This is a genomic window from Nocardia sp. NPDC005825, from assembly GCF_040630175.1.
GTDB lineage: Bacteria > Actinomycetota > Actinomycetes > Mycobacteriales > Mycobacteriaceae > Nocardia.
Genome location: NZ_JBEXXC010000010.1, coordinates 57,672 through 173,014, shown reverse-complemented (window position 1 = coordinate 173,014; position 115,343 = coordinate 57,672). Strand labels below are relative to the sequence as shown.

General features: G+C 68.9%; 73 protein-coding genes (2 of these 73 cut by a window edge). 35 read left to right on the top strand and 38 right to left on the bottom strand.

Going from position 1 to position 115,343, the window contains the following annotated elements:
- Both ABZ382_RS25950 and dut read right to left on the bottom strand, forming a co-directional pair.
- Window positions 1-704: the 5' portion of a DUF3710 domain-containing protein gene (locus tag ABZ382_RS25950; protein ID WP_357094100.1), read on the bottom strand. 148 nt of this gene lie to the left of the window's left edge; only the first 704 of its 852 coding nucleotides appear in the window; its start codon is at window positions 702-704; its stop codon lies beyond the left edge, outside the window.
- A gap of 2 nt (window positions 705-706) precedes the next feature.
- The gene (gene dut, locus ABZ382_RS25945; protein ID WP_357093700.1) at window positions 707-1,204 is read right to left on the bottom strand and encodes a dUTP diphosphatase; all 498 of its coding nucleotides are present in this window, start codon (window positions 1,202-1,204) and stop codon (window positions 707-709) included.
- A gap of 52 nt (window positions 1,205-1,256) precedes the next feature.
- Here dut and ABZ382_RS25940 point away from each other — a divergent pair, with 52 nt between their 5' ends.
- Complete coding sequence (locus ABZ382_RS25940) at window positions 1,257-1,772, top strand: DUF3093 domain-containing protein (protein WP_357093697.1); 516 nt, start codon at window positions 1,257-1,259, stop codon at window positions 1,770-1,772.
- Between the two features lie 103 nt (window positions 1,773-1,875).
- Here ABZ382_RS25940 and ABZ382_RS25935 read toward each other — a convergent pair whose 3' ends face one another.
- Window positions 1,876-2,178, bottom strand: a complete 303-nt coding sequence (locus tag ABZ382_RS25935) for a DUF4193 domain-containing protein (RefSeq protein ID WP_040859007.1) — start codon at window positions 2,176-2,178, stop codon at window positions 1,876-1,878.
- A 457-nt stretch (window positions 2,179-2,635) separates the two neighbouring features.
- Between ABZ382_RS25935 and cei the strand changes: the two genes are divergently transcribed.
- Window positions 2,636-3,313 carry an envelope integrity protein Cei gene (gene cei / locus ABZ382_RS25930; protein ID WP_357093692.1) on the top strand — a complete coding sequence of 226 codons (678 nt, stop codon included), beginning with the start codon at window positions 2,636-2,638 and terminating at the stop codon, window positions 3,311-3,313.
- A gap of 153 nt (window positions 3,314-3,466) precedes the next feature.
- Here the strand turns inward: cei and ABZ382_RS25925 are convergent, their stop codons facing one another.
- Complete coding sequence (locus ABZ382_RS25925; RefSeq protein WP_357093689.1) at window positions 3,467-4,408, bottom strand: inositol monophosphatase family protein; 942 nt, start codon at window positions 4,406-4,408, stop codon at window positions 3,467-3,469.
- Between the two features lie 85 nt (window positions 4,409-4,493).
- Between ABZ382_RS25925 and ppgK the strand changes: the two genes are divergently transcribed.
- Both ppgK and ABZ382_RS25915 read left to right on the top strand, forming a co-directional pair.
- Window positions 4,494-5,252 carry a polyphosphate--glucose phosphotransferase gene (ppgK, locus tag ABZ382_RS25920; protein ID WP_357093686.1) on the top strand — a complete coding sequence of 253 codons (759 nt, stop codon included), beginning with the start codon at window positions 4,494-4,496 and terminating at the stop codon, window positions 5,250-5,252.
- 154 nt (window positions 5,253-5,406) lie between these two features.
- A complete protein-coding gene (locus ABZ382_RS25915) occupies window positions 5,407-6,846 on the top strand; it encodes an RNA polymerase sigma factor (protein ID WP_357093683.1) in 1,440 nt (479 codons plus the stop codon).
- A gap of 163 nt (window positions 6,847-7,009) precedes the next feature.
- Here ABZ382_RS25915 and ABZ382_RS25910 read toward each other — a convergent pair whose 3' ends face one another.
- A complete protein-coding gene (locus ABZ382_RS25910; protein ID WP_357093680.1) occupies window positions 7,010-8,134 on the bottom strand; it encodes an FAD-dependent monooxygenase in 1,125 nt (374 codons plus the stop codon).
- A gap of 95 nt (window positions 8,135-8,229) precedes the next feature.
- On the opposite strand from ABZ382_RS25910, the gene ABZ382_RS25905 reads away from it, so the two are divergent.
- The 4 genes from ABZ382_RS25905 to ABZ382_RS25890 all read left to right on the top strand — a co-directional run bounded on the left by ABZ382_RS25905 (window position 8,230) and on the right by ABZ382_RS25890 (window position 11,411).
- The gene (locus tag ABZ382_RS25905) at window positions 8,230-8,955 is read left to right on the top strand and encodes a TetR/AcrR family transcriptional regulator (protein ID WP_357093677.1); all 726 of its coding nucleotides are present in this window, start codon (window positions 8,230-8,232) and stop codon (window positions 8,953-8,955) included.
- 11 nt (window positions 8,956-8,966) lie between these two features.
- A complete protein-coding gene (locus ABZ382_RS25900) occupies window positions 8,967-9,659 on the top strand; it encodes a hypothetical protein (protein WP_357093675.1) in 693 nt (230 codons plus the stop codon).
- 26 nt (window positions 9,660-9,685) lie between these two features.
- On the top strand, window positions 9,686-10,261 hold the full coding sequence (locus ABZ382_RS25895; RefSeq protein ID WP_357093672.1) for a chorismate mutase: 576 nt from the start codon (window positions 9,686-9,688) through the stop codon (window positions 10,259-10,261).
- 217 nt (window positions 10,262-10,478) lie between these two features.
- Window positions 10,479-11,411, top strand: a complete 933-nt coding sequence (locus ABZ382_RS25890; protein ID WP_357094098.1) for a dioxygenase — start codon at window positions 10,479-10,481, stop codon at window positions 11,409-11,411.
- A gap of 476 nt (window positions 11,412-11,887) precedes the next feature.
- On the opposite strand, the gene ABZ382_RS25885 is transcribed toward ABZ382_RS25890, so the two are convergent.
- Window positions 11,888-12,382, bottom strand: coding sequence for a hypothetical protein (locus ABZ382_RS25885; RefSeq protein WP_357093670.1), 495 nt, complete (start codon window positions 12,380-12,382; stop codon window positions 11,888-11,890).
- 127 nt (window positions 12,383-12,509) lie between these two features.
- Between ABZ382_RS25885 and ABZ382_RS25880 the strand changes: the two genes are divergently transcribed.
- Window positions 12,510-12,929, top strand: a complete 420-nt coding sequence (locus ABZ382_RS25880) for a VOC family protein (RefSeq protein WP_357094096.1) — start codon at window positions 12,510-12,512, stop codon at window positions 12,927-12,929.
- Between the two features lie 65 nt (window positions 12,930-12,994).
- Window positions 12,995-13,405 (top strand): hypothetical protein, encoded by a 411-nt coding sequence (locus tag ABZ382_RS25875; protein ID WP_357093667.1) that lies wholly within the window; start codon window positions 12,995-12,997, stop codon window positions 13,403-13,405.
- A 10-nt stretch (window positions 13,406-13,415) separates the two neighbouring features.
- Here ABZ382_RS25875 and ABZ382_RS25870 read toward each other — a convergent pair whose 3' ends face one another.
- Both ABZ382_RS25870 and ABZ382_RS25865 read right to left on the bottom strand, forming a co-directional pair.
- On the bottom strand, window positions 13,416-14,060 hold the full coding sequence (locus tag ABZ382_RS25870; RefSeq protein ID WP_357093665.1) for a hypothetical protein: 645 nt from the start codon (window positions 14,058-14,060) through the stop codon (window positions 13,416-13,418).
- Window positions 14,061-14,149: 89 nt separating this feature from the next.
- Window positions 14,150-14,749 carry a TetR/AcrR family transcriptional regulator gene (locus tag ABZ382_RS25865; protein ID WP_357093662.1) on the bottom strand — a complete coding sequence of 200 codons (600 nt, stop codon included), beginning with the start codon at window positions 14,747-14,749 and terminating at the stop codon, window positions 14,150-14,152.
- Window positions 14,750-14,929: 180 nt separating this feature from the next.
- Between ABZ382_RS25865 and ABZ382_RS25860 the strand changes: the two genes are divergently transcribed.
- Both ABZ382_RS25860 and ABZ382_RS25855 read left to right on the top strand, forming a co-directional pair.
- Entirely contained in the window at window positions 14,930-16,306 is a 1,377-nt protein-coding gene (locus tag ABZ382_RS25860) for a GDSL-type esterase/lipase family protein (protein WP_357093659.1), read from the top strand.
- A 90-nt stretch (window positions 16,307-16,396) separates the two neighbouring features.
- On the top strand, window positions 16,397-17,860 hold the full coding sequence (locus ABZ382_RS25855) for an FAD-dependent oxidoreductase (RefSeq protein WP_357093657.1): 1,464 nt from the start codon (window positions 16,397-16,399) through the stop codon (window positions 17,858-17,860).
- Here ABZ382_RS25855 and ABZ382_RS25850 read toward each other — a convergent pair.
- From ABZ382_RS25850 to tal, 5 genes are all read right to left on the bottom strand, one after another.
- Entirely contained in the window at window positions 17,846-18,250 is a 405-nt protein-coding gene (locus ABZ382_RS25850) for a nuclear transport factor 2 family protein (RefSeq protein WP_357093654.1), read from the bottom strand. The two genes, ABZ382_RS25855 and ABZ382_RS25850, sit on opposite strands and share 15 nt — an antisense overlap.
- Before the next feature lie 135 nt (window positions 18,251-18,385).
- Window positions 18,386-19,381 (bottom strand): phosphogluconate dehydrogenase (NAD(+)-dependent, decarboxylating), encoded by a 996-nt coding sequence (gene gnd, locus ABZ382_RS25845; protein WP_357093651.1) that lies wholly within the window; start codon window positions 19,379-19,381, stop codon window positions 18,386-18,388.
- Between the two features lie 34 nt (window positions 19,382-19,415).
- On the bottom strand, window positions 19,416-20,420 hold the full coding sequence (fgd, locus tag ABZ382_RS25840; RefSeq protein WP_357093649.1) for a glucose-6-phosphate dehydrogenase (coenzyme-F420): 1,005 nt from the start codon (window positions 20,418-20,420) through the stop codon (window positions 19,416-19,418).
- On the bottom strand, window positions 20,417-22,030 hold the full coding sequence (gene pgi / locus ABZ382_RS25835) for a glucose-6-phosphate isomerase (protein WP_357093646.1): 1,614 nt from the start codon (window positions 22,028-22,030) through the stop codon (window positions 20,417-20,419). The genes fgd and pgi overlap by 4 nt, the downstream gene beginning before the upstream one ends.
- Window positions 22,027-23,145: a transaldolase gene (gene tal, locus ABZ382_RS25830; RefSeq protein ID WP_357093643.1), complete on the bottom strand. Its 1,119-nt coding sequence runs from the start codon at window positions 23,143-23,145 to the stop codon at window positions 22,027-22,029. The genes pgi and tal overlap by 4 nt, the downstream gene beginning before the upstream one ends.
- A gap of 152 nt (window positions 23,146-23,297) precedes the next feature.
- Here tal and ABZ382_RS25825 point away from each other — a divergent pair, with 152 nt between their 5' ends.
- Window positions 23,298-24,155, top strand: coding sequence for a DeoR/GlpR family DNA-binding transcription regulator (locus tag ABZ382_RS25825; protein WP_357093640.1), 858 nt, complete (start codon window positions 23,298-23,300; stop codon window positions 24,153-24,155).
- 14 nt (window positions 24,156-24,169) lie between these two features.
- On the opposite strand, the gene ABZ382_RS25820 is transcribed toward ABZ382_RS25825, so the two are convergent.
- Complete coding sequence (locus ABZ382_RS25820; protein WP_357093637.1) at window positions 24,170-24,523, bottom strand: VOC family protein; 354 nt, start codon at window positions 24,521-24,523, stop codon at window positions 24,170-24,172.
- Window positions 24,524-24,635: 112 nt separating this feature from the next.
- Window positions 24,636-25,502, bottom strand: a complete 867-nt coding sequence (locus ABZ382_RS25815; RefSeq protein WP_357093634.1) for an alpha/beta fold hydrolase — start codon at window positions 25,500-25,502, stop codon at window positions 24,636-24,638.
- A 352-nt stretch (window positions 25,503-25,854) separates the two neighbouring features.
- Between ABZ382_RS25815 and ABZ382_RS25810 the strand changes: the two genes are divergently transcribed.
- Together ABZ382_RS25810 and ABZ382_RS25805 are read left to right on the top strand one after the other, a co-directional pair.
- The gene (locus ABZ382_RS25810) at window positions 25,855-26,817 is read left to right on the top strand and encodes an MHYT domain-containing protein (protein ID WP_357093631.1); all 963 of its coding nucleotides are present in this window, start codon (window positions 25,855-25,857) and stop codon (window positions 26,815-26,817) included.
- Window positions 26,818-26,938: 121 nt separating this feature from the next.
- Window positions 26,939-28,528 (top strand): Na+/H+ antiporter, encoded by a 1,590-nt coding sequence (locus ABZ382_RS25805; RefSeq protein WP_357093628.1) that lies wholly within the window; start codon window positions 26,939-26,941, stop codon window positions 28,526-28,528.
- Between the two features lie 67 nt (window positions 28,529-28,595).
- Here the strand turns inward: ABZ382_RS25805 and ABZ382_RS25800 are convergent, their stop codons facing one another.
- Complete coding sequence (locus ABZ382_RS25800; protein WP_357093625.1) at window positions 28,596-31,103, bottom strand: arylsulfatase; 2,508 nt, start codon at window positions 31,101-31,103, stop codon at window positions 28,596-28,598.
- A gap of 186 nt (window positions 31,104-31,289) precedes the next feature.
- The gene (locus ABZ382_RS25795) at window positions 31,290-31,868 is read right to left on the bottom strand and encodes a YdcF family protein (RefSeq protein ID WP_357094094.1); all 579 of its coding nucleotides are present in this window, start codon (window positions 31,866-31,868) and stop codon (window positions 31,290-31,292) included.
- A gap of 215 nt (window positions 31,869-32,083) precedes the next feature.
- Here ABZ382_RS25795 and ABZ382_RS25790 point away from each other — a divergent pair, with 215 nt between their 5' ends.
- Window positions 32,084-32,983: a rhomboid-like protein gene (locus tag ABZ382_RS25790; RefSeq protein ID WP_357093622.1), complete on the top strand. Its 900-nt coding sequence runs from the start codon at window positions 32,084-32,086 to the stop codon at window positions 32,981-32,983.
- Here the strand turns inward: ABZ382_RS25790 and ABZ382_RS25785 are convergent.
- From ABZ382_RS25785 to ABZ382_RS25775, 3 genes are read right to left on the bottom strand one after another with little or no spacing between them, the layout of a single operon-like run.
- Complete coding sequence (locus tag ABZ382_RS25785; RefSeq protein ID WP_357093620.1) at window positions 32,882-34,069, bottom strand: cation:proton antiporter; 1,188 nt, start codon at window positions 34,067-34,069, stop codon at window positions 32,882-32,884. The genes ABZ382_RS25790 and ABZ382_RS25785 overlap by 102 nt on opposite strands.
- A 5-nt stretch (window positions 34,070-34,074) precedes the next feature.
- Complete coding sequence (locus ABZ382_RS25780) at window positions 34,075-34,557, bottom strand: cation:proton antiporter regulatory subunit (RefSeq protein WP_357093617.1); 483 nt, start codon at window positions 34,555-34,557, stop codon at window positions 34,075-34,077.
- A 55-nt stretch (window positions 34,558-34,612) separates the two neighbouring features.
- Window positions 34,613-34,981 carry a DUF952 domain-containing protein gene (locus tag ABZ382_RS25775; RefSeq protein WP_357094092.1) on the bottom strand — a complete coding sequence of 123 codons (369 nt, stop codon included), beginning with the start codon at window positions 34,979-34,981 and terminating at the stop codon, window positions 34,613-34,615.
- 105 nt (window positions 34,982-35,086) lie between these two features.
- Between ABZ382_RS25775 and ABZ382_RS25770 the strand changes: the two genes are divergently transcribed.
- From ABZ382_RS25770 to ABZ382_RS25750, 5 genes are all read left to right on the top strand, one after another.
- Window positions 35,087-36,121, top strand: a complete 1,035-nt coding sequence (locus ABZ382_RS25770; protein ID WP_357093615.1) for an AraC family transcriptional regulator — start codon at window positions 35,087-35,089, stop codon at window positions 36,119-36,121.
- A 152-nt stretch (window positions 36,122-36,273) separates the two neighbouring features.
- Complete coding sequence (locus ABZ382_RS25765; RefSeq protein WP_357093612.1) at window positions 36,274-38,073, top strand: acyl-CoA dehydrogenase; 1,800 nt, start codon at window positions 36,274-36,276, stop codon at window positions 38,071-38,073.
- Window positions 38,074-38,546: 473 nt separating this feature from the next.
- Complete coding sequence (locus tag ABZ382_RS25760) at window positions 38,547-38,741, top strand: hypothetical protein (protein WP_246597932.1); 195 nt, start codon at window positions 38,547-38,549, stop codon at window positions 38,739-38,741.
- Between the two features lie 247 nt (window positions 38,742-38,988).
- Window positions 38,989-40,722, top strand: coding sequence for a DEAD/DEAH box helicase (locus tag ABZ382_RS25755; RefSeq protein WP_357094089.1), 1,734 nt, complete (start codon window positions 38,989-38,991; stop codon window positions 40,720-40,722).
- A 1-nt stretch (window position 40,723) separates the two neighbouring features.
- Window positions 40,724-41,272 (top strand): hypothetical protein, encoded by a 549-nt coding sequence (locus ABZ382_RS25750; RefSeq protein ID WP_357093609.1) that lies wholly within the window; start codon window positions 40,724-40,726, stop codon window positions 41,270-41,272.
- Between the two features lie 25 nt (window positions 41,273-41,297).
- Here the strand turns inward: ABZ382_RS25750 and ABZ382_RS25745 are convergent, their stop codons facing one another.
- Window positions 41,298-41,867 (bottom strand): class I SAM-dependent methyltransferase, encoded by a 570-nt coding sequence (locus ABZ382_RS25745; RefSeq protein ID WP_357093606.1) that lies wholly within the window; start codon window positions 41,865-41,867, stop codon window positions 41,298-41,300.
- Between the two features lie 55 nt (window positions 41,868-41,922).
- Here ABZ382_RS25745 and ABZ382_RS25740 point away from each other — a divergent pair, with 55 nt between their 5' ends.
- Window positions 41,923-42,690, top strand: a complete 768-nt coding sequence (locus tag ABZ382_RS25740; RefSeq protein WP_357093603.1) for a helix-turn-helix transcriptional regulator — start codon at window positions 41,923-41,925, stop codon at window positions 42,688-42,690.
- Between the two features lie 43 nt (window positions 42,691-42,733).
- On the top strand, window positions 42,734-43,033 hold the full coding sequence (locus ABZ382_RS25735; protein WP_357093600.1) for a DUF1905 domain-containing protein: 300 nt from the start codon (window positions 42,734-42,736) through the stop codon (window positions 43,031-43,033).
- A 102-nt stretch (window positions 43,034-43,135) separates the two neighbouring features.
- Here the strand turns inward: ABZ382_RS25735 and ABZ382_RS25730 are convergent, their stop codons facing one another.
- The gene (locus ABZ382_RS25730; RefSeq protein WP_357093597.1) at window positions 43,136-44,848 is read right to left on the bottom strand and encodes a DEAD/DEAH box helicase; all 1,713 of its coding nucleotides are present in this window, start codon (window positions 44,846-44,848) and stop codon (window positions 43,136-43,138) included.
- Window positions 44,849-44,970: 122 nt separating this feature from the next.
- Between ABZ382_RS25730 and ABZ382_RS25725 the strand changes: the two genes are divergently transcribed.
- On the top strand, window positions 44,971-45,978 hold the full coding sequence (locus ABZ382_RS25725; RefSeq protein ID WP_357093594.1) for a YihY/virulence factor BrkB family protein: 1,008 nt from the start codon (window positions 44,971-44,973) through the stop codon (window positions 45,976-45,978).
- Window positions 45,979-45,987: 9 nt separating this feature from the next.
- On the opposite strand, the gene ABZ382_RS25720 is transcribed toward ABZ382_RS25725, so the two are convergent.
- From ABZ382_RS25720 to ABZ382_RS25710, 3 genes are read right to left on the bottom strand one after another with little or no spacing between them, the layout of a single operon-like run.
- Window positions 45,988-47,961, bottom strand: a complete 1,974-nt coding sequence (locus tag ABZ382_RS25720; protein ID WP_357093591.1) for an acetoacetate--CoA ligase — start codon at window positions 47,959-47,961, stop codon at window positions 45,988-45,990.
- Entirely contained in the window at window positions 47,958-48,722 is a 765-nt protein-coding gene (locus ABZ382_RS25715; protein ID WP_357093588.1) for a 3-hydroxybutyrate dehydrogenase, read from the bottom strand. The genes ABZ382_RS25720 and ABZ382_RS25715 overlap by 4 nt, the downstream gene beginning before the upstream one ends.
- On the bottom strand, window positions 48,719-50,098 hold the full coding sequence (locus ABZ382_RS25710; RefSeq protein WP_357093586.1) for an MFS transporter: 1,380 nt from the start codon (window positions 50,096-50,098) through the stop codon (window positions 48,719-48,721). Before ABZ382_RS25710 ends, ABZ382_RS25715 begins: the two co-directional genes overlap by 4 nt.
- A gap of 86 nt (window positions 50,099-50,184) precedes the next feature.
- On the opposite strand from ABZ382_RS25710, the gene ABZ382_RS25705 reads away from it, so the two are divergent.
- On the top strand, window positions 50,185-51,135 hold the full coding sequence (locus ABZ382_RS25705; RefSeq protein ID WP_357093583.1) for a LysR family transcriptional regulator: 951 nt from the start codon (window positions 50,185-50,187) through the stop codon (window positions 51,133-51,135).
- On the opposite strand, the gene ABZ382_RS25700 is transcribed toward ABZ382_RS25705, so the two are convergent.
- Complete coding sequence (locus ABZ382_RS25700) at window positions 51,132-51,698, bottom strand: hypothetical protein (RefSeq protein ID WP_357093580.1); 567 nt, start codon at window positions 51,696-51,698, stop codon at window positions 51,132-51,134. The genes ABZ382_RS25705 and ABZ382_RS25700 overlap by 4 nt on opposite strands.
- Before the next feature lie 124 nt (window positions 51,699-51,822).
- On the opposite strand from ABZ382_RS25700, the gene ABZ382_RS25695 reads away from it, so the two are divergent.
- Window positions 51,823-52,536: a hypothetical protein gene (locus ABZ382_RS25695; RefSeq protein ID WP_357093578.1), complete on the top strand. Its 714-nt coding sequence runs from the start codon at window positions 51,823-51,825 to the stop codon at window positions 52,534-52,536.
- A gap of 76 nt (window positions 52,537-52,612) precedes the next feature.
- Here the strand turns inward: ABZ382_RS25695 and ABZ382_RS25690 are convergent, their stop codons facing one another.
- Window positions 52,613-52,981 carry a PASTA domain-containing protein gene (locus ABZ382_RS25690; protein ID WP_357093575.1) on the bottom strand — a complete coding sequence of 123 codons (369 nt, stop codon included), beginning with the start codon at window positions 52,979-52,981 and terminating at the stop codon, window positions 52,613-52,615.
- A 312-nt stretch (window positions 52,982-53,293) separates the two neighbouring features.
- Between ABZ382_RS25690 and ABZ382_RS25685 the strand changes: the two genes are divergently transcribed.
- The 4 genes from ABZ382_RS25685 to ABZ382_RS25670 all read left to right on the top strand — a co-directional run bounded on the left by ABZ382_RS25685 (window position 53,294) and on the right by ABZ382_RS25670 (window position 56,616).
- Window positions 53,294-53,662 carry a hypothetical protein gene (locus ABZ382_RS25685; protein WP_357093573.1) on the top strand — a complete coding sequence of 123 codons (369 nt, stop codon included), beginning with the start codon at window positions 53,294-53,296 and terminating at the stop codon, window positions 53,660-53,662.
- Between the two features lie 178 nt (window positions 53,663-53,840).
- Window positions 53,841-54,509: a hypothetical protein gene (locus tag ABZ382_RS25680; protein ID WP_357093571.1), complete on the top strand. Its 669-nt coding sequence runs from the start codon at window positions 53,841-53,843 to the stop codon at window positions 54,507-54,509.
- A gap of 244 nt (window positions 54,510-54,753) precedes the next feature.
- A complete protein-coding gene (locus tag ABZ382_RS25675) occupies window positions 54,754-55,659 on the top strand; it encodes a helix-turn-helix domain-containing protein (protein ID WP_357093569.1) in 906 nt (301 codons plus the stop codon).
- Between the two features lie 66 nt (window positions 55,660-55,725).
- A complete protein-coding gene (locus ABZ382_RS25670) occupies window positions 55,726-56,616 on the top strand; it encodes a DUF5995 family protein (protein WP_357093567.1) in 891 nt (296 codons plus the stop codon).
- A 25-nt stretch (window positions 56,617-56,641) separates the two neighbouring features.
- Here ABZ382_RS25670 and ABZ382_RS25665 read toward each other — a convergent pair whose 3' ends face one another.
- The 4 genes from ABZ382_RS25665 to ABZ382_RS25650 form a co-directional block, all read right to left on the bottom strand.
- Window positions 56,642-58,261 carry an AMP-binding protein gene (locus tag ABZ382_RS25665; protein WP_357093564.1) on the bottom strand — a complete coding sequence of 540 codons (1,620 nt, stop codon included), beginning with the start codon at window positions 58,259-58,261 and terminating at the stop codon, window positions 56,642-56,644.
- Window positions 58,258-59,124, bottom strand: a complete 867-nt coding sequence (locus ABZ382_RS25660) for an SDR family NAD(P)-dependent oxidoreductase (protein ID WP_357094087.1) — start codon at window positions 59,122-59,124, stop codon at window positions 58,258-58,260. Before ABZ382_RS25660 ends, ABZ382_RS25665 begins: the two co-directional genes overlap by 4 nt.
- A gap of 35 nt (window positions 59,125-59,159) precedes the next feature.
- Window positions 59,160-59,816: a helix-turn-helix domain-containing protein gene (locus tag ABZ382_RS25655; RefSeq protein ID WP_357093561.1), complete on the bottom strand. Its 657-nt coding sequence runs from the start codon at window positions 59,814-59,816 to the stop codon at window positions 59,160-59,162.
- Between the two features lie 166 nt (window positions 59,817-59,982).
- Window positions 59,983-60,369 carry a hypothetical protein gene (locus ABZ382_RS25650; protein WP_357093558.1) on the bottom strand — a complete coding sequence of 129 codons (387 nt, stop codon included), beginning with the start codon at window positions 60,367-60,369 and terminating at the stop codon, window positions 59,983-59,985.
- Between the two features lie 903 nt (window positions 60,370-61,272).
- Here ABZ382_RS25650 and ABZ382_RS25645 point away from each other — a divergent pair.
- Genes ABZ382_RS25645 through ABZ382_RS25630 form a run of 4 tightly spaced genes read left to right on the top strand, consistent with a single transcriptional unit; the run spans window position 61,273 to window position 107,652 of the window.
- Window positions 61,273-74,826, top strand: a complete 13,554-nt coding sequence (locus ABZ382_RS25645) for an SDR family NAD(P)-dependent oxidoreductase (RefSeq protein ID WP_357093555.1) — start codon at window positions 61,273-61,275, stop codon at window positions 74,824-74,826.
- A gap of 24 nt (window positions 74,827-74,850) precedes the next feature.
- Complete coding sequence (locus ABZ382_RS25640) at window positions 74,851-85,635, top strand: type I polyketide synthase (protein ID WP_357093552.1); 10,785 nt, start codon at window positions 74,851-74,853, stop codon at window positions 85,633-85,635.
- A complete protein-coding gene (locus tag ABZ382_RS25635; protein WP_357093549.1) occupies window positions 85,632-101,483 on the top strand; it encodes a type I polyketide synthase in 15,852 nt (5,283 codons plus the stop codon). Before ABZ382_RS25640 ends, ABZ382_RS25635 begins: the two co-directional genes overlap by 4 nt.
- Before the next feature lie 7 nt (window positions 101,484-101,490).
- Complete coding sequence (locus tag ABZ382_RS25630; RefSeq protein ID WP_357093546.1) at window positions 101,491-107,652, top strand: type I polyketide synthase; 6,162 nt, start codon at window positions 101,491-101,493, stop codon at window positions 107,650-107,652.
- A 39-nt stretch (window positions 107,653-107,691) separates the two neighbouring features.
- Here the strand turns inward: ABZ382_RS25630 and ABZ382_RS25625 are convergent, their stop codons facing one another.
- From ABZ382_RS25625 to ABZ382_RS25605, 5 genes are all read right to left on the bottom strand, one after another.
- The gene (locus ABZ382_RS25625; RefSeq protein WP_357093543.1) at window positions 107,692-108,552 is read right to left on the bottom strand and encodes an SAM-dependent methyltransferase; all 861 of its coding nucleotides are present in this window, start codon (window positions 108,550-108,552) and stop codon (window positions 107,692-107,694) included.
- Window positions 108,545-109,300: an alpha/beta fold hydrolase gene (locus ABZ382_RS25620; protein ID WP_357093540.1), complete on the bottom strand. Its 756-nt coding sequence runs from the start codon at window positions 109,298-109,300 to the stop codon at window positions 108,545-108,547. Before ABZ382_RS25620 ends, ABZ382_RS25625 begins: the two co-directional genes overlap by 8 nt.
- Window positions 109,301-109,326: 26 nt before the next feature.
- A complete protein-coding gene (locus ABZ382_RS25615) occupies window positions 109,327-110,544 on the bottom strand; it encodes a cytochrome P450 (protein ID WP_357093537.1) in 1,218 nt (405 codons plus the stop codon).
- Between the two features lie 86 nt (window positions 110,545-110,630).
- On the bottom strand, window positions 110,631-111,839 hold the full coding sequence (locus ABZ382_RS25610) for a cytochrome P450 (protein WP_357093534.1): 1,209 nt from the start codon (window positions 111,837-111,839) through the stop codon (window positions 110,631-110,633).
- A 597-nt stretch (window positions 111,840-112,436) separates the two neighbouring features.
- The gene (locus tag ABZ382_RS25605; protein WP_357093532.1) at window positions 112,437-112,670 is read right to left on the bottom strand and encodes a DUF3039 domain-containing protein; all 234 of its coding nucleotides are present in this window, start codon (window positions 112,668-112,670) and stop codon (window positions 112,437-112,439) included.
- 132 nt (window positions 112,671-112,802) lie between these two features.
- Between ABZ382_RS25605 and ABZ382_RS25600 the strand changes: the two genes are divergently transcribed.
- Window positions 112,803-113,996, top strand: a complete 1,194-nt coding sequence (locus tag ABZ382_RS25600) for a thiolase family protein (protein ID WP_357093530.1) — start codon at window positions 112,803-112,805, stop codon at window positions 113,994-113,996.
- A gap of 55 nt (window positions 113,997-114,051) precedes the next feature.
- Here ABZ382_RS25600 and ABZ382_RS25595 read toward each other — a convergent pair whose 3' ends face one another.
- Both ABZ382_RS25595 and ABZ382_RS25590 read right to left on the bottom strand, forming a co-directional pair.
- On the bottom strand, window positions 114,052-115,200 hold the full coding sequence (locus tag ABZ382_RS25595) for an acyl-CoA dehydrogenase family protein (RefSeq protein ID WP_357093527.1): 1,149 nt from the start codon (window positions 115,198-115,200) through the stop codon (window positions 114,052-114,054).
- 14 nt (window positions 115,201-115,214) lie between these two features.
- Window positions 115,215-115,343 carry the final stretch of a cytochrome P450 gene (locus ABZ382_RS25590; RefSeq protein WP_357093524.1) on the bottom strand. Its footprint extends 1,089 nt past the window's final position, so only the last 129 of its 1,218 coding nucleotides appear in the window; its start codon lies off the right edge, out of view; its stop codon occupies window positions 115,215-115,217.

The window sequence follows — 115,343 nt, the reverse complement described above, 5'->3', positions numbered from 1 at the left end:
TGGGCGGCGGCCAACTGGTCGGCCAACTCCTGGGGTAGGACCACGGGGAGGGGTTCGCGGACCGGTAGCGGCTCGTCGCCGCGACGCACCACGGTCTCGCCCATGACCGCGCGAGCGGCCGCCACCAGCGGCGTGTTCTCGTCCGCCGCGCCGGTCGGTCCGGCCGCGACGAGGCGAACCATCCAGCGGTGACCGTCCACGCCGATGAACCGCAGATCCGCGCCCTGGGTGACGGCGTGCAGCTCGCGGCCCCACGGACCCTGCACCACCGACACCTGCGCGCCGTCCTTGCGCAGCGTCTCCGCCAGATCGGCTGCCACCGAACGCCATTGGCCCGCGGACTTGGGCGCGGCGTAGGCCGCCACCGTGATGCGGCCGTGCTGGGTGGCCAGGTGCACCGCCTGCGGGGTGCCGTCGGGGGTCATCTCGACCTGCAGCTGCCCGCCCGGCGGCACCGGCACGATGACCGAGCCCAGGTCCAGGCGCTGTTCGGCGATGGCCTCGAGCCGGTCGGCGACGTCCTCGTAGTCGTACGGGCCGATCTCGGGGCCGCGCGCGGGCGCCGGCTCGTCGTCGTATTCGTCTGCCGCGTCGGCGGTTTCGTCGTACTCGTCCTCGTACTCGTCGTACTCGGTGTACTCGTCGTCGTACTGCGGCGCGTCGTCTCTGTCGCCGCCCTTGCTCTTCTTGCGTCCGAACACCATCGTCATGCCTCCTTGCCGGTCGCCTGACCCGCCCCACCGGACTGCGCGAGGCTGGCATGCCCACCGCTGGATCCGTATCCTCCCGCGCCGCGCGCGGAGTCGTCGAGCTCCTCCACCTCGACGAAGTCCACCAATTCGACCTTCTGCACCAACAATTGTGCGATGCGGTCACCCCGCCGGAGCTCGATCGCGGTGCGCGGATCGTGGTTGATCAGGCACACCTTGATCTCACCGCGGTAACCCGCGTCGACCGTGCCGGGGGTGTTGACGACCGACAGGCCCGCCTTGGCCGCCAGCCCGGAGCGCGGATGGATCAGCCCCACCGTGCCGATCGGGAGGGCCACCGCGATGCCGGTACCGACCAGCACCCGCTCCCCCGGTTCGATGATGACGTCCTCGGTGGTGCACAGGTCCACGCCGGCGTCGCCCTCGTGAGCACGCGTCGGTACGGGGATGCCGGGATCGAGCCGCAGCAGTGGGATAGGTGGAATACCGGTCACGTGCGCCGAGCCTACGCGTTCGACCGCTCAGCCATTGACCTAGTCTGAGGTCGTGTCCGACCAGCCCCCTCAGGTGAAACCTCAGCCGCAGACCAAGCCCCTCTACACCGAGCGCCTCTGGGTGCCGCTGTGGTGGTGGCCGGCCGCGCTCGTCGTGACCGGGCTGCTGGCAGCCGAAATCCACATGGGCGCACCGGGTGTGCGGGCCTGGCTGCCGTACGTGCTGCTGTTCCCCATCGCGGCATGGGTGCTGTTGTGGTTCTCGCGTCATCGCCTGGAAGTAGCCCCGGACGCGGACGGCGTCCCGGAACTGCGCACCGGCCGCGCGCATCTGCCCGCGACCTTCGTCAAGCGGGCGGCGCCGGTTCCGACCAGCGCGAAGAGTGCGGCGTTGGGCCGACAACTCGACCCCGCCGCCTTCGTCCAGCATCGGGCCTGGATCGGGCCCATGGTGTTGCTCGTCCTCGACGATCCCGAGGATCCGACGCCGTACTGGCTGGTCAGTACGCGTCATCCGGAACGGGTGATCGCGGCGCTGGGCCTGGAGAACGCGGCCGAATCGGCCTGATCCCCTTCGATCACATTTTCTGAGAAGTACTGCGCGATCCGGCCCGGCCCACGCTCGGCGAACCGAGCGCGGGCTGGCCGGACACGCTCTGAGGGACCGAGCCTTAGGCGGCGCAGTCCATGCAGATCAGCTGACCGCCGGCCTCGCTGGCCAGACGGCTGCGGTGGTGCACCAGGAAGCAGCTCGAACACGTGAATTCGTCCGCCTGCTTCGGGATGACCCGGACCGAGAGCACTTCCTCGGAAAGGTCCGCGCCGGGAAGCTCGAACGACTCCGCGGTATCGGATTCGTCGATATCCACGACGGCGGACGCGGCTTCGTTGCGGCGAGCCTTCAGCTCCTCCAGCGAGTCCTCCGAAACGTCGTCGGATTCATTGCGCCGCGGTGCGTCATAGTCGGTTGCCATGTCGTCTTCCCCTCGTCCTCACTCCGTATATCCCGGACCGGCACCCGCTCGACCAGGCCCTTCCGGAGCCTGACCGGGCCGCGATACCGCCCCGCCCGTGGTGTACGTCACGCGTACACCGGTCACAGATCCGGGCCGGATAGTTCCTCATCCGCACCGGATCGCGCTCGGTCAACGCAGGACATGCCCTTGTTGTTCCCGAAATCGAACCCCAGATTCACCTGGGTTGTACGATCTGGGCCGCCAGACAATAGCGGACCCCGGGACCAAAGTCGCAATCAAAACCCGCGCGAGTTGAAACTGAGGGGCAATCGTCACCGGCGAGGGAACTGTCCGAGATCTTCCGCACCGCCTCGAGACCTCCCCTCCACCTCCGCGACACCCCGCGCGCCACACCGGTGCCCGACTTGCCGCAGCCGTTCACACGACATTCCCGACGTTTTCGTAGAGTGTGGTCGTGGTTTCACTGATCACCCAAGGTAAAACGACCGATCCGAGCGGGCGGAACTTCATTCGCCGACGCTGGGAGCCCTGGGCCGCCATGGTCGGCGTCATCGCCCTGATCTGCGTCGTCGTGTGGTTCAAGGCGCTGACGACGAGCGAGGGTGACCAGGGCGCGATGGCCTGCAACTCCCCCAGCCCCGCCTCGAGCACCTCCGCGGCCAAGCCCGCTCCGCTCGGCGAACGGGTCGGCAACTCGCGGCTGCGCGACGTGCAGCCCGCCGCGCTCGCCGCCTCCAAGGTGCGGGTGTTCAACGCCAACGGACAGCGCGGCCAGGCCGCGCATGTGGCCTCCCAGCTGGGCGATCTCGGTTTCGCCAGCGCCCCGGACGTGCAGATCGGCAATGACCCGGTCTACGTGAACGGCGATCTGGAGTGCACCGGGCAGATCCGCTTCGGCGTGAAGGGCCGGCCCGCCGCGGCCGCGGTCCAGCTGGTGGTGCCGTGCGCCGAGCTGATCGAGGATCAGCGCCAGGACGAGACCGTGGACATGGTGCTGGGCTCGCTGTTCCGCGACATCCGGCCCAGTACCGATGCCGAAGAGGTGCTGCGGGCGCTGAAGAACCCGACGCCGGGCACCGCGCCCGCGGTGGACCCGAAACTGCTCGACGCCGCGCGCCACGCGAAGTGTTGAGAATCTCTTTCGGGACGACGCGGCTCTGACCGTTCGCGCCGTCCGCGAATCTCGTGCCGTCACAGCCGAATAGATGTCTCGGGGCCCGATGCCCCGGGACGAATCGATCGCCGCGACCTCCTCGGTCGCGGCGATCGGCTGTTCAGCCCTCTGTCAGGGAATCGGGATAGGGGTGGTGACATCGAACCGTTCGAACAGGCCGAACAGTTCGTCAGCGATGCCGGGTGCCGCCGCCGACACCAAATCGCCTGCCGCACCCGGCGAGTCGAGCTCCGGCGGCAGGATCAGCCGCGCGCCCGCCTCGGTGGCGATCAGCGCGCCCGCGGCCCAGTCCCACAGGTTGAGGCCGTGCTCGAAGTAGGCGTCGGTGCGGCCCTCGGCCACCGCGCACAGGTCCAGGGCGGCCGAACCGAAGCGGCGGAGGTCGCGAATGTGCGGCAGCACCTTGCCGATCAGTTCGCCCTGGCGGGTGCGGCGCTCGGTGGCGTAGGCGAAGCCGGTGGCCACCAGTGCCATCGACGTCGTGTCGACCGGGTTGGCGCGCAACGCAACCGGGTCGCCGCCGGGGGCGGTGCCGTCGGGGCTGGAGGCGGCGCGGTGCGCGCCCAGGCCCAGCCCGGCGCTGTAGGTGACGGCGTGCGCGACGTCGGCGACCGCGCCCGCGACCGGTCGGCCGCCGCGCACCGCGGCCACCGACACCGAGTAGGACGGGATGCCGTAGACGAAGTTGACGGTGCCGTCAATGGGGTCGACCACCCAGTGCACCAGGTCCGGGTCGGCGGCGATGGTGCCGCCGTCCTCCTCGCCGACCACCCGGTCGCCGGGGCGCAGGTCGGCGACCAGCTTGCGGACCAGCTGTTCGGTCTCGGTGTCGACGATGGTGACGGGGTCGGTGGGGGTGGACTTGGACTGCACGGCGTCGGTGGCGTGCGCGCCCGGCCCGAAGACCTGCGGGCGGCGCTCGCGCACATGCGCGGCGGCGGTCTCGGCGAGATGCACCGCGACCCGGCGCAGTTCGGCTATATCTGAAGTGTCGGTGTTCGTGGCGTCGGCGGGGGCGATGGAAGTGAAATTCGATTCCGGCACGAGCTCCATCGCAGCACAGATCCGGCATCGCGCGCATTAGGCTTGTCGTGCACGACACAAGGTGCAGGTCGAGGGAGAGAACGAGGTGTGGTCCATGTCCGATCCCGGACACGCGTTCGGCATCGATATCGGTGGCAGCGGTGTGAAGGGCGCCGAGGTCGATCTCGCGACCGGCGAGCTGGTCTATGAGCGGATCAAGATCGCGACGCCGCACCCGGCCACTCCGAACGCGGTCGCCGAGGCGGTGGCCAAGCTGGTCGCGCAGGCCGGCTGGGAGGGCCCGGTCGGCATCACCATGCCCAGCGTGGTGCTGCACGGCCAGGTGCGCACGGCCGCCAATATCGACAAGACCTGGATCGGCATCGACGCCCGGCACCTGTTCTCGGTGGCGCTGGGCGGCCGCGACGTGACAGTGCTCAATGACGCGGACGCCGCGGGCATGGCCGAGGACCGTTTCGGCGCGGCAAAGGATCTCAGCGGTCTGGTCATGCTGCTCACCTTCGGCACCGGGATCGGTTCGGCGGTCATGTACAACGGTGTGCTCATGCCCAACAGCGAGCTCGGGCACATCGAGGTGGACGGCCGGGAGGCCGAGCATCGGGCGGCCGCGTCGGTCAAGGATCGGGTCGGCATGTCCTACCCGGAGTGGGCGGTGGAGGTGTCCAAGGTGCTGGTCACCCTGGAGAACCTGTTCTGGCCGAACGTGTTCGTCGCCGGTGGCGGCATCAGCCGCGATCACCAGGAGTGGATTCCGTTGCTCACCAACAGAACCCCCGTGGTGCCGGCCGCTCTGCGCAATACCGCGGGCATCGTCGGAGCCGCCATGGCGGTGTCAGCCGGTATCGCACCGTAAGTAAGCTGGTTCGATCGTTACAATGGAACGCATGCCCGGCGGTGAGCCGGAAACCGACACCGGCACGAGAGCCGGCTTATCCCCCCGACAGAACCGCTCCGCCGGATGATCACTCTGGCGTGACGCCGCACGAGACCGTCACGAAAGGGCGTACGTGGTAGCCACGAATACCCAGGACACCGCCGATTCGGCAGCAGCCGCCGACTCAGCAGACACCACCGCAGCACCCGCGGTCAAGAAGGCCGTAGCCAAGAAGGCTCCGGCCAAGAAGGCCGCTGCGAAGAAGGTCGCGGCCAAGAAGACCGCGGCCAAGAAGGCCACGAAGGCGACCGCCAAGAAGACGGCTGCCAAGAAGGCGTCGCCGAAGAAGGCGGCCGAGCCCGGTGCCGAGGGTGGCGAGGGCGACGAGGCCATCGACGACGAGTCGTTGGAACTCGACGACCTGGGTGACATCGAGCTCGACGAGGACGAGCTCGAGGACGAGGAGATCGTCGACGAGTCCGACGACGAGGAGGAGGGCGCGGCCGCCGCGCCCGCCACTGCCGCCGCCGAGGCCGAGGACTCCGAGGAGGCCGACGAGCCGTCCGCGAAGGACAAGGCGTCCGGTGACTTCGTCTGGGACGAAGAGGAATCCGAGGCGCTGCGCCAGGCCCGTAAGGACGCCGAGCTCACCGCTTCGGCCGACTCGGTCCGCGCCTACCTGAAGCAGATCGGTAAGGTCGCGCTGCTCAACGCCGAGGAGGAGGTCGAGCTCGCCAAGCGCATCGAGGCCGGCCTCTACGCCACGGAGAAGCTGCGCGAGTTCGCCGACAAGGGCGAGAAGCTGCCCGTGCAGTCGCGCCGCGATCTGCAGTGGATCATGCGTGACGGCAACCGCGCCAAGAACCACCTGCTGGAGGCCAACCTCCGCCTCGTGGTCTCGCTGGCCAAGCGCTACACCGGCCGCGGCATGGCGTTCCTGGACCTGATCCAGGAAGGCAACCTGGGTCTGATCCGCGCGGTCGAGAAGTTCGACTACACCAAGGGCTACAAGTTCTCGACGTACGCCACCTGGTGGATCCGGCAGGCCATCACCCGCGCCATGGCCGACCAGGCCCGCACCATCCGCATCCCCGTGCACATGGTCGAGGTCATCAACAAGCTCGGCCGCATCCAGCGCGAACTCCTCCAGGACCTGGGCCGCGAGCCCACCCCGGAAGAGCTCGCCAAGGAAATGGACATCACGCCGGAGAAGGTGCTGGAAATCCAGCAGTACGCGCGTGAGCCGATCTCCCTGGACCAGACCATCGGCGACGAGGGCGACTCCCAGCTCGGTGACTTCATCGAAGACTCCGAAGCCGTCGTCGCCGTCGACGCGGTCTCCTTCACGCTCCTCCAGGACCAGCTCCAGTCGGTCCTCGAGACGCTGTCCGAGCGCGAGGCCGGCGTCGTCCGTCTCCGCTTCGGCCTGACCGACGGTCAGCCCCGAACCCTGGACGAAATCGGCCAGGTCTACGGAGTCACCCGCGAACGCATCCGCCAGATCGAGTCCAAGACCATGTCGAAGCTGCGCCACCCCAGCCGCTCGCAGGTTTTGCGCGACTACCTGGATTAGCGATCACCCGAGTTCGGGCCGCTGAGCTTCTGCTCAGCGGCCCGAACTCGTATGAGGACCTACGCACACCGCTCCCAGCCCCGACGGGTATCGAGTGCTCAGAACCACAGAATCAACTGCGCAGCAATCGATTCCGTGCCACTCGAGCCTTCTCACGGCAGCCTCAGGGCAGTTTCGCCTCGGGTGCGAAGGCGGGGAGTTTCTCGAGGCTGCTGCGGACGGCTTCGGCGCCGTACTGGAACATCTGGCGCTCGTAGGTGTCGACCGCGTTGCGCAGATCGTGGCGGCCTTCGTCGGCCTCGATCAGGTAGCGGCGCAACAGGTCCGCGTCGCGTAGGGCGGTGTTCGCGCCGTTGCCTCCGGTCGGGGAGGTGGCGTGGATCGCGTCGCCGAGGAGCGTGACCGGTCCGGAGGGCCAGCGCTCGCCGGGCTCGACCACTCGGATCGAGAGCAGGGTGCTGTTGTCCGGGTCGGCCTGCTCGATCAGCGCGCGCAGGGTCGGGTGCCAGCCCTCCATCCTGGACAGCACGGCGTCCTGCGGGGTCAGCTCGTCGAGTGAACTGTTCGGCGGCAGGATCATTGCCCAGCGCACGTAGTCGGCGATGTCGGGGAGCGTGACTTCGGGGGCCAATTGCTCGGCGGCCTGCTTCGGCGGGGTGCGGAAGCGCATCGCGCCGAGCAGCAGGCTGACGCCGGCGCCGGCGATCTTGGAGCCGAAAGCCTTGGACAGGGTTGTGAATTCGTCGGTCAACGGGGTGCGGCCGATGACGAAGCGGACGCCGGTGTCGGTCGGGGTGGTGTGCGGCGACAGGACCCCGCGGACCGCGGAGGTGATGCCGTCCGCGCCGACGAGCAGGTCGGTGGTGGCCGGGTCGCGGCGGGCGAACCGGGCTCGGACCTTGCCGTCGGCCAGTACGTCGTAGCCGGTCAATGCGGCATCGGTGTGCACTGTGAGACCGGTCAGCAATAGGTGTCGCAGCACCTGCCGGTCGACGACGATGCCGGTACGGCCTGCGCCGAGCCTGCCGATCTCGTTGAGCCACGGGTCCAGGATCAGCTGTTCGGCGGAGGCGTCCATGACGATCTCGTCGAGCAGCGGGTGCCAGCTCGTCGGCAGGCAGGCGCGTACCGCCTGGAAACCGATCGGATCGAGTACGAGCCGGTAGCCCTGGAACCGCGCGACGATCCCCGGGTCTCGCTCGAACACGTCGGCTTCGATCCCAGCACCACGCAGACCCTGCGCGAGAGCCAGACCTCCCAGACCGGCTCCGATTACGGAAACTCGCATCACGCACCTCCCGGACAACGATACGAACTTAGTTCGTTATGTCGATCTAAGTTCTACAGAACGAACTAAGTTCGCGTCAAGCTATAGTGGCCGATGTGCCCGCCGATCCCCGCCAACGCCGCGCAGCCCGCCACGCCCAGCCCACAGCCGAGGCTGCCGTGTCGACGCCACGCAAGAAGCCCATCACCGTCGAACGGATCACCGACGCCGCCCTGCAGGTCGTCGCCACCGAGGGGTATGACGCGCTGACCATCCGCCGGGTCGCCGCCGCGCTCGGCACCGGTCCGTCGTCGCTCTACGCGCACATCGTCAACAAGGACGACATCGACGATCTGCTGATCGGCAGGCTGTACACCGAAGTCGTTCTCCCCGAACCGAATTCGGACACCTGGCGTGAGCAGTTGCTCGAGGTGTACACGCAGATCCGCGACCTGTACCTGAAGTACCCTGGAGTCTCGCGGGCCGCGCTGGCCACGGTGCCGACCAACCTGGAAACGCTGCGGGTCGGCGAAGGAATCCTGGCGATCCTGCTCGCGGGCGGCATCGAACCGAGAACCGCCGGATGGGCCCGCGACGCGCTGTCGCTCTACGTCAGCGCCTATGCGCTGGAACAGTCGCTGGTCCAGCAACGGCGCCGGCATCGGGAGCAGGAATGGGTACTCAGCCACGAGGAGCTGCTGGACCGCTTCACCGCACTGCCCGCCGATCGATTCCCGCAGACTCGACGCCATGCCGCCGAGCTGATCTCCGGCACCGGCCCCGACCGCTTCGAGTTCACCCTGGGCCTGATCGTGAACAATCTACGACCCGCGTCCAGTTGACCGGGGGCCACATGAACTCCCCTGAGCGCGCAATCAACATGCTGCTGGCAGTTCGGGTGGCGCTGGTACGTTCGATGGGGATTCAGCTGACTGGGGGGATGATGGCCGGCAAGCCTGTTACGACGCTGCACGACTATCAATTGGCGATGCCCAATCCGATGTGCAAGAGCGCTCCTGCTCAGGCCGCGGATCTGCTCCATCGAATCGGTGCTACCCGGATCGACACCGCTATCGCCGAGAAGCGGTGGTTCTCCGGGGAAGCGGTCAATAACTTCAGGTCCATCGATGAGTACGTAACCGCGTGGGGTGCACCGACTTCGGAGTGGAGCGACCGTGGCAGTGGCCGGGAGATCCGCTATGCCCGGTGGGATCTCTCCTTCTGGCCGGGATTGCAGGTCGAGTTCATGGAGCTTCATCGTGGCTTCAATATGTTCAGACAACTCGTTCGCAAGCCAGAGCCGGCACCACGGCGGATCGACTCCGTCGCCGATCTGACTCCATGGTCGTACACCGCGGGCGAGCTACGAGAATTCAGCATGGAACCGGTCGACTGCGTCGATGGATTCGGCGCGGTCGGAGACGTACTCTCTTTCACTGCAGCAGATTCCGACAGCGGGTGTCCGCGGAAGTACTTCGCCTATGTCGATTGGGGACTACTGCAGGCTGTCGAACCCGCGCCGGACTGGTACATCGCTGAGCACTGACTATCTCTATCGGGAAGGACAGGGCAATGAAGAGTGTGGCGATCGCGGCTGTGGCGGCGACCGTTCTGCTGGCCGGTCAGGGCGGTGTGGCCGAGGCGGATTCAGGGAGTGCGGAGCGGCTGGTGGGGCTGCTGGCGGAGCGGCTCGCTACCGCGGATACCGTCGCGGCGATCAAGTGGGAGGCCGCGGTTCGGGATGGGGGTGAGCCGGTGATCGATGATCCGGGGCGGGAGGCGGCGATTTATGACGCGATGGCTCAGGCGGGGGCGGAGCGGGGGTTGCCGGGGAGTCTGGTGCGGCAGGTGTTCGAGGGGCAGATCGAGGCCAACAAGATTGTGCAGCGGGGGTTGGTGACGGAGTGGCGGTATGGGCTGGTGGCGGCTCAGGTGCCGGGGACGGATCTTGCGGGGGTGCGGCCGGTGATCGACGGGCTCAATAATGCGATCCTCACTGAATTAGCCTCTGAGCGAGGGGAATTTGCTGCGCCTGATTGTCCGGAGCGGGTCGCGGCGGGAGTGGTCGGTGTCGCCGGGAGTAAGCGGCTCGACGCGTTGCATACGGCGGCGCTGGTGCGGGCGGCGACACCATTGTGCGGAGGCTGATCGTGCCGGGGACCTGCCGGGGATGCGGCCAGGAGGGCTGATCCGGGAGCGCGAGCCCACTCTCGGCTACTTCACAGCTTCGCCCGAGGTCGAGGCGTCGCGGGTCGCTCTACCGTTCGACATCGAACAGTGAGGACGACGAAAGAGGTCTGCGGTGAAACAGCATTCCGACGGTGGTCACGGACAGCACGAGCACGATCTCGGACTGGCCCACGACATGCGGGTGATGAATCGGCGGCGCGCGCTGTGGGCGGTCGGCGCTGCGGGGGTCGCGGCGGTGGCGGCGGGTTGTTCGCGGAATGCCGGAACGGAAGCATCGACGACGAGCAGCGCTACCACTTCGGCGGCGAGCGGCTCCGGCACGACGGCCGCCGCGCCGCAGGAAACGGCTGGCCCTTATCCGGGTGACGGCTCCAACGGACCGAACGTGCTGATCGAGTCCGGGGTGGTGCGGTCGGATATCACTGCCAGTTTCGGCTCGTATTCCGGTGTGGCCAAGGGTGTTCCGATGACGCTCACGCTGAATCTGAAAGACCTCACCAAGAGCGGGGCGGCTGGTGCGGACATGGCCGTGTACGTCTGGCACTGCGACCGCGACGGCAATTACTCGCTGTACAGCAGTGGAGTCACCGATCAGAACTATCTGCGCGGTGTGCAAGTGGCCGATGCGAACGGCGTCGTCACCTTCGCCTCGATCTTCCCCGCCTGCTACTCGGGCCGCTGGCCGCATATCCACTTCGAGGTCTACGACTCGCTGAGCAGCGCGGTGGCAGGCGAAAAAGCCCGCCTCACTTCACAGATCGCACTGCCGCAAGACGTCTGCACCTCGGTCTACGACTACGACTCCAACTACTCACGCAGCATCTCCAATATGAGCGGCGTGTCCCTGTCCTCCGACAATGTCTTCGGCGACGGCTGGGACGCCGAACTCGCGACGGTGACAGGCACTCCCGCCACGGGAATGAAGGTATCGCTCACGGTCGGTGTCGCCGCGAAATCGCAGAACACCCAGTCCGGCAATGGTTCCGGGCAACCGAGCCGCAGTGGATCCGGTCAGCCGCCGGGAAATGGCTCCGGACAGCAGGGAGGTCGGGGTCCCGGCGGCAACCCGCCGGATGGCGGTGTGGGCGGCCCGCCGCCGCGACCCTGAGGCGGATTCACTCCACTCGGCGAACCACGGTGGGATCGGCGGTCGCCAGAGCCTCGGCGATCGGAATCCCGGTGCGGTCGGCGAACCGCAAGCGCTCACGAACCTGCCGGGGCGTGCGCGGCCGAAAACCTGGGCCGGTACCGCAACACCCGCCATAGAACGTGAGCCCGGAATCGAGAACGGCGGCAAGCGCACGCCACCCAGCCCGATCGACCCGTCTCGGAACCTCGAGGTGTGGCCCCGCGTCAATAAGCGCCCCAGCACATCGGACACACCAGCCCGGCCCGATATCGATCGAGCCCTTATACGAAACCCGGCAGTGCACGCACACGCGGTGTGTCCGGCTCGGGTAGATGCACATGCCCGTAGCGTAGGCAGCCCGCATCCACCCGGTCGAACGATTTCCATTCTCATGCACCCGAGCCGTTCGTTGCCTCGGTCGAATCCAAGCGTCGAACGCACCGTGACCGAGCAGGTCAGTTCAGCGGGGTGTCCTCGTCCGAGATGCTGGGGAAGAGGTGGTCGAAGCCGATGGCGAAGGAGTTGTCGGTGGGGTCGACCATGAGGTTGAAGGTGTGGCCCCGGGTCATGCCCGAGTGGTTTTCGAGGCTGCATTCGGCGGTGAAAGTTTCGAAGGCGGGGCCGGTGATGCGGATTGTCAGGTCGGCCATGTCGGGGTTTTCGCCGCCGGGGCGGATCTCGTTGACGGAGAGGACTTCTCCGGTGCCGGGGACGCCGACTGCTTGGAATCGTCGCTCTGCTCGGCGCCATTCGTACGCGCTGGCGACCATGACCAGGCCGATCGGGAAGGTGAAGACGCCGGCGCACAGGCCGTCGGCCCAACCGTCGCCGGTCAGGCCGAGGACGGGGCCGAACAGCGTCAGGACCACGCCTGTGGCGTAGGCGAATACACCGGCATATGGGCCGATGAGTTCGACCTGTCTCGGTCCCTCGTTCTTGCTGTTCGCCATTTCAGTTGCAGCGTAGCGTGCGAGGTGCACTCGATCCCGATGTCGATCCGGCCGACCTCGACGACATCGGTTACCCGCGTTGAGAGGGTTCCGCTCGATGTCGGGGTACGCGGTTAGGGTGCCGGGTATGGGATACGAGTTTCAGGTCGTCGTGGACTGTTCCGATCCGCATACACAGGCCGATTGGTGGGCCGAGGCGCTCGGGTGGGAGGTCGAGCCGCAGGATGAGGGGTTCATCCGGAGCATGGTCGAGCAGGGGCATGCGAGCGGGGACGAGACCACCACGCATCAGGGGAAACTCGTGTGGAAGGTCGGTGGGGCGATCCGGCATCCGGAGCGGCCTCGGGTGTTGTTTCAGCTTGTGCCCGAGTCGAAGTCGGTGAAGAACCGGCTGCACTTGGATATTCGGGTCGGTGACGAGAAGCGGGCGGCGGAGGTCGAGCGACTGATCGGGATGGGCGCGAAGGTGTTGCACGAGGGGCGGCAGGGGCCGTTCGCGTGGGTGACGATGGCCGATCCCGAGGGCAACGAATTCTGCGTGGCCTGAGCCGCCACTGGTTACCATCGAGATCGATTCTTCCCGTGGCAGTTGATGTTCCAGGAGGCTGATCGATGTTCGGAACCAGATGCGCGGTGGTCGCGGTGGCGGGCGCCGCGACGATGATGCTGGGCTCGGGCCCGGCCGGCGCCGCCCCGGAAGACGAGTTCATCACGCTGAATTCGGTGGTGACGTCATCGCCCGACGGCCTGCACGCCACCGGAACCTACCTGTGCGACGGCGTAATCGGCTACCTCGACGTCACCGCGCAGATGGCGACCAGCGGCAGCGGCACGATTCAACTGACCAGCTCCCCACCGGGAGTGACCCTGCAATGCACGGGTCGGATCGAGACCTGGTCCGTTACGTTGAAGCCGACCAATGGGCTGCCGGTGCTGGTGCCGTACACCGAAGGCACCGGCAAAGCCCAACTGAACCGGAAGTATTGGAAGACCGATTCCGGTCAGGTGGCCCTCCACCTCTGATGCGCGTCGCTCAGGCGCGCAGCAGTGGACGTCCTTCGAGCGCGGCGGCCCAGAGCTTGTCCGAGGCGTCTTCGGCGCCGCCGTCCAGGAGTTCGGGCGCGAGAATGTCCGCCGCCGCACCCGGGTCGGAGTAGTCGCCACCGGCCACGCGTAGGCGGCGGGCGTTCAGAGCCTCGACGAATGCGATGTCGCCCCGGTCCCAGGCTTCGAGCCAGGCGCCCGCGGATGCGGCACCGTGCACGACGAGCATTCCCATGTCGGACAGTTCCGTCAGCAGCAGGCCCTCGACGGTGAGTGTCCCTCCGATGAACAGATTGCTGTCCATGAGGCACATCAGGTGCTGCGCGGTGACCGAGCCGGTGACATACAGCGGCGTGTTGACGTCGGCGTTGAGGAATCGCAGCGGGCCGTTGACGGTCAGGTCGCCGTCGATGACGTAGACGGTGTCCGGCGCGAGCCCGGGGTCGTTCCCGATCGACAGCGGCCCATCGATGGTGAGGTCACCCTCGTGAACGAAGAAGAACTCCGGCTCGTCCCCGAAGATCTCGTCGAGGTCTTCCACCCGGTCGTCGCTGGCCTCGCCGATGTCGTAGCGTTCCGCCGCCTCGTCGATGGGCACCGATTCCCAACGCGTGCACCACTGTTCGAAAGACACCCGATTCCTCGCGATCTGCCTGGTCCTGAATGCTGTGCGGCACAGCAAAACCCATGCGGCGAGTCTCGCACACGTCGGCCTGTTCCGCTTCAGCGACTGCGCCAGCCGGGGACGCCGATGAACAGGTACAAGATCTGGCGTTCCAATGCTGTGGTGACGTTGTCCAGTTCGCGTTCGGTGGCCTCGGCCTCGAGGCTGAGGGACAAGGCTTCGAGCATGCTGTCGACACCGTTCACGACGGTGCTCATCAAAAGGTTGGCGAGCATCTCGACGTCGCGGACACGCCACGAGCTGATCGGTTCGAAACGGGCCAGATAGGTTGCCATCTGGCTGGTTTGGAGGCGGATCTGCGCGCGGATCTCGCGGCGCAGGATGGGATGGCTGGCTGCGCGCTGGCGGGCAATGAAGCCCAGGTGGGCGCTGTCCAGGGTGACGACCGCCCGCAGCGCGGAGATGCCCGTGGAGATGACCTCGGTCAGCGAGGTCGGGTTCGCGTCCGTCATGTCGACGAGGATCGCGCGCAGCCGGCGGAAGGACTCTTCGACGATGGCCAGGCCGAGATCGTCGAGGGATTGGAAGTAGCGGTAGAAGGCGGAGGGGGCCACGCCGGCGACCTGCGCCATTTGCCGCAGGCTCAGCGCGTCGAAGCTGGAGCCGTCCTCGGTCAGCTTCAGCGCGGCGTCGATCAAGGCTTGCCGGGTGTGCTCGCGGCGTTCCCGCTGTGTTCGCCTGGATCGCGTAGCTGTCGATTCAGAAACGGATCGATCGTTCTCTGTGTCGGTGGCCACGAACGGATCGTACGCCTTGACTAGGCATGACCCCCTCCCTACCTTAGTGAACATTCGTTCCGTTTCTTTCCTGGAGGAATCATGGCGGCCTCTCGACCAGCAATTTTCCGATGGCGACTCGGCGCGATGATCGCCGCCGGTTTGGCCTGCACGGCGGTGACGGCACCGTCCGCGGGGGCCGATTCGGAGTTCGCGTCCACCCCGGCGACGTGCGCGGCGGCGGGCTGGGTGGGGGCGTGGTCCGCGCCGCCGGGCGGCGCGCAGCGGTTCATTCAGGTCGACGCGCACCGCCCGCTGCTCGTGGGCGACAGCTACCCGTTGACCGTGCCGCGCCCCATCGCCGACGAGACCTTGCGCATGATCGTGGTGCCGCAGTCCTCGGGTTCGGCGGTGCGCATCCACCTGAGCAATCGCTACGGCGTCGTCCCGGTGACGTTCCGGGACGTGCGGGTCGGCCGACAGTTGTCCGGCGCCGACCTGGTCCCGGGCTCGAACACGCCGCTGACCTTCTCCGGCGCGGGCGAAGTGACCGTGGCTCCGGGCCAGGACGCGGTCAGCGACCCGGTGGCGTTGCAGGTGCACCCGTTCGAGCATCTCGCGGTGAGCTTCCATGTGCCGAACGTCCCGGCGCTCGAGCCGACCTATCACTGGGTCGCCAACCACACGTCGTACCTCTCGCGGCCGCTCAGCGGTGATCATGCCGGCGAGGAGGCGGGCGCCGCGTTCCCCGATCAGACGAATTCGGTGTACTACGTCGACGGCGTCGACGTCTTCGCCCCGGCCGGGTCGTCGGCCGTCGTGGTGCTCGGAGACTCGTTCACCGACAGTCCCGCGACCGCGTTCGACCACGATCACCGCTGGCCGGACTTCCTCACCCGCAGGCTGCAGTCCGGCCCGGACGGCAGCACCCTGTCCGTGGTCGACGCGTCCCTGCCGTTCAATTTCACCGGCCTCGGCCACCCGAATCTCGTCGGCCCCGACCTGGTCGGCATCGGCGGCCCCAGCGGACTGGACCGGTTCGACACCGATGTCGCCGCGGTGCCCGGCGCGCGGGCCGTGATCGTCATGCTCGGCATGAACGACCTCGCGTTCGGCGTCTCCCCCGCTGACGTCATCGCCGCCTACCGCGGCATCATCGACAAAGCGCACGGCAAGGGCTTGAAGGTCATCGGCGCCACGCTCACCCCCACGCAGGATGCCCGTTTCCCGGCGACCAGCTACGGGCTGTCGAGCATCATCGCGAATCGCCACGAGGTGAACGACTTCATCAGGAACAGTGGGCAATTCGACGAGGTCCTCGACTTCGACGCCGCGGTCTCCGATCCCACTCGCCCCGACCATTGGGCGCCCGGCCTGTCCCCCGACACCGACAATGTGCATCCGAACGACCTCGGTTCGCAGCGCGAGGCCGAGTCCATCGATCTGGCCCGGTTGACCGGCCTGACCGCCTGCCGGTAGTCACGACCGGCCCGCGCGAAACAGACCGCGCAGGTTCGGCGGATCAGGCCCGGGCACACGCGCATACTCGAAGCGACGCAGGGAGTTTCGATGGATCGCGCCGCACCCGTATGCATTGTCGGAGCAGGGCAGACCGGGATTCTGGCGGCCGCCGCCTTGCGGGACCTCGGGTTCGAGAACATCGTCGTCCGGGAGGCCGGGGACCAGCTGGGCGGGTACAGCCAGAACGTCGAGGTGGACGGGGAAATCTATGATTTCCAAGCGCATCTCGTCGCGCAGCAGGATTTCGGCGCGGATATGGCGGGCACCGCCGTCGACGAATTGATGGCCCGGCATCCACTCGAGACACAAGCCGAGGCACTGCACTTCGTTTCCCGATCACGGTCCGGGAAGCCGCGGATGGCGGTGCCGCCGCATTTCGTTCCGCTCCTGCAGAGCTTGTCGCCCGAGCAGGCCGCAGATCAGCTGGTCGAGGCGTGGACCATTGTCGAGCGGGCGGTTCGCGCGAGGACGGGGCCCGGGCTGGACGGTTTGGCATATGACCGGGTGCCGGGCGAGACGTGGGAGTCCTACCGGGCCCGGCATGCCCCGCTGGTCGGAGAAGTTCTGCAGGGACTCATGATCTACGCGAACATGCGCCGCCCGCGTCAGCCCGCCGACACCGTCATCAATGCCAACGCGCACATCTGCGGGCATGTGTCGCAGCTGGCGAAGATGCTGCTGGCCCTGTATCCGGAGCACCGGACCGCGCTGCTCGCGCGAATGCCCGAATCACTGATAGCGCAGATGAATTCGGCCAAACCGATCAGTCTCAGCTTCCCGAGCGGATTCCGGAGCTTCCTGCGGCGCATCGCCGAGGACAATCGCCTCGATATCGCGCTCGGCAATAGGGTCACCGGAATCGAACCCCTTCGCCCCGGCGAAGTCCTGGTCACGCACATCTTGGACGGCACCGAGCGATCCGACATCTACAACCGGGTCATCATCACCGTCCGTCCTCCCCAGATCCGGCAGCTCTTCCCCACCGGCGAATTCCACGCCTTGTTCTCCGAACGGAATTGTCCGCCGGCCTGGACCCGCAGCTACCTCATCCGCACCGATCACGAGCCCCTCGTCTTCCCCCGCCACCCCGATTCCCCGGAGCCCCTGGGCTTCTGGCTGATCGACCCCTACGGCAGCTACACCGACACCGACCCCGCCCAATCCCTGCACCGCATCACCGCCGTCAACAAACAGCACCCCGGCCCCTACTGGGTCTGCTTCAGCAATTCCGACCTCTCGATCTCCGCCGCCGAAGCCTGGGCCCTGGCCAAGGACAGCCTGTTCCTGTTCCCCGCACCGGAACTCATCACCGAGACCATCGCAGAATGGCCCGCCTACCCGAGCGCCGAAGCGATCCGCGAAGGCTGGCTCGACCGTGTCGGCGCGATCCAAGGCCGCGACGGCATCTACGTCCTCGGTGAAATCCTGTCCGGCCCCACCCTCGAATGCATCAGCGACCACGTCCGCACCATGATCCCCGCATGGTTCGCGGCCCGATCACTGCTGCGGTGAGCCTTTCGTCCATGCCCACGCGGCGATTCGCCACCCGTCGGCGAGCCGGCGCAGCGCGACGGTGAACCGGGCGCCGGTCTGGGTGATCCGGGTGCCGTTCAGGTCGAAGGTCATCGTGGCGGGCACGACCAGGTAGGCGGCGTCGCCGGTGACCTCGTCGTGCAGGGGGTCGCCGATCGTGACGTGGTAACCGGACGCGCCCAGGTGCGCGCTCTCGGCGAGCACGTCGCGGTACCAGTCGGCGGCCGCGGTGGGGCCCAGCCAGCGGTGGGGCGCCATGCCGTCGAGGATCGAGCCGTCGGGGGTGAAGGCCGCCGACATGGCCACGGGGTCCGCGGCGTTGAACGCGTCCAGATAGGTCTGGACCGTGTGCAGCGGGGTGTGGGTCACGAGGCCTCGAGCCCGAGCACCGTCGCGGCCGGTCGCGACCAGTCCCGGGTGTCGGGCATCGACGTGACTCCAATCTTCTGATCCGCTGAATCGCAAGATGGAACGCAAAATCGTTGTATTCGGTGAAACCCGTATTCAGCGTAACCGATCACCGGCGGGATGCGCCGGGGCAGGGTGTTCGGTATGGCCGCCGAAGGCCTTTCGCATGGCCGACAGGGATTTGTCGGCGTAGGCGGCTCGGCCTCGGGAGGCGAAGCGGGAGTGCAGGGCCGCGGTCAGGACGGGGGTGGGGATGGCGAGGTCCAGAGCGGTGTGGGCGGTCCAGCGGCCCTCACCGGAATCGGGGACCTGGCCGGTGAATTCGGTGAGGTCGGGGTCGGCGTGCAGGGTGGCGGTGGTGAGGTCGAGCAGCCAGGAGGTGATGACGCTGCCGCGCCGCCACACCTCGAGGATGGCGGGGACGTCGAAGTCGTAAGTGTCGTGATCGGCGGTCTCGGCATGGCGGAGAACGGCCATGCCCTCGGCGAGGGCGGCCATCTGGCCGTACTCGATGCCGTTGTGGATCATCTTCGCGAAATGGCCCGCGCCCGCCGGGCCGCAGTGCAGGTAGCCGTACTCGGCGGGGGTGGCCTCGCCGACGCGGCCCGGGGTGCGCGGGGCCGCGTCGAGGCCCGGGGCCAGGGCACGGAACACCGGGTCGAGGCGCTCGACCACGGCGGCGGGGCCGCCGATCATGAGGCAGAAGCCGCGGTCGAGGCCGGAGGTGCCGCCGCTGGTTCCGACGTCGAGGTAGTGGATACCGTGGTCGGACAGGGCGTGGGACCTGGTGACAGCGTCGCGGTAGAAGGAGTTGCCGCCGTCGATGAGGATGTCGCCGGGGTCGAGCGCAGGGGTCAGGTCGTCGATGACGTCGCCGGTCAGCTCGGCGGGCACCATGATCCAGATGACGCCCGGTTTGGGCAGCGCCGCAACGAGTTCGGTGAGTGTGCCCGCGCCCGCGATGCCGTCGGCGGCGAGGTCCGCGACGGCGGCCGGGTTGGGGTCGTAGACCGTGCAGGCGTGGCCCGCGCGGACCAGTCGGCGGGCCAGGCCGGAGCCCATGCGGCCCGCGCCGACCATTCCGATGTGCATGGAGGATCCTTCGATATCCGGGATCGGCTGTGGCTCAGCCGAGTTCGCGCAGGCGCGGGAGGAGGTCGGTGGCGAACTGCGTGAGGAAACGTTCCTGGTCGTGGCCGGGGCCGTGGAAGACGAGGTGGTTGAGGCCCGCGTCGAGGTACGGCTTGATGCCGGCGATCGCCTCGTCCGGGTCGGAGGCGACGATCCAGCGCTTGGCGACCTGCTCGATGGGGAGCTGGTCGGCGAGGGCTTCCATTTCGACCGCGGAGTCGACGCTGTGCTTCTGCTCGGGGGTCAGCGACAGCGGAGCCCAGAAACGCGTATTGGCCAGGGCCAGTTCGGGATCGCGGTCGTAGGAGAGTTTGATCTCGATCATCTTGTCGATGCTCGAGGGGTCACGCTGCGCGGCGGCCGCGCCCTCGGCGACGGCGGGCATGAGCTTGTCGTTGTAAAGCTCCATGCCCTTGCCGGAGGTGCAGATGAAGCCGTCGCCGGCGCGGCCCGCGTACTTGGCGACGACCGGGCCGCCCGCGGCGATGTACACGGGGACCGGCTGCTCGGGGCGGTCGTAGATATTGGCCTTCACGGTGGTGAAGTGCTCGCCCTCGAACGACACATCGGATTCGGTCCAAAGCTTGCGCATCAGGGTGACGGATTCACGCAGACGGGCGAAACGTTCCTTGAATTCCGGCCATTCGCGGCCGGACACGGCGATCTCGTTGAGCGCCTCACCGGTGCCGACACCCAGCATGACGCGACCATTGGACAGCAGCGACATGGTCGCGAAGGCCTGGGCGATGACGGCGGGGTTGTAGCGGAACGTCGGGGTGAGGACGCTGGTGCCGATCTGGACGCGGCTGGTGCGCTCGGTGACGGCCGACATCCACGACAGGGCGAACGGCGCGTGCCCGCCATTGTGCCGCCAGGGCAGGAAGTGGTCGGACACGACCACGCTGTCGAGGCCCAATTCCTCGGCGCGCACGGCGTATTCGACGAGGTCGCGGGGGCCGAACTGCTCGGCGGAGGCCTTGTAGCCGATCTTCAGGGTCATCGCTGTACCGCTTTCTCAGGGTGATCGGCCGCCTTGCGCAGGCGGCGGTAACGTTCGATGAGGGCATTGGTCGAACTGTCATGTGACAGTTCACAACCGGACTCGATGTCGTCGAAAATCCGGGTCGCGAGGATCTTTCCGAGTTCGACGCCCCACTGGTCGAACGAGTTGATGTTCCAGATCCATCCCTGCGTGAACACCTTGTGCTCGTAGAGGGCGACGAGCGCACCCAGCGAGTACGGGGTCAGCTCATCCAGCAGGAGGGTGCTGCTCGGCCGGTTGCCGGGAAACGCGCGGTGCTCCCCCGCGTCGTCGCTGCCGCGTCCGAAGGCGAGCGCCTGCGACTGGGCGAACAGGTTCGCCATCAACAGGTCGTGATGCCCGGTCAGATCATGCGCAGCGGTGAGGACGCCGATGAAATCACAAGGGACCGTGACGGTTCCCTGATGCAGCAGTTGGAAGAAGGCGTGCTGGCCATTGGTGCCGGGCTCACCCCAGATGATCGGCGCGGTGCCGACGCCGACCGGATTCCCGTCCCGATCGGCCGACTTGCCGTTGCTCTCCATCTCGAGCTGCTGCAGATACGCGGGCAGCCGCGCGAGCCGCTGATCGTAGGGCAGCACCGCGTGCGTCTGGGCGTCCCAGAAGTTGCGATACCAGATCCCGAGCAGTCCGAGCAGGACCGGCAGGTTGCGATGCGGTGGGGCGGTACGGAAGTGGACGTCCATCGAATGCGCGCCCGCGAGGAACGACCGGAACTGCTCGGCGCCGATCGCGATCATCACCGACAGGCCGATCGCCGAGCTCAGCGAGTAGCGTCCGCCGACCCAATCCCAGAACTCGAACATAGTGGCCGGATCGATGCCGAAGGACGAGACCTCGGCAGCGTTCACCGACACCGCGACGAAATGCTTGGCCACAGCGGCGGGATCGTCGAGCGCGTCGATCAGCCAATCGCGGGCGGCTCGCGCATTGGCGAGGGTCTCGACGGTGGTGAACGTCTTCGACGACACCACGAACAGCGTTGTCGCCGGGTCGAGATCGTGCAGCGCCCGGGTCAGGTCATGCCCGTCCACATTGGAGACGAATCGCGATTCCAGTGTGCCCGTGCCGTATTCGCGCAACGCCAGGCACGCCATCGCCGGTCCGAGATCCGAGCCCCCGATCCCGATATTGACCACAGCCTGAATCGGCTCGCCCGTCGCCCCACGCCACTCCCCCGACCGAACGGCCTGCGCGAAGCCCGCCATCCGCTCGAGGGTGCGCTGCACGGCGGGCACGACATCGACGCCGTCGACCTCCACCACCGCGTCCGCGGGCGCACGCAACGCCGTGTGCAGCACCGCGCGCCGCTCGGTGACATTGATCGGCGCACCGCTGAACATCGCCTCGACGCCCGCGGCCAGACCGCGTTCGGCGGCGAGTTCGACCAGCAGGTCGATGGTTTCACCGGTGACCAGATTCTTCGAATAGTCCAGCACGATCCCGTCGTGCTCGACGGTCATGGCCGGACCCCGATCGGGCGTCCGCCCGAACAGCTCCGAGATCCGCTCCCCCGCAAGCTCTTCGCGGTGCGCGGCCAGCCGCGCCCACGCCGGGGCGCCGGTCATCCCCGCACCGCGGCGCCACGGTCGGCCAGCGCCGATTCGACCCCGGCGATCAGCTCGCGCCACGCCTGCTGGAACTTGGCGATGCCCTCCCGTTCCAGCTTGGCGGAGATGTCGTTCATGTCGATGCCGAGCGCGTCGAGCTCCCCGAACACCCGGTGCGCGTCGTCGTAGCGGCCGGTGACCTGGTCGCCGGCCACCTTGCCGTGATCGATGACCGCCGCGAGGGTCGGCTCGGGCACGGTGTTCACGGTTCCGGGCGCGACCAGGTCCACCACGTACCGGGTGTCGTCGTAGGCGGGATCCTTCACCCCGGTCGACGCCCACAACGGCCGTTGCGGCCGTGCGCCCGCCGTGGCCAGTGCCGCCCAGCGCTCGCCCCGCAGCGTCTGCTCGAATGCCTCGTAGGCGAGCACCGCGTTCGCGATGGCGGCGCGGCCGCGCACCGCCATCGCCGCATCACTGCCCAGCGCGTCGAGCCGGCCATCGACCTCGGAGTCCACGCGCGAGATGAAGAACGAAGCGACAGAAGCGATCCCGGTGATGTCGTGCCCGTTCTCGCGGGCCAGTTCCAGCCCGGCCTGGAAGGCGTCGAGCACATCCCGATACCGCCCGAGCGAGAAGATGAGTGTCACGTTGACGCTGATCCCGCGCCCCAGGATGGCGGTGATCGCGGGCAGTCCGGCGGGCGTGGCCGGAACCTTGATCATCAGATTGGGGCGGTCGACCAGCCACGACAGCAGGATCGCTTCGCTCACCGTGCGCTCGGTGTCGTGCGCCCATGCCGGATCGACCTCGAGGGACACGTAGCCGTCGAGCCCGTCGGTCGCGGTGTGCACCGGCCGCAGCACGTCGCACGCGGCCCGCACGTCCCAGCTGGTGAGGATGCGCGCGGCGTCCGCGGTGCCCATACCGAGTTGCGCGAATTCACGCAGCTGTGTGCCGTACTGCTCGGACCCGCGCAAGGCGGCCTCGAAGATCGCCGGGTTGGTGGTCACGCCGGTGATGCCCCGGTCGACCCATTCGGCCAGTCCGCCGGATTCGATCCGGCCGCGGCTCAGGTCGTCCAGCCAGAGGGAGACGCCTTCTCGGGCGAGGAGCTGCAACGGATCACTCATTCGAATACCTCTGACACAGTCTGCGATTGCTCGTTTTCGAGCAGATGTTGCACGAAATCATGCAACCGGGACCGAACGCTGTCAATGTTTCGCGCAGGATCGCGTACCATCCGAGACGGCGACGATGGCTCGACAACCCTTCAGGAGGTCCGTTGCTCTCCAGCACCCGCCGGCGTCAGATCCTCGACAGGCTGACCACCGACGGCTACGTCGAGGCGAAGGAATTCGCCCGCGAGCTCGGAGTGGACACCTCGACCATCCGCCGTGACCTGGAAGCGCTCGAACGCGACGGCCAGATCCAGCGCACCCACGGCGGCGCGCGGCCCATCCCCGGCGTCACCTCGGATCTGCCGTACTCGGCGAAGAGAAACACACGGCTGCAGGAGAAGTCGGCCATCGCCCGGGTGGCCGCGGGCCTGGTCGCCGACGGCGACACGGTGATCCTCGACAGCGGCTCGACCACCTACGAGGTCGCGGTCGCGTTGAGCCGCCGCGAGAGTCTCACCGTCATCACCAATGACCTGCGCATCGCCGAGTACATCGCGGGCCTGCAACGCTTCCGGCTGCTGGTCGCCGGCGGCGAACTGCTCGGCTCGGTCTACACCCTCGCCGGTGACCGCACGGTCGAATTCCTGCGCGATTACGCGGCGGACTGGGCGTTCCTGGGCGCGGACGCGGTGGACGTGGACGCCGGGATCACCAATACCAACACCCTCGAGGTCCCGGTCAAGCGGGCGATGATCGCGACCGCGCGCTCCACCGCCGTGGTCGTCGACAGTTCCAAGTTCGGTCACCGCGCCCTGGCCCGGGTCGCCGGGCTCGACGAGATCCACACCCTCATCACCGATCACGGCCTCGACGAAGAGGCCGCGAAACCCTACGGCGACCACCTGATTCGGGCCGACGTCACGAAGCCGCCACGCCCCAAGCCCTGGCCGACCGTCGCCGCGGCGGCCTCCCTGGCCTCGCGCGGCACGACCGCCCGCGAGTCAGGCGAGGCGGCGGAGTAGTCCGGCGCGGCAGCTCACTTCGGCAGCGGGCTGTAGAAGACCAGGCCGTTGCCCTTGTTGTCGTAGACGACCGCGCGGCGTTCGTGCGCGTCGTTGTAGGGCGCGGTCACGATGCCGCCGCCGGCGGCCTCGATCGCCTTCGCGGCGGCGTCCACGTCGGCGGTCTTGATGCCGACGACCACCTGTCCGTGGATCGGGTGGTCGACGGCGGTGGCCAGCGCCAGCGTGATGGGCCCGCCGTCGATCGCCGCGAAATGCGCGCCGTCGCGGAACTTCAACGGCATGCCCAGAGTCTCGGTGTAGAAGCTGATCGACTCGTCGAGGTCATCGGTGGACAGGATGATCATCTTCACTTCGTGGTCGCTCACTGCTGCCTCCTGGTCGGTTCCGGGCGGATGCGCACCCGCCCCGGTCCCGTCCATGATGGTCGTTGCGCGCCACCGGAATAAGGCAGCGACACGACCTGTCCCACTCGCCGGGTCAGGCGGTGGCCACCCGGGCCGCGATGAGGGCGGCGAGTTCGGCGGGCCGCTCCTCGGGGATCCAATGGGTGGCGTCGAGGACCTCGTGCGCGAAGGGCGCGGCCACGTAGCCGGGGGTCAGCGCGGCGGACTTCGCGGCGATGAACGGGTCCCGGGTACTGGAGACATGGGTGGTGGGGGCGGTGATCCTCCGGGTGGTCTCGCGCGGGTCGACGAGCAGCATCGCGCGATACCAGTTGAGCGCGTAGGGCAGTGCCCCGGAGGCGATGACATCGCGGGCGAGCCGGTCGAATTGGTCCTCGTCCATGCCGGACAGGGCCAGCGCGCGCATCCGGCGCCCCGGATTGCCGGGCGCGTCGAGGGCCCGGAAGAGTCCGGTGATCACGGCCTCGGGCAGCCACGGCAGCTGGAACAGCACCATGTAGAAGGTGCGGAAGAACTGGGTGCTGCTCAGCATCGACCGCATGAAGGCCATCGGGTGAGCGACAGACACCGAGGTCAGTGTGCGGACCAGATGCGGATGGGTGGCGGCCGTGGACCACGCGACCGTGGAACCCCAATCGTGCCCGACCAGATGGACCGGTCCGGTCCCGAGCTCCCGGATCAGCGCCGCGACATCGGAGACCAGGGCACTCACCCGGTAGGACGAGCGACCGCGCGGCCGGGCCCGGGGCGAATAGCCGCGCTGTGTCGGCGCGATGGTGCGGTAGCCGCGCTCGTGCAGGTGCGGAGTCAGCCGCGTCCACTGGGCGGCGGTCTGCGGGAACCCGTGCAACAGCACGATGGGGGTGCCGTCGAGGGGACCCTCGTCGACGACGTCGAAAGTGAGGCCGTCGTTGGTGAAGGTCGTCAGTCGCGTGGTCATGCGTTCCCCCGAGCAGGTGAATGAAGGGCTACCGATTCCGCACGGTACGCGAACAGGTCTGTCTCGGAGCCGAAAGCTGTTCGCCGACAAGACTGCCGAATGATAACTACGCCACAGAATCACGTCAGTCGTCATGCGTATGACACATGAATCGTTTATGTTTCACATGCGAAACGCCCACGGGGACATGACATTCCGGCAACCGACAGGTTGCTGGCCGCCCGGAACCATCCCACCCGGAATTAATTAAGATGAAACATTCCCTTTCAATTTCCCAATTCGAATCATGCCCGGTAGTGTGCCCCCGTCGCATCTGCGATTGCGAAACCCCTGTTCTGGCAATGGAGTTCGAGTGCTGGAAATTCACCACTTCAGCTATGGATGGATCACCCCCGTCCTGGCCTACATCATGTCCGTCACCGGATCGCTGCTCGGTCTGCGGTGTACGGCGCGTGCCCGGTCGGGGGACGGACGTGGCGGCTGGCTCGTCTCGGCGGCGATCGCCATCGGCGGCACCGGCATCTGGGTCATGCACTTCATCGCGATGCTCGGCTTCTCCATTCGCGGCGCCGTGATCCGCTACGACGTACCGCTCACCCTGCTCAGCGCCGTGATCTCGATCCTGGTCGTGTGGGCCGGGCTGTTCGTGGTGGCACGCGAGCCGTTCGGCCGCTACTCGCTGTTCGCGGGCGGCGCGGTCACCGGACTGGGCGTCGGCGCGATGCACTATTCGGGCATGTACGCCATGAATTCGGACGCCATGATCGGCTACGACGTCTGGATCGTCACCCTGTCGATGGTGATCGCGGTGGTCGCGGCGACCGTCGCGCTGTGGTTCACCCTGGTCATCACCGGCATCTGGGCGACCATCGGCGCCGCCCTGATCATGGGTGTCGCGGTGTGCGGCATGCACTACACCGGCATGGCGTCGATGAACGCGCACCACATGGACAACGCCCAGACCCCGCACGGCGCGGGCGCGATGGAACTGCTCGCCCCGCTGATGATCAGCGTCAGCATGGTGACGCTGGTGCTGCTCATCCACGTCGGGCTCACCGAGGTGGACGAGCGGTCGATGATGCCCGGTCCCGCGCGGCCCATGCCGGAAAGCCGGCCCGCCCCGGAACAGCGGCCCGGCTGGTCGTTGCAGGCCACCTCACCCGCCGCCGCGCGCGGTTCGGGCCAGGACGAACCCGTCCCGCACGACTACCGGACGGCGGGGCTGTATCCGCCCGCCGCCGATTATCAGGCGCCCGGTCGCCACGAGCTGGCCGTGCCCGGCGACTGGCATTCGGACCGCTACCGCGCCGGCTGAGCCGCCCGGCCGGGCAGGCTGAGAACCACCTGCCCGGCAGCCTGAGAATCACGGTTCACGTTCGCTGAGAATCGGTCTGCGGTGTTCGACTTTCGGGCGCATCCACAGCAAACTGAGGGCCGTGGACCACCATCAGCTGGAGTTGATCTTCGCGGTCCTGTTCGCGACGATCCTCGCGCAGCCGCTCGGACGACGGCTGGGCCAGGCCCCGGCGGTCCTGATGACCGCCTTCGGCGTGGTGCTCGCGCTCATCCCGCAGGTCCCCAATATCCAGATCGAACCGAAACTGATTCTGCCGCTGGTGCTTCCGCCGCTGCTGTACGCGGCCGCACGACGCACCTCCTGGCGGCAGTTCGCCGAGAACTGGGTGGCCATCGGCCTGCGCGCCGTCGTGCTGGTCATCGTCACCACCGCGGCCGTGGCCTGGGCCTTCCACCTCTGGTATCCGGCGATCCCGATCGGCGCGGCGGTCGCGCTGGGCGCGCTGGTGGCCCCACCGGATCCGGTGGCGGTGTCGGCATTGGCCGGGCGGCTCGGCCTGCCCCGGCGACTGGTCGCGGTGCTCGAGGGCGAGGGCCTGTTCAACGACGTGACCGCGATCGTGCTGTACACGGTCGCCGTGCAGGCGGTGGTGTCGGGCGCGTTCTCGGCCTGGGGCGCGCTGCTCGACTTCGGGCTCTCGGCGCTGGTTGGGGCCGCGGTCGGACTGCTGTTCGGCTGGGCCGGAAGCACACTCATGCAGCGCCTCGACGAGGCCCCGTGGCGGGTGGCGCTGGGCCTGCTGCTGCCGTTCGCGGCCTACGGGTTCTCCGAATCGCGCGGCGGGTCCGCGGTGCTGGCGGTGCTGGTGTGCTCGATGTATCTCACCGACGCCGCCACCGATTTCGGCGACAGCGACTACCGGCTGGTCGGCGACTCCTTCTGGGAGATCACCGAAATGCTGGTCACCGGTTTCGCTTTCGGCCTGATCGGGCTGGAGCTGGCCACGGTGCTGCGCGACGCCGGCCCGGACTGGCCGCGTTTCCTCGGCGGGGCCGCGGTCGTCATCGCGGTGGTGGTGGGCCTGCGCCTGATCTGGCTGCTGATCACCACCGCCATCTTCCGATCCTGGTGGCGCACCCGCGAACGCGACGAGCCCTACAACTGGCGCGAGGCCGTGGTGACCTGGTGGGCGGGTATGCGCGGGGTGGCCACCGTCGCTCTGGCCCTGGCCATTCCGTTCACCACCGACGCCGGGAAGCCGTTCCCAGGCCGCACCGAGATCCTGTTCACCGCGTTCGCGGTCGTACTGTTCACCCTGCTGCTCCAGGGCCCGACCCTGCCCGCGGTGGTGCGCGCGACCGGCGTGCGCGCCGATACCGGCGCGGAACGCGTCATCGAACGGGAACTGTGGACCCGCGTGCTGCGGGCGGAACTCGCTCGGCTCGAGGAGATCTCGGAGACCGAGCACCTGCCCGAGGAGGTCTACGACCGGCTGCGCGGCACCTTCGAACGGCGCCTCGCCCACGCCGATCCCGAGGCCGCCGACGACAACGCCCGCATGGCCACCGACCGCGCCCTGGCCTTCACCACAAAGATGCGCGCGATCACCAGCGACGTGCTCGAGGCGGGCCGGGCCGAAGCCCTCGCCGCCCGCCGCGAACCCGGCGTCCCCCCGGACGTGGTCGACCGCGTGATGCGCCGACTGGACCTGCGCGGCGCGGCGAACTGATCACGCCGTCCGCACAGCGGGCCGGGCGGTCGAATCCGCCCGGCCCGCGCGCACGTCGTGCTGCCGCCTAGTTCTTCTCGAGCGCGGCGGCGGCCTCCTTCTGCAGATCGGCGTAGGACTCCTTGCCGGTGTCGATGGTGACGCTCTTGATGGTGCCCCCGGTGAAGGTGCCCGGTGTCCGGTACTGCTGTGAGACGGCGTCGCCGCTGTCGTAACCGACGCACAAGCCATCGCCGGCGAGGGTGAACTTGCCGACCTGAGAGCGCATCGGCCCCTTGTTGACGGGGTTGCCGTCGAGATACAGCGTTGTGGTGCCCAGGGATTCGCCGTGCTCGCCGCTCTTCTCCCGGGTGAACTCCATGCCGAGGGTGTGCTTGCCGGGGGTGAGCGGAGTGGAGGAGACGAAGTCCTGTTCGGGTTGGATGCCGAGGAAGTTGTAGACGTAGTGCAGGGTGCCGTCCTTGACGAACAGGGTGTGCCCGCCGAACCGGGAGCCGTGGGCGAAGATCACGCCCTGAGCGTCGGGGCCGAGGTCGACATCGGCCACCATCTTGTAGGACTTGCCGCGGATATTGACCGCGACGCCTTCGGGAACCGGGGCGGCGTCCGGGTAGTAGACGTAGCGGTCTCGTGGCGGTTCGGCCTGCGGGCGCTCGATGCCGAGGAGCTCGGCGGCGGTGCGGTCGTCGAGCGGCAGTACGTAGTTGTTCTTGGCCTCGGTGTTCCAGGTATCGATCAGCTCTTTGAGCTTGTCCGGGTTTTGATCGGCGAGGTTCTTGGATTCGGAGCGGTCCTCGTCGACGTGGTACAGCTCCCACTTGTCCTGGTCGAAGTGGCCCTTGTCGCTGATCGCCGCGTGCAGGGCCGAGGCCTTCCAACCGTTCTCCCAGATGCCGCGGGTGCCGAGCATGGCGTAGTACTGGCGTTCCTTCTTGGTGGGCGCGTCGGCGTCGTCGAAGCTGTATCGCATCGACACGCCGTTGATCGGATACTGCTCGACCCCGTTGAACTCCTTGGGCATCGACACCCCGGTCACGTCGAGAATGGTCGGCACGATGTCGGTGCTGTGGTGGTACTGGTGGCGGATCTGGCCCTTGGCCTTGATGCCCTTGGGCCAGGAGATGATCATCGGATCGCAGGTGCCGCCGGAGAACTGTGAGTAGCGCTTGAACATCTGGAACGGCGTCGAGAACGCCGCCGCCCAACCGGTCGGATAGTGGTTGTAGGTGGCGGGCGTGCCGAGCTGGTCGATGTACTGCATGTTCTCGGCCAGGTCGTCGGGGTAGCCGTTAAAGAACTTGTTCTCGTTGACCGACCCGTTCGGGGAGCCCTCACCGGAAGCGCCGTTGTCGGCGCAGTACATGATGACCGTATTGTCCAGCTGCCCGGTCTGTTCCAGGAACTCGATGATCCGGCCGACCTGCGCGTCGGTGTACTCGGAGAAGCCCGCGAACACCTCGGCCATCCGGGAGAACAGCCGCTTCTCATCGGGGTTGAGCGAATCCCACGGCCGCACCGCATCCGCGTCCAGCGCAACATCTTTCGGCAGCGGGTTGAGCGGGGTCAGCTCGGTGCCCTTGGGCATGATCCCCTTGTCGATCATCCGGCCCAGCACCCAGGTCCGGTAGGCCTCGTAGCCGTCGTCGAACTTGCCTCGGTACTTCTCGGCGTATTCGGTGGGACTGTGGTGCGGCGCGTGATTGGCGCCGGGGCAGAACCACATGTACCAGGGCTTGGACGGATTGGTCGAGCGTTGATCACGCAGCATCTTGATGGCGTTGTCGGCCAGATCCTTCGACAGGTGGTAGCCCTGCTCCGGACTGTAGGGCTGTTCGATGAACTGGTTGTCCGACACCAGGTCCGGATACCACTGATTGGTCTCGCCACCGAGAAAGCCGTAGAACCGGTCGAACCCCAACTGCACCGGCCACTCGGACTTGCTGCCGCCGCTCGAGACATCCTCCTCGGGGACGTTGTGGTCCTTGCCGACCCAGAAGGTGCTGTAGCCGTTGGACTGCAGCACCTGCCCGATGGTCATGCACTGCGCCGGCAGCCGGCACGCGGAGCCGGGAAACCCGTTGGCGCCCTCGGTGATCGTCGCGAATCGGTTCACGTGATGATTGCGGCCGGTCAGCATGGTGGACCGGGTCGGCGAGCACAGGGCGGTGGTGTGCCACTGGGTGTAGATGAGACCATTGTCGGCCAGCTTCTGCAGCGTGGGCATATTGATGCGGCCGCCGTAGGGCGACCACGAGGCCAGGCCGGTGTCGTCGAAGAGGATCACCAGGACGTTCGGCGCGCCCTCGGGCGCCTTCTTCACCTCGAACGGCTTCCAGTCCGGCTTGGAATCACGAACGTCCAGTTCGATCTTGCCGTCGAACCCCTCGTTGATCCCGGTCCCGTATCCGGGCGGGCCGTCCTTGCTGTCCTTGCTGCACGCGGCGGCGAGCGGGACGGCGGCCGCGGCGGCGGCGAAGCCGCCGAGCATCGACCGTCGCGACAGCCTGCCCCGTACCGACCGGGCCTCGAGCTGCGGATTATCCGGAATCGAATCCTCATTATCAGACGGGGTCATACATGCAGATTAAGGATTCGATCGGACAGTTACCAGAGATTAGCCACGTAGTGTGGATAGTGTCGCCAGAACGATAGTCAAGCAGCTCTAACTCGTGTGCTCTGCCAGATCAGAGCGATAGCTGATCCTTCTCCATAAACACCTCAGAGGGCCAACACCGGCCAGTGCCGATACGCGGCCGGCACATTACGCGCCGAAGTTCACCAGTACGGCCACGAATTCCCGCAGAAACGATTTCCGTGTCAGCAATCGCGTGGTGCGCGCGCCGGTGACCGCCGTCCGCAATCCCAGCCCCCGCGCCAGCCGCTCGGTCCGCAGGACATGAAAATCACTGGTGACCACCGTGATCGGCGTCGCGCGGGCATCGATGCCGATATCGCGCAACTCCTCCGCGGTGAACCGCAGATTCTCCTCGGTATTGCGGGAGCGCACCTCCGCGATGAGGTTCGCGGCCGGAATCCCTTGCGCCACCAGATAATCGGCCATCGCGGTGGCCTCGGCCACGGAATCGCGACCGCTCTGCCCGCCGGACACGACGACGAGCGGGCCGCGCCCCGGTTCGGCGCGGATCACCTCGAGCGCACGGTCCAGCCGTCTGGACAGCATCGGCGAGACCCGGTCGCCGCGCAGTCGGCAGCCGAGCACGACGACCACGTCCGCGCCCGGGCTCGGCGCGCGTCGAGCCCGGCCGAGGGTGTATCCGGTGAAACCGAGGAATGGCATGAGCACAGCGGCCCCCGCCCACAGCATGACGCCCCGCCACATCCGCACCCGGTCGCACCTCCCTGACAACGGTTCCAGCATCGACGTTCACACACGGCGGCTCGGCCGAACGCCCGCGCACCGTTTCGACGGTAGTCGCCCGCCGCCACCGCGCCGGGCCGACCTCGGGGGAACACAGCTCGATCGCCCCGGTCCGGTGTGGATGCGGGTCGCGGCGATACACTGACGGGCCCCTGACCTCGGGTTAGCATGGCGCAATGGCATTGGGCACCTATCAGCCGCCCTGGCTGCGAACCGTCGACCTCGGTGAGCAGCTCCGCGCAGTCGCCACGTGGTGGCGGCAGCCGCATCGGCTGCGGCGCGGGATCCAGGCCTATCGCGACCTGCTCGCGGTCACTCCCGCCTGCATCGCCTATGCGTTCACCTTGTTCATCACGTGGTGGACGTTGCGCGGGGCCAGTGACATCGTGGGCCGGCGGCTGATCTTCTCCGCCTCCACGAATCTGCGCAATATGCAGCGGGATCCGATCCAGGTGCTGGTGGCCTCCGCGTTCTGGACCGACGGCGGCTTCCCGTGGGGCGAGATCGTCATCCTGATCACCCTGATGGCGCTGGCCGAGCGTTGGCTGGGGTCGCTGCGCTGGATCGTGGTGGTGGCCGTCGGGCATGTCGGGGCGACGCTGATCACGGTGCTCGGGATCGCGCACAAGCTGGACAAGCAGCTGATCCCGACCCGGGTGGCGTTCGCCTCGGATGTCGGCCCCAGTTACGGCATCTCGGCGATGCTGGCCGTGCTGGCCTTCCGGTTGCGCGGTCCGGCCCGCTGGGTGTGGGCCCTGGCCATGCTGGTCTGGTACGGGTACGGGGTGTGGCACGGGCGCACGTTCACCGACTACGGCCATTTCTTCGCGCTGCTCATCGGTTTCGCGGTGGGCGCGATCGCGGTGGCGCTCTCGCACCGGCTGATCGCGGTCCGCGCGCGCAAGGCGGCGAAGCGGAATCCGGCTGTCGTCGATGCGGCCGGACCGACCGATGCGGCCGGAAACAGCACGAATTCAGCTGGGGACCGGGTCGATCCGCCCGCGGTCGCGCTGGACCAGCCGGATGGCGGGCTCGACGACGCGGGCCGCGATCGGGCCGAGCACGGCCATCATTAGCACGTAGGCCGACGCCAGCGCCGCCAGCCGCGGATCCACCCCGCCCACCGAAACCGCCAGCCCGGCAATGACGATGGAGAACTCGCCGCGCGCCACCAGGGCCGCGCCCGCTCGCGCCCGGCCCATCCGCCGGATCCCCTGCCGGGAGGCCGCCCACCACCCGGTGGCGATCTTGGTCAGTGCGGTCACGATCGCCAGCAGCACCGCCCAGCCCAGCACCGGCGGAATCGCGGTGGGATCGGTATTGAGCCCGAACGCCACGAAGAAGATGGCCGCGAACAGATCGCGCAGCGGTTCCAGGAGTTTGGCCGCCTCCTGCGCGGTCGATCCGGAGATGGCGATGCCGAGCAGGAACGCCCCGACCGCCGCCGACACCTTCAATGCCGAGGCCGCGCCCGCCACCAGCAGCGCCGCGCCGAGCAGCTTGAGCAGGAACACTTCCCGGTCGTTGCTGTCCACGATGGCCGACACATACCGGCCGTAGCGCAGCGCCACGATGAGCACCACGGTGATCGCCACCAGCGCGATGGCCAGCGACCGCAGCCCGCTGGCGAAGCTCAGACCGGCCAGCATCATGGTGAGGATCGGCAGATAGACCGCCATGGCCAGATCCTCGAACACCAGGATGGACAACACCACCGGCGTCTCGCGGTTACCGAGGCGCCCGAGGTCGTTGAGCACCTTGGCGACGATGCCGGACGAGGAGATGTAGGTGACGCCGCCCATGGTGACCGCGCCGACCGGACCCCATCCGAGCATGAGCGCCACCACCACGCCGGGCGTGGCATTGGCGACGATGTCGAGCAGACCGGCCAGCCAGGAGCGACGCAGCCCGGTCACCAATTCGGCGGCGGTGTACTCCAATCCGAGCAGCAACAGCAGCAGCACCACGCCGATCTCGCCGGCCATGTGACCGAATTCGGTGGCGGCCTTCATCTTCACGATGCCGCCCTGGCCGAAGGCCAGACCGCCCAGCAGATAGAGGGGAATCGGCGACATGCCGAAGCGGGCGGCCAGGCGGCCCAGCATGCCGAGCGCGAACAAGATCGCGCCGAGTTCGAACAAGGCTAGGCCGGTCGAGTCCACCGGGCTCAGCCGTCGGCCAGGATGCGAGCGGCCGCGTCCAGCCCGTGCGGGGTGCCGACCACGACCAGGATGTCCCCGGAATCGAGCACCTGATCCGGACCCGGCGACGGCTGCACCTGCCCGGCCCGCATGATCGCGACGATGGACGCCTTGGTGCGGGTCCGCATGCCGGTCTCACCCAGCATGCGCCCGCGGTACGGCGAGCTCCCGCTGATGCTGAGCTGGCGGGTGGTGATCCCGGGTAGGTCGGAGTGTTCCTCCCGCAGCTGCTGCACCAGCTGCGGCGCGCCCAGCAGATTGGCCAGCACCGCGGCCTCGTCCGGGGTCAGCGGCACCTGCGCGATGCAGGCGTCCGGGTCGTCGCGCTGGGACACGATCAGGTCGATTCCACCGTCCCGGTGTGCGACGACTCCGATTCGCCGACCCGATCTGACTTCGAAGTCCTTGCGGACACCGATACCGGGCAGGGCAGTCACATCGACGTTCACGCGTCCAGATTAGGACAAGCCGCGCGAAACGCGGGGAGCTACGTCCGGGGCGTGATCAGTTCGCTTCCAGCGGGGCGAAGCCGCCGTCGGGTCCGGGCAGGAAATCGGACACCGCGGTGACGGCCGCCAGCGGCAGCGGGCCGTACAGGTGGGGGAACAGCATGGAGTCCGGATCGGTAGGCACGCCCGGCTCCCATTTCACCGGCGAACCGAGCGCGGCGGGATCCAGGTGCAGCAGCACCAGATCGGTGCGGCCGGCGAAGAGGCGATTGGCGGGCAGGTGCGCCTGGTAGGGGGCGGACAGGTGGATGAATCCGGCCTCGGCCAGCGACGGCGCCCGGTATTCGCCTGCGGCGCGGGCGTTGTCCCACTCCGCGCGGGAGCAGATGTGCAGCAGGGTGGCCGGTGTCGTGTCCTGTTCGATTCCCACCCGTCCAATCTAGGCGAGGGCGGCTCGGTACGGCTGGGGCCGGGCCCTTACCGGCTGGTAACGGCAGTGCGGACGCCCGAAGTTTGCGAGACTTCCCGAGTGACGGAAGAGCTGGCGCAGATTCGTTCCATCACCAGCACCGCGCTGCTGGCCGATTTCGCTGTGGGCCGCGGCATTCCACTGGCCGACGTGCTGCGCGGCAGCGGCATCCGCGAACCCGCCCTGCACGACCCGTCGACCGAAATCACCATGGCGCAGGAGTACTCCGTCATGGCCAATGTCGTCGCCGCCACCGACGACGAACCCGGCATGGGACTGCTCGCCGGACTGCTGTGCCACCCGCCGTCCCTGGGCGTGCTCGGGTTCGCGCTGATGAGCAGCGCCAGCCTGCGGCACGCCATGGACATCGCCCTGCGCTACGCGGACCTGTCGTTCACCACCGCCCGCCACTCCCTCGACACCCGCGGCACCCAGGTCTGGATCCAGCGCGACGACAGCGCGCTGCCCGCCGAGATCCGGCGCTTCGCCCTGGAACGGGATCTGGCGGCCATCGCCACCGTCCAGCAGGACCTGATTCCGATCCGTGTTCCCGCCGTCCGCGTCGAGCTCTACGTCGACGCCCACCCCATCTACGAGATGTTCGGCGCGGTCTTCGGCGTCGAGGACGTGCGGTTCTCGATGCCGCAGTCCCGCATGGAATTCCAGGCCGCCACCCTGGAAACCCCACTCCCCCAGGCGAACCTGTCCACCGCCCGCTTCTACGAGCAGCAGTGCACCGACCTCATGGAGTCCCGCCGCAGCCGCGGCGGCCTGAGCGGGCGGGTCCGCCGGCTCCTCATCCGCCACGGCGGCTCCGCCGACCAGACCCGCATCGCCGCCGACCTCGACGTCAGCGTCCGCACCCTGCGCCGCCGCCTCGCCGAGGAGGGCACCACCTTCCGCGAGCTCAGCCTGGAGACCGTGGGCATGCTCGCCGAGGAGCTGCTCATCGCCGGCCTCACCGTCGAGCAGGCCGCCGACCGACTCGGCTACGCCAGCGTGTCCGCCTTCGCCTCGGCCTTCCGCACCTGGAAGGGCCAGTCGCCCGGCCACTTCGGCCGCGCCCACCGCGGCCGCCACGCGGTGCGGTCGTGACGCCGCCGCGCGGGTGCGCGGTTACCGGAACTCCTTACCGACCCTGACCCGAGTCCGGTAACTTCCGGCACGTCGATGCTGGTCAGCGGAGCGCGCGGGGCATCTGGTAGACCGGCAGGTACGACTTCACGTACCCGACCGTTCGAGGAACCATGAACCCCTCCACCATCATGTCCGCGCGCGACCTCGAGTTCCTGCTCTACGACTGGCTCGACGTGGAGTCCCTGATCACCCGGGACCGCTTCGCCGACCACTCCCGCGACACCTTCGACCAGGTGCTGCGGCTGTGCCAGGACCTGGCCGCCACCTACTTCGCCCCGCACAATCGCGAGAGCGATCTGCACGAGCCCACCTTCGACGGCGAGCGGGTGCACATCATTCCCGCGGTCGGCAAGGCGCTGCAGGCGTTCGCCGACGCCGGAATGATCGGCGCGGCAATGGATTACGAGGTGGGCGGGATGCAGCTGCCGCATTCGGTCTACACCGCGTGCATGTCGTGGTTCCACGCGGCCAATGTCGGCACCGCCGCGTACGCGCTGCTCACCACCGGCAATGCGAATCTGCTTGCCGCGCACGGCAGCGCGGAGCAGATCGACTCCTATGTGCGTCCGATGCTGGAGGGCCGCAGCTTCGGCACCATGGCCCTGTCGGAGCCGCAGGCCGGGTCCAGTCTGGCCGACATCACCACGCGGGCCGTGCCCGCGGCGGACGGCTCGTACCGGGTGTTCGGGCGCAAGATGTGGATCTCCGGCGGCGACCACGAGCTGTCGGAGAACATCGTGCATCTGGTGCTGGCCCGCATCCCGGGCGCGCCGGAGGGCACCCGCGGCATCTCGCTGTTCGTGGTGCCGAAGTTCCTGCCCGACGCCGACGGCACACCGACCGTGCACAACGATGTCGTGCTGTCGGGCATCAATCACAAGATGGGCTGGCGCGGCACGGTGAACACCGCGCCGGTGTTCGGTGACGGCAACTTCACCCCGGGCGGCGAGCCGGGCGCGGTCGGCTATCTGGTGGGCGAGCCGAATCACGGACTGGCGCAGATGTTCACGATGATGAACGAGGCCCGCATCGGCGTCGGCCTGGCGTCCACGGCGCTCGGCTACACCGGCTACCTGAAGTCCCTCGACTACGCGCGCAGCCGCCCGCAGGGCCGCCCGGTCACCGCCCGCGGCGGCGGGCAGGTGCCGATCATCGAGCACCCGGACGTGCGGCGCATGCTGCTGGCCCAGAAGTCCTACGCCGAAGGCGCACTGGCCCTGCAGCTCTACTGCGGCAAGCTCGTCGACGAGCACCGCACCGCGGCAACCGAATCCGCCCGCGAACGGGCGGGCACCCTGCTGCGCATCCTCACCCCGATCGCCAAGTCCTGGCCCAGCCAGTGGTGCCTGACCGCCAACGACCTCGCCATCCAGATCCACGGCGGCGCCGGCTACACCCGCGACTACGACGTCGAACAGCACTACCGTGACAATCGCCTCAACCCGATTCACGAAGGCACCCACGGCATTCAGAGCATGGACCTGCTCGGCCGGCAGGTCACCCTCGACAACGGCGCGGCCCTGGCGGCGCTGCTGGAGACCATGGCGGCCACCGTCGGCACGGCCCGGGACAGCGGCGACGCCGAGCTGGCCGGATTCGCCGACGCCCTGGAGGCCGCCATGGGCCGGCTGGCCGCCACCACGGCGGGCCTGTGGGGCGCGGGCAACCCCGAAGCGGCGCTGACCAATTCGGCGGTCTATCTGGAGGCGTTCGGCCATGTGGTGCTGGCCTGGATCTGGCTGGAGCAGGCGGTGGCCGCCCACGCTCTGCCCGAGTCGGCCTTCGGCCACGGCAAGCGACTGGCCGCCCGGTACTTCTTCCGGTGGGAACTCCCCCGCACCGCACCGCAATTCGACCTGCTCGACTCCGGCGATCGCACCACCGTGGAACTCGACGAATCCTGGTTCTGAACACGCCGAGCGGCATGGCTGTTCGCGACGGGCGAACGATGCCGGAAGGGCATACCCTCTGACGGTATCGAAGCCCAGGTGAACACGAGGTCGCGCCGGTCGCGGGCCGGTCTCCGATTCAGCCGCCTTGATTACGGTTTGCTGGCGCGCAGGGCACGACAGCCAATCGGAGTGTGAGTGTCAGTGCGCCCGGGTAGTCTCCCGATAGACAACTCGATCAGCGTGTTCGAACGGGAGGTTCCTCCGCCCTACGGGCAGTCACCAGGACCTGTTCGCTTTCAGCGAAATCCCAGGTCGTGTTACTGAAAACACACGGGAAACTGCACGGGAACAAAGTCCTCTCGCCGAACGTCTGACAGAGTAGTCAACAAGCCACTGCTGGGAAGTAGCGGTAGCGAGGTTCGCGGAATGGTCCGCGGGCCCCCACACCAGGCGAACGGTGCGTGAACACCCAGAGCCAGGACGGAGGAGTCATGCCAGGAACCCTGACAAGCACCCCACTGACCGCGGTCGATCGTTGCGACCGCTGCGGGGCGGCTGCGCGCGTGCGCGCTACCTTGCCCGCAGGTGGAGAGTTGCTCTTCTGCCAGCATCACGCCAATGAGCACATGGACCGCCTTCGTGAGCTCGAGGCCGTGATCGACTCGGAGTCGGCACCGGCGCTGTAACAGCTCCTCCCAACTCACGACAATTCCATCTTCCCAACAGAAAACCCGAAAGCGGGCGACCGGCAGGTCGCCCGCTTTCGCTATGCATGACTGCTATAAAAAGTGGTAGCGGTCACAACTGTGGCCGAAGACACGTGAAAAGTGCTGCGCGCAACGCGAGAAGCGTCATGTGCGCCCGGCGAGTTCGGCCGGGTACAACGGATGGGTGCCGCAGACCTCGCAAGCCACCTACCTGCAGGATCGCCATATGGTCGCGCTGTGGACGTGGACCGGCCACGGTCCCGGAAGCGCGCCGCGCGAACTGGGCGAGGTGCAGACCCTCACCCTTGCCGTCCCGGACCGCGACGGCATCGGCGTCGCCGACGTGGAATGCGCTCTGGTGGAACCGGAACGGTTATGCACTCTGGCTATCGCCAATCCCGGCGAATCGATACACCGGTTACGGGAAGCCCTCGACACAGATATCGAGACGCGCCTCCTGCCCACGGCCGCCCACGCCGTCCCCAACGCCACGGGAACGGCCGTGGTGTCCGCGGCCCGGACGCTGCGAGCGCTGCGGGACACCGTCACGCTGAGCGCCGAGCTGCGTTCCGGACTGAAGGCCGAGCTGCGGCCGTATCAGGCGCGCGGCATCACCTGGCTGCGTGAGACGACCGCCACACACGGCGGCGCGGTGCTGGCCGACGAGATGGGCCTCGGCAAGACCGTGCAGGCCATCGGCTACCTCCTCGGGAAGGCCGCAGACGGGCCACAACTCGTGGTGTGTCCGACATCACTCGTCGGCAACTGGGCGCATGAGATCGAGCGGTTCGCGCCCGGACTGCGGGCCGTGGCCTGGCGCGGCGGCGACGCCCCGGACGCCGACGCGGGCGCCATCGTGGTCACCGGCTACCCGACCCTGCGCGGGCACGGCGAGGCCCTGGCCGGGCGGCACTGGGCGAGCGTCGTATTCGACGAGGCGCAGGTGCTCAAGAATCCGCGCACCCAGGTCGCCAAGGCGGCGCGGGCGATTCCCGCCGACGCGCGCATCGCCTTGACCGGCACGCCGGTGGAGAACCACCTCGACGAACTGTGGGCGCTGCTGAACCTGGTCGTGCCCGGCGAGTTCACCCACAAGGCGCAGTTCCGGCGCCGGTTCGTGCGGCCCATCAGCGAAGGCTCGGCCAGTGCGGTGCTGCGCTTGCGCGACGCCCTCGAGCCGATCGTGTTGGGGCGCCGCAAGACCCAGGTCGCCGCGACCCTGCCGCCCAAGATCCACACCGACCTGGTGTGCGACCTGACCGCGGAGCAGGAACGGATCTACGACCAGCTGCTGGAACGCGCCGAGGCCCAGGGCTTCGGCAGCGGCGCGCAACGCCACACCCGGGTGCTGGCCGTGCTCACCGAACTCAAGCAGGTGTGCAACCACCCCGGTCTGATCACCGGCGACCTGGACGAATTGGCCGGGCGCTCCGGTAAATTCGACGTCTGCTCCGACATCCTGGCCGGCAATCTCGACAACGACTCCCCCACACTGGTGTTCACCCAGTACCGCAAGACCGGCGAGCTGCTGGTCCGGCACTGCGCCGAGGAGTTCGGGGTGGCGGCGCCGTTCTTCCACGGCGGACTGAACGCCGAGCAGCGCGCCGAGATCGTCTCCGGCTTCCAATCCCCGGACGGCCCACCGATCCTGGTGCTGAGCCTGCGCGCCGCGGGCACCGGCCTGACCCTCACCCGGGCCGCCGACGTCGTGCACTACGACCGCTGGTGGAATCCGGCCGTGGAGGCGCAGGCCTCCGATCGCGCGCACCGCATCGGGCAGACCCGCACCGTCACCGTCACCACCCTCACCTCGGGCACCACCATCGAGGAGCACATCGCCGGCATGCACGACCGCAAGTCCGCGCTGACCGACCTCACCGACGCGGCCGGAGTCGCCGAACTCGCCCGCCTCGACGACGAACGACTCCTGGAACTGCTGCGCCGGAAGCGGGGGAACTGACATGGCCGACAACGAATTCGGATACACCGCCTGGGGCAAGGACTGGGTCCGGCTCGCGGAACCGTTGAACCTCACCAAACCCGAGCCGCTGCTCCCCCGCGCCCGCAGCATCGCCCGCAACAACGGCGTCCGAACCGAGATCGAGGGCACCGTGGTCCGGGCCCACATCCACCGCGGCTCCGAAGCCTCGGTGACGCACCTGGAACTGACCTCGTTCCCGCGCGCCACCATCGACGCCATCGCCGCCGTGGTTCCCGCCGACAGCCTCACCCTCGGCGACGACCTGCACGCCGCGGTCCTCGCCGCGGGCATCTCGGTCACCCCGATCCTCGCCGCCACCGACTGCTCCTGCCGCGCTCGCACCGCCCGCTGCCTGCACATGCTGGCCAGCTGCTACGCGGTCGTCCGCCTGATCGACGAAAACCCCTGGCTCGCCTTGGATCTCCAGGGCTACCGCCTCGCCCCGCCCGCCGCCGACATCGAAACCCCGGTGTCGATTCCCCGCTGGACACCCATCGACGCCCTCGACCCGGCGGTGTTCTTCGGCTGAGCCTTCAGCCGCCGCGTCTTCCGGCCTACTCGGGGCGACGGGCGCGGAAACGGAAGTTGGTTGCCGCGCTGTGGACTTCGATGTCGGTGAAACCGGCACGGGTGAGGCGGGTCTGCATCGTCTCGGGCGGGACCGGGACGCAGGTGTCGCCGAGGTGGATGAGACGGAAGACGGGGCGGTCGATGCCGTCGCTGCCGGCGAAGACGCCGCCGGGGCGCAGGACGCGGAAGGCCTCGGCGAAGAGCTCGTCCTGGAGGGCGGGCGTGGGGACGTGGTGGAGCATGGTGAAGCTGACCACGGAGCTGAACTCGGTGTCGGGCAACGGCATCGCGGTGGCGTCGCCTTCGATGATCCGGATCTCGTCGGCCTTGCGGGTGCGCAGACGGGCGGCCAGACCCGGGTCGATCTCGAGGCCGGTGAGGGCGGGGACGCGGGTGCGCAGGGTGTTGACGTTCGCGCCGTAGCCGGGGCCGATCTCGAGGGCGTTGTCGCCGAGGTCGAGGCCCCGCAACGCCCACGGCACGATCTGGTTCGCACTGGCCCGTTCCCAGGTGCGCGAGCGGCAGAGTAGCTGGTGAAAGTAGTTCATCCCCATGGCCATAACGCTAGGGCGGGATGCGGATGGCCGCGACAGACTACAGTGACAGATTATGTCGCCAAACGGTCAGACCCGGGTGCTGGCCCCGCCGTCGGGGCCGACCGCCATGGTGTTCGGCCTCGGCACGCTGCCCGCCGGGTACTGGTTCGACGAGCACGAGCACGAACAGCACCAGATCGCCTGGGCCGCACAGGGAGTGCTGACCGTCGAGACACCGGGCGGGCACTGGGTGCTGCCGCCGACGCGCGCCCTGTGGATCCCGGGCGGGACGGTCCACCGGACCGGCACCCTCGACGGCGCGATCATGCACGGCATCTTCCTGACCCCCGAGCGGTCGCCGGTGCACTATCCGGACCCGGTGATGCTGCGGGTGGATCGGCTCCTGCACGAACTGTTCCTGCACCTGACCGCGACCACCACCACCGACGCCCAGCGCGAGCGCACCGAGGCGGTCGTCTTCGACCTGCTCGATCCGGTGGAGGTGATCCCGATCGGCGCACGCGCCCCCGAGGAGCCGCGCACCCGCCGCGTCGCCGAACTACTGCGCGCCGACCCGGCTGACCAGCGCACCCTGGCCGAACTCGCGGAGACGGTCGCCACCAGCCCGCGCACCCTGGCCCGGGGCTTCCTCGCCGAGACCGGAATCACCTTCGGCCAGTGGCGGACCCAGCTCCGCCTGGCCGCCTCGCTGCCGCTGCTGGCCTCGGGTCTGCCGGTCGCCCGGATCGCGGCCCGCGTCGGGTATTCCACCCCGAGCGCCTACGTGGCCGCCTTCCACCGCGAGGTCGGCGTCTCCCCCGCCCGCTACTTCACCCGCTGACCCGAACCCCGAATCTGTCGGTCCGCGCGGCTATCGTCGGGCCATGGCGAAGTCCACGTACACGTTCACCGCCGAGCTCTGGGAATGGGAAGCCCAGGCCGCGTGGCACTTCGTGAGCCTGCCCGAGGCCATCACCGACGAGATCGACGAACTCTACGGCCACACCGCCGCCGGATTCGGCTCGGTGAAGGTGAAAGTCACCGTCGGAACCAGCCGCTGGTCCACCTCGATCTTCCCCGACAGCAAGCGCGGCACCTATGTGCTGCCGATGAAGAAAGCCGTGCGGAAGGCCGAGGGTCTGGCCGCCGGCGACCCTGTCGAAGTCGAACTACAGATCGCCTAGGGCCACGCCGCTCGTATAGCCGAGCCCACGTCGATCCCGGGCGCACGCGGGCGCGCCGCGGTCGCCGACAGCATTCCCGTCAGCACCGAGCGCGCCCCCGGCTCACACCCGTCGCAGTGCCGCGATCCGCTGTGACAGCTGGTCGGCGGTGGCCAGCGCGGTCGGCGGGCCGCCGCATTCGCGGCGCAGGTCGCCGTGGATCACGCCGTGCGGTTTGCCGGTGCGGTGGTGGTGCATGGCGACCAGGCTGTTGAGTTCGCGGCGCAATTCACCCAGGCGGTCGGCGGTGGCGGCGCGTTCGGCGGCCGCCTCCACACCGGCCCCGGACGGGCGGGCCTCGGCGGCGGCGCTGCGGTCCTGGAGTTGGCGGGACTGGCGTTCGCGCAGCAGCGCGCGCATCTGGTCGGCGTCGAGCAGACCCGGGATGCCGAGGTAGTCGGCCTCCTCGTCGCTGCCGGAGAAGGTGGCCGTGCCGAAGGAGTCGCCGTCGTAGATGACCTGGTCGAGTTCGGCGTCGGCGGCGAGGGCGATGAACTTCTTCTCCTCCTCGCCCGGCTCGTCCTTCTGCTTGTTGGCGTCGATGAGCAGTTCGTCCTCGAGACCATCGGCCTCGCGGTGCGGTTTGCCGATGACGTGATCGCGCTGCAGTTCCAGCTGCGCGGCCAGGTCCAGCAGCACCGGCACCGACGGCAGGAACACGCTCGCGGTCTCACCGGCCTTGCGGGCACGCACGAAACGGCCGATGGCCTGCGCGAAGTACAGCGGGGTGGAGGCGCTGGTGGCGTACACGCCGACCGCGAGCCGCGGCACGTCGACGCCCTCGGACACCATGCGCACCGCGACCATCCACGGGTCGGTGTTGTTGCTGAACTCGCCGATGCGGTCCGAGGAGTCCGGATCGTCGGACAACACGATGGTCGGTTTGGTGCCCGAGATGTGTTCCAGCAGTTCGGCGTAGTCGCGCGCCTTCTCCTGGTCGGTGGCGATCACCAGGCCGCCCGCGTCGGGCATGCCGGTGGCGCGCAGCTGCCGCAGCCGGGTGTCGGCCGCGGTGAGCACCTTCGACATCCAGTCGCCGGCCGGGTCCAGGGCGGTACGCCAGGCCCGCGCGGTCTGTTCCGCGTTCAGCGGTTCACCCAGTCGCGCCGAGTACTCCTCGCCCGCGCTGTCCCGCCAGTGCGCCTCGCCGGAGTAGGCGAGGAACACCACCGGTCTGACGACGCCGTCGGCGAGCGCCTCGGAGTAGCCGTAGGTGTGATCGGCGCGCGACTTCTCGAACCCTGACTCGTCGGCCTCGTAGGTGATGAACGGGATCTTCGAGTCGTCGCTGCGGAACGGGGTACCGGTCAGGTGCAGGCGGCGGGTGGCGTCGCTGAACGCCTCCTCGACCGCCTCACCCCAGCTCTTGGCGTCGCCGGCGTGATGGATCTCGTCCATGATCACCAGCGTCTTGCGGTTCTCGGTGCGCACCCGGTGCTTGAAAGGGTGCGACGCGATCTGCGCGTAGGTGACGACCACGCCGTGATAGTCCGACGAGGTGGAACCGGTCGAGTTGGAGAAGTTCGAATCCAGCTGGATACCGGTGCGCGCGGCCGAGGCCGCCCACTGGTGCTTGAGGTGCTCGGTGGGCGCGACCACCGTCACCTGGTCGACCGTACGGTCGTTGAGCAGCTCGGCGGCCACCCGCAACGCGAAGGTCGTCTTACCCGCGCCGGGTGTCGCGACGGCGAGGAAGTCCCGTGGCTTGGCAGTCAGATACTTCGTCAGCGCCCTGCGTTGCCATGCACGTAGCGAACCGCCACCACCCGAAGTCACTCGGAAGAGATTAGCGAGTGCGACCGACTGCTTTCCAATCCGACACAGCCCCTTCGAGTGCCGCACGACACATTGCGGGTCCCATCCCATTCGAAGCCCTGGTAGGCGATGCTTAGGCCACGATGAACGCGCACGACGAATCTTCGCAACACGCCGACGCGTCCCCGCCCGGCGCCCCCGTCGTGCTCGCCGACACCCGCTGGGGCCGCGTCCGGCAGCTCGTCACGCATGTCGCGGCCAAGGCGTGGAGCGACGCCATCTTCGCCAAATCGGCGGCGGCCGCCTTCTGGCAGACGCTGTCGCTGGCCCCGCTGCTGCTGGGTCTCCTCGGCAGTCTCGGCTACGTCGGGCACTGGTTCGGGCCGAACACGGTGAACATCGTGCAGTCCAAGATCGTGGCCTTCGCGCGGAAGGCGTTCAGTCCCAGCGTGGTCGACACCCTGGTCCAGCCGACCGTGAACGACGTGCTGCAACGCGGGCACGGCGGGGTGGTGTCGGTGGGCTTCGTGCTGTCGCTGTGGGCCGGATCCTCGGCCATGGCGACCTTCGTCGACGCGATCACCGCCGCGCACGGCCAGGCCACCGCGCGCCACCCGGTCTGGCAGCGAATCTTCGCGCTGCTGCTCTATGTCGGCTTCCTGATCGTGGCGGTGCTGATCCTGCCGCTGATCGCGCTGGGCCCGACCCTCATGGGCCGGGTCCTCCCGCACGGCTGGCGCGAACCGGGCCTGCGCCTGATCGACGCCTTCTACTACCCGGGCACCGGTCTGCTGCTCATCGTCGGATTGACGTTCCTCTACAAGATGGCCCTGCACCGCACGCTCCCGTGGCATCGACTGTTCGGCGGCGCACTGGTCGCGGGCGTCTTCTTCATGGCCGCCAGCGAGGGCCTGCGCCGCTACCTGGCGTGGGTCACCCGCACCGGCATCTCCTACGGTGCGCTGGCCACCCCGATCGCGTTCCTGCTGTTCACCTTCTTCCTGGGTTTCGCGATCATTCTGGGCGCGGAGTTCAATGCCAGCGTCGAAGAGTTCTGGCCCGCCCGCGCCACCCGCATCGACCAGCTGCGGCACTGGTGGCAGTCCCGCAAGCCCGAGGAGCCGGAGGCGAGCAGCGCGGTCGGCGGGTGAACACCCCGGCTAGGTGCAGCGCCGCTGCGCGGCGAACCAGTCGAGCAATTCGGGGCGATCGACGGCTCCGCGGGCGACGACCTCGGCGGGATCGCCGCCCTGGAACAGCTTCTTCAGCGGGACCTCGAGCTTCTTGCCGGTCCGGGTGTACGGGATTCCCGGTGCGGCGATGATCTCGTCGGGCACGTGCCGGGACGAGAGTTCGCTGCGGATGGCCGCGTTCACGCGCCCGCGCACCGCGTCGGTCAGCTCGACGTCGTCGGCCAGCACGACGAACAGCGGCATCCAGTAGCCACCGCCGGGCTGCTCGATGCCCAGCACCAGCGCGTCGGCGATCTCGGTCAGGTGGTGCACGGCCTGGTAGATGTCAGCGCTGCCCATGCGAATACCGTTGCGGTTCAGGGTGGAATCCGAGCGGCCGTGCACGAGTACGCTGCCGCGCTCGGTGCGGGTGATCCAGTCGCCGTGCCGCCAGACTCCGGGGTAGGTGTCGAAGTATGCCTCGCGGTATCGGACGCCGTCAGGGTCGTTCCAGAAGCGCAGCGGCATCGACGGCATGGGCTCGGTGATGACCAGTTCACCGACCTCGCCACGCACCGGACGACCGTGTTCGTCCCAGGCGTCCAGCGCCACACCGAGATACGGCGCGGACAGCTCTCCCGGCCAGACCGGCACCGTGCGCACGCCGCCGGCGAAGGCCGACACCACATCGGTGCCGCCGCTGATGGAGGACACCGCCACGCGTTCACCCACGTTGTCGCGCAACCACAGTGACGACGCCGGCGGCAGGGCTGCACCGGTGACGCCCACCGACCGCAGCGCCGACAGGTCGTGGTCACGGCGCGGCACCACACCGGCCTTGGCGCAGGCGAGCAGGTAGCCGGGGCTGGTTCCGACCACGGTCGCCCGCGTCCGAGCCGCCCACTGCCACACCCCGTCCGGCCCCGGGTAGGCCGGGCTGCCGTCGTAGCAGACGATGGTGGCGCCGACCAGCAGGCCGGCGACCTGGTAGTTCCACATCATCCAGGACGGACTGGTGTACCAGAAGAAGGTGTCCTCCGGCCCGATATCGGCGTGCAGCGACAGGGCTTTCAGGTGTTCGAGCAGCACCCCGCCGTGCCCGTGCACGATCCCCTTCGGCTTGCCGGTGGTGCCCGAGGAGTACAGGACCCACAGTGGATGATCGAAATCCACTGCCGCCGTCTCGATTCCACGGCCCGCGTACTCCGTCGAGGAGACGCTGTCCCAGGTCAGGGCACCGTCGACGGGGAGCCCGAGCCGCGGCACCGCCACCGTTGCGCGCAGGCTCGGCAATCCCGCGCGCAGCACGGCGATCTCCTCGCGCCGATCGTGTGTGCGGCCGCCGTACCGATAGCCGTCGGCGGTGATCAGCACCGTCGGTTCCAGTTGACCGAGCCGGTCCAGGGCGGCCTGTGCCGAGTAGTCCTGGCCGCAGACGCTCCAGATCGCGCCGATGCTCGCGGTCGCGAGGAAGGCGATCACGGCCTCGGGGATATCGGTCAGGTAGCCGGCCACCCGGTCGCCGGGCCCGACCCCCAGCGTCCGCAGTGACCGCGCCAGTGCAGCTGTCCGCGTGAGCAATTCGGACCAGGACACCTCGCGCGGCGACTCGTCCTCGTGCAGCGCGACGATGGCGGGGCGGTCGGCGCGCGCCTGCCGCACCACCTGGTCGACGTAGTTGACCCGCATGCCGGGGAACCAGCGCGCGCCCGGCATGGAGTCGTCGGCCAGCACCTCGCCGGGCGCCGCGCCGAGTTCGAAGAACTCCCACACCGCACGCCAGAAGCCGGGCACATCGTCGACCGACCACTGCCACAGCGTCCGATAGTCGGGCATCGGAACGCCGGTGCGCGCGGTCACGAAGCGCGCGAACCGGGTGAGCCGCGCGCCTTCGATGTCCTCGACGGTCGGTGTCCACTGCGGCTCGGCGCCGGCCGCCGCGGGAGTGAAGATCCCGGTCATCGCGCGCTCCACCCGCCATCCATGGTGTAGGAGGCGCCGGTCACCATCCCGGCCCTGCCGGAGGTGAGCCAGCCGACCAGCGAGGCCACCTCCTCCGGCTCGACCAGTCGCTTGATCGCGCTCTCGGTGAGCATGATCGTCTCCACCACCTCCTGCTCGGGGATCCCGTGCGCCTTGGCCTGATCGGCGATCTGTTTGTCCACCAAGGGAGTTCGCACATATCCCGGATCGACGCAATTGCTGGTGATCCCGAACGGCCCGCCTTCGAGCGCGGTCACCTTGGACAGGCCCTCGAGGGCGTGCTTGGCCGTCACGTAGGCGGACTTGAAGGCCGACGCGCGCAGACCGTGCACCGAGGAGACGTTCACGATCCGCCCGAACCGCTGCCGCTGCATGTGCGGCAGCGCTGCGCGGGTGAGCAGGAACGGCGCTTCCACCATGAGCGCGAGCATGGTCCGGAACCGCTCGGGCGGGAATTCGGTGATGGGAGCGACGGTCTGGACACCGGCATTGTTGACCAGGATGTCGATATCCAGTTCCAGATTCTCCAGCGCGGCGACGTCGCACAGGTCGACTTCCCATGCGGTGCCGCCGATCTCGGTGGCGATCGTCTTGGCCGCGATGCCGTCGATGTCGGCGACTGTCACCGTCGCGCCGAGAAGGGACAGTTCACGCGCGCACGCCGCGCCGATCCCGCTGCCGCCTCCGGTGACGAGCGCCGTCCGCCCGTGCAGATCGCCCAGGTCGCGGCCGGAGTTCATGCGTTCACCGGCTTCGGATCAGGCTGCGCCGCGAGGCTTTCCGCGTCGGCCCGGTCGACGGCCTCGAGGTCCAGCCCCTTGGTCTCGCGGGCGCAGAGCACCGCGACCACGGTCACGGCGGCGGCCGCGGCCAGGTACACCGCGATCGGCACCGAGGACTTGTAGACGTCGAGCAGCTTCACCGCGATGATCGGCGCCACCGATCCGGCCACGATGGAGGTCACCTGATAGCCCAGCGATACACCGGAATACCGCATGCGGGTGGGGAACATCTCGGCCATGATCGCCGGCTGGGCCGCGTACATGAAGGCGTGGAACACCAGTCCGATGATGATGGCCAGCAGGATGAGGACATTGTGCTCGGAATCCATCATCGCGAAGCCGAAGAAGCCCCAGGTTCCCGCCGCCAGCGCGCCGATGAGGTAGATGGGTTTGCGGCCGTAACGGTCGCTGAGCCGCCCGGCCAGCGGGATGACCGCGAAATGCACGGCATGCGCGGCCAGCAGCCACCACAGGATCACCTTGGTGTTCACGCCGACATGCACTTTGAGGTACGTGATCGAGAAGGTGACGACCAGGTAGTACATGATGTTCTCGCCGAAACGCAGGCCCATGGCGGTGAACACGCCACGCGGATACCGCTTCAGCACCTCGAGGGCGCTGAACGAGGCGGCCTTCTCCTGCTCCGCCTGGCGTTGCGCCGCAAGGAAGATGGGCGCGTCGGTGATCTTGCTGCGCACGTAGTAGCCGATCAGCACCACCACCGCCGAGAGCCAGAAGGCGACCCGCCAGCCCCAGGACAGGAATGCGGCGTCCGACAGGGTGGAGGTCAGCGCCAGCAGCACGACGGTGGCGATCATGTTTCCGATCGGCACCGCCGCCTGCGGCCACGACGACCAGAACGCGCGACCGCGACTGGGGCTGTGTTCGGCCACCAGCAGCACCGCGCCGCCCCACTCGCCACCGATGGCGAAGCCCTGGATGAACCGCAGCGTCACCAGGAGTATCGGTGCCAGATAGCCGACCTGCCCGAAAGTCGGCAGGCAGCCCATCAGGAAGGTGGCCGCGCCGACGAGGACCAGGCTCAGCTGCAGCAGCTTCTTGCGGCCGTGCCGATCGCCGAAGTGCCCGAACACGATTCCGCCGATCGGCCGCGCCGCGAAGCCGACCGCGTAGGTGACGAACGCGGCCAGGATGGCGTCCAGATCGCTGGTCCCCTTGGCGAAGAACACCTTGTTGAACACCAGTGTCGCTGCCGTGCCGTACAGGAAGAACTCGTACCACTCGACAACGGTGCCGGCCATGGAGGCCGCCACCACCCTCCGCAGTGCGGCGGGCCCGGTGGCCGCCTGCCGCACCGACTCTCGGACGCTCATGCCTGATCTCCTTCACCAACAGGCCGGGTTGTGACACGGCCCACAATCGTGAGGACGAGTATTCGTGCACATCGAGAACCCCCGCAATGACCACTTTCGCAACCAACATCTGCAAAACTGCAGAAATGAGCGTGACCTCCGCCACCCCGAGTCCCGACGACCTCCTGGTCCTGCTGGCAGTCGGGCGCAGCGGCCGATACGTGTCCGCCGCCGACGAACTCGGCATCAACCACACGACGATCTCGCGCCGCATCGCCGCACTCGAACGCGCGCTCGGCGGCCGGGTGCTGGACCGCGGCGCGGGCGGATGGGAGCTCACCGACCTGGGCCGCGAGGCCCTGCGCGCCGCGGAATCCGTTGAAACCGCGGTCAAGTCCCTGACCGCCGCGCGAGGCGAGCGCACCCTGGAAGGCGTGGTCCGCCTGTCCGCCACCGACGGATTCAGCGCCTACCTGGCCGCCCCGGCGATCGCCGAGGTCCAGCGGCGGCACCCCGGGGTGAGCGCGGAGATCGTCACCGGAACCAGGCGCGCCTCGCTACAGCGCTCGGGTGTGGATCTCGAGATCGTGGTCGGCGAGCCCCGAGTGCGCCGGGCCCAGGCGCTGCGGCTGGGCGATTACGTCCTGGGCCTCTACGGGTCCCGCGCCTACCTGGCCGAGCACGGTGTCCCCACCTCCGCGGGGGACCTGCCGCGCCATCCTCTGGTCTACTTCATCGAGTCCATGCTCCAGGTCGACGATCTCGACCTGGCCCCCGGATTCGCCCCGGCCATGCGCGAATCCATCTCGTCCACCAATGTCTTCGTGCACGTGGAGGCGACCCGGGCGGCCGCGGGCCTGGGCCTGCTGCCCTGCTTCATGGCCGACCGCCACGCCGACCTGGTGCGTGTATTGCCCGACCAGGTCGGCGTGCGTCTGGCCTACTGGCTGGTCTCCCGCGCCGAGACGCTGCGCCGCCCCGAGGTGGCCGCGGTGGTCGAGGCGCTGCGCACCCGGGTGCGCGCGGAGGCCGACGCCCTGCTGGGCGCCATCGGCTAGCGCATCAGGCGCAACAGCCCGAGTTCGGGCTCGAGCGCACCGTCCTGGCCCAACGCCAGGAAGTCCGCCTCCACTGCCGAGCGTTCGAGTGCCCCGGATCGCACGGCGCGATAGCGAACGAAGGACCAGACGAAGACGTCGAGGCTGTCGAAGCGGGTGCCGCCTTCGACAACTTCTTCCTCGTGAAACCACACGGCCACTTGACCATTGGTGAGGACGACGAACAGATTGCCGCCGCCGTCCGCGCCGATGGAGTAGACGTCGTCGTCGGTCAGTTCGGTCTCGTAGTCGGAATCGAGCAGGCCGCAATCGTTTCCGGCGAAGTCGAAGGCGTAGGACCAGTCGAAGATGTCGAGGAATTGCGGCATCCGCCCGGAGCGGACGCGGTCGTCGAAGGCGGCCAGCGCGGCCGCGTGCTCATCGTCCAGACGCGCGAGAAACGGTGCGACCGGCCGGGATTCGCCGGGGATCAGCACGGGTTCCGCCTCCGGGAACCAGCGGGCGAGGTCGTTGTCGAGGTCGCGATCGATATAGCCGACGAGGTCGAGCACAGTGAGACTCACGCGCGAATTGTAGGGCCGCCGACGCGAATCCGGTTCGCCGGCCGAGAGCGGGGCCGCGCAATGGCCTCCCGATCCTGAAGTTTCCGGCTTGCACCGCGGATCGGCCAGGCATATTTTGCACACCATGATCAACGGCGGGGTGGGTTCGGGGTCCAGGATCGAGAAACAGAAAGCGACGGTCGCGATCGCCGCGATTGTCACCGCGGGTCTGGTTCTCGCGGGCTGCGGGCCGGATCAGCCCGCCGCGAGCGGGCACCCCGCTATCGACGCACTCGTACTGTCGCCCAAGGATGTCGACGTGATCACCCATTCCGCCGCGACAAAGACCAAGGACAACGCCGACTACGCCGCCGCCGCGGCCGACTACGCCAAGGACCAGCAGACCGCTCCGACCTCGGACTCGTCCGCGCTTCAGCCCGCCGCCTGCGCGGTGTTGGTGGGCACCGGCTCGGCCAAGGTGTTCGGCTCGGATTACACCGCGTACCGCAAGCGGCAAATCGACAAGGGCGAGAGGCAGAACACCTCCAGCTACGAGGCCGTGGCCCTCTATCCCGCCCCGGTCACCACCGCCCTCGCGACGATCACCAGCGCCCTGCGTACGTGCCAGGGCGCCACGATCACCACCACCGGCGCACCCGGCGAAACCTATCTCGTCGACAATGTCCATCTCGACACGAACTCCGCCGAGTGGACCTTCCACGATCGGAACCCGAATATCGTCGACCGCCAATGGAACTGCGCGATCCGCGTCGTCGGCGACGCGGTCATCGAGATCGAACTGGCCGATGGGGACGCGGCCGCCGTCGCGGCCGCCGTCGCCCAGCGGATTCCCGCCTGACGGCTCCGGTCAGCGTCGGCCGCGCCAGGATCCGGCCGAGCACCTACCCGCCGGCGTACATCGGGCGGCCCCGGAGTCAGCAGGTAGCGCCCGGATCTCCCGGTTGACTGTGCGGCGGCAGAATGCCACTCGTGCGGAGGGTCACCGTCGCGCCTGTCGTCGCCCGGGTCCCCGCTTTCGGATCCTGGGTGCTCACAATGCATTCCGAGCCGTTCGGCGCACGCCCGGTTCCGTTCACGAATTTCACGGTGAATCCGGCGGCTTCGAGTACGTTCTTCGCCTTTCCAGTTGTCTGGCCCGAGACGTCGGGGACCAGGGCGCCGGAAGCAGCCGAGGAGCTCGAGGTCGTCACCGGCGCAGGGTTCTGCGGATCACAACCGGATACCGTGAGGGCCGCGAGCGTTACGCCCACTGTGAACAGGCACGGCGCGATCATCCCGCGCATTGAATCTCCCCCTGTATGAAGCTCTTCCGAACGAACTTATCCGATTCTCTTCGCCGCCCCAAGCCTTGTCTCCGGGAGGCGGGGGCGGGACGATTGCTGGATGAAGAATGACCGACTGGACGAGCTGCTGGGGTTGCTCGACAACAACACGTGCATGCTCGAGGTTGTCCAGGACGAGCTGCTGGGCGAGGACGACCGCGACTAGAGGCAACAAGTTGCCAGCCCGATCTCATTGAGCCAAAAGGTCTGCGCCACTTACGTTCTCCTGACTCGCGCACGGAATGTCGTGCCCGGGAAGGGAAAGGAACTGTGATGAAGGCGAGACTTCTGCTGGCGGCAGCGGTGACGATCGGATCGACGGGTCTGTCGGTGTTCGCCGGCGCGCCCGCCGCGCAGGCCGGGCAGGCGTGCAACTGGTACCCGAGCGATGTGGGCCACGCGATCTACGGCGATTCGGTGATGGACGGCCCGTACAACACCTACAACCTGTACACCGGCAACTCCTCGAGCTGCGACCACACCGGGTACACCGTGGCCGAGGGCTCCGCGATCAAGGTGGTGTGCACCGAGAAGAACAACGCGGGCAACCTCTGGGTCTACATCAAGAACAGCGCGGGCCACAAGGGCTGGGTCTCGCGGTCCAATGTCGGCTCGATCTGGCCCATCGTCTCCGACTGCTGAGTCCGGCGGTTCCGCCTCGCCGCGCCGCGGACTACACCGGCCGGGAAGCGTTTCACCAGCTCACACTCCCGCGCCGGTTACCAGTCTCAGTGACCGAGATCACCTGGTCATCGACGGAATGTCTGGGTTACTGTCCAGTACGCAGGATGATCCACATCACACAACGGTAAGTGAAGCTATGAAACTGACGTATCTGTTGTGGGGGGCCGAACTGAAGACCAATCTGCACGACCGTGACCTGCGGCGAACCCTGGCACGCTCCGGCGTCAGCGAACTGCAGATCAACATCCGCGACGAATATGTCGCCGCAGCGGAACTCTGGTTCTGCACCTATGACACTCCCGTCGACGCCGTGGTGACCATGCGCGGTGTCGAGGACGCGGATTTCGTCACCTCGCTGCTGCGACCGCTCGCCGACCGGCTCGAGGGCTTCCTGGTCGACGAGTTCACCCCGGTGGCCCCGCCTCGCACCGACAGCGGCACCCGCGCAGAAGCCTTGGCGCGCATCGCGATCCTGCGCATTCCGCCGGGCATGCCCCGGGACGAGTGGATGCGGGCCTGGATCGGCGATCACACCCGGGTCTCCCTGGAGAATCAGGCCGCCGTCGGCTACATCCAGAATCCGGTCCTGGCCCCCATGACCGCCGGCGCCCGCGCCGACGCCATCGTCGAGGAACTCTTCCCCATGGAGGCCATGTCCGACCCACACGCCTACTGGGGCAGCGGCGGCGACAACGCCGAACTGGAACGCCGCCTCTCCAACATGCTCGACAGCACCTCCCGCTTCGGCGCCGACCGTGACATCGACGTCATCCCCACCAGCCGCTACGTCTACTCGCTACGCTGAGCCCGATGGATACCATTGTGGGGTAATTGTTTCCAATGTCCCCTATGTCTGATATTTGCTGAGGCAGCGAAAACTGTTGCCACGGCGGCCCACTGACGAACCGTGATGTTTCGGGCCGTGTCGAATATCCGTAAGCCCTTTCCCGGGTGTTACGTTCGGGCGGATTTACATATTCGATCGGCTTGGTGACATGTGGGTCATTCGGATGGGTTGCCGCGCTGATCCGACACGGTGGGATGGCGCAATGCTGCAGGTGAATCCGGCGCTCGACGAACCGCGGGTACGACCGCCCTCGTTCGGGGCGCTGCTGAGCAGATTGCGGCGGGCTCGAAGAATCTCGCGGGAGCGGCTGGCATTCGGGATCGGGACCAGCGCCAGTTACATCGTGCATTTGGAGAAGGGGTACCGCACCCATCCCGGCCACGAGGTGGTCGCGGCGATCGTCCGATTCCTGGACCGGCACAGCCCGATCTCGTCGGCCGAGCAACGGCACCTGCTGGACCTCGCCGGACTCGGCTACACCGCGTTCCCGACCGCCGAGGAGCTGACCGCGGCGGTCAGCCCGGAAATGCGACAGGTGCTGGTTCTGCACGAACCCAATCCGGCCGCCTATCTGGATACCCGGGGCACCGTGCTGGCGTGCAACGAGAATTACCGGCGGGCCTTCCCCGGACTGGATATCGGCGTCAATCTGCTGCACTGGTATCTCACGGACGACAATTCCGGCCGGGTACTTCCGGATCTGGACAACGAGATCCGGTTCGCCGTCCAAGGATTGCGGGGACTGCTCTCCGACAACAGCGCCGCCGACGGGGCACGCGAATTCCTCGCCGAACTCTCGCGTTTCGACATCGTCAGAGAACTGTGGGACGAAGCCCCCGCCAGCTACGGCAGACCGGACCCGGCGATGCGCCTGCGCGACCCCGAGACCGGCCGCGAGTACACCATCAACGCCCAGCTCTACGGCGTCACCGACGACCCGACCTACCCGGGACGCATGCAGTTCTTCCTCGGTATCCGCCCCACGAACGCCCCACCCGCCGAATCCCGGTCCGACCCGACGCCACCGGCCGACCGGATCAGCGCGCCGCGGTGTGAACCGCTCGCCCCTCAGCGTGAGCCCCTCGAGCATCTACCCGGCCTCGCCTGACAGCTCGGCCCGCCGCACACGAGTGTCGGGCTGTACTCGCACGAGGACTCCTGCTAGAAATCCATCGTGCTCAATGCATTTGCGCGTTCCCTGGCCGCACTGTCCGTCACCGCCGCCACGATCGTCACCCCCGCGACCGCGTTCGCCGCGCCGGCCGACCCGTCGGACTGCGCGCCCACCCTGTCCCCCGCCGAGATCGACGAGATCGCGCGGCTCTCCGATACCGGCGCCCTCGCCGGGGATGACCAGCTCGCGCGGCTCGACGACGCGGTCGCGCGGGATCACCGCCTCACCGAGATCCTCGAACGCCACACCGACCGGCGCGGCACCTTCGCGACCGGTCTGGACACGGTGGAGCAGCTCGCCGTGATGCCACTCCAGCACGATCCCCGGGCGTTCGCCGATCCGGAGTACGCGCATCGGGTCAGCTTCGATCTGCTGCGCCGGTTCCTCGACAATGTGCACGCGGAGTTCGGCGGCGGCACTCCGGAACCGCACTGGCGCAACTACTTCGCCCTGGCCTCCGACTGCTCGGCCTCCCCCGCCCGCGTCGCGCTGGCCGGATACAACGCGCACCTGGTGGTCGACCTACCCCGGGCCGTGGCCGCGGCGGGCTCCACTCCGGCCGACGCCGCCGACTACTTCACGATCGTCGCGGGGATCGCGAGCATCGGCGATGTCATCACCGAGCGCACCGACCGGATCTACCACGCGAAGCTGGGCCCGCTGTGGCGCTTCTACTTCCTCGGCGAGGGTCTCGACGCCGCGCTCGGTCAGGGGGTGGCGACCAAGCCGATGCTGGTGTTCGCCGATCTGGCGGCCAACACCACCATCTTCGCCAATGGTCTCGCGCTGGAGAATCCGTCGCTCGCACCGGCCGTGGAGGCGGAGATCGAGCTGGAACGCCGCACCGCGGAGTCCGCGTTCGACGTGCTGGCCCAATTCGACGGCATCTGACGGGCTCGCACGTTCCGGCCGGCTGTCACGAGGCCGCGGATGCCCGCAGCGCCTTCCGGTCGATCTTCCCGGTGGGATTGCGCGGGATCTCCGGCACGACGGCGATCTCGCGGGGCCGCTGGAACCGGGACACCCGGTCGTGCAGGAATGTTCGCAGCTCCTCGGGGCTGATGTCCTGCCCCGGCGCCGCGACCGCGTAGGCGACCAGCCGCTGCCCGTAGTCGGCGTCCTCGACCCCGATCACCGCGGCGTCGCACACTGCCGGGTGGGTCGCGAGCACGTTCTCCACTTCCTGCGGATACACGTTCTCACCACCCGAGACGATCATGTCGTCGGCCCGGCCCGCGATGAACAGCCGCCCGCCCGGGTCGAGGTAGCCGAGGTCGCCGGTGCTGATCAGACCGTCGGCCCGGTCCTTGTCGCCGCCACCGGAATACCCCGCGAAACCCAGCGCGCTGCCGACGTAGATCTGCCCGACCGCCCACGCGGGCAACCGGGCCCCGTCCGGGCCGAGGATGCGCACGTCGGTGCCGCTGACCGGACGGCCCACGGTGCCGAGCGCGACCCGCAGATCGGCCGGTGTGGCCAAGGTGCCGATGCCGACTTCCGAAGAGCCGTAACCGTTGTAGAGCACGTCGCCGAAGGTCGCGATGAACGCCTCGGCCACGGCGGGCGCCAGCGGCGCACCACCGGACAGCACCACGCGCAGTGACGCCAGGTCGTGGTCGGCGCGCTTCTCGGTGGGCACGGCCATGATTCGTTGCAGCATCATGGGCACTCCGGCGAACATCTCGACCCGGTGGGCGGCGATCGTCGCCAGCGCGTTCTCGGCGTCGAATCGCCTGCGCAGCACCAGTTTTCCGCCCAGAGTGATCCCGAGCAGGGCGATGCCGAGGCCGAAGCCGTGGAACAGGGGGATGCCGACGGCGATCACCGCGCCCGCACGCAATCCGGTGCGATGGATCACGCTCGCGGCGGTGCCCGCGATCATCGACACTCCCGGTTCGCGCGGCACCCCTTTGGGGATGCCCGTCGTGCCGGAGGTCAGGATCACCAAGCGGCCCGATGCCTTTCGCGCGGGCGCCGCGAGGCCCATCCGCAGCCAGGCGTCGACGCTCGGGTCCGTGGCCCCGGACGACCCGAAGCAGATCACCAGTGGTCCGGTGTAGCCCGCCGACCGCAGGACAGGCACGAACTCGGCATCGCAGAGCACCGCCGCCGGGTGATGGCGGTCGAGCGTGCGGCGCAGCGCCTCGGTGTGGAAGTCGGTATTGAGCAGCAGCGCGTCCGCGCCGGTGGCCAGTACTCCGAACAGCGCGGCGACGAAATACCGGCTGTTGCGGCACATCACCGCCACCCCGTCGCCGGTTCCGGCGCCGATCACGCGCTGCAGTCCGCCCGCCACGGCGTCGACGGTCGCCGACAGTTCCGCGTAGGTGACCGTGCCGCGGTCGTCGACCACCGCGGTCCGATTCGGCCACCGGGCCGCGGACAGGGACGGCAGGACCGGGGGGTTCGTGCGGTGACCGGCCAGCGCGCAGCTCATGCGCACCGCCGCCCCGACCCCGACCGGGCGCAGCACCTGCGCCTCGGTCAGCGCCACTCCCAGCGCTATTCCATTGCGCGCCAGCTTGATCCGATTCATCGCCGTCCCCCCGCGCTCGCTGCCTCGGTGTCGCGGGTGGCCCGCGCCCACACCCGCATGAACGCGGCCGTCGGCCCCGGCAGGGCGGTGGACATCACGTCGGCGGGCCACACCCACCAGGGGGCCAGGGCGCGCGGGCGCCGCACGATGGCGCGGGCGACGATCTGGGCCGCCTCCTCCGGATACAGTCCGGGCAGCACCCGCATGATCGGGGTCGGCGCGCTCATCCGGGTGTACATCAAGGCCATGTAGGCGGTGGTGACGGTGAGGCCGTCGGCACGCAATTCCGGTGTGACACTGCGCAACCAGACGTCGAAGGCCCCTTTGGACGCCTGGTAGGCGCCCCAGCGCGGGCCGGGCGCGATCCGCACGCCGACGGTGGAGATATTGATGATCTGGCCGCGGCCCGCCTCCCGCATGGGCGGCAGCAGGCCCAGCAGCAGCCGGATCGGGCCCAGATAGTTGATGCCGATGGTGCGCTCGAAGTCGTGGAAGCGGTCGTACTGCAGGTGCAACGAGCGCCGCATCGACTTGCCCGCGTTGTTCACGATCACATCCAGGGCGCCGTGCCGCTCGGTTATGGTCTTGGCCAGCTCCGCGGCCGCGACCTCGTCGGTCAGGTCCGCCGGATAGGAGAAGGCGCGGCCGCCGTTCGAATTCAGCTCCGCGGCAAGGGCTTCCAACCGCTCCGCGGTCCGCGCCACCAGCAGCACGGTCGCGCCGGCGGCGGCCAGCTCGCGCGCCACCGCCTCGCCCAGCCCGAATGACGCGCCCGTGACGAGCACGGTCTTGCCGGACACCGCCCGCCGCAACGCTTTCCGGCCGGAGGACCGCGGCGGGTTGACCGCCCGGTCCAGCGTCATCCGGGCCGCGCGCACGACCGGGTTCTCACTGTTCGTCATCGCTCTTCCTTTTCCGCCGCGAGCGCCCCCGCCCCGGCGACCGCCTCGAGGGTCCGCAGACCGGCGATCTGTATCCGTGCGGCCAATCGCACGGTCTCGTCCCAGCCGCGGGCGTGCAGGTGGTGGCGCACACTGGTGAAGTTGTCGGCCAGACCGGTGATCACCGACCACAGCGTCGCCACCACGGTCCCGGTGTCGATCTGCGCGCCGAGGCCAGGAATCCGCATCCGCTCGACGGTGCGCAGAATCAGGTCGTAGGCGCGCGCGGCCGCGAGCACCAGCTGACCGCCCACCTCGTGATCGACGTCCACCTCACCGGCCAGGACCGCCCAGATATCGAGCTCCCGCCCGTATACCTGGTACATCTCGGCATATTCGGTGGCGATCGCCACGAACAGGTCCTCGGGGTCCGCGAGGCTCTCGCACAGCGGCTCGACCTTCGCGACGAATTCCCCGAGCCGTTCGGCGTACAGGGCCGCGTACAGCGCTTCCTTGGTCGCGAAGTACGTGTACACGGTGCCCGGACTGATGCCCGCGCCTTTGGCCACATCGCGCATCTGCAGCGCGGCGTAGCCCCGCTCGGTCAGCAATCTTCGTCCGGCGTCGAGGATGTCGCCCCGACGGGCTTCGCGGTCACCCCACTTCGTGGCCATCTACCTGCCATTCTGAACACGGTTCAAATTGAACACGGTTCAGAATGCAGTAGGTGTAACCAGGTGTCAACACCTGACCAGGAGATGCGTTGCCCCGGAACGGGAGTGCGCACACAGCGGCAGCGCGGCGAGAGATTCCGCCGGCGCGGGAGGGGCGACGGGCCCCTCAGCGCGGCTTGCGGACCAGAGCCACCCGCCGCCGGCGGCGACGAGCCGGGGCCGGTTGCGCGGAACGGCGGGGCTTGCGGCCGTGGCGCAGCAGGATCATCAGCAGATCCTCCGCCGCGCGATAGTGCGGGATGTCGACCCACAGCCGCCAGAGGACCTCCGGGTCTCCGGCCTCCAGCACGGTGACACGGACCGGGAGGACATAGGCGGCGACGCCGATATCGGAGAGTGCGAAAAGCACTCGATAGACGTGGGACTCGTCGAGATCGGCGAGGATTCCCCACCCTTTCGCGTCGAGTCCGTTGCTCAGGCCCCGCGACGGGACCCAGTGTGGAGTCAGGCGCCGGGACGCCCAGGGATCGGGGATTTCGCGTGCCGCGGTCATAACCGGGGTCCGGCCCCCCGCGACCGCCCGCCGACCAGGGCATTTGCGGGTGGTTTACCTATTCTGACCTGGCGTTTCATTGACTCAGCATAGCCCAGATGCGCACCCCCTCCGGTGCGGGAAAGCGCGGCATCAGCAAACAGGACACGGCTACCCACGACGACCGCTGTTCGAGCGATTCCAGCTGATGCCGCGACACATCTGCGGGAGTGCGCCACACGGTTACTCGCTGGGCATGGCACCCGGCACCGGATGCGCCGGTGCGGCAACTCCCCCTGAATTGCTCGATCCAATTGCCTTATGCAGCAACAGCTGCCGAGGCGGCAGTGTCGGTGATGATCTGTCGCAAATCAACGGCAAACCGAAATGCCATACGGCACAAAACTAGCCAAGCGTCCGGTTCTACCCTCAGGTAAGCTACTCACCAGTATTCGATTCAGGTTACGGTCCAGCGTGGGTCCGATGGGCGGCCCGACGGGCGGGTCGAGCGCGGCAAGGCAGGGTAGGGGTGCAGGTGTTGATCAGACGGTCGAGGTTGCCATTCGCCGTGCGGTGCGGCGTGATACCGATGAGCCGGACCGGTCAGGGCCTGAATGTCGTTGCGCGCGAATCGATACGGGGCGCCGCATCGTAGCAACGCCCGGGGTTCGTACCCGCACCTCACTTCTCGGGGGGGACTCGAGTTACCGAGGAGACTCTGTGTCTGGCATCGCCACTGCCGTGAATATTCCCAGTCGCAGCCTTTCCGGCCTGCGGCTCCTGGGAATTCGATCCCGGCTGCGTCGACCTCCGCCCTGTCGGGCAACCTCGAACAATCTCTAAAACCCTTGGTGTAGTAGACATTTCACACATGCGCGGTGCTGTTGCGCGCAGGTGCGTGCTCGTCGTGAGGAAGGATCTCGAGTGGTTACCCGATCAGATTTCCCCGTAGCTGTCGTAGGAATGGCGTGCCGGCTGCCGGGAGTTGCTGATCTCGACGATTTCTGGCGGCTACTCGGCGAGGGACGCGCCACCGTCGGCGCCGCCCCGGCGGCCCGCGCGAATCTCAGCGAACGCGCGAGTTTCCTGGATTCCGTGAGCGATTTCGACGCGGAGTTCTTCGGCATCGCCCCCCATGAGGCCCGATCGATCGATCCACAGCAATTGCTCGCATTGGAGCTGAGCTGGGAAGCTCTCGAAGACGCGGGGCTCGCCGCGGCGGTACGCGAATCGCGCCGGGGCGGGGTATTCCTCGGTTGCACCAGCGGTGACTTCGCGGAACTCGTCACGGCCGCCGAAGGGCCCGGCATCACGCGCCACTCCCTATGGGGCGCGACGCGCGGAATCATCGCCAACCGGGTTTCCAACTATTTCGGATTCACCGGCCCCAGCCTGTTGGTCGACAGCGCTCAGGCCTCCTCACTCGTCGCGGTGCACCTGGCGTGCGAGAGCCTGCGGGCGGGCGAAACCGATATCGCCTTGGCCGGTGGCGTCAATCTGATCCTCTCGCCGACCAGTGGTGAACGGATCGAACACTTCGGTGCGCAATCGGCACAGGGGCGGTGCTACACCTTCGACTCGCGCGCGGACGGATTCGTACGGGGCGAAGGCGGTGGCGTGATTGTTCTGAAGCCGCTGGCACAGGCGATCGACGACGGCGACCGGATTCACACCGTAATCCGCGGTAGCGCGGTCACTACCGGCAATGAGCGGCGGGTGTTGAGTGCCCCGAGTCGCGAAGCGCAGGTCGCCGCGATTCGCTCCGCACTCGAGGCGGCCGATGTACCCGCCGATTCCGTGCAGTACGTCGAATTGCACGGCACCGGAACGCCGGCGGGCGATCCGATCGAGGCCGCCGCACTCGGCGCGACATATGGCGCTGATCGCGAACCGAATTCGCCGCTGGCGGTGGGGTCGGTCAAAACGAATGTCGGCCATCTGGAGGGCGCTGCCGGAATCATCGGCCTCATCAAGACCGCACTGTGCCTGCGGCATCGCGAACTCGCGGCAAGCCTCAACTTCGAGCGGCCCAATCCGGCGATTCCCCTGGATGATCTGCGCCTGCGTGTGGTCGTCGCACCGGAGCAGTGGGCTGCGACCACCATCCGGCGGGCGGGCGTGTCCGCGTTCGGCATGGGCGGTTCGAACGTTCACTTGATCCTCGACGAGGCTCCGATCACGGACCTCGCGACCACCCTCGAGCCCGAAGACGCCGACGAGGTGACGATCGCGCTCTCCGCGCGCGATGAGGACGGCCTCCGCGCGCAGGCGAGTCGGCTCCGTGACTGGCTGGTGCGCCACCCGGAACTCGCCCTTGCCGACGTGGCGTATTCACTGCTCACGGCCCGCGCCCAGATGTCTTGGCGCGCAGAGATATTCGTTTCGAGCCGCGAGCAGCTGCTGGTCGAGCTGGGGGCGCTCGCCGAGCACGGTGGCGGTGCCGACCGCACCGGACTGCCGATGGACGCGACGGCTCCGGCGTCAGGTGTCCGGGTAGCACTGCCGCCGTATGCATTTCGCCGCCGGGAGAACTCCACGGATCTCGAGTCCGTCGAGTCGCAGCCGGTCGCGCCCGCGCCGACGCAGCTGGCGAACGAGCTGCGAGCGATTCCCGAATATCAGCACCGCGCAGCGGTTCTCGCCGTGGTCCGAGAGCAAGCCGCCGCGGTTCTGGGGTACGAATCGGCCGCGTCGATTCGCTCAGACCTGCCGTTCACCGATCTCGGGTTCGACTCGCTCAGTGGCGTGGAACTGCAAAAACGCCTGACCCGGGCGACGGGTGTGGAACTGCCGCCCTCGCTCATCTTCGATCACCCCACCGCCACCTCGGTGGCCGACCTGCTGAGATCACGCGCCACCGCGGCCGGGGAGAAGCGCGGCCGGGTCACACGGCGAACCTCCTCGGACGAGCCGATCGCGATCGTCGGCATGGGTGCGCGGTTCCCGGGCGGTATCTCCTCCGCCGAGGAGCTGTGGGACCTGGTCTCGGCGGGACGCGACGCGATCGGTGATTTCCCCGCCGATCGCGGTTGGGATCTCGATCGCCTCTACGATCCCGACGCCGACAAGGCGGGCACCGTCTACACGCGGCGAGGTGGCTTCCTCAGCAGCGCAGGTGATTTCGACCCCGGGTTCTTCGGGATCAGCCCGCGTGAGGCGCTGGCGATGGATCCGCAGCAGCGGGTGTTCCTCGAAACCGCGTGGGAAGCCCTCGAAGACGCGGGAATCGACCCGACCACCCTGCGTGGCAGTGATACCGGCGTCTTCGTGGGAGCCTGCGCGTCCGGGTATTCCGGGCTCGTCACCGGCGAGCTGGAGGGCTTCCGGCTGACCGGCACCTCCCACAGCGTCATCTCGGGGCGGCTCGCCTACGTCCTCGGCCTGGAGGGGCCGGCGGTGACGGTGGACACCGCGTGCTCCTCCTCGCTGGTGGCGCTGCACTCGGCCTGCCAGGCATTGCGCAGGGGCGAGAGCTCACTGGTTCTCGCCGGAGGCGTGACCATCGCCGCGACTCCCGACCTGTATGTCGATTTCTCCCGGCAGCGCGGGCTGTCGCGTGACGGCCGCTGCAAGGCTTTTTCCGCCGCTGCCGACGGTGTCGGCTGGTCCGAGGGATCGGGGGTGCTCGTTCTGGAGCGATTCTCCGACGCTCGCCGACTCGGACACCACGTCCTGGCGGTCGTGCGTGGCAGCGCGGTCAACCAGGACGGTGCGAGCAATGGGCTCACCGCACCCAATGGGCCGTCGCAGCAACGCGTGATCGAACAGGCCCTCGCCGACGCCGGCATATCGGCGGCCGACGTGGACGCCGTCGAGGCGCACGGCACCGGTACGCGACTGGGCGATCCGATCGAGGCGCAGGCGCTGATCGCCGTCTACGGACAGGCTCGTGGCGACCGGGAACCCCTGCGGATCGGTTCGCTCAAATCGAATATCGGCCATACCGTCGCCGCCGCCGGCGTCGCCGGTGTGATCAAGACCGTCCAATCGATGCGGCATGGACGACTACCGCGCACACTGCATGCGGAAACGCCTTCCCCGCATGTGGATTGGAACGCGGGTGCGGTACGGCTGCTGGCCGAGGCCGAACCGTGGGAGCGCGGGGATCGGCCGCGGCGGGCGGGGGTGTCGTCGTTCGGGATCAGCGGCACGAACGCGCATGTGATCCTGGAGGAAGCGCCCGTCGACGCGGCGACATCGGCCGCTCCGCGCGGCGGCTCGGATCTCCCGAACACGAGCGCGGTGCCGCTGGTCGTCTCGGGCAGGAGCGAGGCGGCGCTGCGCGCACAGGCCGCCCGTTTGCGCAGGTGGTTGTCGGAACGTCCGCAGCTCGATGCCGCCGAGGTCGCCGGTGCGCTGACTTCGACGCGGGCACACCTCGATTCGCGTGCGGTGGTGTTCGGACGCGACCGGGACGAGCTGCTCGAACGGTTGCGTGCCGTCGCCGAGGCGGGCAGTGACGCAGCCGATGCGGGCAGTGGCGCCGAGATCGTCACCGGAACCCTCGTCGCGGGCCAGACCGCGTTTCTGTTCACCGGACAGGGCGCCCAGCGGGTCGGCATGGGCGCCGACTTCTACCGCGCCTTCCCAGCTTTCGCGACCGCACTGGACGAGGTGTGCGCACACCTGGATCCGCTCCTCGGGCGATCACTGCGCGACGTGATGTTCACCGATGCCACCGGCGTGCTCGATCGCACCGAATGGACCCAACCCGCGCTCTTCGCCTTCGAAGTCGCCCTGTACCGGCTGCTGGAATCGTTCGGAACGGCACCGGACGTCCTCGCGGGCCACTCCATCGGCGAACTGTCGGCCGCCCACGTGGCCGGAGTGCTGTCGCTGCCCGACGCCTGCGCACTCGTGGCGGCCCGAGGCCGGTTGATGGGCGAACTACCCGAGGGCGGGGCGATGCTCGCCGTCGCCGTCGACGAGGCCCGAGCGAACGACATCGTCGCCGGATACGACGGCCGCCTCTCGCTCGCCGCGGTCAATGCTCCGGCCGCGACCGTGCTCTCCGGTGACTCCGACGCGATCGACGCCGTCGAACGAGACCTGGCCGCCGCGGGAATTCAGTCCACCCGGCTGCGCGTCAGCCACGCTTTCCATTCGGCACGAATGGATCCGATGCTGGAGGAATTCCGCGCGCTCGCGGAGACCCTCACCTACCACCCGCCCCGGGTGCCCATCGTTTCCACCGTCACCGGAGACTTCGCGGGCGAGACCATCGCCACCCCCGGATACTGGGTGCGGCAGGTGCGCGACACCGTCCGCTTCGCCCCCGGCATCGCCACCCTGCTCGCGAGCGGAGTGCGGCGATTCGTCGAAGTGGGACCGGATGCCATTCTCAGCGCGGCGACCACCCGCTACCTGGCGAGCGACCCTGCCCTCGAGTCGTCGACCTCGGTCGTGGCCACTTCGCGACGGTCGAATGATCAGGTACCACAGCTGCTCTCTGCCCTGGCGCAGCTCCATGTCACCGGTGACCCCGTCGACTGGCGACCCCTGCTGCCCGCCTCCGAGCGACGAATCCCGTTGCCGACCTATGCGTTCCAGCACCAACGGTTCTGGCTGCGCCCGAGTGTCGCCGCGGGCACCCCCGGTGATCACCCGATTCTGACCGGTGTCGTCGGGGTCGCGGGTACCGATGAATGGTTGTTCACCGGTCGGCTGTCCATGCGCGGACACCCGTGGATCACCGACCACGCGGCACACGGCGTCGTGGTCGTCCCGAGTGCGGTCCTGGTGGAATTCCTGCTCGTCGCGGGCACGCGAATCGACTGCGCTGTACTCGACGAGCTCACGTTGCAGGTACCGATCGTGCCCGCCGACGACGATGAGATCGAACTCCAGGTAGCCGTTCGGGCTCCCGAGCTCGGGCGTCGGCCCTTCGACTTCTACTTCCGGAAGTCCGCGGATGCTCCGTGGGTCCTCAACGCGACTGGTGCGCTCGCACACCAGTATTCGGGTGAGTCGGCGGCATTGCGGTTGCTGGACCAGGCGTGGCCGCCCGCCGCCGCGGAAGCGCTCGACGCGACACGGATTCCGAGCCTGATGACACAGGGCTCCGGGCTCGAATACGGCCCGGCGTTCCGCGGCGTCCATGCCGTCTGGCAACAGGCGGACGCTGTCTTCTCCGAGATCTCCCTGCGCACCGAGGCCGGTGACGCGGCCAGCGCTTTCGGTCTGCACCCCACGCTGCTGGATATGACCGTGCACGCCGGACTCGCCGAATTGCTGTGGCGCGGACTGGATCACGCACCGGACTCGGGGAAGTTGTTGTTCCGCTGGGGCGGTGCGCGATTCCACCGGCCGATGGCCGATCGATCGGCGCAGCTGACATCGCTTCGAGTCGCCGCCGTCGCGACGGGGCCGGAGACCGTCTCCGTCGCAGCGGTCGATTCCGGCGGCCGACCGGTCATCTCGGTGGATGCGGTCGTCATGCGCCCGTATGACGTGCACAAATTCTTCGAAGGTCTGACCGACGACGCGGCCGATCTGTACCAGGTTCGCTGGGAGCGCGCGGGCAGAGAGATCGCCGGTGAGCAGGTTCCGGCCGCGGTGGTGCACCGTGCCGAGTTCCCGAGTGATGAACCTGCCGATATCCGTTCGGCGACCCGGCGGGCCGTGCACGAGACGCTCTCCCTGCTGAATTCGTGGCTGCGCGACGAGCAGCCGTCGGACTCGCGGCTGGTCGTCGTCACCCGTGGTGGAGTCGGAGTCACCGACGAAACCCCTGATCTCCTCGCGGCGGCGGTCTGGGGTGTGGTGCGCACCGCGCAGTCGGAGAATCCGGATCGTTTCGTCCTCGTCGACGAGGACGCGGCGGCGCCGCTGGATGACGAAGCGCTCGCCGCCGTCCTGCGCACCGATGAACCGCAGGTCGCGATTCGCGGTTCCGACGTGCTGGTACCGCGGTTGGTTCGCGCTGAACACGCCGACGCCGAGGTCGACGCCACCCCGTTCGGTACCGGAACGGTGCTGATCACCGGCGGCACAGGCGGATTGGGCGCATTGTTCGCCCGGCATCTCGTGACCGAGTACGGCGTCCGGAACCTGGCGTTGACCTCCCGCCGAGGCCCCGACGCTCCCGGTGCGGCGGCCCTGGTCGAAGAATTGGCGACCCTGGGCGCCCAGGCTCGGATCATCGCCTGCGACATCGCCGATCGTGACTCGGTGCGACAGCTGGTGCGCGGTCTGGAGCTGAGCGCGGTGATACACGCCGCCGGTGTCCTCGACGACGGCACCATCGGCTCCCTGACCGCCGAGCAGGTCGACCGGGTCTTGGCGCCGAAGGTCGCTGGCGCGTGGAATCTGCACGAAGCGACCGAGGGCATCGATCTCTCCGCATTCGTGTTGTTCTCCTCGGTCGCCGCAGTGATCGGTTCGGCCGGGCAGGGCAACTATGCCGCCGCGAACAGTTTCCTGGACGCGCTGGCCGAGCGGCGACGCGCCGCCGGATTGGCCGCGACGTCCTTGGCGTGGGGACCGTGGGGTGAAGCGGGCGGAATGACGGGCGAGCTGGACCGCGTCGCCGTCGCCCGGTGGGATCGCCTCGGGCTCGGGCAAATCGAACGCGCCGAGGGACTGCGCCTGTTCGATGCCGCACTCGCGCATCGTGCCGCACACCTGGTTCCGCTTCGTTTCGATGCCACCGCCCTGCGTCGCGGATCCGACGGTCGCGCGCTGCCACCGGTGCTGCGCGGGTTCGTACGCCGCCCCGCCGAGATCGCGAAATCCGTTGGCACGGTGGACACTTTGGCCGCGAGGCTGGCCGAGGCGGGTTCGGACCGCAGTGCCGACCTGACCCTGGCGACGGTGCGCGCCCAGGTCGCCACCGTCCTCGGACATGATTCCGGTGACTCGATCGATGCCGAGACGCCGTTCCGGGAACTGGGCCTCGATTCACTGGGCGGTGTGGAGCTGCGGAATCGGCTCGGCAAGGCCACCGGTCTGTCGCTGCCCTCGACCCTGGTCTTCGACTATCCGACGCCCGCGGCGGTAGCGAAGCTGGTCCAGTCGAGACTCGCGCCGACGGCGGCCCGAGCGGCGAAGCCGGTGGCCTCGAGCCCCGCCCGCTCCGATGAGCCGATCGCGATCGTCGGCATGGCCTGCCGCTACCCGGGCGGTGTCGAATCCCCCGACGCACTATGGGATCTGGTGTTCGCGGGAGCGGACGCGACCAGCGACTTCCCCTCCGACCGCGGTTGGGAGCTGGACCGGCTGATCGACCCGGACCCCGACAACCCGGGTACCACCTATTCGGGACGCGGCGGATTCCTCACCGGCGCCGCCGATTTCGACGCGGGCTTCTTCGGAATCGGTCCTCGCGAGGCTGTCGCCATGGATCCGCAGCAGCGGTTGCTGCTCGAAGTGTCGTGGGAGGCGCTCGAACACGCGGGTATCGACCCGATCTCGTTGCGCGGCAGCGATACCGGCGTCTATTCGGGCGTGATGTACCAGGACTATGAATCGTTGACCCGCAACGCGGGTCCGGAGGTCGAGGGTTACGCGCTGACCGGATCGCTGGGCAGTGTGGTCTCGGGGCGTATCGGCTACGCCTTGGGACTGGAAGGCCCCGCGCTGACGGTGGATACCGCGTGCTCGTCCTCGCTGGTGGCGCTGCATCTGGCGTGCCGGGCGCTGCGGCAGGGGGAAAGTTCCCTGGCCCTGGTCGGCGGGGCCACCGTCATGGCCACGCCCGCGGTCTTCCTCGACTTCTCCCGGCAGCGCGGTCTGGCCTCGGACGGGCGCTGCAAATCGTTCTCCGCGGCCGCCGACGGCGTGGCGTGGTCGGAGGGCGCGGCCGTGCTGGTCGTCGAACGGCTCTCGGACGCACAGCGGCTGGGCCACACCGTGCTCGCGGTCGTCCGTGGCAGCGCGGTCAATCAGGACGGCGCGAGCAATGGTCTGACCGCGCCCAACGGACCCGCTCAAGAGCGGGTGATCGCCGAGGCGCTGGCCGACGCCGGTTTGACGGCGGCGGACGTGGACGCCGTCGAGGCGCACGGCACCGGCACCACCCTGGGCGACCCGATCGAGGCGCACGCGCTGATCGCCGCCTATGGGCAAGCGCGCGGCGACCGGGAACCCCTGCGGATCGGCTCGCTCAAATCCAATATCGGGCATGCGCAAGCGGCCGCGGGCGTCGGCGGAATCATCAAGATGGTTCAGGCCATGCACCATGGCGTGCTGCCGCGCACGCTGCACGCGGAAGAGCTGTCACCGCACGTCGATTGGTCGTCGGGAGCCGTGCGGGTGCTCACCGACGCCGAGCCGTGGGCCGGCGGTGACCGGCTGCGCCGCGCCGGGGTCTCGTCGTTCGGCATCAGCGGGACGAACGCGCACGTCATCCTGGAGGAGCCGCCCGCGACCGCGGCCGAACCCGCGCTCGCCCCGGCGAATCCGACCGTCGACGCCCTGATGATCTCGGGGCGCTCCGAGACAGCCCTGCGCGAGCAGGCGGATCGGTTGCGGCAGTGGATGATCGAGCGTCCGGCGCTCGCCGCGCGGGACGTCGCCTCGGCTCTGGTCGGCACCCGCGCGCGACTCGACTGGCGCGGCGGGGTCATCGGTCGCGACCGTGACGAACTACTCGCCGGATTGGCGGCCCTCGCCGACGGGCAGGCCACCACGACCGCCGTGATGGGCACGGCGACACCGGGACGAGTGGCGTTCCTTTTCACCGGGCAGGGTGCGCAACGCCGCGGCATGGGCGCCGGGCTCTACCGCGGCTACCCGGTCTTCGCGAGCGCCCTCGACGAAGTGTGCGCCGAGTTCGACTCCCGTCTCGGCGGATCGCTGCGTGCGGTGATGTTCGATGCGCCCGAAAGCGGGCTGAACCGAACCGAATTCACGCAGCCCGCGCTGTTCGCCTTCGAAGTGGCGCTGTTCCGGCTGCTGGAGTCCTTCGGCGTGGTACCGGACGTGGTCGCCGGACATTCCATCGGTGAGCTCGCCGCGGCGTATGTCGCGGGCGTGTGGTCGCTGTCGGACGCGTGCGCGCTGGTGGCGGCACGCGGACGGTTGATGGGCGCCCTGCCCGAAGGCGGCGCGATGCTCGCGGTGGCCGTCTCCGAGGCGCAAGCGGTAGCGGTGGTGGCCGACTTTGCCGATCGCCTCTCGGTGGCGGCGGTCAACGGGCCTGCGGCCGTGGTGCTCTCGGGTGATGAGGACGCCGTCGCCGAGGTCGACCAGCTGTTCGGGCAGCGCGGTGTCCGGACGAGTCGGCTGCGGGTCAGCCACGCGTTCCATTCGGCCCGCATGGACCCGATGCTGGCCGAATTCCGCGCTGTGGCTGAAGGATTAAGCTATCGGCAGCCACTGCTGCCGATCGTTTCGAACGTCACCGGAGCCGAGGCGGGCGACGCCGTCCGCGACCCGGAGTATTGGGTGGCGCAGGTGCGTGGCTGTGTGCGTTTCGCGCCGGGAGTGGACACCCTGATCGAGCGCGGTGTGCGGAAGTTCATCGAGGTCGGCCCGGATGCGGTGCTCACCGCCATGACGTCGGCCTGTGTGGCGCAGCACCCCGAGGTGGAGCCGAAATCCATCGCGGTGGCGGCATCGCGGCGGTCGATGGACGAGCCGACCGCGTTCGTCACCGCCTTGGCGCGGGTGGATGCCGCGGATATTCCCGTCGACTGGTCGCAGGGTCACGACCGGCCTGCTGTCCGTGTCGCCCTGCCCACCTATGCGTTCCAGCGTCAGCGCTATTGGGCCCGGCCCGTCGTGGCGAACGATGCCCGGCGTTCCGGACTCGAGGACGCCGGCCATCCGCTGCTCGGCGCGATCGTCGCGCTACCAGGCTCGGAGCAGGTGGTGTTCACCGGCCGGCTGTCGCGAAGCACGCATCCGTGGCTCGAAGACCACGCGGTCGCGGGCACGGTGCTCGTGCCGGGCGCCGCCCTGGCGGAGCTCGCGCTGCATGCCGGTGCGGCCACCGGGCGACCGCGTCTGGCCGAACTGGTGATCGAGGCGCCGCTGCCGGTACCGGCGGATGCGGGGGTCCAGCTGCGCCTGGTGGCGGACGCATCCGACGACTCGAACAGCGTAACGGCACAGTTCTATTCACGAGTCGAGAACGCCGGACCCGACGGCGAATCGCCGTGGGTGCGCCACGCGACCGCGACCCTCACCGCCGACGCGTTCGCCCCGTTGAACCCGGGCGGCTCGCACGAGTGGCCGCCCGCCGACGCCGCGGCGATCGCCGTCGAAGACGGCTACGCGGCACTGGCGGAACGCGGCTACCGCTACGGACCCGCCTTCCGAGGTGTGCGGTCGTTGTGGGCGCGTCCCGGTGAGGCGTTCGCCGAGATCGCACTGCCGGATTCGGTCCGCGACCAGGCCGGGGAGTTCGGGATGCACCCCGCGCTCCTGGATTCGGCGCTGCACGCGATCCTGCTGGGCGGGCTGATTCCCGCGCCGCCGCACGGCTCTGTCAACGTGCCGTTCTCCTTCGAACACGTCGACCTGCACGGCACCGGATCGACCGCACTTCGGGTGCACGCCAGGGTTTCCGACGCCGGCACCGAGCGCATCACCGTGACCTTCACCGATCAGGCGGGCACGCCCGTCGGTGAGGTGGGGGCACTGACCCTGCGTGCCGTCGCGACGGGGGCGCTCACCGAATCCCGGAGCGACCGCCTCGGTTACCACATCGATTGGGTGGCCGGGCCGCACTCGGACGGCGGCGCGGTGGATGTCGTCTGGGACGCTGGAACCCGGCACGACGCCGCATCCGACGGGGTCGACGAGATCGCCACGATCGGCGGGCACAGGCATGTGATCGCCGCGATCGAACCGGCGACCGTGACCGGATCCGTGCCGGACACGGTGCGACAGACGGTTATCGGCGTCGCCGCGCGCGTGCGGCGACTGCTGGAGGGTGAGGATCCCGTCGTGGTGGTCACCCGCCGGGCGGTCGCGGCCGAGGTCGGCGAGCACATCGATCCGGCGAGCGCCGCCGTGTGGGGCCTGCTCCGCACCGCGCAGAGCGAGAACCCGGACCGGATCAGGCTCGTGGACGTCGGCGCGGACGGCGCACTGCGCGCGGGCGTGGAGTCGGCGGCGGCGATCCCCGGCGAATCCCAGCTGGCTGTGCGGGGTTCGGCGGTGTACGTCCCGCGGGTCACCCGCGACTCCGGCGCCCTGACCGCCCCCGACGGTGCGGCCTGGGCGCTGACCCTCCGTGACCGGGGAACCCTGGCCACGGAGAACTTCGGACTCGACGAAACCGACAGTGCAACAACCGCTCTTGCGCCGGGCCACGTCCGCGTGAGCATGCGGGCGGTGGGCCTGAACTTCCGAGATGTGCTCATGGCGTTGGGCAACTATCCGGATCCGCTCGGCCGCATCGGCGGCGAGGGTGCGGGCGTCGTGCTCGAGGTCGCGGCCGACGTCACCGAATTCGCCGTCGGCGATCGCGTTTTCGGCTTCACCCCCGGTATGGGTTCGGTGGTCGTGGTGGACCGGCGACTGCTCGCACCGATGCCACGAGGCTGGTCGTTCGCACAGGCCGCCGCCGTTCCGATCGTGTACGCGACCGCCTACTACGGTCTGGTCGACCTCGCCGACGCCCGGTCCGGTGAGACGCTGCTGCTGCACGCCGCGACCGGCGGCGTCGGCATGGCGGCGGTGCAACTCGCTCGGCACCTGGGGCTGCGCGTCCTGGCCACGGCGAGCGAACCCAAGTGGAATGTACTGCGCGACATGGGTTTCGACGATTCGGATATCGCCGATTCCCGAACCCTGGAATTCGAACACAGATTCCTGGAGCGCACCGGCGGCGCCGGCGTGGACATCGTGCTCGATTCGCTGGCAGGCGAATTCGTGGACGCCTCGTTGCGCCTGCTCCCCCGCGGCGGCCGCTTCGTCGAGATGGGGATGATCGACCGTCGCGACCCGGTCGAGGTCGGCGCGACGCACCCCGGCGTGCGCTACGCCAGTTTCATGCTGATGGAAGCGGGACCCGAGCGGCTGCGGGAGATGCTGGCGGCCCTCGTGGAACTGTTCGATCGCGGCGAGCTGACGCCGTATCCGATCACCGCGTGGGATCTGCGGCGCGCTCCTGAGGCCTTCCGCCACCTCAGCCAGGCGCGGGGTGTCGGCAAGAACGTGCTGACCGTGCCGACACCGCCGCGCACCGACGGCACCGTGCTGATCACCGGCGGCACCGGCGGTTTGGGCGTGGTGGCCGCACGCCACCTCATCACCGCCCACGGTGCGCGCAGACTCGTGCTCGCGAGTCGACGCGGTATGCAGACGCCTGGTGCGGCGGAAACGGTCGCCGAACTCACCGCACTCGGCGCGCACGTGGACGTCGTCGGGTGCGATGCGGCCGATCGGGCGGCGCTCGACCGGCTGCTCGCCACGATCCCCGACCGGCATCCGCTGACCACGGTCGTGCACGCGGCGGGTGTGCTGGCCGACGGCCTGCTCGCCACCATGACCGGCGAGCGGATCGCACGGGTCCTGCGTCCCAAGGTCGACGCCGCCTGGAATCTGCACGAGGCCACCGCGGGTATGGACCTGTCGGCCTTCGTGCTCTACTCCTCGGTCGCGGGGGTGCTCGGTACGGCGGGCCAGGCCAACTACGCCGCCGCCAACACCTTCCTCGACGCACTGGCACACCAGCGGCACGCCGAGGGGCTCCCCGCGACCTCCATCGCCTGGGGACCATGGCGGCAGAGCAGCGGTATGACCGGCGATCTGACCGACGCCGATCTGGCGCGACTGCGACGAGAAGGCTTGCTACCGCTGAATGCCGAGGAGGGCATGGACCTCTTCGACGCGGCGACGACGGCCGGCCGTCCCACCTCCGTGGCGGTCCGCATAGACCGCGACGCGCTCGGCGATCCGGCGGGTGTCCGCCCGATCATGCGCGCACTGTCCCGGCCCGCGGCGCGGCGCGGGCCGGTCACCGAACCGGCGACGGCGGAGGTCGCCGCCGATTCGGGACAGCTGGTCACCCGCCTGCTCGGTCGTTCGGCCGAGGAGCAGAAGCGTGTCCTGCTCGGCGTGATCGGCGTGCACGCCGCGGCCGTGCTCGGGCACACCGGCGGCGACACGATGGAGCCGGACAGACCGTTCAGTGCGATCGGGTTCGACTCGCTCGGCGTGATGGAATTCCGCAACAGGTTGAAATCGGCTGCGGGAGTGCAGTTGTCGGCCACCGCGATGTTCGATCACCCGACCCCGGCGGCCCTGGCCGAGTTCCTCCGTCAGCAGTTGGTGCCCGCCGACGCGGCCGCGCGAGCGCTCGCCGCCGACGTCGACTCGCTCACCAGAAGTTTCGCCGAGGCGGAACTGACCAGGTCGGAACGTTCCGACCTGGCCGAGAAATTATCCGCGCTACTACGCGAGCTCGAGGACGGAGCGGCCGATCGAACCGATCGCGGCCCACTTCACCCACCGGGAGTGGATGACGCCGACGGTCTCGAATCCGCCGACGACGACGAGCTTTTCGAATTCATCGACAGCCTCTGAGCTGATGGACCAGGAGTTTCACTGATGGCTGACGACGACGAACTGCGCCGGTACCTCAAGAAGACCGCCAAGGAGCTGTACGAGACCAAGCAGCGGCTGCGCACGCTCACCGATCGGATGCACGAACCGATCGCCATTGTCGGTATGGCGTGCCGGTACCCGGGCGGCGTGCGCTCGCCCGAGCAGCTGTGGCAGCTGACCGCGGACGGCGTCGACGCCATCGGCGGCTATCCGACCGATCGCGGCTGGGACCTGGCGCGGCTGTTCGACCCGGACCCCGACGCGGCGGGCACCATCTACACGCGCGACGGCGGATTCCTCGACGATATCGGTGATTTCGATGCCGCCTTCTTCGGCATCGGCCCGCGCGAGGCGGCGGCGATGGATCCGCAGCAGCGGCTCATGCTGGAGGCTGCCTGGGAGGCCCTCGAGGACGCGGGAATCGACCCGACGTCGCTGCGGGGCAGCGACACCGGCGTGTTCGCCGGTGTCATCCACCAGCACTACGGCCCGCGCATCGGTTCGGCCACGATCGGCGCGGAGACCGAAGGCCATGCCTACCTGGGTGTTTCGAACAGCGTCCTGGCCGGGCGGATCGCCTACACCTTCGGCTTCACCGGCCCGGCGATCGCCGTCGACACCGCGTGCTCGTCCTCGCTGGTGGCCATCCATTTGGCCTGCCAGGCTTTGCGTTCCGGCGATACGGACGTGGCTTTGGCCGGTGGCGTCACCGTGATGTCGGACCCGTCGCTGTTGATCGCCTTCGCCCGGCAGCGGGCACTGTCCGGCGATGCCCGGTGCAAGGCGTTCGCGGCCGCCGCCGATGGCACCGGCTTCTCCGAGGGACTCGGAATGCTGGTACTGGAACGACTCTCGGACGCCCAGCGCGCGGGCCACCAGGTGCTGGCGGTCATTCGCGGCAGCGCGGTCAATCAGGACGGTGCGAGCAACGGCCTCACCGCGCCGAACGGCCCGTCGCAGGAGCGGGTCATCGCCCAGGCACTGGCCAACGCCGGGCTGGATCCCGCCGACGTCGATGCGGTCGAGGCACACGGAACCGGCACGATGCTCGGCGATCCGATCGAGGCGCAGGCGCTCATCGGCGCATACGGCGCGGGTCGCCAGGGTGAGCCGTTGCGGCTGGGGTCGCTGAAATCCAATATCGGTCACACCTCGGCAGCCGCCGGTGTCGGCGGCGTGATCAAGATGGTGCAGGCCATGCGCCACGGTGTGCTACCGAGAACGCTGCACGTGGATGAGCCCACGCCGCATGTGGATTGGTCCGCCGGTACCGTCCGCCTGCTGCAGGACAGCCACCCGTGGCCGCAGGGGGAACGGGTGCGCCGAGCGGGCGTGTCCTCCTTCGGGGCCAGCGGCACCAATGCGCACCTCATCCTCGAGGAAGCCCCCGCTGTGGCCCTCGAGCAGACTCCCGCAGAGGGGGAGGCCGCGCCCGCAGCGGATACTGCGCCCCACATCACGGCCGACAGCGTCGCGCTGGTGGTATCGGCCAAGTCCGAGGCCGCGCTGCGCGCGCAAGCGGATCGGTTGCGGCACTGGCTGATCGAGCACCCCGATGTGGATCTCCACGAGGCGGCGCGTGCCCTGGTGAGCTCGCGCGCACTGCTCGAGTGGCGTGGCGCGGTCACCGGGCCTGACCGCGCCGAATTGCTCGGTGATTTGGCGGATTTGGCCGCAGGCGGACCGAATACGTTCGCGGCGAAGGCTGATTCCGGTGCCACCGCGTTCTCGTTCGCCGGTCAGGGTGCACAACGGGTCGGGATGGGTGCCGGTCTCTACCGCGCATACCCGGCCTTCGCCACCGCGTTGGACGAGGTGTGCGCGGTGTTCGATCGGGTTCTCGGACGGTCGCTGCGGGAGGTGATGTTCACCGACTCCGAGGGCTTGCTGGACCGCACCGAATGGACTCAGCCCGCGCTGTTCGCCTTCGAGGTGGCACTGTTCCGGCTACTGGAATCCTTCGGTGTCACACCGGATGTGCTGGTCGGTCACTCGATCGGCGAGCTGGCGGCGGCCCATGTCGCCGGAGTGCTGTCGCTCCCGCACGCCTGCGCGCTCGTGGCGGCCCGCGGCCGGTTGATGGGCGCACTGCCCGAGGGGGGCGCGATGCTCGCCGTGTCGATCGACGCGGCGCGCGCCTCCGAACTCGTCGCGGCCGTCTCCGATCGAGTCTCGGTGGCCGCGGTGAACGGTCCCACCTCGACGGTCCTGTCCGGCGACACCGAGGCGATCGAGAGCCTGGAGCGCGAACTCACCGCCGCGGGTATCCGGACCAAGCGGCTGCGGGTGAGCCATGCCTTCCATTCGGCGCTGATGACGCCGATGCTCGACAAGTTCCGCTCGGTCGCACAGAAACTCGACTATCGATCGCCCAACCTGCCGATCGTCTCGACCGTCACCGGGGAGTCGGCCGGTAATGCGGTCACCGATCCCGAGTACTGGGTGGAACAGGTCCGCGCCACCGTTCGCTTCGCGCCCGCGATCGACACCCTGCGCGCCGACGGGGTCCGCCGCTTCGTCGAAGTCGGGCCCGACGCGGTACTGACCGCCATGACCCGCGAATGCCTGGGTGAGAACACCGATCTCGCGGCTGCCCCGGCGACCGTGGCCCTGGCGCGACGGTCGTCCGAAGAGGTCGGGAAGTTCGTCGCGGCCTTGGCGCAGCTTCAGGTCACCGGCGCACGCGTCGATTGGCGCTCGACCTTCGCCGAGCGCGCTGCGACTCCTGTCCCCCTGCCCAAGTACGCTTTTCAACGTCGCCGCTACTGGCTGAACCCCGACCACCGTGCGGCCGCGGACATGTCGGACCATCCGATCCTCACCGGAGTACTCGGATTGGCCGGTTCGGACGAGTGGCTGTTCACCGGTCGGCTGTCGGCGGCGACGCATCCGTGGATCGCCGACCACATGTCGTACGGCGTCGTGGTCCTGCCGAGCGCCACACTGATCGAGTTCCTGCTGGTCGCCGGTGGCCGAATCGGTTGCGCGGCCGTCGAGGAGCTCACCCTCCAGGCACCGATCGTGCCCGCCCCCGGCGATGAGATCGAGCTCCAGGTACTGGTGCAGGCCCCCGATTCGACCGGCCATCGCACGTTCGAATTCCATTTCCGTACGTCGACTTCCGACGAGTGGATCCATAACGCGACGGGTTCGCTCGCCACATCCGTCGGGCGCGAACCGGAAGTGCTCTCCCGGCTCCGGACGGAATCGTGGCCGCCCGCCGACGCACGACACCTCGACAGTGCCGGGCTCCCGGCGCAGATCGCCACGGACGCGGGACTCGAATACGGTCCGGCGTTCCTCGGGGTACAGCGGGTGTGGGAGCGCGACGACGCCGTCTTCTCCGAGATCGCCCTGAACTCGGAACTCAGCACGGCCACAACGCATTCGGGACGCCATGCTCTGCATCCCGCGCTGCTCGATATGGTCATGCACGCCGCGTTCTCCCGGCTGATCTGGCGTGACGGCAACCCCGATCCGAACACCGGCAGACTGCTCTTCCGCTGGGCCGGGGCCCGGTTCCACCACGCCCCGACCGCGGGTATCGGGCCCGCCGAGGTGTCCACGCTGCGGGTGATCGCGGTCGCCCAGGGGCCGGAAGCCGTGGCGGTCGCGGCCGTCGACCCGGATGGCAATCCCGTTGTCTCGGTGGACGCCGTGGTGATGCGGCCGTACGACGTCAAGGAATTCCGCGGTGCGCTGTCGGCCGACGCCGCCGCGTTGTACGAGGTGCGCTGGGAGGAGGCTCCACCCCTGGGTGCGGCGGTCGTCGCCGACGAGCTTCCCCGGGCAGAGGTCTTCCGTGCCGGTTCATCCTCGGCCGGATCGGCATCCGACGAACCGGGGGCGATACGAGCACGGGTGCTTTCGACCCTGACGCACCTGCGCTCATGGCTCGTGCAGCAACGGCCGGCCGAGAACCGGCTGGTGGTGGTGACCTCGAATGGAGCGGGTATCCCCGGGGAAACCCTCGATCCGGCGGCCGCCGCGGTGTGGGGGCTGGTGCGCAGCGCGCAGTCGGAGAACCCCGATCGATTCGTCCTGATCGACGAGGATCCCGCCGCACCCGCGAGCCCCGATCGGATCGCCGCCGCACTGGCCGCGGGCGCACCGCAGGTCGCGGTGCGTGACACCCGAGTGCTGGTCCCCCGGCTCCGGCGTGCGGCTGAGACTGATGGTGCCGCAACCGAACCCGTGGATTCCACGGCGACCTTCGACGGAGCGACGGTACTGATCACCGGCGGCACCGGCGGCCTCGGTTCGCTGTTCGCTCGGCACCTGGTTGCCGAATACGGTGTGCGCGAACTGGTTCTGACCTCACGGGGTGGACCGGGTGCGGCGGGAGCCACCGACCTGGTAGCGGAATTGGCCGGGCTGGGGGCACGGGCCCGGGTCGTCGCGTGCGATGTCGCCGATCGCGAGGCGGTGCGCGCCCTGCTCGACGACATCGGCTCCGGTGACACTCCGATCGCGGTGGTCCACACCGCCGGTGTGCTCGATGACGGAACCGTCGCCGCACTGACCGACGCGCAGATCGACCGCGTCCTCGCGCCGAAGGTCGACGGCGCGTGGCATCTGGACGAACTGACCCGGGGCAGAGATGTCCGGGCATTCGTCGTGTTCTCCTCGATCGCGGCCGTTCTCGGCACGTCGGGCCAGGCGAACTACGCCGCGGCCAACGCCGCACTGGACGCCCTGGCCCAGCGTCGCCGCGACGCCGGTCTCGCGGCGACCTCGCTGGCGTGGGGTCCGTGGAATCAGTCCAGCGGTATGACCGGCGGACTGGATCGTGGTGCGCTGGCACGCTGGGAACGGCTGGGGCTGAGCCCACTCGCCGACGCCGAGGGTGTGCGCCTCTTCGACGAAGCACTCGCGCACGGATCGGCGCGACTGTCGCCGATCCGGTTCGATGCCGGTGCCCTGCGCACCGGTGACGAGTCCGAGGTGCCCGAGGTGCTGCGCGGATTCCTCCCCCGCCGGGCTCGTGCCGCCACACCGACCGCCGTCGCGGCGGCCGGGACGCTCGGAGCACGCCTGGCCGAAGTACCCGCGGCACGGCGCGTCGAAGTGGTGCTGGAGACCGTCCTGTCCGAAGCCGCGGCGGTGCTGGGTCACGACTCCGCGGCCGACATCCGGTCGGATCAGCGATTCGACGAGATCGGTTTCGATTCGCTCGGCGGCGTGGAGTTCCGCAACCGGCTGGGGAAGGCCACCGGTCTGCAACTGCCGTCGACGCTGGTGTTCGATCATCCGACCCCGGCGGCGGTGGCGAAGCTGGTGCTGTCCCGCGTCGAGCCGACGACCGATGAACCCCGCAAGCACGCGGTCCGCCGTGTCCGGGCCGACGACGAGCCGATCGCCATCGTCGGCATGGCGTGCCGGTTCCCCGGCGGCGTCGAATCACCCGATGACCTCTGGGATCTCGTTGCCGCCGGGATCGACGCCACCGGCGAGTTCCCGACCGATCGGGGATGGGATCTGGAGCGACTGTTCGACGCGGATCCGGACAAGCCCGGGACCGTCTACGCGCACCGCGCCGGATTCCTCGACAGCGCGGGTGATTTCGATCCGGGATTCTTCGGGATCGGTCCCCGGGAGGCGTCCGCGATGGACCCGCAGCAGCGCCTGCTCCTCGAAACGTCCTGGGAGGCGCTCGAGGACGCCGGTATCGACCCTCACTCGTTGCGGGGCACCGATACCGGGGTGTTCGTCGGCGCGGGCGCATCCGGTTACGTCGACCTGGTGGGCGGTGATCTGGAGGGCTATCGGCTCACCGGCACCACGAGCAGCGTGATGTCGGGACGGGTCGCCTACGCGCTGGGGTTGGAGGGTCCGACGCTCACCGTGGACACCGCCTGCTCCTCCTCGCTGGTCTCGCTACACCTGGCCGCTCAGGCGCTGCGCAATGGGGAGAGCTCCCTCGTGCTGGCGAGCGGCGTGACGGTCGCGGCCAGCCCGTACCTGTCCGTCGATTTCGCTCGGCAGCGCGGACTGTCACCGGACGGCCGGTGCAAGGCGTTCTCCGCGACGGCCGACGGCGTCGCCTTCTCCGAGGGCGCCGGGGTGCTGGTGCTCGAGCGGCTCTCCGACGCGAAACGCTTGGGGCACAACGTTCTCGCCCTCGTGCGTGGCACCGCGATCAACTCCGACGGCGCGAGCAACGGCCTCACCGCGCCGAACGGTCCGTCCCAGCAACGCGTGATCACCGCGGCGCTGGCGAATGCCGGACTGTCGCCGTCGGATATCGACGCGGTCGAAGCCCACGGCACCGGTACCCCGCTGGGTGATCCGATCGAGGCGCAGGCGCTGATCGCGGTCTACGGTCGCGACCGCGCGCAACGCCCGCTGCGGATCGGCTCGCTCAAGTCGAACATCGGCCACACCGTCGCCGCCGCGGGTGTCGGCGGCGTCATCAAGATGGTGCAGGCGCTGCGGCACGAAACTCTGCCCAGGACACTGCATGTCGATGAGCCGAGCACGCACGTGGACTGGACCGCCGGAGATGTCGCGCTGCTGATCGAGTCGCACCCGTGGCCGGCCGGTGACCGGCCGCGTCGCGCCGGGGTGTCGTCGTTCGGTGTCAGCGGCACCAACGCACACGCCATCCTCGAAGAAGCGCCCCGCCCCGCGATTCCGGCGGAAGCCGGTAGCCACCCGCTCGGTACGGCGCCCTGGCTGCTGTCGGCCAAGAACGACACCGCGCTGCGAGCGCAGGCGGTGAAACTCCAGCGGTGGCTGATCGACCACCCCGACACCGATCCGGCGCGGGTCGCGCACGCGCTGGCCACCACCCGCGCCCAGCACGAGGCGCGGGCGGCGGTCCTGGGCGCCGACCGCGACGAACTGCGCGCCCGGCTGGCGCACTTGGCTGCCGGAACCGCGACCGCCGGAGTCGTTTCCGGCATCGTGGGCACCGGAAAGACCGCCTTCCTGTGCACCGGTCAAGGCGCGCAGCGGGCCGGGATGGGCGCTGGACTGGCCGCGGCCTTCCCCGTCTTCGCGGCCGCGCTCGACGAGGTGTGCGCACGGTTCGATCCGCTGCTCGAATGTTCGCTGCGGCAAGCGATGTTCACCGGAGAGCTGATCGATCGCACGCGCTTCACGCAGCCCGCGCTGTTCGCGTTCGAGGTGGCGCTGTACCGGCTGCTGGAGTCCTTCGGCGTGACACCCGATGTCCTGGTGGGCCATTCGATCGGCGAGCTGACCGCGGCGTACCTGGCCGGCGTCTGGTCCCTGGAAGACGCCTGCGCGCTGGTCGCGGCTCGCGGCCGCCTGATGGAGGCGCTGCCCGAGGGCGGTGCGATGCTCGCGATCGCCGCACCCGAGGACGAGGTCGTCGCCGCGATCGCCGAGTACCGTGACCGCATCTCGATCGCGGCGGTGAACGCGCCCGCCGCCGTGGTGGTCTCCGGTGACGCCGACGCCGTCGACACGCTCGAGAAGGTGTTCGCCGAGCAGAGCCGCCGGACGAATCGGCTGCGGGTGTCGCACGCCTTCCATTCGCACCTGATGGAGCCCATGCTGGGCGAGTTCGAGACCGTCGCCGCCGCGGCCACTTTCCACCCGCCGCGGATTCCCCTGGTATCCAATATCTCCGGTGAGATCGCCGGTGACGAGATCCTGAAACCGGATTACTGGGTGGCGCAGGTGCGCGCCGCGGTGTGTTACGCACCCGGCGTACGGACGCTGGTGGCCTCGGGCGTGCGCCGCTTCCTCGAAATCGGGCCGGACGCTGTCCTGGCGGCCATGACCCGGCAGACCCTGCCCGCCGATATCGAGTCGCGTGCGGTGGTCGCGGCGGCGGCCCGCCGGGACCACGACGAGGTCGAGCAATTCGTGACGATGCTCGCCCAGGCCCACACCGCGGGCGTGACCGTCGACTGGACGCCGTTGTTCGGCGACCGCCCGGCACCACGCATCGCCCTGCCCACCTATGCGTTCCAACACCAGCGCTATTGGCTCGAACCCGGTCTCGGGGAGCGGCGGCCCGACGCCTCGGAGCACGCCCTGCTCACCGACGTGGTGCGGGTGGCCGATCGGGACGAGTGGATGTTCACGGGTCGATTCTCACTGCCCACCCACCCGTGGATCACCGACCACACCACCTACGGTGTGGTGGTCGTCCCCAGCGCCGCGCTCATGGAGATGGTGCTGGTCGCCGGTCGGCGCATCGGCTGCGACGTCGTCGACGAACTCATCCTCGAGCGGCCGATCCTGCCGCCTGCGGACGGCGAGGTCGAACTCCAAGTGCTGGTGCGGGAACCGGATACCGCGGGACGCCGGTCCTTCACGTTCCACTACCGCCTCCCCGGCGGCGAGTGGGCGCGAAATGCCAGTGGCGTCCTGAGCGGGCGACAGCTGATCGACCTGGGCCTGATGGAGATGCTGCGCAGTACGCCCTGGCCGCCGGTCGGCGCCGAACCGGTGGACACCGACTGGATTCCGGAGCATGCGACGCGGGTCGCCGGGCTGGCCTACGGCCCGTCGTTCCGCGGAATCGGCGCCGCCTGGCACAGCGATGACACGTCGTTCTCCGAGATCACCCTGAACCCGGAGGTGCCCGGCGACGGGTTCCAGCTGCATCCCGGCCTGTTCGACATGGTGATGCACGCCGGGCTCGTCAGTTTGATCTGGTCGGATCTCGACAGCAACCCCGCCGAGGGCAAACTCCTGTTCCGTTGGGGTGCCACGCAATTCCACACGGCTTCCCCGGTGACCTCGATGCGGGTGATGGCCGTACGGCGCAACAGCGAGGCGATCGCCGTGGTGGCTGTGGACCAGGATGGCAACCCGGTGGTGTCCATCGACGAAGTCGTCATGCGTTCCTACGACGTCGACCAGTTCCGGGCCACGCTGTCGGGAGGAGGCGCGGGCCGGTACGGGTTGCGTTGGGCGCCGGTCGAAATACCGGACGCACCCGCCCCGATCGGGAGCGCGGCCGTGCTCGGGGCGGCGGCCGTGACCGGCATCGAGGAGCGGTATCCGGATCTCGCGGCGCTGGCCGCCGCCCCGACCGTTCCGGACCTCGTGGTCTGGCCCGAATCCGCCGGACTACAGGGTGCTTCCCCGCAGTCCGCGCGTGCTCGCGTCCATGCCGCATGGGATCTGGTCCGGGGCTGGCTGACCGGCGAACAATTCGGACGGTCGCGGTTGGTTGTGGCGACCGAAGGCGCGGCGACCTTGCCCGATTCCGGACCGGATCCGGCGTCGGCCGCCGTCTCGGGGCTGATCCGCAGCGCTCAGGCCGAGTATCCGGATCGAATCGTGCTGCTCGACGTGGACCGAGCCGTCGGCATGCACCAACTGTCGGCCGACGTGATTCGAGCCGCCATCGCGGTCGGCGAGCCGCAGGTGGCGCTGCGGGGCGACAGCCTCCTGGCGCCGCGGCTGGAGCCGGTGACATCCGCTGCGGGTGAACCGATTTCCTTCGGCGCCGGGACCGTGCTGATCACGGGCGGAACCGGCGGATTGGGTGCGCTGCTGGCCCGGCACCTGGTCACCGCACACGGCGTCGATCGGCTGCTGCTGGTCTCGCGACGCGGTGAACGCGCCGACGGGGCAACGGAACTCGCGGCGGAACTGTCCGAATCCGGCGCACACGTGCGCATCGCCGCCTGCGATGTCACCGACCGCGACGCCCTGCGGGACCTGCTGGCGGACCTCCCGGACGAGCACCCGCTCACCGGCGTCGTGCACGCCGCCGGTGTGCTCGCCGACGGCACCTTCGACGGCCTCACAACCGACCGGATCGACCAGGTGTTCGCGCCGAAGGCCGAGGCGGCCTGGCACCTGCACGAGCTCACCCGGGAGATGAACCTGTCGGCGTTCGTCATGTTCTCCTCGATCGCGGGCATGATCGGTTCGGCCGGACAGGCGAATTATGTTGCCGCCAACGGCTTCCTGGACGCCCTCGCGCTGCGCCGCCGTGCCGAAGGACTGCCGGGGCTCGCGCTCGCCTGGGGTCCGTGGCGACAGGACCTCGGCATGACCGGCACCTTGGATCGCACCGCCATGAGCCGATTGGACCGACTGGGCCTGACGCCGCTGGACCACGACAACGGCCTGCGGATGTTCGACGAATCGCTGACCACGGCGGAGCCCGTGCCGGCGCTGCTGCATCTCGACACCGACAAGCTGCGCGTCGAAGCACACACCGGGTCGGTTCCGGCGGTGCTGCGCGGATTCGTTCGCGCGGGTGGCAGGACAACCACGAGGGTGAGTGACGGACCCTCGCTCGGGGAGCGGCTGCACGGCGTGGCGGAGACGAAGCGTCACGGCGTCGTCCTCGACCTGGTGCGCGAAAACGCGGCCACGGTGCTGGGTTACGAATCGCTCGACGACATCGGTCCCGATCGCGGCTTCGACGAACTGGGCTTCGATTCGCTCGGCGGCGTCGAGTTCCGCAACCGGCTCTCGAAGGTTGTGGGGCTGTCGCTGCCCTCGACCCTGGTGTTCGACTACCCCACCGCGCGAGACCTGGCGGGCTACCTGCTGGAACAGGCCCTGGCGGAGGCGCCCGCGCCGGCGGAGGCGCCCGCGCCGGCGGCGGCACCCATGCCGGCGGCCGCGTCGGCGCCGCCCGAAGTCACGCAGCTCGAGGCCATGGTCGAGCGGATCATCGCCGACAGCGGCAACACCGACGAGACCATCGCGGCTCTGCGGGGCATCGCCGACCGTCTGCACGCCCATCTGGGTGACGCGTGGTCCGACGGTGTCTACGGCGACCTCGAGTCCCATTCCGACGATGAACTATTCACTCTGATCGACGAGGAGTTCGGCCCAGCATGACCAATCCGAGCAGCAACGAGGAACGCCTCAGCCGGTATCTGCGGAAGGTCACCGGGGATCTTCGCACGGCCAACAAGCGAATCCAGCAGCTGGAGGGACAGGCCGGGGAGCCACTCGCGATCGTCGGCATGAGCTGCCGGTACCCGGGCGGTGTCGACACTCCGGACCGGCTGTGGGAATTGGTCGCCGCCGGAACCGACGCGATCGGCCCGTTCCCCACCGACCGCGGCTGGGATCTCGAGCGGCTGTTCGACACCGACCCGGACGCGCCCGGGACCGTCTACGCCCGGGAGGGTGGATTCCTCGACGCGGCAGGCGATTTCGATGCCCGATTCTTCGGCCTCGGACCCCGCACGGCCGAGGCGATGGATCCGCAGCAGCGGCTGTTCCTCGAAGCGTCCTGGGAGGCTTTGGAAAACGCGGGCATCGATCCGGAGTCGCTGCGGGACAGCGATACCGGTGTCTACGCGGGCGTGATCCACTTCGACTACGGCCGCCGCGTCGGTGCGCCCGGGCACAGCGCCGAATCCGAAGGCAATGCCCACCCGGGTGTTTCGGCCAGCATCCTGTCCGGGCGGGTGTCGTTCAGCCTCGGTTTCAAGGGTCCGGCGCTGTCGGTGGACACCGCGTGCTCGTCGTCGCTGGTCGCCCTGCATCTCGCCTGCCAGGCCCTGCGCCAGGGCGAGACGTCGCTCGCCCTGGTCGGCGGTGTCACCGTGATGTCGGATCCCGCCCAGCTCATCAGCTTCGCCCGGCAACGCGCGCTGTCCCCCGACGGCCGCTGCCGGGCGTTCGGGGCCGCGGCCAACGGCACCGGATTCTCCGATGGTCTCGGCATGCTCGTGGTCGAGCGGCTGTCGGACGCCCGCCGGCACGGCCACCCCGTCCTCGCGGTGGTGCGCGGCAGCGCGGTGAACCAGGACGGCACCAGCAGTCGGCTCACCGCACCGAACGGCCCCGCGCAGGAAAAGGTGATCGCGCAGGCGCTCGCCAATGCCGGTCTGACCCCCGCCGATATCGACGCGGTCGAGGCGCACGGCACCGGCACCCAGCTCGGCGACCCGATCGAGGCGCGGGCGTTGATCGCCACCTACGGTCGCGGTCGCGTCGGCGATCCGTTGCGGATCGGATCGCTCAAATCGAACATCGGACACACCTCCGCCGCGGCCGGCGTCGGCGGGGTGATCAAGATGGTGCAGGCGATGCGGCACGAAACACTGCCCGCGACACTGCATGCCGATGCCCCGACCCCCCACGTGGACTGGTCGGGCGGAAACGTGCGGCTGCTGACCTCGGCCGAGCCGTGGGCGGCGGGCGAGCGGGTGCGGCGCGCCGGTGTGTCGTCCTTCGGCGCCAGCGGCACCAATGCCCACGTGATCCTGGAAGAGGCGCCCGCCCCGGTGGAGCCCACGGCCGTTCCGGCGAACGAATCCGGTGCGGGCGCCGCCGCGGTCGTCCCCGAAACCGCGGCGGTGGTCTCCGAGATCGCCGCGTTGCCGCTCTCCGCGAAGACCGAGGACGGTGTGCGCGCGCAGGCGGCCAAACTACTGGAGTGGGTGCGCGAACGTCCCGGCCTGACGGTCGGCGATATCGGCTATTCACTGGTCACCGGACGCGCTCGAATGGAGTGGCGGGCAACGGTGGTGGCCGGCGATCGGGACGCCATGCTCGCCCGACTGGCGGAACTCGCGGAGCACGGGTCGGCGAGCGAGGTCGTCACAGGCCGAGCGGTCACGCGCAAGACCGCCTTCCTGTGCACCGGACAGGGAGCCCAGCGGGCCGGCATGGGTCGCGAACTGTACGAAGCGTTTCCGGTGTTCGCGGCCGCGCTGGACGAGATCTGCGGGCAGTTCGACCCGCTGCTGGGCACATCGCTGCGGCAGCTGATGTTCACCGGCCTGGCGGTCGGCGACGGTCCCGAGGATGCGGAGGCGCTGCATCGGACCGAGTTCACCCAGCCCGCGCTGTTCGCGTACGAGGTCGCGCTGTACCGGCTCCTGGAATCCTTCGGCGTGATGCCGGACGCGCTGATCGGGCATTCGATCGGCGAGCTGGCCGCCGCGCACCTCGCCGGTGTCTGGTCGCTGCCGGACGCGTGCCGCCTGGTCGCGGCGCGCGGCCGCCTCATGGGACGGCTGCCGGTCGGGGGCGCGATGCTCGCGATAGCGGCGGGCGAGGGCGAGGTCGCCCCGCTGCTCGCCGACGAGGCGCGGCGACTGGCCATCGCCGCCGTGAATTCGCCGGTGGCCGTGGTCGTCTCGGGCGACGAGGAGGCGGTGACGGCGCTCGCGCAGCGGTGCGCGGAGCGCGGCTGGCAGACCTCGCGGCTGCGGGTGTCGCATGCGTTCCATTCCCACCGAATGGATCCGATGCTGGCCGAATTCGGCACCGTCGCAGCGTCGTTGACCTACAACCGCCCGAATATTCCACTGGTTTCGAACCTTTCCGGCCGGATGGCCGGTGACGAGGTGCTCGAGCCCGCCTACTGGGTCCGGCAGGTGCGCGAGGCCGTTCGGTTCGCTCACGGCGTGGACACCCTGGTGGCCGCGGGCGTGCGCCGATTCCTCGAGATCGGCCCTGACGCGGTCCTCACCGCGATGGCCCGGCAATGTCTGCCGGAGAATGTCGAATCGCAGGCGGCGGTGACGGCCGGAGCCCGCCGCGGGCGGGCCGAGGTCGAGCAGTTCGTGACCTGCCTCGCGCAGGCGCATGCCGTCGGCGCCGATGTCGCGTGGACGGCGCTGTACACCGGACGCCCGGTCGCGCGAGTCCCGTTGCCCACCTATGCGTTCCAGCGTCGCCGCTATTGGGTCGACCCGGTCGGAGGGAACGCCGGGGTCGAGTCCGCGGGTTTGGGTGCGGTCCAGCATCCGCTGCTGGGCGCGGTGCTGTCGGCACCGGAGTCGGGCGCGGTCCTGCTGACCGGGCGGCTGTCGCTCACGGCCCAGCCGTGGCTCGCCGATCATGTGATCGGCGGCGCGGCGCTGTTGCCGGGAACCGCTTTCGCGGAGCTGGTCCTGCGGGCCGGAATCGAGGTCGGCTGCCCGGTGATCGAGGAGCTGACCCTACAGGCTCCGCTGCTGCTGCCCGCGACGGGCGGGGTGCAGATCCAGGTCGTCGTCGGCGGGCACGAGCAGGGGCAACGGCCGGTCGCCGTCTACTCCCGTGCTGAACACGACCATGACGACGCGTGGGTGTTGCATGCGCGCGGTGCGCTGACGGTCGCCGACGGTACGACCGAACCCGGGACCGAGGCGTGGCCGCCGCCCTCGGCTACCGAAATCGAGGTCGCCGCGGCGTATTCGAGCTTGTTCGCCCGTGGTTACGAGTACGGCCCGGCCTTTCAGCGGGTGCGGGCGCTGTGGCGGCGCGGCGACGAGGTGTTCGCCGAGATCGCCGCCGATGCGGACACCGGGGTGCGCGTCGAAGGGTTCGGAATCCATCCGGCGCTGCTGGACGGCGCCTTGCACGCCGGGCAACTGGTCGGTGCATTCGAAGGCGATACGGGACAGCCGGATTCGCCGTTCACGGTCACGGACGGGCAGGTCGCGCTGCCGTTCGCATGGGACTCGGTGGCACTGCACGCCTCGGAAGCCGCCGTGCTCCGGGTGCGGCTGACCCCGACCGGATCCTCGGTGTCGGTGCGGGTGGCCGACGAATTCGGGCAACCGGTCCTGTCGGGATCGGTGACGGCACGGCCGATGCCGCTCTCGCAGCTCGTCGCGGCCGCATCGGGTGGCGTGGCCGACCCGGTCCTGGAGCTCGTGTGGTCACCGGCCACGTCCGAGCGGCCCGCGATCGATGTCGAGGTGGGGCGCTGGGACAGGCTGGACGAAGCGCAGACGCCTCCGGTGGTGCTCGTCGAAGCCGGTGCGGGCTGGAACGGCGCCGACGCCGGCGTGGTGGCCGCCACCCATGACGAAATCGCGCGGATCCTCACAGTTTTGCAGGAATGGTCGGCTCGGGAACGGTTCGCGGCGAGCACGCTGCTGATCGCCACCAGCGGCGCGATCGCCCTGCCCGCCGAGGAGCCCACCGACCTCCCCGGTGCGGCGGTGTGGGGCTTGGTCCGTGCCGCCCAGGCCGAAGACCCCGGCCGAATCATCCTGGTGGACACCGACACCGGCATCGACGAGCGACTCGCGGGCGCCGTCGTAGCGGTCGGCGAATCGCAGGTGGTCGTGCGCGGCGGCATCACCCACACCGCTCGCCTCGTCCGGCCCGCGGATGAACGCGCGGACAGCGGCGACGAGGCAGCCGCGTTCGGCACGGGCACGGTGCTGATCACCGGTGGCACCGGCGGTTTGGGCGCGCTGATGGCCCGGCACGTGGTCGTCGAGCACGGTGTGCGGTCGTTGCTGCTGGCCAGCCGCAGCGGCCCGCGGGCCGAGGGAGCGGCAGCCCTGTGCGCCGAGCTCGAGCAGCTGGGCGCACAGGTGACCATCGTGGCCTGTGACGTCGCGGACGCCGCCGCGGTCGCCGAACTGATCACCGAGGTACCGGTCGAGTGGCCCCTGACCGGTGTCATCCATGCCGCGGGTGTGCTCGACGACGGAACCATCGCGTCCTTGACCCCGCAGCGAATGAATACGGTCCTCGCACCGAAGGCCGACGCCGCCTGGCATCTGCACGAAGCGACCGCGGACTCGAGTCTGTCTGCTTTCGTGGTGTTCTCGTCTGTATCGGGCACCCTCGGCGGCCCCGGGCAGGGCAATTACGCGGCCGCGAACACCTTCCTCGACGCGCTGATGGCCCACCGCCGGGCGCGCGGGCTCGCCGGTCACTCGCTGGCGTGGGGTCCGTGGGCCCGGTCTCGCGGCATGACCGCGCACCTCCAGGAGTCCGACGTGGCGCGGATGAGCCGGGGCGGATTCACCGCGCTCACCGATGAGCAGGCGCTGCGCGGTTGGGCCGCGGCCCTGCGACGGAACGCGCCGCACACGGTGATCGCGGCCCTCGACGCCGCCGCGCTGCGCGCGCGAGCCGAAACCGGACTGCTCCCCGCCGTGCTGCGGGAACTGGCGCCGGCGGCCCGCCGCCCTGCGGTGACATCGTCGCCGGTTTCCCAGCTGCGGCAACGGCTTTCGGGACTGGACGGCGAACGGCAGCGGCAGCTGGTCCTCGATACGCTGCGCACCCAGATCGGGGCCGTGCGCGGCAACGACGGCGCCGCCGCGTTCGAGCCCGGTCGCACGTTCCAGGACCTGGGGTTCGACTCCCTGAGCGCCGTCGAACTGCGCAATCGCCTCAAAACCGCTACCGGACTATCGCTTCCCGCCGCCGTCATCTTCGACTACCCCACACCGCAGGCGCTCGCCGAGCACCTGGCCGAGGAGTTGACCGGCACCGCGAAGGACATCGCGGTCACCGCGAAAGTCGTTGCCGACGAGCCGATCGCGATCGTCGGCATGGCGTGCCGCTACCCGGGCGGCGTCACCTCGCCCGAGGACCTCTGGACCTTGGTCTTCGACGGCGTCGACGCGACGTCCGAGTTCCCGGGTAATCGTGGGTGGGATACCGAGCGGATCTACGATCCCACCGGCGAGCGGCCGAACACCACCTACACACGTTCAGGTGGATTCCTGCACACCGCAGGCGAATTCGATCCCGCGTTCTTCGGGATCAGCCCCAATGAGGCCGCGTCGATGGACCCGCAGCAGTTCCTGCTGCTGGAGACCTCGTGGGAGGCCCTCGAACGGGCCGGCATCGATCCGGCCGCGCTGCGGGGCAGCGCCACCGGAGTGTTCGCGGGCATGATGTATCACGACTACCCGGCCAACGCGAACTCGGGATCCATTGCCTCCGGCCGTGTTTCGTACGTGCTCGGACTGGAAGGACCGTCGGTCACCGTGGACACGGCGTGTTCGTCGTCGCTGGTGGCCATGCACCTGGCCGGGCAGTCCCTCCGGTCGGGCGAGTCCGACCTGGCCCTGGCGGGCGGTGTGGCCGTGATGGCGACGCCCGAGGTCTTCGTGGAATTCAGCCGCCAGCGGGGGTTGGCCCCGGACGGGCGGAGCAAGTCGTTCGCCGACGCCGCCGACGGTGTGGCGTGGTCCGAGGGCGCCGGTGTGCTGGTGTTGGAGCGGTTGTCCGACGCCCGGCGCAACGGGCACGAAGTGCTCGCGGTGATCGCCGGTTCGGCGGTGAATCAAGATGGTGCGTCGAACGGTCTGACGGCGCCGAACGGTCCCTCGCAGCGGCGGGTGATCCGGCAGGCGCTCGCGAATGCGGGAATCGCGCCGAGCGACGTCGACGCGGTCGAGGCGCACGGCACGGGAACCACCCTGGGTGATCCGATCGAGGCCCAAGCGCTGCTGGACACCTACGGTCAGGAGCGGGCCGCGGACCGGCCATTGTGGTTGGGGTCGTTGAAATCCAATATCGGGCACGCGCAGGCCGCGGCCGGTGTGGGTGGCGTCATCAAGATGGTGATGGCCATGCGGCACGGGGTACTGCCGCGGACGCTGCATGTGGATCGGCCGTCGAGCAAGGTGGATTGGTCCGCGGGGCAGGTCGAATTGCTGACCGAGCCGATGGCGTGGCCGGAGGTGGATCGGCCGCGACGCGCCGGGGTGTCGTCCTTCGGTATCAGCGGCACCAATGCGCACGTCGTCATCGAACAGGCGGCGGCGGAACCGGCTCGGGCCTCGGGCCGAGGCGAGGCCGTTCCGGTCGGCGCGGTGCTGCCGTGGGTGGTCTCGGCGCGCAGCGGTGCGGCGCTCGCCGATCAGGCCGGACGGCTGGTCTCGGCTGTGGTCGAGCACGATCGGGATCCGGCGGATGTCGGTTTCTCGTTGGCCTCCACGCGCGGCGTCTTCGAGCATCGCGCTGTCGTCTTCGGGGACGACCGTGGTGCGCTGCTGTCGGGGACACGGGCGCTCGCCGAGGACGCGCAGTCCGCGGGTGTGGTGTCCGGTCGCGTGGTTCCGGGTTCCACCGGGCTGGTGTTCTCCGGTCAGGGTGCGCAGTGGGCCGGGATGGCGAGCGAGTTGCGTCGGGCGTATCCGGTGTTCGCCGAGCATTTCGATGCGGTCGTCGCCGATATCGATCCGCTGCTGGGGCAGCCGGATTCGCTGAGTGTCGCGCTGGCGTCCGAGGACCTCGTCGATCGGACGGTGTACGCGCAGGCCGGATTGTTCGCCTTCGAGGTCGCGCTCTACCGATTGGTCGAATCGTGGGGCGTGCGGCCCGATATGGTCGCGGGCCACTCGATCGGTGAGGTGGCCGCCGCGCATGTGGCGGGGGTGCTGTCGCTCACCGACGCGTGTGTGCTGGTGGCCGCGCGTGGCCGGTTGATGCAGGACCTGCCCGGCGGAGGCGCGATGGTCGCCGTCGGCGCCGCGCAGGCCGACGTCGCGCCCCTGCTGACCGCGGGGGTCGCGGTCGCGGCGGTGAACGGACCGTCGGCGGTGGTGCTCTCCGGTATCGAGGCGGAGGTCCTCGCCGTCGTCGAGACCTGCGTCGAGCGAGGCTGGCGCACCCATCGCCTGCGGGTCTCGCACGCCTTCCACTCGGCGCTGATGGAGCCCATGCTGGCCGAATTCGCCTCGGCGATCGAGGGTTTGGCCTTCGCCGAGCCGATGATTCCGCTGGTGTCGACCGTGACCGGTGCGGTGGTGACCGGCGAGATGACCGATCCGCGGTACTGGGTGGATCAGGTCCGCGACACGGTGCGGTTCGCCGATGCCGTTGCCGCGATGGTGGATTCGGGTGTGTCGAGGTTCGCCGAGATCGGTCCCGACGCGGTCCTGACCCCGATGGTCGCGCAGATCACGGAGGGCGCGGTGGCGCTGGTACGGCGAGACCGCGCCGATTCCGCCACCCTGCTGACCGGAGTAGCCGGATTGTTCGTGTCCGGCGCCGACGTGGACTGGGCCGGGTTCTACGCCGGTACCGCCGCGCAGCGAATCGACCTGCCTACCTACGCCTTCCAGTACGAGAGGTATTGGCTCGACGCCCGGAAGCTGCTCGCGCAGTCGTGGATGGGCGCCGAGCTGGGCGGAGTGACCGACGCCGGGCTCGACACGGTGGACCATCCACTGCTCGGTGCTGTCGTGCCGCATCCGGATTCTGGGCAGGTGAGCTTCACCGGCCGGTGGTCGCTGGACTCGGTGGAATGGCTGGCCGATCACAGCGTGCACGGCACGGTGCTGCTGCCGGGTACCGGATTCGTCGAACTGGCCGCCCATGTCGGCGGCCTGCTGGGCTGCGACGTCGTCGACGAACTGGTCCTGCACACCCCGTTGACCCTGCCCGCCGAGGGCGGTGTCGCGGTGCAGGTCGTCGTGGCCGACACGGATGACGACGGCCGTCGACGGCTGCGCGTGCATTCCCGGCAGGCGGCCGAGGGTCCGTGGACGCTGCACGCCGAGGGCGTCCTCGCCGTGGACTCGGTATCTCCTGCCGTGGCCGCCGAGGTCGACCTGGCGACCTGGCCTCCGGTCGGCGCGCAGCCGCTGGATGTCGACGGCGCCTATGACGATCTGCTCGCACTCGGATACGGGTACGGTCCGTTCTTCCAGGGGCTGCGGGCGGCGTGGCGACGCGGCGACGAACTGTTCGCCGAGGTCGCGCTGCCGGATCCGCAGGACGCCAACGGTTTCGGGATCCATCCCGCGCTGTTCGACGCGGCTCTGCATGCCGGGATCCTGCACGGCCGCAAGGCCGGTGAGGCGGTGTTGCCGTTCGCCTGGAACCGAGTCGTTCTGCACTCGGCCGGCGCTTCCACCGTGCGGGTGCGCAGCGTTCCCGCGGGCGACGACTTCGCTGTGCAGATCGCGGATGAGCAAGGCCGACCCGTCGTGTCGGTGGGCGCGTTGGTATCTCGGCCGGTGCCGGTCGAACGCCTGAGTGCAGACCGGGTGCCGGACGCCTTGTTCACCGTGGAATGGGTCGCGGCGTCGTCGTCGCCCGACAGTGTCGAACCGGACCGCATCGCGATTCTCGGGGCCGACCGCGGCGGGTCGGTGCGGCATTACCGCGACCTCGCGGCCTTGATCACCGATCTGGACGAGGCCCCGGATCCGGTCGTGCCCGATCTGGTGCTGCTCGAATGCCCGCGCCACGACGGCTCACCGACAGACGCGGCGCGGGAGGTGCTGCGAGCGGTGCTCGACACCGTTCAACGGTGGGTGATCGAAACCCGCTTCGCCTCTTCGCGTTTGGTAGTGCTCACCGAGCAAGCTGTGGCAGTCGAGGATTCCGAGCTCGTCGGCCTGGGCCAGGCGCCGGTATGGGGTCTGCTGCGTGCCGCGCAGGCCGAGTATCCGGGTCGATTCCAGCTGCTGGACGTGGAGCGGGGCGGCGGCGCTGTCGCCGCGGACACCGTGGCGGCCATCGCCGGGGAACCCGAAGCCGCGCTGCGCGGCTCGACCGTGCTCGTACCGCGGTTGACCCGCCGGACACCGGGCACGAGTGCCGAGCCGATCGAGCCCGGCACGGTGCTGGTGACCGGCGGCACCGGCGGTCTCGGCGCGGTGATCGCCCGCCATCTGGTGACCGAATACGGTGTGCGCCAACTCCTTCTGACATCCCGACGCGGTCTGGACGCTCCCGGTGCGGTCGCACTGCGTGACGAACTGGCCGAGCTCGGCGCCGAGGTCACCGTGGCCGCGTGCGACGTGTCGGATCGGTCGGCTCTGGCGGCTCTGCTGGCGGGCATCTCCGATGAGCATCCGTTGGTGGGTGTGGTGCACGCGGCGGGCATCGCCGACAACGGTGTGATCGCAGCGATGTCGGCGGATCGCATCGACGCCGTGTTCCGCCCCAAGGCGGATGCCGCGTGGCATCTGCACGAGCTCACCCGTGACAGGTCGCTGTCGTTGTTCGTGCTGTTGTCCTCGGCGGGCGGGTTGGTGCTGGCCGCGGGTCAGGCGAATTATGCTGCGGCGAACGTCTTCCTGGACGCCCTCGCCGCGCATCGGCACACCCTGGGATTGCCCGCGACCGCTGTCGACTACGGCATGTGGGAGCGGTCGAGCGGGCTCGGTGCGGAGCTGTCCGAGGACGACTTCGATCGGATGCGCAGGCAGGGCTTCCCACCACTGTCCGAGTCCGAGGGTCTGGCGCTGTTCGACGCGGCGGTCGCGGCCGGGCGTCCGCAGATGGTGGCGTTGCGGATCGATCCGGCGGTGCTGCGCACGCGGGGCGAGCAGATTCCGCCCCTGGTCCGGGGACTCGTCCCGACTCCGGCGCGCCGACGCGAGCGGACTCCGGCGGGTCACGCACTGCTCCAACGGCTGGCGGGCCTCCCGGAAGCCGATCGCGACAGTGCGCTGGTCGATTTCGTCCGTACCGTGGCAGCCGGGATCCTCGGCCACGCCTCCGCTGCGGCCGTCGCACCCCAGCAGGCGTTCCAGCAGCTCGGGTTCGACTCGTTGAGCGCCATCGAGTTCCGCAACAAACTCAACACCGCGACCGGGCTGCAACTCCCGGCCACACTGATCTTCGACTACGCGACTCCACAGGCCGTCGCCGAATTCATCGGTGCGCAACTCACCGGCACCGCCGTTGTCGAGCAGCGCGCGGTGAGCCGGGTCCGCGCCGACGACGAGCCGATCGCCGTGGTGGCGATGGCCTGCCGCTATCCGGGTGGGGTCGCGTCGCCGGAAGACCTGTGGCGCCTGGTCGTCGAGGGCGGCGACGCCACCGGGGCCATGCCGGTCGATCGCGGCTGGGACCTCGAGGGCATCTACGATCCCGAACCCGGCAAGCCCGGTAAGACGTATACGCGCAGCGGTGGATTCCTGTACTCCGCGGCGGAATTCGATGCCGATTTCTTCGGGATCAGCCCGAACGAGGCCACGATCATGGACCCCCAGCAGCGGTTGCTGCTGGAGGTCTCCTGGGAGGCCATCGAACGCGCGGGCCTGGATCCGGCGGCGCTGCGCGGCAGCTCGACAGGCGTCTTCACCGGTCTGATGTATCACGACTACGCCCAGGCCACCGGCACCGGCAGCGGCGCCGCGGGCAGTCTGGTCTCGGGCCGGGTGTCGTACGTGTTCGGCCTGGAGGGGCCGTCGGTCACCGTGGACACGGCGTGTTCGTCGTCGCTGGTGGCCCTGCACCTGGCCGGGCAGTCCTTGCGCTCGGGCGAGTGCGATCTGGCCCTGGCCGGCGGCGCCGCGGTCATGGGGACGCCGGACATGTTCCTCGAGTTCGGTCGCCAGCGCGGGTTGTCGCCGGACGGGCGGTGTAAGTCGTTCTCCGACAGTGCCGACGGGGTGGGCTGGGCCGAAGGTGTCGGCGTCCTGGTGCTGGAGCGGTTGTCCGATGCCCGCCGCAACGGGCATGAGATCCTCGCGGTCATCGCCGGTTCGGCGGTGAACCAGGATGGCGCGTCGAACGGCCTGGCCGCGCCGAACGGTCCGTCGCAGCGGCGGGTGATCCGTCAAGCCCTGGCCAATGCCGGTCTCGCGCCCGTCGATGTCGACGCGGTGGAGGCGCACGGCACCGGAACGACGCTGGGCGATCCGATCGAAGCCCAAGCGCTGCTCGCCACGTACGGCCAGGAGCGCGCTACGGACCGTCCGCTGTGGTTGGGGTCGCTGAAGTCGAACATCGGTCACGCTCAGGCCGCGGCGGGTGTGGGCGGTGTGATCAAGATGGTGATGGCCATGCGGCACGGGCTGCTGCCGCGAACGCTGCATGCGGATCACCCCAGCACCAAGGTCGACTGGACCGAGGGCCACGTGCGGTTGCTGACCGAGGCGGTGCCGTGGCCGGAGGTCGGTCGGGCGCGGCGTGCGGGCGTGTCGTCGTTCGGTATCAGCGGCACCAATGCCCACGTCATCATCGAACAGGCTCCGATGCCCGAGCCCGCGGCGGAACAGACACCGGCACGGGCGATTCCGGGAGGACTGCTGCCGTGGGTGTTCTCGGCGCGCAGTGGCGCGGCACTCGTCGGCCAGGCGGCCCGACTGTCCGCTCAGGTGGATGTTCCAACATCGCCTGTGGCAGAGCGTGATCCGATCGATGTCGGCTTCTCGCTGGCGTCGGCGCGCAGCGTGTTCACCCATCGGGCGGTCGTGCTGGCGGAGGGCCGTGCGGACCTCACCGCGGGCGTGCGCGCGGTGGCCGCGGGCACCGACGCGCCCGGCGTGGTGTCGGGTCGCGCGGTGACGGGCTCGACGGCGGCGGTGTTCTCGGGGCAGGGCGCGCAGTGGGCCGGGATGGCGACCGAGTTGCGGAAGGCCTATCCGGTGTTCGCGGACCACTTCGACGCCATCACGGACGAACTGAGTCCGATGCTGGCACAGCCGGTTTCGCTGGAAGCGGCGTTGACGTCCGAGGAGCTCGTCGACCGGACGGTGTTCGCGCAGGCGGGGTTGTTCGCGTTCGAGGTGGCGTTGTTCCGGCTGCTCGAATCCTGGGGTCTGCGTGCCGATGTGGTGGCCGGTCACTCCATCGGTGAGGTCGCCGCGGCACACGTGGCCGGAGTGCTGTCGCTGACCGACGCGTGCGTGCTGGTGGCCGCGCGCGGCCGCATGATGCAGGCCCTGCCCGCCGGCGGGGCGATGGTCGCGATCGGCGCCGCCGAGAGCGAGGTGCTGCCATTGCTGCCGGGCGAGGTGTCGGTGGCGGCGGTGAACGGTCCGTCGTCGGTGGTGATCGCCGGTGCCGCGGACGCGGTCGCGGCGGTTGCCGACGTGTGCGCCGAGAAGGGTTGGCGGACGAATCGTCTGCGGGTATCGCACGCGTTCCATTCGGCATCGATGGAACCGATGCTGGCCGAATTCGCCACGGCGATCGCGAATCTGACGTTCGAGCGACCGAGTATCGCCTTGGTGTCGACGGTGACAGGTACGCGGGTCGGCGACGACATGTGCGATCCGTCGTACTGGGTCGGTCAGGTTCGGGGGACGGTGCGGTTCGCGGATGCTGTTGCCGCGATGGCGGATTCGGGTGTGTCCAGGTTCGCCGAGATCGGCCCCGATGCGGTACTGACCCCGATGATCGTCCAAACCCTCGACGGCGAGCACCCGGCCGCCACGGTGGTGCCGCTGGCGCGCCGTGGCACAGCCGACGCCGTGTCGGTGTCGAACGGTGCGGCCGGATTGTTCGTCTCCGGCGCGGACCTCGACTGGGCCGCGTGGTACGACGGCACCGGAGCCCGGCGAATCCCTCTGCCCACCTATGCCTTCCAGCGTCACCGGTATTGGATGCCCGAGAGATCCACCGATAGGGGTGATGCCCGATCGATGGGCCTCGCCGCCACCGGACACCCGCTGGTTCCCACGGTGATCGCACAACCGGACACCGGCGGTGTGATCCTGACCGGCCGCCTGTCGGTCCAGACGCATCCCTGGCTGGCCGATCACGGCGTGCTCGGCACCGTGCTGTTCCCTGGAGCCGGTCTGGTCGAACTCGCCCTGCGGGCCGGCGACCAGGTGGGCCTTTCGACGCTGGCGGACTTCGTCCTGCACGCGCCGCTGGTACTGCCCGAGGCGGGCGGGGTCGCGGTGCGCGGTGTCGTCGGCGCCGAGGACGAGACGGGCCATCGCACGGTGCGGATCTACTCCTGCCCCGAAGGCGAGAGCGACGCGGCATCGTCGTGGACGCTGCACGCCGAAGGCGCGCTCACCACCGGTGACGCGGCCGAGGCCGCCGACCTCACCGCGTGGCCGCCGATCGGAGCGCAGCCGCTGCCGGTCGGCGGTGTCTACGACGACCTCCGCGCCGGCGGGTACGAGTACGGGCCCTCCTTCCAGGGTTTGCGGGCGGCATGGCAGCGCGGCGACGAAGTGTTCGCTGAGGTCACGCTGCCCGACCCACGGGAAGCCGCGGAATACGGACTCCACCCCGCACTGCTCGACTCCGCCCTGCACGCCCTGCTCATCGGCGACTCGGGGCGCGCTGACGAGGCCGGGCCCGCGTTACCGTTCGAATGGTCCGGTGTGACCGTGCACGCGACGGGAGCCGACGCCCTGCGCGTTCGCGCGACCCGCGTCGGCGACCGGACGGTGCGGGTGGATCTCACGGATCCGACCGGCGCTCCGGTGGCGACGGTGCGCCGACTCGCCGCGCGGCCGATCGACGCCGCGCAGCTCGCGGCGATGACATCCACGGTCGACAATGCGCTGTACCGGGTCGAATGGACTCCGATGTCGGTGTCCGACAGCGAGGTACGCACCGTGTCCTGGGCTGATCTCGGTGACGAGGTTCCGGCCGCGGTCGTGCTGGATGCCCCGGCGGGCAATGATCCCGACGCCGTTCGCGCCGCGACTCACGCGGTGCTGCACGTGCTGCAAACCTGGATCGCCGACCGCCGATCCAGCCAGGCGGCACTGGTGATTCGGACCACCGGTGCGGTTTCGGTTGCCGGGGAGGACATTACGAATCTCGCCGGTGCCGCGGTGGCCGGCCTGGTTCGCTCCGCTCAGGCGGAGAGTACGGGTCGAATCATCCTGGTGGACACCGATTCCGACGTCGCCGGGCCGTTGGGCGGGATCCTGGCCTCCGGGGAACCGCAGGTGGTGGTGCGCGGCGGGCGAGTCCACAGCGCGCGACTGGTCCGAGCGACGACCCCGGCGACGAGCAGGTCGGCTCCGAGCGTCGCTTTCGGTCCGGACGAGACCGTGCTCATCACCGGCGCCAGTGGCTTCCTCGGCGGATTGTTCGCCCGGCACCTGGTGAACACCCGCGGTGTGCGGCACCTGCTGCTGCTGAGCCGGCGTGGCGAGTCGGCGCCCGGCGCCGCCGAGCTGGCGGCCGAGCTACGCGGCGGTGGCGCCGACATCGACTTCGTCGCTTGCGATGTCGCCGATCGTGCCGCGCTCGCCGAGGTGCTGTCCGCCATCCCCGCGAGCCGTCCGCTCACCGGTGTGTTCCACACGGCCGGTGTGCTCGACGACGGCGCCGTCACCTCCCTGACCCCGGATCGGATGGATGCGGTGTTGCGGCCCAAGGTCGATGCGGCCCTGCACCTGCACGAGCTGACCGCCGAGCTGCCGCTGCAGGCGTTCGTGCTGTTCAGCTCGGCGGCCGGAGCGTTCGGCAGTCCGGGGCAGGGCAACTATGCCGCGGCCAATGCCTGCCTGGACGCGCTGGCGGCGCACCGCCGGGCATCCGGGCGCCGCGGGCAGTCCCTCGCGTGGGGGCTGTGGAGCGGCGACGGCGGCATGGGCGCCGAGCTCGGTGACGTCGACCGGCGCCGCATGGCCCGTTCGGGGATGCTGCCGCTGTCGGCGGAGCAGGGGTTGGCGCTGTTCGACGCCGCCGCCGACATCGACACGGCGGCACCTGTTCTCGCCAGGCTGGACCGGGAGGGACTCCGCGGCGCGGGGTTCGCGACGGCCCTGCTGTCCGGACTCGTCCCCGCTCGCCCGGTATCGGCCGCCCCGGCCGCACTGCGCGCCCGGCTGGCCGACACCCCTGCGGGCGAACGCCTCGGTGTGCTCGTCGACCTGGTTCGTGACCAGGTGGCCGCCGTGCTGGGGCACCGGAACGCGAAGGCCATCGCGGCCGACCGGGCCTTCAACGAGCTGGGCTTCGATTCGATCACCGCCATCGAATTCCGTAACGCCCTCAAAACCGCGACCGGCCTGCCCTTGCCGGCGACGCTGGTATTCGACTACCCGTCACCGGAAGTGCTGGCCGAATACCTGGCCGAAGAGTTCACCGACAACCACCCCGACGCGCCGGCAGACGCGTCGGAACACGAGATTCGCACTGCGCTCCAGACGATTTCGCTGACCCAGCTCCGCGAAGCCGGACTGCTGGAGGCGCTCATGCGACTCGCTCACGGGCCCGAACGCCCCGGCGAGACAGCAGAGCACAGCGCGGACGAGTCCATCGACGAACTCGATCTCGACGACTTGATCAATCTGGCTTACAACTCCGAGGACTGACAGCGATATGACGAATTCCGACGAACCGACCGCAAAGCTCGCCGATGCGCTCCGGGCCTCACTGAAGGAAACCGATCGGTTGCGGGCACGCAATCGTCAGCTCGACGCCGCCCTGCGGGAACCGATCGCGATCGTGGGCATGGCCTGCCGATACCCCGGCGGCGTCGAGTCACCCGAAGACCTGTGGCGACTGGTCTCCGACGGCGTCGACGCCACCACCGACCTCCCCGCCAACCGCGGCTGGGATATCGAACGCATCTACGACCCCACCGGCGAACAACCCGGCCGTTCCCACACCCGATCCGGTGGATTCCTGCACACCGCAGGCGATTTCGACCCCACGTTCTTCGGCATCAGCCCGAACGAAGCGGCCACCATGGATCCACAGCAGTTCCTCCTGCTCGAAACCTCCTGGGAGGCATTCGAACGCGCCGGAATCGACCCGGCGACCCTGCGCGGCAGCGCGACCGGCGTCTGGGTCGGCATGATGTACCACGACTACCCGGCCAACACGAACGCGGGTTCGCTGGCGTCGGGCCGGGTCTCCTACGCCTTCGGACTCCAGGGACCGTCGGTCACCGTCGACACCGCGTGTTCGTCCTCTCTGGTAGCCATGCATTCGGCCGCCGCCGCACTGCGCTCGGGCGAGTGCGAGCTGGCCCTGGCGGGCGGTGTGACCGTGATGGCGGGCCCGGACACGCTGGTGGAGTTCAGCCGGCAACGCGGACTGGCCATCGACGGCCGATGCAAGTCGTTCTCCGACAGCGCCGACGGCGTCGGCTGGGCGGAAGGCGCCGGCGTGCTGGTGCTGGAACGACTGTCCGACGCGCAACGCAACGGCCACCGAATTCTCGCCGTGCTGACCGGTTCTGCGGTGAACTCCGACGGCGCCTCCAACGGGCTGACCGCGCCCAACGGCCCCGCGCAGCGGCGCGTCATCGAGCAGGCGCTGACCAATGCCGGAATCTCCGCCGCCGACGTCGACGTGGTCGAAGGACACGGCACCGGAACGACATTGGGCGACCCGATCGAAGCGCAGGCATTGCTGGCCACCTACGGCCGCGATCGCGGGCCGGAACGGCCGCTGTGGCTCGGGTCGCTGAAGTCGAACATCGGTCACGCACAGGCCGCCGCGGGCGTGGGCGGCGTGATCAAGATGGTGATGGCGATGCGGCACGGAACACTGCCGCGCACGCTGCACGTGGACCGGCCGTCGACCAAGGTCGACTGGTCCGCGGGCGAGGTGCGGCTGCTGACCGAACCGGTGCCGTGGCCGGTGCTCGATCGCCCACGCCGAGCGGGCGTGTCGTCCTTCGGCATCAGCGGCACCAACGCACACGTCATCCTCGAACAGGCTCCCGCCGTCGCCGCCGTGCCGCCCTCGGCCGAGCCCGTCGGGGCGGTCCTGGCCGAGCCGGTCGGGGCAGTCATGCCCTGGGTGTTGTCCGCCGCCAGTTCCCGTGCGCTCGCCGAACAGGCCGTTCGCCTGCGGTCGCATGTCCGCGAAAACGCCATCGCGTCACACGATGTCGGATACTCCCTGGCCGTCACCCGCGCCACGCTGGGCCATCGCGCGGTGGTCCTCGGGGCCGATCGCGACGAACTGCTGTCGGGTGTCGAGGCATTGGGTCGCGGAGACGCCGTACCCGGTGTGGTGTCGGGACGCGCGGTTTCGGGTTCGACGGGGTTCGTCTTCTCGGGTCAGGGTGCGCAGTGGGCCGGCATGGCCGAGCAGCTGCGGACGCACCCGGTGTTCGCGGCGACGTTCGACCAGGTCGTCGCCGAGCTGAATCCGCTTCTCGACCAGCCGATTTCGCTCGACGAGGCGCTGACCGCGGCGGATCTGATCAACCAGACGGTCTTCGCGCAGGCCGGACTGTTCGCCGTCGAGGTCGCGCTGTATCGCCTGCTCGAGGCGTGGGGTCTACGACCCAACCTGGTGGCGGGCCATTCGATCGGCGAAATCGCCGCCGCGCACATCGCCGGCGTGCTGTCGCTCTCGGACGCCTGCACCTTGGTGGCCGCGCGCGGCCGGTTGATGCAAGCGCTGCCCGCGGGCGGTGCGATGGTCGCGGTGGGAGCGCCGGAGTCCGCCGTGGCCCCGCTGTTGACCGACGGCGTCTCGATCGCGGCGGTGAACAGCCCCACCTCGGTGGTGGTCTCCGGCGTCGAGTCCGAAGTCGACGCGCTGACCGAGGTGTTCGCCGAGAAGTCTTGGCGGACAAGTCGTTTGCGGGTGTCGCACGCGTTCCACTCCGAATTGATGGAACCGATGTCGACGGAGTTCGCCGCGGTGGTCGAGGGCTTGAGCTTCGCCCGGCCGACCATTCCGCTGGTATCGACCGTGACCGGCGCCCGGGTGACCGATGAGATGTCGGACCCGGCGTACTGGGTGCGTCAGATCCGCGCCACCGTGCGGTTCGCCGACGCCGTGACCACGATGGCGGACGCGGGCGTGGTGCGCTTCGCCGAGATCGGGCCGGACGCGGTCCTCACACCGATGGTGGCCGGCACCGTGGACGCCGAAGGCACCGTCGCGGTCGCGGTGGCGCGCCGCGACGAGGCCTCGACCGCCACGGTGGCCGCTGCGGTCGCCAGGTTGTTCGTGTCGGGAGCCGAGGTCGATTGGCCCGCGTTCCATCCCGGTGCGCAACCGATCGACCTACCCACCTACGCGTTTCAACGCGAGCGGTTCTGGCTCGATGCGAAACGGTATCTGTCGACGACGTGGCTGGGCGCCGAAGCCACCGGCGCCGCGGCAGGATTGGATCCGATCTCCCACCCCCTCCTGGGAGCGGTTGTCCCGCAGCCCGATTCCGGCGGGGTGAGCTTCGTCGGCCGCTGGTCGGTGGACTCGATCGGATGGTTGGCCGATCACAGCGTGCTCGGTACGGCACTGCTGCCGGGAACCGGTTTCGTCGAGTTGGCGACCCAGGTGGGCGGATTGATCGGTCACGCGCGAGTGGACGAGCTGATCCTGCACGCGCCATTGACGCTGCCCGCCCGCGACGGAGTTTCGGTCCAGGTGGTGGTCGGCGCGGCGAAGGATTCCGGTCGACGGCGCATCACGATTCACTCGCGCCAACCGGATGCCGTCGCATGGATATTGCACGCGGAGGGTGACCTCACCGCCGAAGACGTCCGGCCCGAATTCGATCTCGCCGTCTGGCCTCCGGCCGACGCCGAAGCGATCGACGTCGCCGACGCGTACACCGAGATGCTGGACGCCGGGTACGGATACGGGCCTTCCTTCCAGGGCATGCGGGCGATGTGGCGACGCGACGAGCACGGCGCCGATGGTCACGAGCTGTTCGCCGAGGTGGCCCTGCCGGATACGGAGGCCGCCGAAGGATACGGCCTCCACCCCGCACTGTTCGATGCGGCGATGCACGCCCTCATCGTGGATCGCATGCGCACCGGCGGCGGCGACGCGCCCGCACTGCCGTTCAGCTGGCGTGGCGTCGCCCTGCACGCGGCCGGATGCAATGCCGTCCGGGTCCGAATCCGGGTGCACGACAACCGTTTCACGCTGTGGCTGGCCGACAGCACCGGCAGCCCGGTGCTGTCGGTCGACTCGCTGGACACCCGTCAGGTGTCCGCGGACCGACTGCGCGCCGACCGGGCGGCCGATGCCTTGTTCACGGTGGATTGGATCGCCGCGACGTCGGTCGCCACCGGTTCGGCGGCCCCGGCGCGCACAGCGGTCCTCGGCGCGACGGGTTCGGCGGAGGTACCCGGCTATCCCGATCTCACGACGCTGGTCGCGGAACTCGACGCGTCCGGCGAAGCTGTTGTCCCCGAGCTCGTCCTGCTCCATTGCGCCGATACCGGCGACGCGTCGTCGCACGCCGCCCGCGAAGCGGTGTACGGCGTGCTGGCCACCGTGCAACAGTGGCTGGGAGACCCTCGATTCGCCGAGGCCCGCCTGGTGATCCTGACCAGCGACGCGGTCCGCACCAGCGAGTACGAGCACGTGCGCCCGGCGCAGGCGCCGGTCTGGGGTGTGGTGCGCGCGGCCCAGGCCGAACATCCGCACCGGTTGCAACTGTTGGACCTCGATGGTTCGGCCGACCACGATCCGGGCGCCGTCGCCACCGCCGCCGCGGCCCTGGCGACGGAGCCGGAGGGCGCGCTACGCGGCGCGAATCTCCTGGTGCCGCGCCTGGTTCCGCATCAGCTCACCGAACCGGGCCCCGAGCCGGTCGAGCCGTTGGACGCCGGCACCGTGCTGATCACCGGCGGCACCGGTGGGCTGGGTGCGCTGTTCGCACGGCACCTGGTCACCGAATACGGCGCGCGGCGGCTGGTGCTGACGTCCCGCCGGGGGCCGGACGCTCCGGGAGCCGACGCGTTGTGCGCCGAGTTGACCGAACTCGGTGCGCACGTGACCGTTACGGCCTGCGACGTCTCCGATCGAGAATCGCTCGAAGCACTGCTGGACGAGATCGGGTCCGAGCACCCGCTGACCGGTGTCGTGCACGCGGCGGGCATCGCCGACAACGGCCTGATCGAATCGATGACGAGCGGCCGCATCGATGCCGTGTTCGGGCCCAAAGCCGACGCCGCATGGCATCTGCACGAGCTCACGAGTGACCAGCCGCTGTCGCTGTTCGTCCTGGTGTCCTCCGCCGGCGGGTTGGTGCTGGCCGCCGGGCAGGCCAACTACGCGGCGGCCAATGTGTACCTCGACGCCCTCGCCACCTACCGCCGGGCGGCCGGGTGGACGGCCACCTCGATCGATTACGGCCTGTGGGAACGATCGACCGGTCTGGGCACCGAACTGTCGGACGAGGACTTCGAGCGGATGCGGCGACAGGGCTTTCCGGCGCTGTCGGAATCCGACGGACTGGCGCTGTTCGATGCCGCCGTGGCCTCCGGCCTCGCCCAGCTGGCCGCGCTACCCGTGGACCGAGCCGTACTCCGCACGCGAGCCGAGCACGCACCCGCCCTGGTCCGCGGGCTGGTGCCGATATCGGCACCACGCGAGACGCCGTCACCGCTGCTGGAGCTGGTCGGCCTGCCGTCCCATCAGCGGCTTCCGCTCCTGGTGGAGTTCGTGCGCAAGCAGGCCGCCGCGACGCTCGGCTACGCGGATGTCGAGCTCATCGCGGTCGACAATGTATTCGGCGAAATGGGATTCGACTCGATCACCGCGGTCGAATTCCGCAACGCACTGCGCGACGCCACCGGCGTGCAGTTGCCCGGCACCCTCGTCTTCGACTATCCGACTCCCCAGATTCTCGCGAAACAACTGGACGAGAAATTGGCGGAAGGCGCGGGCGATCTCGCGACCGCGGTCCGCGCGGCCGCCGAACGAGATCGTGAGGAGGGTGTCGCCGACGACTCGCTGTACGGCATGTTCCGCACCGCGGTAGGGAGGGAACAGTATTCGGTCGCCTTCCTGCTCCTGCATCTGGCGGCGCAGATGCGTGACCAGTTCACCGCCAAGGACGAGCTGAACGTCGAACCGGAGATCATCCGATTGACCGACGGCGCCGCCACGCCGCGCATCATCTGCATCGCCCCGCCGATGGCGGCAGGCGGTGTGCGCCAATACGCCCGAATGGCGAGCAAACTGCGGACGGCCCGTGACGTGGTCGGCCTCGCGCCGATGGGGTCCCACGCGGGCCAGCCGCTGCCCACCGACTACGCCGCGGCCACCAAGGCTTTGCTCCAGCCCATCCTCGACGCCGCCGAGGGCAAGCCGTTCATCCTGTTCGGATACTCCTCCGGCGGCGTCCTGGCCTACAGCGTCGCCGAACAACTGGAAGCTCTCGGCGGACCCGCGCCGACGGGAGTGGTGCTGGTGGACAGCTACCGGGTGGCCGAGGGCGACGGCAGTGAATGGATTCTCAAGCCGGTCGCGGAGAACATGGTGACCAACGAGGCCGCCTTCGATCGATTCGACCCCGCCAGGTTGACCGCCATGGGCCAGTACATTCAGGTGCTCCGCGGCATCCTGCCCGGCAAGATCGCCGCGCCCACCCTGTTCCTCCAGTGCGCACAGCGGATTCCCGGAGTCCCCGAGGACTTCATGGCGTGGCAGGCCCAGCCGTGGGACGAGAGCCATCGCGTGGTCCAGGTGGACGCCAACCACTTCGCCATGCTGCACGAGGGCTCGGATCAGGTCGCCGCGGCGGTCGACGATTGGCTGGAAGGGCTGGAGTGACAGTTCGGCCGGGAGGGCGATCGCCCTCCCGGCCGCCGATCATGCGCCGGTGTACGTGAGCCGAACCGCCGCATACCAGGGAATCCGCTTGGCGCCGAGAGGCATCCGGGGCCCGACGGGTGCGAAGGCGAGCGACCACAGCAGCGGGGGCAACCGGCGGAATCGGGCTGCCATACGGAACAATCCGACGACCTCGTCCGCGGTCCACCCCGCGTCGGCGAAGAATCGCAGCGGTTCGAGCGGCCCGAATTTCCAGGGTGAATTCTCGAGCAGCTTCCGGTTCACCCGGTTGAACCGATCGACCACGGGCTTGTTGTTCACATCCATGATCCACCAGGCGATTTCGGGCCGCGCCAGTGCCGCGGCCAAGCCCGAGACCTCGTCCTCGGACAGGTAGTACACCAGCCCTTCGGTCAGGACGAGCGCCCTCTTCGCACCCTCGAGCGCCTTGTCCAGGAATTCGTCACGCGCTGCCAGGTCCGCGAGATCCACTGCGGCACGGGTGAGAACGCAGCGGGGGGTCTCGCTTTCCAGCAAACGGGTCTTCTCGGCGATCAGATCCGGGAAGTCGACTTCGATCCAGCGAAGATCGGCGGGCAGCTCGAGACGATACGGCCGCGCATCCAGACCCGCCGCCATATTGATGACCAGATCACAGCCTTCGGCGAGGGTTTCGGCGATCAGATCATCGATGACTCTGGTTCTCGTGACCAAGGGCCAGCCCGCCAGCGCGGTCTGTGTTTCATCCGCGACGATGGCCCGACCGATGTCGCCGGCGAGCCGCTCCGCGAGCGGGTCGTGAAAGAGCGCATCGGTCCGGGCGGATTCGATCGCGCGATACGCGGCCACCCAGTGGGCGGTGTCCGAGACATTCGAAATGGGTCCAGCGGTTTCAGCCATGGTTGCACTCTCTCTGATCGCGAATCAGTTCGGCCACACCGTGCGAGTTGGCGTCGATGTAGAAGTGGCCACCCGGAAACGAGGTCTGTGTGAAAGGCCCGGTGGTATGTACCTGCCACTCTTTCAGGTCGGCATCGCCGGCGGCGGGATCGCTGTCGCCGGCCAGCGCCACCAGCGGGCACTCGACAGTGGCGTCCGGTGCGCACGCGTAGGTTTCGATCGCGCGGTAGTCGCTTCTCGTGACCGCGAGAATGATGGACCGGAAATCGGGATCCTCCAGCAAGGCGGCGGGAGTGCCGCCGAAGTCCAGCAGGTGCCGGATCAATTCCTGATCGCTGTACCGGTGCACGGCATGAGAAGCCTTCCGCGCCGGTGCGATTCGCCCTGATACGAACAATGTGCCAGGCGACAGCTCCTGCTCCTGTTCGAGACGACGGCAGGTCTCGAACGCCACCACCGCACCCATGCTGTGGCCGAACAGCGAGTAGCCTGCGGTCCGCGGAATCAGTTCGCGAATTTCCGGCAGCACTCCCTCGACCAGGTCGGCGACACTTCCGAGCAGCGGTTCGTGCCTGCGATCCTGGCGCCCGGGGTATTGCACACCGAGCACACGGAATCGCGGTCCCAGCGTTCTGGCCAGCGGTCCGAAGGAAATAGCCGATCCGCCGGCGTGGGGAAAGCAGATCAGAGTATGGGCGCTGTCCTCCGATCCGGCGGACAAGCTACGCAACCAGCTGGCGTTTCCCATGGGACCTCTCGGCGAATCGGTGAATGTCATTGCAGCAGAACGGGGACCGACTGGTGACCGTTGGAGACGAAGCTGCCCAGCGGCCGGAGTTCGGCGGGGTCCACCGCCAATCGCATATTCGGAAACCGCTCGAACAAGGCCGGCAGTGCGATCGCCGCCTCGAGCCGGGCCAATGGCGCACCGAGACAATGGTGCGCACCGTACCCGAAGGCGATGTGCTCCTTGTTCGCCCGGTGGACGTCGAAATCGCCCGCGGTGTCACCGTGAATTCCCGGGTCCCGGCTCGCTGCCCCGTAGGAGGCGAGGATGGCCTCGCCCGCGGCGATCCGAACACCGGCGATCTCGATATCCTCGACCGCGTAGCGCAGGGGCAGATGCGTGATCGGCGGCTGATATCGCAGCGCTTCCTCGATCACCTCCGACCAGGGCACCCGGCCGCCGAGTACGTCGGCCCGCTGTTCCGGATTGGTCAGCAGAGCGACGATCGCCTGGTCGAGCAGGTTGACCGTGGTCTCGTGACCGGCATTGATCACCAGGATCAGGGTGTCGATCACTTCCTTCTGCGTCAGCCGGTCGGAGTCCTCGTCGACGGCCGAGATCAGCGCGCTCGTAATGTCGTCGCCGGGGTTACCGCGCCGGTAGAAGATCAATTGCCCCATGAGCGAGACCATTTTGAGGACATTGGCCTTCGACTGCGCGGGCGTGAAGGACGTGTCGAAGAACCCGTCGACACACGCATTGATCTTGGCATCCAAATGCTTTGGTACGCCGAGCAATTCGCCGATGACCTGAATCGGCACCGGATACGCGTAGGTGGGCCGCAGGTCGACGACCTCACCCGCGGGACTGGCATCCAGCCGTTTCAGCAGTCCATCGACGATGGCTTCGATGCCCGGGCGCATCAGGGTGGTACGACGATTGGTGAACGCCGGGGCCACGAGTTTGCGGAGGCGGCGGTGCTGGTCGCCGTAAGCGGTGAACATATTCTCCGCTATCACCCACGGGTGCAACGGCCACCGCTGATCGATCTCGCCCTTCTTATAGGACGTCCAGTGCTGGCGTGGATCCTTCGACACTCGGGGATCGGCGAGAAGTTCCTTCAGCACCGCCGCATCGGTGACCGCCCAGGCCGACACCCCACCGGGCAACCCCACCAACGAGACCGGCCCGCGCAGGCGGATCCGCTCGTTCTCAGCCTGAACATCGGCGCCCGTCGGATCCAGCACAATCGCTTCAGTATTCAAGAACCAACTCCTGAGCCGGGGCGAACCCCGTACTGCCCCAATCTTGTTCCAGCGGAGGTAATGCAGCGAAACTTACCACCCAGTAGTCATCGAGACTTCAGCCGAACGGGCATGTGTGAGTAACCGCGCAGAGTGGACAGCCGACGGCGGGTCGGCTCGCCATCGAGGCGGATGTCGGGGAAGCGTTCGAAGAGGGCGGGCAAGGCCTGCAGGACCTCGAGTCGCGTCAGGCTCGCGCCGATGCACCCGTGCATGCCGGTGCCGAAGGAGAGGTGTTCCTTGGCGTTGGGGCGGGTGACGTCGAAGCGGTGCGGGTCAGGGAATTTGACGGGATCGCGGTTCGCGCCCGCCAGGGAGACGACGAGTGACTTTCCCGGCTCGAGCGGAACGCCGCCGTCGAATTGCACCGGTTCCAGAACCCGACGGGCGGTCATCTGGACCGACGTATCGAAGCGCAGCATTTCCTCGATCGCCAGCGGCCAGCGTTCGGGCTCGGCGCGCAGCAAGTCGAGTTGATCGGAGTGAGACAACAACAGCGGGACGGCATTGCCGAGCAGGTTCATCGTGGTCTCGAAACCCGCGCCCATCAGTACGTTCGCGCTGGCCAACAATTCGGTGGTGTTCAGGTCGCTCGTGGAGACCAGGAGGCTGAAGATGTCCTCCCCTGGTTCGCGGCGCACCTTCTCGATGTGGGCGGCGAGGTAGTCCCGCATCGCCTCGGTCGCGACCATGGCGCGGTGGTGGGCCTGCCAGGAAATTCCGACATCCAGGAGCGGAGCGACGTAGCTCCCCCACCGCAGGAACAGCGGGCGATCGGCCGCCGGGAAACCCATTATCTCCGCGATGACAGCGATCGGCACCTGCGCGGCGAAATCCTCCATCAGGTCCACGGATTCGTGCGCGGCCATCGCGTCGAGCAACTCCGTGGTGACTTCCCGGACCCGATCGCCCAGGCGGGCGACGGCGCGGGGAGTGAACGCGGAGGCGACGGGCTTGCGCAGACGTCCATGCTCCGGCGGGTCCTGCGCGAACATCGACGGCGCTTCGATCGGGTTGGGCGGCACCACAACTCGTTCGGCGTAGCGGCGCAACAGGGAGGGCACGGCCGGATCGATCGGCACCCGCACACCGAATCGCCTGTCGCGCAGAATCTCCCGGCACAGCTCGTAGTCGTAGGCCGCATAACCGACGGGCGTGACCTGCACCCCGCCGTCGCCCCGCAACTGATCGATCAGCGAGTACGGATCTTCGTAGCCGTCATTCCCGCTCATCAACCGCGCGAACGGATCCCCCATCCCACGCAACGCGAGAAACCCCAACCGCGGAAACCCATGCTCCGCCGCCCACCGAATCGAGTACCTCGCGTTCATCAAAACCCCTGTGCCGTAAAGAAAACCGCAAGCGCCAACGCCTGGCCGATCTCAATATAGGCGGCCGAGGCCCACCCGCAACCCCCCCCCTTAGCATGATCGCGTTCGCTGCGCGCGGCCGCACGGCAGCGCGGCGTTCACGATGGCGCGGGCGATCGGAGGTGCCGCCCCGAATCAGGCCGTCGTAGCCGGAACCAGCTACGAACTGTGGGCATGGGCCTCGTGGGCAATGAATTGAGGTTGGACCCGCCGCAGACCACCCCGGGCCCCAAGCCCGCCGGCTGCGGCCCCTGGGTCGGCCACTCGGTTCGGGCAGCGCAGCACTCTGAATCTCGACGGCCCAGCAGCGGCCGACGTGCCCGACGGTCGACGCGACCGACCGGGATCAGCAGATGGCGGTGGTCGGCAACGCGGACGTCACGGAACTTCAGCAACGCGGCCGTCACGGAACTGCTGAACCCGTTCACAGGGCACCCCGGTGCCTGGTTCAGCAGTTCACAAAGTACTGACCAGCCGGAACGGTCAGTCCTTCTTCATCTGCTCGTAGACGCGCTTGCAATCCGGGCAGACCGGCGAGCCGGGCTTGGCCGAGCGCGTCACCGGGAAGACCTCGCCGCACAGGGCCACGACGTGGGTGCCCATGACGGCGCTCTCGGCGATCTTGTTCTTCTTGACGTAGTGGAAGACCTTGGGGGTGTCGTCGTCGGTCGAGTTGTCGGTGGTCTCTTCCGGACGGACCAGGGTGTCTGTGCTCACGGCATCAATCATGCCAGGTCGGCCCTTCGAGAGCGGCGGCGTATACGTCCAGCAGCCAACCAAGTCCACTGACCGTCCGTACGGCCAATATGGCAGAATCCTGGGCAGTGACTCATTTCTTGGAGGTATGCCATGACAACCGCTGTGATCGTCGATGCCGTGCGGACGGCTTCGGGTCGAGGTAAGGCCGGGGGTGGGCTGGCACCGGTACACCCCGCTACCCTGCTCGCCGATGTGCTGGCCGAGGTGGTGCGGCGCAACGATCTCGATCCGGCGCTCGTCGACGATGTGATCGGCGGGTGCGTGACGCAGAGTGGGGAGCAGGCGGGAAACATCAGCCGGACGGCCGTACTGGCGGCGGGGTTCCCGGAGTCGGTGCCCGCCACCACGGTCGATCGGCAGTGCGGGTCGAGTCAGCAGGCGGCGCATTTCGCGGCGCAGGGAGTGCTGGCGGGGGCGTACGACATCGCAATCGCGTGTGGTGTGGAGTCGATGAGCCATGCGCCGCTGTTCTCCAACGCGCAGGGCGCGGATCCGGTCAATGTGCCCATCCGGCATCGGTATCCGCAGGGCCTGGTGCCGCAGGGCATCGCGGCGGAGATCATCACCCAGCGCTGGAAGCTGCGGCGCGAGGAGCTCGACGAGTTCGCGGCGCGCTCGCATCAACGAGCGGCGGCCGCCGCGGCGGCGGGTGGATTCGGTGACGAGATCGTCGGCATCGACACCGTGGACGCCGCGGGCCGCCCGCATCGCCATCTGGTGGACGAGACGGTCCGGGCGGCGACGACCGCCGAGGGGCTGGCGGCGCTGCGGCCCGCGTTCGCGAACGAGGAGATGGCCCAGCGGTTCCCGGAGATCGACTGGTCGATCACGCCGGGCAACTCCTCACCGTTGACCGACGCGGCGTCGGCCGTGCTGATCATGAGCGAGGACAAGGCGAACGCGCTCGGCCTGCGGCCGCGAGCCCGGTTCCACTCCTTCGCGGTGACCGGCGACGATCCGCTGCTGATGCTGACCGCGGTGATTCCCGCGACCCGCAAGGCGCTCGAGCGCGGCGGCCTCACCATCGACGACCTGGACGTGTACGAGGTGAACGAGGCGTTCGCCCCGGTGCCCCTGGTGTGGCAGCACGACCTGAATGCCGATCCGGCCAAGCTGAATCCGCGGGGCGGGGCGATCGCGCTCGGGCACGCGCTGGGCGCGTCGGGAACGCGCATCATGGCGACCATGCTCAACCACCTGGAACAGACCGGCGGCCGCTACGGTCTCATGACCATGTGCGAGGCGGGCGGGCTGGCCAACGCCACCATCATCGAACGACTGTGAGCGCATAGCGAAACGCCCGTCGGCGGAAGCGATTCCGCGGACGGGCGTTTCCCCATCAGCGCCGGCCCAGCGGCAGTGACTTCGCGATGATCTCGTTCATGATCTCGGTGGCTCCCCCGCCGATGCTGAGCAGCCGCCCGTCGCGGTAGAGGCGCTCGACCTCGTTCTCGCGGATGTAGCCCATGCCGCCGAAGATCTGCACGGCCTCATGAATCACGTGTTCACACGCCATCGCCGCGGTGTTCTTGGCCATGGCGACCTCCGCGCCCACCGATTCGCCCGCCACGTAGCGGGTCAGCACATCCCGCACGAACACGCGCGCCACGGTGATCTGACGGGCCATCTCGGCGAGCTTGTGCCGGATCACCTGCCGATTCGCCAGCGGCTCACCGAAAGTGACGCGATCTCGCACCCACGGCAGGGTGAGGTCGTAGGCGCGCTGGGCGGTCGCGTAACCCTGCACGGCGAGGTTCAGCCGCTCGCCGTCGAGCCGGGTCATCAACTGCGCGAACGCGGTTCCCTCCGCGCCGACCAGGTTCGCGACCGGCACTCGCACGTCGTCGTAGTGCAGTTCCGCGGTGTCCGAGCACAGGCAGCCCATCTTCTCCAGCGTGCGGCCCACCGTGAATCCCGGTGTGTCGGCATCGACGATGAGCAGCGACAGCCCGCCATGTCCCGGACCGCCCGTGCGCACCACCGTGGTCACATAGTCGGCGCGGGAACCGGAGGTGATGTAGGTCTTGGCGCCGTTGACCACGTAGTGGTCGCCGTCGCGCACGGCGGTGGTGCGCACCGCCGCGACATCGGAGCCGGTGCCCGGCTCGGTGATCGCCAGCGACCCGATCTTGTCGCCCGCCAGCGTCGGCGCCACGTACGTGCCGATCTGGGCCGGGTCACCGGCGGCGGCGATGTGCGGCGCCGCGATGGTGTGGGTCAGCAGCGAGCCGCACAGGCCCGGGCTGCCGCCATTGCCGATGAGTTCCTCGATGAGGATCGCCAGATCGATGTAATCGCCCGCGCCGCCGGCCGATTCGGGGAAGGCCAGCCCGAGCAGGCCGAGCTCGCCGGCCTGCCGGTGCAGGGCGCGCGGGAGCGAGCCGTCGCGCTCCCAGCGGTCCATGTGCGGGGCGATCTCCCGGATGGTGAACTCGGCGGCCAGTTTTCGCAGATCGCGGCGTTCGGGTGTGTTCCAGAGTTCGTTCATGAATATCGGGATCCTCAGCGTGTGAGCCGCACGGGCAGTTCGGTGATGCCGTTCACGAAGTTCGAGCGCAGCCGCACCGGAGGACCGGTGACCTCGATGCTCGAGAACCGCTCGAGCAGTTTCTCCAGCAGCACGCGGCCTTC

Coding starts and splice junctions, on each gene's coding strand:
- ABZ382_RS25935 (WP_040859007.1), bottom strand. CDS start 2,178: ATGGCAACCGACTATGACGCACCGCGGCGCAATGAATCCGACGACGTT.
- ABZ382_RS25925 (WP_357093689.1), bottom strand. CDS start 4,408: ATGGAGCTCGTGCCGGAATCGAATTTCACTTCCATCGCCCCCGCCGAC.
- ppgK (WP_357093686.1), top strand. CDS start 4,494: ATGTCCGATCCCGGACACGCGTTCGGCATCGATATCGGTGGCAGCGGT.
- ABZ382_RS25910 (WP_357093680.1), bottom strand. CDS start 8,134: ATGCGAGTTTCCGTAATCGGAGCCGGTCTGGGAGGTCTGGCTCTCGCG.
- ABZ382_RS25900 (WP_357093675.1), top strand. CDS start 8,967: ATGAACTCCCCTGAGCGCGCAATCAACATGCTGCTGGCAGTTCGGGTG.
- ABZ382_RS25895 (WP_357093672.1), top strand. CDS start 9,686: ATGAAGAGTGTGGCGATCGCGGCTGTGGCGGCGACCGTTCTGCTGGCC.
- ABZ382_RS25890 (WP_357094098.1), top strand. CDS start 10,479: ATGCGGGTGATGAATCGGCGGCGCGCGCTGTGGGCGGTCGGCGCTGCG.
- ABZ382_RS25885 (WP_357093670.1), bottom strand. CDS start 12,382: ATGGCGAACAGCAAGAACGAGGGACCGAGACAGGTCGAACTCATCGGC.
- ABZ382_RS25880 (WP_357094096.1), top strand. CDS start 12,510: ATGGGATACGAGTTTCAGGTCGTCGTGGACTGTTCCGATCCGCATACA.
- ABZ382_RS25875 (WP_357093667.1), top strand. CDS start 12,995: ATGTTCGGAACCAGATGCGCGGTGGTCGCGGTGGCGGGCGCCGCGACG.
- ABZ382_RS25860 (WP_357093659.1), top strand. CDS start 14,930: ATGGCGGCCTCTCGACCAGCAATTTTCCGATGGCGACTCGGCGCGATG.
- ABZ382_RS25855 (WP_357093657.1), top strand. CDS start 16,397: ATGGATCGCGCCGCACCCGTATGCATTGTCGGAGCAGGGCAGACCGGG.
- gnd (WP_357093651.1), bottom strand. CDS start 19,381: ATGCACATCGGAATGGTCGGCGCGGGCCGCATGGGCTCCGGCCTGGCC.
- fgd (WP_357093649.1), bottom strand. CDS start 20,420: ATGACCCTGAAGATCGGCTACAAGGCCTCCGCCGAGCAGTTCGGCCCC.
- pgi (WP_357093646.1), bottom strand. CDS start 22,030: ATGACCGGCGCCCCGGCGTGGGCGCGGCTGGCCGCGCACCGCGAAGAG.
- tal (WP_357093643.1), bottom strand. CDS start 23,145: ATGAGTGATCCGTTGCAGCTCCTCGCCCGAGAAGGCGTCTCCCTCTGG.
- ABZ382_RS25815 (WP_357093634.1), bottom strand. CDS start 25,502: ATGACCACGCGACTGACGACCTTCACCAACGACGGCCTCACTTTCGAC.
- ABZ382_RS25800 (WP_357093625.1), bottom strand. CDS start 31,103: ATGACCCCGTCTGATAATGAGGATTCGATTCCGGATAATCCGCAGCTC.
- ABZ382_RS25795 (WP_357094094.1), bottom strand. CDS start 31,868: ATGTGGCGGGGCGTCATGCTGTGGGCGGGGGCCGCTGTGCTCATGCCA.
- ABZ382_RS25790 (WP_357093622.1), top strand. CDS start 32,084: ATGGCATTGGGCACCTATCAGCCGCCCTGGCTGCGAACCGTCGACCTC.
- ABZ382_RS25765 (WP_357093612.1), top strand. CDS start 36,274: ATGAACCCCTCCACCATCATGTCCGCGCGCGACCTCGAGTTCCTGCTC.
- ABZ382_RS25760 (WP_246597932.1), top strand. CDS start 38,547: ATGCCAGGAACCCTGACAAGCACCCCACTGACCGCGGTCGATCGTTGC.
- ABZ382_RS25755 (WP_357094089.1), top strand. CDS start 38,989: ATGGTCGCGCTGTGGACGTGGACCGGCCACGGTCCCGGAAGCGCGCCG.
- ABZ382_RS25750 (WP_357093609.1), top strand. CDS start 40,724: ATGGCCGACAACGAATTCGGATACACCGCCTGGGGCAAGGACTGGGTC.
- ABZ382_RS25745 (WP_357093606.1), bottom strand. CDS start 41,867: ATGGGGATGAACTACTTTCACCAGCTACTCTGCCGCTCGCGCACCTGG.
- ABZ382_RS25740 (WP_357093603.1), top strand. CDS start 41,923: ATGTCGCCAAACGGTCAGACCCGGGTGCTGGCCCCGCCGTCGGGGCCG.
- ABZ382_RS25735 (WP_357093600.1), top strand. CDS start 42,734: ATGGCGAAGTCCACGTACACGTTCACCGCCGAGCTCTGGGAATGGGAA.
- ABZ382_RS25725 (WP_357093594.1), top strand. CDS start 44,971: ATGAACGCGCACGACGAATCTTCGCAACACGCCGACGCGTCCCCGCCC.
- ABZ382_RS25720 (WP_357093591.1), bottom strand. CDS start 47,961: ATGACCGGGATCTTCACTCCCGCGGCGGCCGGCGCCGAGCCGCAGTGG.
- ABZ382_RS25715 (WP_357093588.1), bottom strand. CDS start 48,722: ATGAACTCCGGCCGCGACCTGGGCGATCTGCACGGGCGGACGGCGCTC.
- ABZ382_RS25710 (WP_357093586.1), bottom strand. CDS start 50,098: ATGAGCGTCCGAGAGTCGGTGCGGCAGGCGGCCACCGGGCCCGCCGCA.
- ABZ382_RS25705 (WP_357093583.1), top strand. CDS start 50,185: ATGACCACTTTCGCAACCAACATCTGCAAAACTGCAGAAATGAGCGTG.
- ABZ382_RS25695 (WP_357093578.1), top strand. CDS start 51,823: ATGATCAACGGCGGGGTGGGTTCGGGGTCCAGGATCGAGAAACAGAAA.
- ABZ382_RS25690 (WP_357093575.1), bottom strand. CDS start 52,981: ATGCGCGGGATGATCGCGCCGTGCCTGTTCACAGTGGGCGTAACGCTC.
- ABZ382_RS25685 (WP_357093573.1), top strand. CDS start 53,294: ATGAAGGCGAGACTTCTGCTGGCGGCAGCGGTGACGATCGGATCGACG.
- ABZ382_RS25680 (WP_357093571.1), top strand. CDS start 53,841: ATGAAACTGACGTATCTGTTGTGGGGGGCCGAACTGAAGACCAATCTG.
- ABZ382_RS25675 (WP_357093569.1), top strand. CDS start 54,754: ATGCTGCAGGTGAATCCGGCGCTCGACGAACCGCGGGTACGACCGCCC.
- ABZ382_RS25665 (WP_357093564.1), bottom strand. CDS start 58,261: ATGAATCGGATCAAGCTGGCGCGCAATGGAATAGCGCTGGGAGTGGCG.
- ABZ382_RS25660 (WP_357094087.1), bottom strand. CDS start 59,124: ATGACGCTGGACCGGGCGGTCAACCCGCCGCGGTCCTCCGGCCGGAAA.
- ABZ382_RS25655 (WP_357093561.1), bottom strand. CDS start 59,816: ATGGCCACGAAGTGGGGTGACCGCGAAGCCCGTCGGGGCGACATCCTC.
- ABZ382_RS25650 (WP_357093558.1), bottom strand. CDS start 60,369: ATGACCGCGGCACGCGAAATCCCCGATCCCTGGGCGTCCCGGCGCCTG.
- ABZ382_RS25640 (WP_357093552.1), top strand. CDS start 74,851: ATGGCTGACGACGACGAACTGCGCCGGTACCTCAAGAAGACCGCCAAG.
- ABZ382_RS25635 (WP_357093549.1), top strand. CDS start 85,632: ATGACCAATCCGAGCAGCAACGAGGAACGCCTCAGCCGGTATCTGCGG.
- ABZ382_RS25630 (WP_357093546.1), top strand. CDS start 101,491: ATGACGAATTCCGACGAACCGACCGCAAAGCTCGCCGATGCGCTCCGG.
- ABZ382_RS25625 (WP_357093543.1), bottom strand. CDS start 108,552: ATGGCTGAAACCGCTGGACCCATTTCGAATGTCTCGGACACCGCCCAC.
- ABZ382_RS25620 (WP_357093540.1), bottom strand. CDS start 109,300: ATGGGAAACGCCAGCTGGTTGCGTAGCTTGTCCGCCGGATCGGAGGAC.
- ABZ382_RS25610 (WP_357093534.1), bottom strand. CDS start 111,839: ATGGGGGATCCGTTCGCGCGGTTGATGAGCGGGAATGACGGCTACGAA.
- ABZ382_RS25600 (WP_357093530.1), top strand. CDS start 112,803: ATGACAACCGCTGTGATCGTCGATGCCGTGCGGACGGCTTCGGGTCGA.
- ABZ382_RS25595 (WP_357093527.1), bottom strand. CDS start 115,200: ATGAACGAACTCTGGAACACACCCGAACGCCGCGATCTGCGAAAACTG.